Origin of the sequence: Streptomyces platensis, from assembly GCF_008704855.1 — a bacterium.
Lineage (GTDB): Bacteria > Actinomycetota > Actinomycetes > Streptomycetales > Streptomycetaceae > Streptomyces > Streptomyces platensis.
In genome coordinates this window covers 1,719,867-1,832,458 of record NZ_CP023691.1, presented here as the reverse complement: position 1 = coordinate 1,832,458, position 112,592 = coordinate 1,719,867, and the positions used below count along the sequence as shown (strand labels likewise).

At 71.8% G+C, this 112,592-nt stretch carries 106 protein-coding genes, 8 tRNA genes and 2 pseudogenes (2 of these 116 cut by a window edge); 77 read left to right on the top strand and 39 right to left on the bottom strand.

The genetic code is table 11. The features are described from left to right. Positions 1 to 465: the beginning of a hypothetical protein gene (locus tag CP981_RS07870; RefSeq protein WP_085927796.1), read on the bottom strand. It extends 495 nt beyond the left edge of the window; the window shows 465 of its 960 coding nt (coding positions 1-465); its start codon is at positions 463 to 465; its stop codon lies off the left edge, out of view. A gap of 186 nt (positions 466 to 651) precedes the next feature. Between CP981_RS07870 and CP981_RS07865 the strand changes: the two genes are divergently transcribed. Further along, on the top strand, positions 652 to 1,332 hold the full coding sequence (locus CP981_RS07865; RefSeq protein ID WP_085927778.1) for a MerR family transcriptional regulator: 681 nt from the start codon (positions 652 to 654) through the stop codon (positions 1,330 to 1,332). A gap of 91 nt (positions 1,333 to 1,423) precedes the next feature. Here the strand turns inward: CP981_RS07865 and CP981_RS07860 are convergent, their stop codons facing one another. Continuing rightward, positions 1,424 to 2,281, bottom strand: coding sequence for a siderophore-interacting protein (locus CP981_RS07860; protein WP_085927779.1), 858 nt, complete (start codon positions 2,279 to 2,281; stop codon positions 1,424 to 1,426). Positions 2,282 to 2,330: 49 nt separating this feature from the next. Beyond that, positions 2,331 to 3,245, bottom strand: coding sequence for a 5'-3' exonuclease (locus tag CP981_RS07855; RefSeq protein ID WP_085927780.1), 915 nt, complete (start codon positions 3,243 to 3,245; stop codon positions 2,331 to 2,333). A 227-nt stretch (positions 3,246 to 3,472) separates the two neighbouring features. Here CP981_RS07855 and CP981_RS07850 point away from each other — a divergent pair, with 227 nt between their 5' ends. From CP981_RS07850 to CP981_RS07835, 4 genes are all read left to right on the top strand, one after another. Further along, complete coding sequence (locus CP981_RS07850) at positions 3,473 to 4,663, top strand: quaternary amine ABC transporter ATP-binding protein (RefSeq protein WP_085927781.1); 1,191 nt, start codon at positions 3,473 to 3,475, stop codon at positions 4,661 to 4,663. Further along, on the top strand, positions 4,656 to 7,256 hold the full coding sequence (locus tag CP981_RS07845; protein WP_085927782.1) for an ABC transporter permease/substrate binding protein: 2,601 nt from the start codon (positions 4,656 to 4,658) through the stop codon (positions 7,254 to 7,256). Before CP981_RS07850 ends, CP981_RS07845 begins: the two co-directional genes overlap by 8 nt. Before the next feature lie 222 nt (positions 7,257 to 7,478). Next, on the top strand, positions 7,479 to 7,919 hold the full coding sequence (locus CP981_RS07840) for a hypothetical protein (protein WP_085927783.1): 441 nt from the start codon (positions 7,479 to 7,481) through the stop codon (positions 7,917 to 7,919). 64 nt (positions 7,920 to 7,983) lie between these two features. Further along, positions 7,984 to 8,760: a helical backbone metal receptor gene (locus tag CP981_RS07835; RefSeq protein ID WP_085927784.1), complete on the top strand. Its 777-nt coding sequence runs from the start codon at positions 7,984 to 7,986 to the stop codon at positions 8,758 to 8,760. A gap of 18 nt (positions 8,761 to 8,778) precedes the next feature. Here the strand turns inward: CP981_RS07835 and CP981_RS07830 are convergent, their stop codons facing one another. Further along, entirely contained in the window at positions 8,779 to 9,924 is a 1,146-nt protein-coding gene (locus tag CP981_RS07830; RefSeq protein ID WP_085927797.1) for a TDT family transporter, read from the bottom strand. 86 nt (positions 9,925 to 10,010) lie between these two features. Here CP981_RS07830 and CP981_RS07825 point away from each other — a divergent pair, with 86 nt between their 5' ends. Further along, entirely contained in the window at positions 10,011 to 10,943 is a 933-nt protein-coding gene (locus CP981_RS07825; RefSeq protein ID WP_208852911.1) for a LysR family transcriptional regulator, read from the top strand. A gap of 23 nt (positions 10,944 to 10,966) precedes the next feature. On the opposite strand, the gene CP981_RS07820 is transcribed toward CP981_RS07825, so the two are convergent. From CP981_RS07820 to CP981_RS07810, 3 genes are all read right to left on the bottom strand, one after another. Then, positions 10,967 to 11,665: a gamma-glutamyl-gamma-aminobutyrate hydrolase family protein gene (locus tag CP981_RS07820; protein ID WP_085927785.1), complete on the bottom strand. Its 699-nt coding sequence runs from the start codon at positions 11,663 to 11,665 to the stop codon at positions 10,967 to 10,969. Between the two features lie 105 nt (positions 11,666 to 11,770). Further along, the gene (eat, locus tag CP981_RS07815; RefSeq protein ID WP_085927786.1) at positions 11,771 to 13,240 is read right to left on the bottom strand and encodes an ethanolamine permease; all 1,470 of its coding nucleotides are present in this window, start codon (positions 13,238 to 13,240) and stop codon (positions 11,771 to 11,773) included. A 132-nt stretch (positions 13,241 to 13,372) separates the two neighbouring features. Beyond that, on the bottom strand, positions 13,373 to 14,104 hold the full coding sequence (locus CP981_RS07810) for a FadR/GntR family transcriptional regulator (protein ID WP_085927787.1): 732 nt from the start codon (positions 14,102 to 14,104) through the stop codon (positions 13,373 to 13,375). 73 nt (positions 14,105 to 14,177) lie between these two features. On the opposite strand from CP981_RS07810, the gene CP981_RS07805 reads away from it, so the two are divergent. From CP981_RS07805 to CP981_RS07790, 4 genes are all read left to right on the top strand, one after another. Then, positions 14,178 to 15,545, top strand: a complete 1,368-nt coding sequence (locus CP981_RS07805; protein ID WP_085927788.1) for a glutamine synthetase family protein — start codon at positions 14,178 to 14,180, stop codon at positions 15,543 to 15,545. 10 nt (positions 15,546 to 15,555) lie between these two features. After that, entirely contained in the window at positions 15,556 to 16,926 is a 1,371-nt protein-coding gene (locus CP981_RS07800) for an aldehyde dehydrogenase family protein (protein ID WP_085927789.1), read from the top strand. After that, positions 16,923 to 17,708 (top strand): 3-oxoacyl-ACP reductase, encoded by a 786-nt coding sequence (locus tag CP981_RS07795; RefSeq protein ID WP_085927790.1) that lies wholly within the window; start codon positions 16,923 to 16,925, stop codon positions 17,706 to 17,708. The genes CP981_RS07800 and CP981_RS07795 overlap by 4 nt, the downstream gene beginning before the upstream one ends. A 112-nt stretch (positions 17,709 to 17,820) precedes the next feature. Beyond that, positions 17,821 to 19,092 carry an HAD family hydrolase gene (locus tag CP981_RS07790; RefSeq protein ID WP_085927791.1) on the top strand — a complete coding sequence of 424 codons (1,272 nt, stop codon included), beginning with the start codon at positions 17,821 to 17,823 and terminating at the stop codon, positions 19,090 to 19,092. Between the two features lie 27 nt (positions 19,093 to 19,119). Here CP981_RS07790 and CP981_RS07785 read toward each other — a convergent pair whose 3' ends face one another. After that, a complete protein-coding gene (locus tag CP981_RS07785) occupies positions 19,120 to 20,340 on the bottom strand; it encodes an amino acid deaminase/aldolase (RefSeq protein WP_085927792.1) in 1,221 nt (406 codons plus the stop codon). A gap of 203 nt (positions 20,341 to 20,543) precedes the next feature. Here CP981_RS07785 and CP981_RS38510 point away from each other — a divergent pair, with 203 nt between their 5' ends. From CP981_RS38510 to CP981_RS07765, 4 genes are all read left to right on the top strand, one after another. Beyond that, positions 20,544 to 21,875 carry a hypothetical protein gene (locus CP981_RS38510; protein ID WP_244329590.1) on the top strand — a complete coding sequence of 444 codons (1,332 nt, stop codon included), beginning with the start codon at positions 20,544 to 20,546 and terminating at the stop codon, positions 21,873 to 21,875. Then, positions 21,872 to 23,041: a type VII secretion-associated serine protease mycosin gene (gene mycP / locus CP981_RS07775; protein ID WP_085925909.1), complete on the top strand. Its 1,170-nt coding sequence runs from the start codon at positions 21,872 to 21,874 to the stop codon at positions 23,039 to 23,041. The genes CP981_RS38510 and mycP overlap by 4 nt, the downstream gene beginning before the upstream one ends. A gap of 68 nt (positions 23,042 to 23,109) precedes the next feature. After that, a complete protein-coding gene (locus CP981_RS07770; protein ID WP_085925910.1) occupies positions 23,110 to 23,841 on the top strand; it encodes an SseB family protein in 732 nt (243 codons plus the stop codon). A 116-nt stretch (positions 23,842 to 23,957) separates the two neighbouring features. Beyond that, entirely contained in the window at positions 23,958 to 24,728 is a 771-nt protein-coding gene (locus CP981_RS07765) for an MIP family channel protein (RefSeq protein WP_085925911.1), read from the top strand. A gap of 95 nt (positions 24,729 to 24,823) precedes the next feature. On the opposite strand, the gene CP981_RS07760 is transcribed toward CP981_RS07765, so the two are convergent. Beyond that, a complete protein-coding gene (locus CP981_RS07760; protein WP_085925912.1) occupies positions 24,824 to 25,204 on the bottom strand; it encodes a DUF1844 domain-containing protein in 381 nt (126 codons plus the stop codon). 333 nt (positions 25,205 to 25,537) lie between these two features. Between CP981_RS07760 and infC the strand changes: the two genes are divergently transcribed. The 10 genes from infC (at position 25,538) to CP981_RS07710 (ending at position 36,815) form a co-directional block, all read left to right on the top strand. Continuing rightward, positions 25,538 to 26,233, top strand: a complete 696-nt coding sequence (gene infC, locus CP981_RS07755) for a translation initiation factor IF-3 (protein WP_085925913.1) — start codon at positions 25,538 to 25,540, stop codon at positions 26,231 to 26,233. Positions 26,234 to 26,356: 123 nt separating this feature from the next. After that, on the top strand, positions 26,357 to 26,551 hold the full coding sequence (rpmI, locus tag CP981_RS07750; RefSeq protein ID WP_085925914.1) for a 50S ribosomal protein L35: 195 nt from the start codon (positions 26,357 to 26,359) through the stop codon (positions 26,549 to 26,551). A gap of 102 nt (positions 26,552 to 26,653) precedes the next feature. Next, on the top strand, positions 26,654 to 27,037 hold the full coding sequence (gene rplT / locus CP981_RS07745; protein ID WP_085925915.1) for a 50S ribosomal protein L20: 384 nt from the start codon (positions 26,654 to 26,656) through the stop codon (positions 27,035 to 27,037). Positions 27,038 to 27,169: 132 nt separating this feature from the next. Next, entirely contained in the window at positions 27,170 to 28,024 is an 855-nt protein-coding gene (locus CP981_RS07740; RefSeq protein ID WP_085925916.1) for a TrmH family RNA methyltransferase, read from the top strand. Positions 28,025 to 28,107: 83 nt separating this feature from the next. After that, positions 28,108 to 29,268, top strand: a complete 1,161-nt coding sequence (locus tag CP981_RS07735; protein WP_085925917.1) for a sensor histidine kinase — start codon at positions 28,108 to 28,110, stop codon at positions 29,266 to 29,268. Between the two features lie 192 nt (positions 29,269 to 29,460). Further along, on the top strand, positions 29,461 to 30,585 hold the full coding sequence (gene pheS, locus CP981_RS07730; protein WP_085925918.1) for a phenylalanine--tRNA ligase subunit alpha: 1,125 nt from the start codon (positions 29,461 to 29,463) through the stop codon (positions 30,583 to 30,585). Then, positions 30,585 to 33,110 (top strand): phenylalanine--tRNA ligase subunit beta, encoded by a 2,526-nt coding sequence (gene pheT, locus CP981_RS07725; RefSeq protein ID WP_085925919.1) that lies wholly within the window; start codon positions 30,585 to 30,587, stop codon positions 33,108 to 33,110. The genes pheS and pheT overlap by 1 nt, the downstream gene beginning before the upstream one ends. Positions 33,111 to 33,492: 382 nt before the next feature. Next, positions 33,493 to 34,728, top strand: coding sequence for a PP2C family protein-serine/threonine phosphatase (locus CP981_RS07720; protein WP_085925920.1), 1,236 nt, complete (start codon positions 33,493 to 33,495; stop codon positions 34,726 to 34,728). A gap of 150 nt (positions 34,729 to 34,878) precedes the next feature. Then, positions 34,879 to 36,216 carry an NsdA family TPR-like regulatory protein gene (locus CP981_RS07715; protein WP_085925921.1) on the top strand — a complete coding sequence of 446 codons (1,338 nt, stop codon included), beginning with the start codon at positions 34,879 to 34,881 and terminating at the stop codon, positions 36,214 to 36,216. A gap of 68 nt (positions 36,217 to 36,284) precedes the next feature. Further along, positions 36,285 to 36,815, top strand: coding sequence for an NUDIX domain-containing protein (locus CP981_RS07710; protein ID WP_085925922.1), 531 nt, complete (start codon positions 36,285 to 36,287; stop codon positions 36,813 to 36,815). A gap of 30 nt (positions 36,816 to 36,845) precedes the next feature. On the opposite strand, the gene CP981_RS07705 is transcribed toward CP981_RS07710, so the two are convergent. The 5 genes and pseudogenes from CP981_RS07705 to CP981_RS07685 form a co-directional block, all read right to left on the bottom strand. Then, positions 36,846 to 37,103, bottom strand: coding sequence for a hypothetical protein (locus CP981_RS07705; RefSeq protein WP_085925923.1), 258 nt, complete (start codon positions 37,101 to 37,103; stop codon positions 36,846 to 36,848). 365 nt (positions 37,104 to 37,468) lie between these two features. Then, positions 37,469 to 38,551, bottom strand: a complete 1,083-nt coding sequence (locus CP981_RS07700) for a protein kinase family protein (protein ID WP_085925924.1) — start codon at positions 38,549 to 38,551, stop codon at positions 37,469 to 37,471. A gap of 81 nt (positions 38,552 to 38,632) precedes the next feature. Next, positions 38,633 to 39,328, bottom strand: a complete 696-nt coding sequence (locus tag CP981_RS07695) for a zinc metalloprotease (protein WP_085925925.1) — start codon at positions 39,326 to 39,328, stop codon at positions 38,633 to 38,635. Between the two features lie 219 nt (positions 39,329 to 39,547). Then, entirely contained in the window at positions 39,548 to 40,639 is a 1,092-nt protein-coding gene (locus CP981_RS07690) for an NAD(P)-dependent alcohol dehydrogenase (RefSeq protein ID WP_085925926.1), read from the bottom strand. A 345-nt stretch (positions 40,640 to 40,984) separates the two neighbouring features. Then, positions 40,985 to 41,116 (bottom strand): annotated as a pseudogene (locus tag CP981_RS07685) (3-hydroxyacyl-CoA dehydrogenase family protein); the annotation flags it as partial. A 156-nt stretch (positions 41,117 to 41,272) separates the two neighbouring features. On the opposite strand from CP981_RS07685, the gene CP981_RS07675 reads away from it, so the two are divergent. The 4 genes from CP981_RS07675 (at position 41,273) to CP981_RS07660 (ending at position 44,111) form a co-directional block, all read left to right on the top strand. Next, positions 41,273 to 42,511: an RHS repeat protein gene (locus CP981_RS07675; RefSeq protein WP_085925927.1), complete on the top strand. Its 1,239-nt coding sequence runs from the start codon at positions 41,273 to 41,275 to the stop codon at positions 42,509 to 42,511. A 163-nt stretch (positions 42,512 to 42,674) separates the two neighbouring features. Further along, positions 42,675 to 43,214, top strand: coding sequence for a hypothetical protein (locus tag CP981_RS07670; protein WP_143658933.1), 540 nt, complete (start codon positions 42,675 to 42,677; stop codon positions 43,212 to 43,214). A 91-nt stretch (positions 43,215 to 43,305) separates the two neighbouring features. After that, a complete protein-coding gene (locus CP981_RS07665; protein WP_085925929.1) occupies positions 43,306 to 43,599 on the top strand; it encodes a transposase in 294 nt (97 codons plus the stop codon). Beyond that, positions 43,596 to 44,111 carry a hypothetical protein gene (locus CP981_RS07660; RefSeq protein ID WP_143658936.1) on the top strand — a complete coding sequence of 172 codons (516 nt, stop codon included), beginning with the start codon at positions 43,596 to 43,598 and terminating at the stop codon, positions 44,109 to 44,111. The genes CP981_RS07665 and CP981_RS07660 overlap by 4 nt, the downstream gene beginning before the upstream one ends. A 99-nt stretch (positions 44,112 to 44,210) precedes the next feature. Here the strand turns inward: CP981_RS07660 and CP981_RS07655 are convergent, their stop codons facing one another. Beyond that, on the bottom strand, positions 44,211 to 45,068 hold the full coding sequence (locus tag CP981_RS07655; RefSeq protein WP_085925991.1) for a 3-hydroxybutyryl-CoA dehydrogenase: 858 nt from the start codon (positions 45,066 to 45,068) through the stop codon (positions 44,211 to 44,213). Positions 45,069 to 45,226: 158 nt separating this feature from the next. Between CP981_RS07655 and CP981_RS07650 the strand changes: the two genes are divergently transcribed. Next, positions 45,227 to 46,456 carry a glycoside hydrolase family 10-like protein gene (locus CP981_RS07650; protein WP_085925930.1) on the top strand — a complete coding sequence of 410 codons (1,230 nt, stop codon included), beginning with the start codon at positions 45,227 to 45,229 and terminating at the stop codon, positions 46,454 to 46,456. Positions 46,457 to 46,541: 85 nt separating this feature from the next. Here the strand turns inward: CP981_RS07650 and CP981_RS07645 are convergent, their stop codons facing one another. Both CP981_RS07645 and CP981_RS07640 read right to left on the bottom strand, forming a co-directional pair. After that, a complete protein-coding gene (locus CP981_RS07645) occupies positions 46,542 to 46,751 on the bottom strand; it encodes a DUF1918 domain-containing protein (RefSeq protein ID WP_085925931.1) in 210 nt (69 codons plus the stop codon). A gap of 209 nt (positions 46,752 to 46,960) precedes the next feature. Beyond that, the gene (locus CP981_RS07640; RefSeq protein WP_085925932.1) at positions 46,961 to 47,950 is read right to left on the bottom strand and encodes a DMT family transporter; all 990 of its coding nucleotides are present in this window, start codon (positions 47,948 to 47,950) and stop codon (positions 46,961 to 46,963) included. Between CP981_RS07640 and CP981_RS07635 the strand changes: the two genes are divergently transcribed. The 3 genes from CP981_RS07635 (at position 47,949) to CP981_RS07625 (ending at position 50,602) form a co-directional block, all read left to right on the top strand. After that, entirely contained in the window at positions 47,949 to 49,454 is a 1,506-nt protein-coding gene (locus CP981_RS07635) for an aminotransferase-like domain-containing protein (protein ID WP_085925933.1), read from the top strand. The two genes, CP981_RS07640 and CP981_RS07635, sit on opposite strands and share 2 nt — an antisense overlap. An 82-nt stretch (positions 49,455 to 49,536) precedes the next feature. Continuing rightward, a complete protein-coding gene (locus CP981_RS07630; protein WP_085925934.1) occupies positions 49,537 to 49,989 on the top strand; it encodes a GNAT family N-acetyltransferase in 453 nt (150 codons plus the stop codon). A gap of 43 nt (positions 49,990 to 50,032) precedes the next feature. Then, positions 50,033 to 50,602: a histidine phosphatase family protein gene (locus tag CP981_RS07625; RefSeq protein ID WP_085925935.1), complete on the top strand. Its 570-nt coding sequence runs from the start codon at positions 50,033 to 50,035 to the stop codon at positions 50,600 to 50,602. Between the two features lie 12 nt (positions 50,603 to 50,614). Here CP981_RS07625 and CP981_RS37605 read toward each other — a convergent pair whose 3' ends face one another. Further along, positions 50,615 to 50,827 carry a hypothetical protein gene (locus tag CP981_RS37605; protein WP_085925936.1) on the bottom strand — a complete coding sequence of 71 codons (213 nt, stop codon included), beginning with the start codon at positions 50,825 to 50,827 and terminating at the stop codon, positions 50,615 to 50,617. Here CP981_RS37605 and CP981_RS07620 point away from each other — a divergent pair. Both CP981_RS07620 and CP981_RS07615 read left to right on the top strand, forming a co-directional pair. Next, complete coding sequence (locus tag CP981_RS07620) at positions 50,822 to 51,526, top strand: hypothetical protein (RefSeq protein WP_085925937.1); 705 nt, start codon at positions 50,822 to 50,824, stop codon at positions 51,524 to 51,526. The two genes, CP981_RS37605 and CP981_RS07620, sit on opposite strands and share 6 nt — an antisense overlap. 5 nt (positions 51,527 to 51,531) lie before the next feature. Next, positions 51,532 to 51,894: a DUF4333 domain-containing protein gene (locus tag CP981_RS07615; protein WP_085925938.1), complete on the top strand. Its 363-nt coding sequence runs from the start codon at positions 51,532 to 51,534 to the stop codon at positions 51,892 to 51,894. 127 nt (positions 51,895 to 52,021) lie between these two features. Here the strand turns inward: CP981_RS07615 and CP981_RS07610 are convergent, their stop codons facing one another. Next, positions 52,022 to 52,771 carry a helix-turn-helix transcriptional regulator gene (locus CP981_RS07610; RefSeq protein ID WP_085925939.1) on the bottom strand — a complete coding sequence of 250 codons (750 nt, stop codon included), beginning with the start codon at positions 52,769 to 52,771 and terminating at the stop codon, positions 52,022 to 52,024. 87 nt (positions 52,772 to 52,858) lie between these two features. Next, positions 52,859 to 53,947, bottom strand: coding sequence for a class I SAM-dependent methyltransferase (locus CP981_RS07605; protein ID WP_085925940.1), 1,089 nt, complete (start codon positions 53,945 to 53,947; stop codon positions 52,859 to 52,861). Between the two features lie 123 nt (positions 53,948 to 54,070). Between CP981_RS07605 and CP981_RS07600 the strand changes: the two genes are divergently transcribed. After that, positions 54,071 to 54,262 (top strand): DUF1059 domain-containing protein, encoded by a 192-nt coding sequence (locus CP981_RS07600; RefSeq protein ID WP_085925941.1) that lies wholly within the window; start codon positions 54,071 to 54,073, stop codon positions 54,260 to 54,262. A gap of 143 nt (positions 54,263 to 54,405) precedes the next feature. Here the strand turns inward: CP981_RS07600 and CP981_RS07595 are convergent, their stop codons facing one another. After that, positions 54,406 to 54,981 (bottom strand): CGNR zinc finger domain-containing protein, encoded by a 576-nt coding sequence (locus CP981_RS07595; protein WP_085925942.1) that lies wholly within the window; start codon positions 54,979 to 54,981, stop codon positions 54,406 to 54,408. 103 nt (positions 54,982 to 55,084) lie between these two features. Here CP981_RS07595 and CP981_RS07590 point away from each other — a divergent pair, with 103 nt between their 5' ends. From CP981_RS07590 to CP981_RS07555, 8 genes are all read left to right on the top strand, one after another. Beyond that, positions 55,085 to 56,257: an epoxide hydrolase family protein gene (locus CP981_RS07590; protein WP_085925943.1), complete on the top strand. Its 1,173-nt coding sequence runs from the start codon at positions 55,085 to 55,087 to the stop codon at positions 56,255 to 56,257. A 421-nt stretch (positions 56,258 to 56,678) separates the two neighbouring features. Then, a complete protein-coding gene (gene argC, locus CP981_RS07585) occupies positions 56,679 to 57,707 on the top strand; it encodes an N-acetyl-gamma-glutamyl-phosphate reductase (RefSeq protein WP_085925945.1) in 1,029 nt (342 codons plus the stop codon). Between the two features lie 64 nt (positions 57,708 to 57,771). Further along, positions 57,772 to 58,968, top strand: a complete 1,197-nt coding sequence (gene argJ / locus CP981_RS07580) for a bifunctional glutamate N-acetyltransferase/amino-acid acetyltransferase ArgJ (RefSeq protein WP_085925946.1) — start codon at positions 57,772 to 57,774, stop codon at positions 58,966 to 58,968. A 73-nt stretch (positions 58,969 to 59,041) separates the two neighbouring features. Then, positions 59,042 to 59,980: an acetylglutamate kinase gene (argB, locus tag CP981_RS07575; RefSeq protein WP_085925947.1), complete on the top strand. Its 939-nt coding sequence runs from the start codon at positions 59,042 to 59,044 to the stop codon at positions 59,978 to 59,980. Further along, positions 59,977 to 61,212, top strand: a complete 1,236-nt coding sequence (locus CP981_RS07570; RefSeq protein ID WP_085925948.1) for an acetylornithine transaminase — start codon at positions 59,977 to 59,979, stop codon at positions 61,210 to 61,212. Before argB ends, CP981_RS07570 begins: the two co-directional genes overlap by 4 nt. An 8-nt stretch (positions 61,213 to 61,220) precedes the next feature. After that, positions 61,221 to 61,763 (top strand): arginine repressor, encoded by a 543-nt coding sequence (locus tag CP981_RS07565; RefSeq protein WP_042157018.1) that lies wholly within the window; start codon positions 61,221 to 61,223, stop codon positions 61,761 to 61,763. A gap of 290 nt (positions 61,764 to 62,053) precedes the next feature. Then, positions 62,054 to 63,139, top strand: a complete 1,086-nt coding sequence (locus CP981_RS07560) for a mechanosensitive ion channel family protein (RefSeq protein ID WP_085925949.1) — start codon at positions 62,054 to 62,056, stop codon at positions 63,137 to 63,139. Positions 63,140 to 63,258: 119 nt separating this feature from the next. After that, positions 63,259 to 63,741: an SAM-dependent methyltransferase gene (locus tag CP981_RS07555; protein WP_085925992.1), complete on the top strand. Its 483-nt coding sequence runs from the start codon at positions 63,259 to 63,261 to the stop codon at positions 63,739 to 63,741. Between the two features lie 104 nt (positions 63,742 to 63,845). On the opposite strand, the gene CP981_RS07550 is transcribed toward CP981_RS07555, so the two are convergent. Beyond that, positions 63,846 to 63,919: transfer RNA gene (locus tag CP981_RS07550), tRNA-Pro, on the bottom strand. Positions 63,920 to 64,070: 151 nt separating this feature from the next. Between CP981_RS07550 and CP981_RS07545 the strand changes: the two are divergent. The 6 genes and pseudogenes from CP981_RS07545 to CP981_RS07520 all read left to right on the top strand — a co-directional run bounded on the left by CP981_RS07545 (position 64,071) and on the right by CP981_RS07520 (position 71,768). Next, a pseudogene (locus CP981_RS07545) lies at positions 64,071 to 64,396 on the top strand (DUF488 domain-containing protein). 117 nt (positions 64,397 to 64,513) lie between these two features. Then, on the top strand, positions 64,514 to 65,707 hold the full coding sequence (locus tag CP981_RS07540) for an argininosuccinate synthase (RefSeq protein ID WP_085925950.1): 1,194 nt from the start codon (positions 64,514 to 64,516) through the stop codon (positions 65,705 to 65,707). Positions 65,708 to 65,826: 119 nt separating this feature from the next. Next, entirely contained in the window at positions 65,827 to 67,269 is a 1,443-nt protein-coding gene (gene argH, locus CP981_RS07535; RefSeq protein WP_085925951.1) for an argininosuccinate lyase, read from the top strand. Between the two features lie 118 nt (positions 67,270 to 67,387). Then, a complete protein-coding gene (locus CP981_RS07530) occupies positions 67,388 to 67,939 on the top strand; it encodes a TetR/AcrR family transcriptional regulator (RefSeq protein WP_085925952.1) in 552 nt (183 codons plus the stop codon). Further along, complete coding sequence (locus CP981_RS07525) at positions 67,936 to 69,573, top strand: MFS transporter (protein WP_085925953.1); 1,638 nt, start codon at positions 67,936 to 67,938, stop codon at positions 69,571 to 69,573. Before CP981_RS07530 ends, CP981_RS07525 begins: the two co-directional genes overlap by 4 nt. A 224-nt stretch (positions 69,574 to 69,797) precedes the next feature. Continuing rightward, complete coding sequence (locus tag CP981_RS07520; protein WP_085925954.1) at positions 69,798 to 71,768, top strand: bifunctional metallophosphatase/5'-nucleotidase; 1,971 nt, start codon at positions 69,798 to 69,800, stop codon at positions 71,766 to 71,768. 75 nt (positions 71,769 to 71,843) lie between these two features. On the opposite strand, the gene CP981_RS07515 is transcribed toward CP981_RS07520, so the two are convergent. After that, positions 71,844 to 72,512, bottom strand: coding sequence for a lysophospholipid acyltransferase family protein (locus CP981_RS07515; RefSeq protein ID WP_085925955.1), 669 nt, complete (start codon positions 72,510 to 72,512; stop codon positions 71,844 to 71,846). Positions 72,513 to 72,808: 296 nt separating this feature from the next. Between CP981_RS07515 and CP981_RS07510 the strand changes: the two genes are divergently transcribed. Both CP981_RS07510 and CP981_RS07505 read left to right on the top strand, forming a co-directional pair. Continuing rightward, a complete protein-coding gene (locus CP981_RS07510; protein ID WP_085925956.1) occupies positions 72,809 to 73,945 on the top strand; it encodes a glycerophosphodiester phosphodiesterase in 1,137 nt (378 codons plus the stop codon). Between the two features lie 321 nt (positions 73,946 to 74,266). Continuing rightward, entirely contained in the window at positions 74,267 to 74,782 is a 516-nt protein-coding gene (locus tag CP981_RS07505) for a GNAT family N-acetyltransferase (RefSeq protein ID WP_085925957.1), read from the top strand. A gap of 64 nt (positions 74,783 to 74,846) precedes the next feature. Here CP981_RS07505 and CP981_RS07500 read toward each other — a convergent pair whose 3' ends face one another. From CP981_RS07500 to CP981_RS07490, 3 genes are all read right to left on the bottom strand, one after another. Continuing rightward, positions 74,847 to 75,578 (bottom strand): IPT/TIG domain-containing protein, encoded by a 732-nt coding sequence (locus CP981_RS07500; RefSeq protein ID WP_085925958.1) that lies wholly within the window; start codon positions 75,576 to 75,578, stop codon positions 74,847 to 74,849. A gap of 132 nt (positions 75,579 to 75,710) precedes the next feature. Next, the gene (locus CP981_RS07495) at positions 75,711 to 76,160 is read right to left on the bottom strand and encodes a hypothetical protein (protein WP_085925959.1); all 450 of its coding nucleotides are present in this window, start codon (positions 76,158 to 76,160) and stop codon (positions 75,711 to 75,713) included. Beyond that, entirely contained in the window at positions 76,153 to 76,521 is a 369-nt protein-coding gene (locus CP981_RS07490) for a hypothetical protein (RefSeq protein ID WP_085925960.1), read from the bottom strand. The genes CP981_RS07495 and CP981_RS07490 overlap by 8 nt, the downstream gene beginning before the upstream one ends. Before the next feature lie 662 nt (positions 76,522 to 77,183). On the opposite strand from CP981_RS07490, the gene CP981_RS07485 reads away from it, so the two are divergent. The 8 genes from CP981_RS07485 (at position 77,184) to CP981_RS07450 (ending at position 89,020) form a co-directional block, all read left to right on the top strand. Further along, complete coding sequence (locus CP981_RS07485) at positions 77,184 to 78,278, top strand: methionine ABC transporter ATP-binding protein (protein WP_085925961.1); 1,095 nt, start codon at positions 77,184 to 77,186, stop codon at positions 78,276 to 78,278. Then, positions 78,275 to 78,997: a methionine ABC transporter permease gene (locus CP981_RS07480; protein WP_085925962.1), complete on the top strand. Its 723-nt coding sequence runs from the start codon at positions 78,275 to 78,277 to the stop codon at positions 78,995 to 78,997. Before CP981_RS07485 ends, CP981_RS07480 begins: the two co-directional genes overlap by 4 nt. 96 nt (positions 78,998 to 79,093) lie before the next feature. Beyond that, positions 79,094 to 79,951: a MetQ/NlpA family ABC transporter substrate-binding protein gene (locus CP981_RS07475; protein ID WP_085925963.1), complete on the top strand. Its 858-nt coding sequence runs from the start codon at positions 79,094 to 79,096 to the stop codon at positions 79,949 to 79,951. Between the two features lie 312 nt (positions 79,952 to 80,263). Then, positions 80,264 to 80,899, top strand: a complete 636-nt coding sequence (locus CP981_RS07470) for a GNAT family N-acetyltransferase (protein ID WP_085925964.1) — start codon at positions 80,264 to 80,266, stop codon at positions 80,897 to 80,899. Between the two features lie 154 nt (positions 80,900 to 81,053). After that, positions 81,054 to 82,274, top strand: a complete 1,221-nt coding sequence (gene cbiE / locus CP981_RS07465) for a precorrin-6y C5,15-methyltransferase (decarboxylating) subunit CbiE (RefSeq protein WP_085925965.1) — start codon at positions 81,054 to 81,056, stop codon at positions 82,272 to 82,274. A 235-nt stretch (positions 82,275 to 82,509) separates the two neighbouring features. Next, positions 82,510 to 86,757: a nicotinate-nucleotide--dimethylbenzimidazole phosphoribosyltransferase gene (gene cobT / locus CP981_RS07460; protein WP_085925966.1), complete on the top strand. Its 4,248-nt coding sequence runs from the start codon at positions 82,510 to 82,512 to the stop codon at positions 86,755 to 86,757. A 160-nt stretch (positions 86,758 to 86,917) separates the two neighbouring features. Next, complete coding sequence (cobA, locus tag CP981_RS07455) at positions 86,918 to 88,150, top strand: uroporphyrinogen-III C-methyltransferase (protein WP_085925967.1); 1,233 nt, start codon at positions 86,918 to 86,920, stop codon at positions 88,148 to 88,150. A gap of 54 nt (positions 88,151 to 88,204) precedes the next feature. Further along, entirely contained in the window at positions 88,205 to 89,020 is an 816-nt protein-coding gene (locus tag CP981_RS07450) for a TrmH family RNA methyltransferase (protein WP_085925968.1), read from the top strand. 183 nt (positions 89,021 to 89,203) lie between these two features. On the opposite strand, the gene CP981_RS07445 is transcribed toward CP981_RS07450, so the two are convergent. After that, on the bottom strand, positions 89,204 to 90,547 hold the full coding sequence (locus CP981_RS07445; protein WP_085925969.1) for a serine/threonine-protein kinase: 1,344 nt from the start codon (positions 90,545 to 90,547) through the stop codon (positions 89,204 to 89,206). A 613-nt stretch (positions 90,548 to 91,160) separates the two neighbouring features. Here CP981_RS07445 and CP981_RS07440 point away from each other — a divergent pair. The 3 genes from CP981_RS07440 to CP981_RS07430 all read left to right on the top strand — a co-directional run bounded on the left by CP981_RS07440 (position 91,161) and on the right by CP981_RS07430 (position 92,998). Beyond that, positions 91,161 to 91,370, top strand: a complete 210-nt coding sequence (locus CP981_RS07440; RefSeq protein WP_085925993.1) for a hypothetical protein — start codon at positions 91,161 to 91,163, stop codon at positions 91,368 to 91,370. Between the two features lie 244 nt (positions 91,371 to 91,614). After that, positions 91,615 to 92,637: a phosphotransferase gene (locus tag CP981_RS07435; protein ID WP_085925970.1), complete on the top strand. Its 1,023-nt coding sequence runs from the start codon at positions 91,615 to 91,617 to the stop codon at positions 92,635 to 92,637. A 73-nt stretch (positions 92,638 to 92,710) separates the two neighbouring features. After that, complete coding sequence (locus tag CP981_RS07430) at positions 92,711 to 92,998, top strand: TFIIB-type zinc ribbon-containing protein (RefSeq protein WP_078885880.1); 288 nt, start codon at positions 92,711 to 92,713, stop codon at positions 92,996 to 92,998. Positions 92,999 to 93,062: 64 nt separating this feature from the next. On the opposite strand, the gene CP981_RS07425 is transcribed toward CP981_RS07430, so the two are convergent. From CP981_RS07425 to CP981_RS07405, 5 genes are all read right to left on the bottom strand, one after another. Further along, positions 93,063 to 93,134 (bottom strand) — tRNA-Val (locus CP981_RS07425). A gap of 35 nt (positions 93,135 to 93,169) precedes the next feature. Further along, positions 93,170 to 93,241 (bottom strand) — tRNA-Val (locus tag CP981_RS07420). A gap of 30 nt (positions 93,242 to 93,271) precedes the next feature. Next, positions 93,272 to 93,343, bottom strand: a tRNA-Val gene (locus tag CP981_RS07415). Position 93,344: 1 nt separating this feature from the next. Then, a tRNA-Cys gene (locus tag CP981_RS07410) sits at positions 93,345 to 93,418 on the bottom strand. 35 nt (positions 93,419 to 93,453) lie between these two features. Beyond that, positions 93,454 to 93,526, bottom strand: a tRNA-Gly gene (locus tag CP981_RS07405). A 177-nt stretch (positions 93,527 to 93,703) separates the two neighbouring features. Here CP981_RS07405 and CP981_RS07400 point away from each other — a divergent pair. The 3 genes from CP981_RS07400 to CP981_RS07390 are packed head-to-tail and all read left to right on the top strand — an operon-like array spanning position 93,704 to position 96,458. After that, positions 93,704 to 94,771 carry a chorismate-binding protein gene (locus CP981_RS07400; protein ID WP_143658938.1) on the top strand — a complete coding sequence of 356 codons (1,068 nt, stop codon included), beginning with the start codon at positions 93,704 to 93,706 and terminating at the stop codon, positions 94,769 to 94,771. Further along, on the top strand, positions 94,768 to 95,592 hold the full coding sequence (locus CP981_RS07395; RefSeq protein ID WP_085925972.1) for an aminotransferase class IV: 825 nt from the start codon (positions 94,768 to 94,770) through the stop codon (positions 95,590 to 95,592). The genes CP981_RS07400 and CP981_RS07395 overlap by 4 nt, the downstream gene beginning before the upstream one ends. Before the next feature lie 35 nt (positions 95,593 to 95,627). Then, positions 95,628 to 96,458: a GNAT family N-acetyltransferase gene (locus CP981_RS07390; RefSeq protein WP_085925973.1), complete on the top strand. Its 831-nt coding sequence runs from the start codon at positions 95,628 to 95,630 to the stop codon at positions 96,456 to 96,458. 32 nt (positions 96,459 to 96,490) lie between these two features. Here CP981_RS07390 and CP981_RS07385 read toward each other — a convergent pair whose 3' ends face one another. Then, positions 96,491 to 97,021, bottom strand: coding sequence for a DsbA family protein (locus CP981_RS07385; protein ID WP_085925974.1), 531 nt, complete (start codon positions 97,019 to 97,021; stop codon positions 96,491 to 96,493). A gap of 195 nt (positions 97,022 to 97,216) precedes the next feature. Here CP981_RS07385 and CP981_RS07380 point away from each other — a divergent pair, with 195 nt between their 5' ends. Next, positions 97,217 to 97,675: a hypothetical protein gene (locus CP981_RS07380; RefSeq protein WP_085925975.1), complete on the top strand. Its 459-nt coding sequence runs from the start codon at positions 97,217 to 97,219 to the stop codon at positions 97,673 to 97,675. 68 nt (positions 97,676 to 97,743) lie between these two features. Beyond that, the gene (locus CP981_RS37600) at positions 97,744 to 97,899 is read left to right on the top strand and encodes a hypothetical protein (RefSeq protein WP_167536068.1); all 156 of its coding nucleotides are present in this window, start codon (positions 97,744 to 97,746) and stop codon (positions 97,897 to 97,899) included. A gap of 32 nt (positions 97,900 to 97,931) precedes the next feature. Here CP981_RS37600 and CP981_RS07375 read toward each other — a convergent pair whose 3' ends face one another. Together CP981_RS07375 and CP981_RS07370 are read right to left on the bottom strand one after the other, a co-directional pair. Then, positions 97,932 to 98,498 carry a CGNR zinc finger domain-containing protein gene (locus tag CP981_RS07375; RefSeq protein ID WP_085925976.1) on the bottom strand — a complete coding sequence of 189 codons (567 nt, stop codon included), beginning with the start codon at positions 98,496 to 98,498 and terminating at the stop codon, positions 97,932 to 97,934. 225 nt (positions 98,499 to 98,723) lie between these two features. Then, the gene (locus CP981_RS07370; protein ID WP_003959770.1) at positions 98,724 to 99,137 is read right to left on the bottom strand and encodes an SsgA family sporulation/cell division regulator; all 414 of its coding nucleotides are present in this window, start codon (positions 99,135 to 99,137) and stop codon (positions 98,724 to 98,726) included. Positions 99,138 to 99,325: 188 nt separating this feature from the next. On the opposite strand from CP981_RS07370, the gene CP981_RS07365 reads away from it, so the two are divergent. The 4 genes from CP981_RS07365 (at position 99,326) to CP981_RS07350 (ending at position 100,620) form a co-directional block, all read left to right on the top strand. After that, on the top strand, positions 99,326 to 99,757 hold the full coding sequence (locus tag CP981_RS07365) for a TIGR02611 family protein (RefSeq protein WP_085925977.1): 432 nt from the start codon (positions 99,326 to 99,328) through the stop codon (positions 99,755 to 99,757). A 54-nt stretch (positions 99,758 to 99,811) separates the two neighbouring features. Continuing rightward, a tRNA-Val gene (locus CP981_RS07360) sits at positions 99,812 to 99,883 on the top strand. A gap of 86 nt (positions 99,884 to 99,969) precedes the next feature. After that, a complete protein-coding gene (locus CP981_RS07355) occupies positions 99,970 to 100,431 on the top strand; it encodes an SRPBCC family protein (protein WP_085925978.1) in 462 nt (153 codons plus the stop codon). Between the two features lie 117 nt (positions 100,432 to 100,548). Beyond that, positions 100,549 to 100,620: transfer RNA gene (locus tag CP981_RS07350), tRNA-Val, on the top strand. A gap of 113 nt (positions 100,621 to 100,733) precedes the next feature. Here CP981_RS07350 and CP981_RS07345 read toward each other — a convergent pair. Next, entirely contained in the window at positions 100,734 to 101,459 is a 726-nt protein-coding gene (locus CP981_RS07345; RefSeq protein ID WP_085925994.1) for an exonuclease domain-containing protein, read from the bottom strand. A gap of 199 nt (positions 101,460 to 101,658) precedes the next feature. Here CP981_RS07345 and CP981_RS07340 point away from each other — a divergent pair, with 199 nt between their 5' ends. From CP981_RS07340 to thrS, 3 genes are all read left to right on the top strand, one after another. Then, complete coding sequence (locus tag CP981_RS07340; protein ID WP_085925979.1) at positions 101,659 to 102,225, top strand: DUF4365 domain-containing protein; 567 nt, start codon at positions 101,659 to 101,661, stop codon at positions 102,223 to 102,225. Continuing rightward, positions 102,225 to 103,403 carry a hypothetical protein gene (locus CP981_RS07335; RefSeq protein WP_085925980.1) on the top strand — a complete coding sequence of 393 codons (1,179 nt, stop codon included), beginning with the start codon at positions 102,225 to 102,227 and terminating at the stop codon, positions 103,401 to 103,403. The genes CP981_RS07340 and CP981_RS07335 overlap by 1 nt, the downstream gene beginning before the upstream one ends. Before the next feature lie 112 nt (positions 103,404 to 103,515). Further along, positions 103,516 to 105,498, top strand: a complete 1,983-nt coding sequence (thrS, locus tag CP981_RS07330; protein ID WP_085925981.1) for a threonine--tRNA ligase — start codon at positions 103,516 to 103,518, stop codon at positions 105,496 to 105,498. Between the two features lie 66 nt (positions 105,499 to 105,564). Here the strand turns inward: thrS and CP981_RS07325 are convergent, their stop codons facing one another. Continuing rightward, positions 105,565 to 106,212 carry a potassium channel family protein gene (locus CP981_RS07325; protein WP_085925982.1) on the bottom strand — a complete coding sequence of 216 codons (648 nt, stop codon included), beginning with the start codon at positions 106,210 to 106,212 and terminating at the stop codon, positions 105,565 to 105,567. A 61-nt stretch (positions 106,213 to 106,273) separates the two neighbouring features. Here CP981_RS07325 and CP981_RS07320 point away from each other — a divergent pair, with 61 nt between their 5' ends. The 3 genes from CP981_RS07320 (at position 106,274) to CP981_RS07310 (ending at position 108,939) form a co-directional block, all read left to right on the top strand. Beyond that, positions 106,274 to 106,831, top strand: coding sequence for an HIT family protein (locus CP981_RS07320; RefSeq protein WP_042156938.1), 558 nt, complete (start codon positions 106,274 to 106,276; stop codon positions 106,829 to 106,831). A 102-nt stretch (positions 106,832 to 106,933) separates the two neighbouring features. Then, the gene (locus CP981_RS07315) at positions 106,934 to 107,734 is read left to right on the top strand and encodes a polysaccharide deacetylase family protein (RefSeq protein WP_244329589.1); all 801 of its coding nucleotides are present in this window, start codon (positions 106,934 to 106,936) and stop codon (positions 107,732 to 107,734) included. Next, positions 107,734 to 108,939 (top strand): YncE family protein, encoded by a 1,206-nt coding sequence (locus CP981_RS07310; protein ID WP_085925984.1) that lies wholly within the window; start codon positions 107,734 to 107,736, stop codon positions 108,937 to 108,939. The genes CP981_RS07315 and CP981_RS07310 overlap by 1 nt, the downstream gene beginning before the upstream one ends. A gap of 21 nt (positions 108,940 to 108,960) precedes the next feature. Here the strand turns inward: CP981_RS07310 and CP981_RS07305 are convergent, their stop codons facing one another. Both CP981_RS07305 and CP981_RS07300 read right to left on the bottom strand, forming a co-directional pair. Then, entirely contained in the window at positions 108,961 to 110,640 is a 1,680-nt protein-coding gene (locus tag CP981_RS07305; RefSeq protein WP_085925985.1) for a hypothetical protein, read from the bottom strand. Between the two features lie 186 nt (positions 110,641 to 110,826). Continuing rightward, on the bottom strand, positions 110,827 to 112,592 hold the 3' portion of the coding sequence (locus CP981_RS07300; RefSeq protein ID WP_085925986.1) for an elongation factor G-like protein EF-G2. The gene runs 433 nt beyond the window's last position; 1,766 of the gene's 2,199 nt are visible here — the last part of the coding sequence; its start codon lies off the right edge, out of view; it ends in the stop codon at positions 110,827 to 110,829.

Sequence of the window (112,592 nt, the reverse complement as noted above, 5' to 3'; positions counted from 1 at the left end):
CTCCGGTGTGGGCATCGCCATCAGGCCGCCGAGCAGCAGCCCGGTCAGGGCGAGCAGCAGTCCGAGCCGGATCGCCCAGGTCGCGGCACGGTCACCCAGGCGGGCGCGGAACAGCAGGACCGCGATGACGAGGGTGGCCACCCACAGGACGGCGATGGTGACGCCCATGGTGAGGAACAGGCCCCGGTCCAGCGGGGTTTCGATGTTGAAGTGGCTGCGCCGGCCGCGGATGGTCTGCCCGGTGATGATCGCCATCTCGATGGTTCCGGTCACCACGACGGTGTGTGCGGCCCACCGCCCGGTCCGGCTCGGGGGCGTGTGGCGGGACAGCATCCAGGCCAGCGTCAGCCCGTATGCCGCGAAGGAGACCGCGAACTTGAGGGGCTTGAGCCAGATGGGCGCGCCGACCAGGACCCGGTCGTCGACGATCAGGCCGGCCGCCGCGACGACGGCGAGTGCGGCCATCGCCCAGGAGAAGGCGAGCAGTGAGCGATATCTGGACATGCGGGTCCCCCGTGAATGGATAGTGGCGCTTTCCGCTATCTGATAGCTGGACTATCTATGATGGAGGGCGGAATGGCAAGGCCGGGTGCGGGCGCCCGGCCATTCGGCACGCCGGGGAGATGGCCCCGGCGAGGAGAAGGGCGGCAGATGCGCATCGGGGAGTTGAGTCGCGAGACGGGAGTCGCGATCCCGACGATCAAGTACTACGTCCGCGAGGGGCTGTTGCCCGCGGGCCGGCTGACCAGCCCGAACCAGGCCAGTTACGACGCCGGCCATGTCCGCAGGCTGCGCCTGATCCGGGGGATGATCGACGTCGGGGGGCTTTCGGTCTCGGCCGTGCGGGACGTGCTGGCCGCCGTCGACTCACCGGAGGAGTCGGTGCACCACGTGCTCGGCGCGGCGCAGGAGGCGATCACCCCGCGGACGGCCGCCGCACCGGAGGGGATGGAAGAGGCGCGGCAGACGGTCGCGGAGCTGATCCGCCGCCGCGGCTGGCGGGTCGAGCCGCAGAACCCGTCAATCGAGAAACTGGCCGTCGCGCTGGCCACCTTCCGGGGCATCGGGCACGGCGATTTCGAGGAGGTCCTGGACGCCTACGCCGAGGCCTGTGAGCGGGTCGCCGCCGCCGATCTGGCGTGGGCGGGGCGCAATGCCGAGGTCGACGGGCTGGTGGAGAGCGTCGTGGTGGGGACCGTCCTGGGGGACGCGGTCCTCTCGGCGCTGCGCCGGCTCGCGCATGTGGAGGCGTCGGCCCGCAGGTTCGAGAGTCTTGCGGAGGGGGCGCGCGGCCGCCGGCGGCGGCCGCAGCCAACTCCCAAGGCCCTGTAGGGCGCAGGGCGCTCCCCTCCCGGCTCCCGTACGACAGCGGGCCCTTCCCCGCGGCACTCTCGCCGGGAAGGGCCCGTATGGCTCCGCCGCGTCAGGAAGCCGCCGCCGCGGTGGGCTCCTGTTCGGCCTCGACCTGCTGGTTCCAGTCGCGCTTGGCGGCCTGCCAGCCGTCCTCGTCGTGGCCGGTGCGCCAGTAGCCGGAGATGGACAGGTCCTCGCGGGGGATCTCGCGCTCGACGCGGAGCAGCCGCCGCAGTTCCTTCACGAAGCCGGCCTCGCCGTGCACGAACGCCTGGACCCGGCCGGACGGGAAGGTCAACGCCCGGACGGCGGCGACCAGTTCGCGGCCGACCGGGGCGCCGCCACGGTACAGCCAGGTGACCTCGGCGCCGGCCGGTATGTGCAGCTCCTGGCGCTCCTCCGGTCCCGCCACCTCGATGAAGGCGTGCACCGGCACCCCCGCGGGCATCCGGGCGAGCGAGGCCGCGATGGCCGGCAGCGCGCTCTCGTCGCCCGCCAGCAGATGCCAGTCGGCGCCGGCCTCCGGGGCATAGGCGCCGCCGGGGCCGAGCAGGAAGATCTCGTCACCGGGCTGTGCCGCGGCCGCCCAGGGACCGGCCAGGCCCTCGTCGCCGTGCACCACGAAGTCCACGGTCAGCTCGCGGGTCTCGGCGTCCCAGCTGCGGACGGTGTACGTACGGGTGCTGGGCCACTGGTCACGCGGGAAGTCGGCCCGGATCTGCGCGATGTCGAACGGCTCGGGGTAGACGACGCCGGGGCGCGGGAAGACCAGCTTGACGTAATGGTCGGAGTACTCGCCCGCGGCGAACTCCACCAGCCCTTCACCGCCCAGCACCACCCGGACCATGTGCGGCGTGAGCTGCTCGGTGCGCCGCACCCGGGCGCGGTGCACGGCGGGCTTCTTGCGGGACGGACGCTCTACTGCCACGGCAATCTCCCCTGACGCCAAGGTTATTAGGTATACCTAACCTAACAGTTCATCGGCGAAGTGTGAGGAGCAGCCGCTGGAGGGCGCCGCCGAGGCCCCACCGGTCGGCCAGTGCTTCCAGGCGCTCCGGGTCGGCCGGTTCGACGGGCAGGGCGTGGTCGACGGCGGGCACCGGTACGTCGGTGGCCACCTTCACGACCTTCGGGGCGACCGCCAGGTACGGGCGCGACTCCAGCAGCCGCTTGCGCTGTGCGGGGGTCACCTTCGAGGCGGGGTCGTCGGCGGCGGCCATGATTCCCGCCAGATCGCCGTAGGTGGCCAGCAGCTTGGCGGCGGTCTTCTCGCCGATGCCCGGAACGCCGGGCAGGCCGTCGCTGGGGTCGCCGCGCAGCAGCGCCAGATCGGCGTAGCCGGGGCCGTCCACCCCGTACTTCTCCCGCAGCAGGGCCTCGTCGGTGACCTGGAGGGTGCCGACGCCCTTGAGCGGATAGAGGATGCGGATACCGCGACGGTCGTCGACGAGCTGGAAGAGGTCGCGGTCGCCGGTGACGATGTCCACCGGGCCCGTGGCCTGCGCGGTCAGGGTGCCGATCACGTCGTCGGCCTCGTAGCCGGCCGCGCCGATGCGGGCGATGCCCAGGGCGTCCAGGACCTCCTCGATGACCGGGACCTGCGGCGAGAGGGTGTCGGGGATCTCCTCCTCGTCGGGCTCCGCGGACCCGGCCGGGGCCTCCTCGGCGACCCGGTGTGCCTTGTAGGAGGGGATCAGATCGACCCGCCACTGGGGGCGCCAGTCGAAGTCCATACAGGCGACCAGGTCATCGGGGTGGTGGTCCTGGACGAGCCGGGCGATGAAGTCCAGCAGACCGCGCACCGCGTTCACCGGGGTGCCGTCCGGGGCTTTGACTGATTCCGGTACCCCGAAATAGGCGCGGAAGTAGAGCGAGGCGGTGTCGAGGAGCATCAGGCGTCGAGTCACATCCCGCATCTTGCCGTATGCCCCATACGTCACACAGGCGTGAGCTGGATCACCGTTGTGTTTGAGTCAGATAAAGAGGGGCAGGCGCGCACCCGGAGTGAACCAGGTCGGGATTCAACTATTCGACCGGTAAACGCGGGCCGACCCCGTGCCGCTCCACGACCTGGCTACGGGGGTGGCAGGTCGTTCTTCACACAACAAGAGAGGCATATGTGTCCAGGCTGCAAGCCGAGCACCTGTACAAGGTGTTCGGCAGAAGACCCGAGGACGCGGTCCGCAAGCTCGAAGCCGGCGAGAGCCGGGACGAGCTGCGGGCCGAAGGCACCACCGCGGCGGTGATCGACGCGTCGATCGAGGTCGACGAGGGCCAGATCTTCGTCGTCATGGGTCTGTCCGGGTCCGGTAAGTCCACCCTGTTGCGGATGCTCAACGGGCTGCTGGAGCCGACCGCCGGGACCGTCCGGATCGACGGCCAGGACCTCACCTCGCTCAGCGACAAGGAACTGCGCAAGGTCCGCTCCGAGAAGATCTCCATGGTCTTCCAGCACTTCGCGCTCTTCCCGCACCGCAGTGTGCTGGAGAACGCCGCCTACGGCCTGGAGGTGCAGGGCGTCCCCCGCGCCGAGCGCACCCGGCGCGCCACCGAGGCACTGGAACTCACCGGGCTCAAGGGCTGGGAGAAGTCCTGGCCCGACGAGCTGTCCGGCGGGATGCAGCAGCGGGTGGGCCTGGCCAGGGCGCTGGCCACCGATGCCGATCTGCTGCTGATGGACGAGTCCTTCAGCGCACTCGACCCGCTGATCCGCCGCGATATGCAGGACCAGCTGCTCGAACTCCAGAAGACCCTGAAGAAGACCATCGTCTTCATCACCCACGACCTCAACGAGGCGATGCGCCTCGGTGACCGGATCGCCGTGATGCGGGACGGGCGGATCGTGCAGACCGGCAGCGCCGAGGACATCCTCGTCACGCCGGCCAACGACTACGTCGCCTCCTTCACCCAGGACGTGGACCGGACGCGGGTGCTGACCGCGGGCGCGATCATGGCCGAGGTCGGGACCGTGCTCGGTGCGACCACCCCCGAGGGCCACAAGCTCACCACCGCGGCGGAGTTCCGGGCCGCGGCGCCCGCCACCGTCGGGGTGGACACCCCGCTCTTCGAGCTGTTCACCCCCTGCTCGACCAGCACCGTTCCGGTCGCCGTGACCGATGAGCACGGGGACCTGGTCGGTGCGGTGGCGGCCGAGCGGCTGCTCGCCGTCCTCGGCGAACCCGCCCGGCAGGACACGGCCGGTGTTCCGGCCCAGGGCGGCGACGGCACGGCCGTGCCGCCCGGCAAGACGACCGCGGCGGACGCGCCGGCCGGCCACGAGCCCGAGGACAAGGTGATCGCCGGTGCCTAGGATCCCGATAGGCAGCTGGGCCGAGGGCGCCGTCAACTGGCTGCGCGACAACCTCGACTGGTTCTTCACCCTCATCACGAAGGTGCTGAACGGCCTCTACGACGCGATTCACACGGTGCTGTCCGGGCCCGAACCGCTGCTGCTGGCCGGCATCCTCGCGGTGCTCGCCTGGTGGCTGCGCGGTCTGCCGGCCGCCCTGCTCACCTTCGGCGGCTTCGCCCTGATCGACTCGGTCGAACAGTGGAACCCGACCATCGAGTCGCTGTCCCTGGTGCTGGTGGCCTGCCTGATCACCGTGGTGGTCGCGGTGCCGCTCGGTATCTGGGCGGCCCGCAGCCGGGTCGTCGGCGGTGTGCTGCGTCCGGTCCTGGACCTGATGCAGACGATGCCGGCGATGGTCTACCTCATCCCCGGCATCCTCTTCTTCGGCCTCGGTGTCGTCCCCGGCATCGTCGCCACCATCGTCTTCGCCATGCCGCCCGCGGTCCGGATGACCGAACTCGGCATCCGGCAGGTCGACGCGGAACTGGTCGAGGCGGCCGAGGCGTTCGGCACCCACCCGCGGCGCACGCTCTTCCGCGTCCAGCTGCCGCTGGCGCTGCCGACGATCATGGCCGGTATCAACCAGGTCATCATGCTGGCGCTGTCCATGGTCGTCATCGCCGGCATGGTCGGCGGCGGCGGTCTCGGCGGGTCCGTCTACAACGCGATCAGCTCGGTCGATGTGGCGCTGGGCGCCGAGGGCGGTATCGCGGTCGTCATTCTGGCCATGTACCTGGACCGGATGACCGGCGCTCTCAACCAGCGGGTCTCCCCGCTCGGCCGGCGGGCGCTGGCCAAGGCGCAGGCGGCGCTCGGCGGCCTGAAGTTCCTGCACTGGCGGCCCGCCACCTCCGTGGCCATGGTCGGCATCGTCGTGCTGGCGCTGCTCGCAGGCGGGATGGGCATGACGGGCAAGGGCGGCGGCCAGGGCGGCGGCGGCAACGGCCGTCCGATCAGCCTCGGCTACGTCAACTGGGACGAGGGCAAGGCCACCACGTACCTCTGGAAGGAAATCCTGGAGGAGCGCGGCTACAAGCCCAAGGTCGAGGCCCTGGAGGCCGGCCCGCTGTTCGCCGGCCAGGCCCGTGGTGACATCGACGTGCAGACCAACGCCTGGCTGCCGACCACCCACGCCTCGTACTGGAAGAAGTACCAGGACAAGCTGGAGGACCTCGGCACCTGGTACGACAAGACCTCCCTGGAGATCGCGGTCCCGTCCTACCTGAAGGGCGTCAAGACCCTCGACGACCTCAAGGGCAGGGGCGGCCAGTTCGGCGGCAAGATCACCGGCATCGAGCCGGGCGCCGGCGAGATGAAGATCCTCAAGGAGAAGGTCCTCAAGGACTACGGCCTGGGCGGCGAGTACAAGGTCCAGGAGTCCAGCACCGCGTCCATGCTCACCGAGCTGGACCGCTCGCTGCACGCCAAGAAGCCGATCGCGGTCACCCTGTGGTCCCCGCACTGGGCGTACGACAAGTACAAGCTCACCAAGCTCAAGGACCCCAAGGGCTCCTTCGGTTCCGGGGACGGTCTGCACCTGCTGGGCCGTAAGGGCTTCGCCAAGGACGAGCCCGAGGTCGCCTCGTGGATGAAGAAGTTCCACCTGGACGAGAAGCAGCTCACCAGCCTGGAGAGCGACATCAAGGACGCCGGCCAGGGCCATGAGCAGGACGGTGTGCGTACCTGGCTGAAGAAGCACCCCGGCCTGGTCGACAAGCTCGCGCCGTCCGCCGACGCCGCCTACGCCAAGGGCAAGGACGCCGGCAAGGCGCCGAACATCGGCTACCCCGCGTGGGACGAGGGCATCGCCACCACGTACCTGTGGAAGAACGTCCTGGAGAAGCGCGGCTACCGGCCGAACATCCGGAACCTCGATGTCGGGCCGATGTGGACGGGACTGTCCACCGGCCAGATCGATGTGGAGACGGACGGCTGGCTGCCGGTCGCGCAGAAGCAGTACTGGGACAAGTACAAGAAGGATCTGGTCGACGTCGGGCCCTGGTACGACAAGACCTCGCTGGAGATCGCGGTGCCTTCGTACGTCAAGGGTGTGAAGACCCTGGACGATCTGCGCGAGCACCAGGACGAGTTCCAGGGCAAGATCATCGGCATTGAGCCGGGCACCGGCGAGATGAAGCGCCTCAAGGACACCGTCGCTCCCGCGTACGGCCTTCAGGACTTCGAGGTCACCTCGGCCGGCACCAGCGCCATGCTGACGGAGCTGGACCGGGCGTACCACAAGAAGGAGCCGGTCGCGGTGGTGCTGTGGTCGCCGCACTGGGCCTACAGCAAGTACAAGCTCACCAAGCTCAAGGACCCCAAGGGCACCTGGGGCGCCAACAACCAGATCAAGACGCTCGGCAACAAGAGCTTCCCGGAGAAGTTCCCGGAGTTCCACGGCTGGCTGAAGAACTGGAAGATGAGCGCCGACGAGCTCGGCAGCCTGGAGCAGGACATCCAGGACGCCGGTAAGGGCAACGAGAACAAGGGCGTCGAGAAGTGGATCGCCGACCATCCGGGCATCGTCGACAAGATGGCGCCGGTGAAGTAGGCGGACCGGGCGCGTAGTCCGCGCCGCCCTGTCCTCCAGCGAGCCCCGTCCCCGGCAGTTGCCGGGCGGCGGGGCTCGTTGCTGTGCGGAGGCCGCGCGGCGCGGGAACGGTGGATCACCCGACCGGCGGCGTTTGCTGCGCGGCGGGGTGGGACAGGTGATTCGCTCTGCTGTGTGCCCGTTTTTCCTGAGGGGCCGCCGTGGTCGCGGCCGGCGAAGGAGATGACCGTGAAGCCCGCACCTTCCGCCGCCGTCGTCCTGCTCGGCCTCACCGTCCTGGGGCTCGCCGCGCCCGTCGCCGCCGCTCAGGTCGAGCCGGATCCGATGGTGGCCGGACAGCGGGTGCGTATCAGCGACGGCAGGGTGTGTGCTCAGGACGGTGCCGCGCGGGTGTCGTCGAGGCTGTTCGGCCCGGTGGTGCTGCGGCCGGGGGAGGGCGGGATGGCCGCCCAGGCCCGGGTCGCCGAGGGGGCCGCGCCGGGCCGCTACCCGGTGACCATCCACTGTGCGTCGGGCGGGGCGAGCTTCACCGAGACCGTCACGGTGCGCGACGCCCGGGTCGAGGGGCTGAACGCCGCCCAGGCCGCGGGCGGTCTGGCGCTGCTGGCGCTCGCCGCGGGTGCGGCGTTCTGGCTGCGGCGCACGGTCGGCGGACGCTCCTGAGGGCCGGGCCGCGGGGTGACAGCGGCCTGCTGCCCGCGTGGTGACGGGCGCGTACCGTGAGCGGATGACCGGTCACCGTTCCCCCCGGCGCGTGGTGTCCCTGGTGCCCTCCCTCACCGAGGCGGTGGCGGCGAGCGCGCCCGAGCTGCTGGTCGGGGTCACCGACTGGTGCAGCCACCCCGCCGGGCTCGACGTCCCCCGCATCGGCGGCACCAAGAATCCCGACATCGGCCGGATCGCGGCACTGGCGCCGGAGCTGGTGATCGCGAACGAGGAGGAGAACCGTCCGCAGGATCTGGATGCGCTGCGGGCCGCCGGGCTGACCGTCCTGGTCACCGAGGTACGGACACTGGACCAGGCGTGGCGCGAACTGGCGCGGGTGCTGGTGACCGGCTGCGGACTGCCCCGGCCCGAGTGGCTGGACGCCGCCGAGGCCGCCTGGCGCGACCTGCCGGCCCCGGCGGCGATGGGGGTCTCCGCTGCTCGAACGGAGTTGAGAGCTTGGGGAAGGACAGCGGTGGTGCCCATCTGGCGCCGGCCGTGGATGGTGCTGGGCCGGGACACCTTCGCCGGCGATGTCCTGGCCCGTCTGGGCGTGCGCAATCTGTACGCGGACCACGCCGAGCGCTACCCCCGTATTCCGCTCGACGAGATCGACACCGGGGCCGCCGATCTCGTGGTGCTGCCCGACGAGCCCTATCGCTTCAGCGCCGAGGACGGCCCGGAGGCGTTCCCCGGCCTGCCCGCCGCGCTGGTCAGCGGCCGCAGTCTGACCTGGTACGGGCCGTCGCTGGCGGCGGCCCCGGCCGAGCTGGCACAGGCGCTGGCCGGGGCCCGGTGAGGGCGCGGGGGACACCCCCTACGGCGTGACCGGCCGGGGCGGGGCCAGCAGGCGGCCGCGGGCCAGGCCGACGGCGGTGCGGGTGCCGGCCACCGCGACCGCCGCCACGAGGGCAGCGAACAGCGCCGCGGCGAGCCAGCCGAAGGCGTGCAGACCGGTGTGCCGGGCCAGGCCCGCCGCGCCCGTGACGCAGGTCCCCAGGGGGAAGGTGAAGCCCCACCAGGTCATCGAGAAGCCCATGCCGCGGCGGACGGCGCGGACCACCATCGCGGTGGCGAGCGGCAGCCAGAGCAGCGCGAAGCCCATCACCGGGACGCCGTAGAGCACCGCGAAGGCACCCATGGCGTGTGCGGTGGCCGGGGCCACGACGCCGGGTGCGGCGTCGGCGAGGTTGTTCACGGCGGTGGTCGACTGGCCGAGCGGGCCGAGGACGAGGAACAGCGTGGGGGTGAGCGCCAGGGGGAGCGGGCCGTGGTGGATCAGCCGGGACAGCACCAGCGGCAGCACGAGCAGGGTGGCCAGCAGGGACATGCCGAACAGGGCGTAGCAGCCGAGCAGCAGGGCCCGCTGCCACTGGCCGGCCGGCAGCTGCGCCACCAGCGCCGGGCCGACCGCCGCCGAGACCATCGGGGCGACCAGCGGCAGCAGCCAGACGGGGGAGGCGCTGCCGGGCTCGATCCGGTGCCGGGTGACCATCAGATACGGGATCGCCGCGGCGCCCACGAGTCCGGTCAGGGTGCCCACGGTCCACAGCACGGCGTCGGCGGCCACCGCGGCCGGTGTGCCGATGACGTCCCGGCCCACCGCGAGCGTGCCGCCGCCGACCGCGAGCAGGGCCATGGCGAGACAGCCGTAGAACGGGGCGACGGCCGGGTCCAGCAGCTGGCGGCGCGCCTGGTCGCCGTGGCGGACCCAGTGCACGGTTCTGGCGGCCAGCAGCGTCAGCAGCATCAGCACGGACAGCGCCCAGACCGCCTGGTAGGCGGTGCGCGCACCGGGCCCGGTGAACGGCAGCACCGCACCGGCGTTGGCGACGATCGCGGTGCCCATGACGGTGGCGTACCAGTTCGGCCCGAGATGACGGACCGACGCCGGGGCCGGGGTGCGGGGGGTGTCAGGGGCTGAGGTGTCGGTGCGGGAAGGTGCTTGCGCGAGGGTTGCCATGAGAGCAGCGTCGCCGCCCCGGACGGCCGCCACCAGGGACTCCGTGTCTATGAGGGCATAAGCTGGGGTTATGTGCAGGGGGATTTATGGGTGCTGAGGACGAGTCGGTCGCCGTATCGCTGGCGCACCGGGTCCCGGATCTCGGCGCGTTGGAGCTGCTGCTCGCCGTCGCCCGGCTCGGCAGTCTGGGGCGGGCCGCCCGCGCGCGGGGTATCAGCCAGCCCGCCGCCAGCAGCCGTATCCGGTCGATGGAGCGGCAGTTGGGGGTGGCGCTGGTGGAGCGCTCGCCGCGCGGCTCCCGGCTGACCGATGCCGGAGCGCTGGTGACGGACTGGGCGCGGCGGGTGGTGGAGGCGGCCGAGGCGTTCGACGCGGGCGCGCAGGCGCTGCGCGGGCGGCGCGATTCCCGGTTGCGGGTCGCCGCCAGCATGACGATCGCCGAGTATCTGCTGCCGGGCTGGCTGATCGCGCTGCGCGCCCAGCGGCCCGGCACTGCCGTCTCCCTGCTCGCGGGCAACTCCAGTGCGGTCGCCGAGCGGTTGCTGGGAGGCGCGGCGGACCTCGGTTTCGTCGAGGGGCTGGAGGTGCCGGCGGGGCTGGACGGGACGGTCATCGGACAGGACCGGCTGATCGTGGTCGCCGCCCCTTCCCACCCCTGGACCCGGCGCCGTACGGAGCTGACCGCCGCCGAACTGGCCGCCACCCCGCTGATCCTGCGTGAGCGGGGATCCGGGACCCGCCAGGTGCTGGACGCGGCGCTCGCCCGGCACGGCGGCCTGGCCGAACCGCTCCTGGAACTCGCCTCCACCACGGCCGTGAAGGCGGCGGTGGTGAGCGAGGCGGCGCCGTCCGTGCTCAGCGAACTCGCCGTCGGTGAGGAGCTGACCGCGCGCCGGCTGGTGGAGATTCCGGTGCGCGGCCTGCGTCTCGGCCGGGAGTTGCGCGCCGTGTGGCCCACCGGTCAGCGGCCGGCGGGACCGGCCCGCGACCTGCTCGGGCTGACGCGCGGCGCGCCCTGAGGCCGGGGCCGGTTCGAGCGGTCTCACTCCGCCGGGGACGCCCCGCGTGCCGCCGCGACCAGCGCGTCCATCACCCGGGTGTCCTCCCCGGCCTCCGGGTGCCACTGCACCGCCAGCGCGAAGCCGTAGGCGCCCGGGAGTTCCAGCGCCTCGATGGTGCCGTCCTCCGCGTACGCCGAGGCCAGCAGCCCGCGGCCGATCCGGTCCACGGCCTGGTGGTGGTACGTCGGCACGGCGACCGGCTCGGGGAGCGTACGGCCCAGCAGCGTCCCGGGGACCGGCTTGATCTCGTGCTGCTCGAAGACCCCGGGTGCTCCGGCGTGCCCGTCGAGGTGCTGGATCAGGGAGCCGCCCAGCGCCACGTTCAGCAGCTGGAGTCCGCGGCAGATGCCCAGCAGCGGGACGCCGCCCGCCAACGCGGCCTCGATCAGGGCCAGTTCCCAGGCGTCCCGGTCCAGGGCGGGCGGGCCGGTCCTGGGGTGCGGCTCGGCGCCGTAGCGCGCCGGCTGGACATCCGCGCCGCCGGCGATCACCAGACCGTCCAGGCGGGCGACGGCCGCGGCGGCGGTGGCCGGATCGCCCGGCGGCAGCAGCGCGGCCAGCCCGCCCGAGCGCTGCACCAGCTTCGGGTACCCGGCGGGCACCAGCGCGGCGGGCAGCGACCACACCCCCCACCGGGCCTCTTCCTGGTACGTGCTGATGCCGATGAGGGGCTGGGACATGGGGTGGGGTCCTCCGTGCGTACGTGGGGTGGGTGCGGTGCGGGGACGGCCGGAGCCGGCCGGGAGGTCCCGGCCGGCCGTGTGGGCGTGTCCCGAGGGTGCCGGTCAGGTGCGTTCGAGCTCCGCCTCCGCCGCGGCCAGCGCCGCGAACTCCTCCTCGGGTGCCGCGGCCACCAGCCGGTGCCGGGAGTAGAAGGCGAAGTAGGCGAGCGCCACGACGTAGACACCGAGGGCGATGAAGGCGGCTTCCTTGTCCACCAGGAACGTCGCCACCAGCGCGGAGCAGGCCAGGACGAACGCGATGGACGAGGTCAGCATGCCGCCGGGGGTGCGGTAGGGGCGGGGCAGTCCGGGCTCACGGCGGCGCAGCACGATGTGCGAGAGCGCCATCAGCGCATAGGAGATGGTGGCGCCGAAGACCGCGACATTGAGCATCCGGGCGCCGTCGCCGGTGGCCGCGGCGAGCGCGAAGCCCAGTGCGCCGGGCACCAGCAGGCCCAGGTAGGGGGCCTTGCGGCGGCTGGTCAGGGAGAGGAAGCGGGGCAGATAGCCGGCCCGGGAGAGCGCGAAGAGCTGGCGGGAACCGGCGAAGATCAGGGAGAAGAAGGAGGCCACCAGGCCCGCGAGCCCCGCGTAGTTGACGATCCGGCTGACGGTGGTGGGCTCGCCGTGCGGCTGGAGCGCCTGGACCAGCGGATCGCCCACCGACTGGATCGCCGCCGAGCCGCGTGCGCCGGTCGCGGCGACAAAGGTGATCAGTGCGAGCACCAGCAGGATGCCCATGGCGGCGGCCATCGCCTTGGGCAGGGAGCGGGCCGGGTCCTTGGTCTCCTCGGCCGCCAGCGGGACGCCCTCGACGCCCAGGAAGAACCACATACCGAACGGGAAGGCCGCCCAGATCCCCAGGATGCCGAACGGCAGCCAGGAGTTGGCCCCGAAGGCGCCGGCCTTGACGGGGATGTCGTTGAGCGAGTCGACATGGAAGTCGGTCAGTGCGGCGATCGCGAAGACGACGACCGCGGCGACCGCGATGGCGGTGACGATCAGGCTGAAGCGCAGTGCCTCGCCCACGCCCCACAGATGGATCCCGATGAAGATCGCAAAGCAGGCGAGATAGACCGGCCAGCTGGAGTGCAGCCCGAACAGGCCGAGTGATTCGACGTAGTCACCGATGAAGATGGAGATCGCGGCGGGCGCCAGCACATATTCGATCAGGATCGCGGTGCCGGTCAGAAAGCCGCCCCAGGTGCCCAGGGCGCGCCGGGCGAAGCCGTAGCCGCCGCCCGCGGTCGGCAGGATCGAGGCCAGCTCCGCCAGCGCGAAGACCAGACAGGTGTACATCAGGCCCATCAGGACGGCGGCGATCGCCAGGCCGCCGAAGCCGCCCTGCGCCAGACCGTTGTTCCATCCCGAGAAGTCGCCGGAGACGACATAGGCGACGCCCAGGCCGGTCAGCAGCAGCGGTCCCGCGCTGCCGCGGCGCAGTGTCCGCCGCTCCAGATAGGTCTCGTCGGGGGATGCGCCGCCCGCGGACCCAGCGGGCGGTGCGGTCTGCGTTTCCGTGTTGTCGGCCATGAGCCGCTCCTGCCTCGCCGAGGGGATAACGAGCAAAGGTTTAGCCGCATACCTTTGCTGGCGGGTCGGCGCAGCGCAAGACCTGTACGTAAAAGAATGGTGAACGCGCGCGCACCGTCCCCGTGCGGGTGCTCAGGGTGGCGGGGCGGTCAGGAAGCCCCGCAGCAGCGCCGCGGTGCCGCAGCAGTGCTCCCGCATCACCTCGCGCGCCCCGTCCGCATCGCCCTCCAGCACCGCCTCGACCAGTGCGGTGTGCTGGGTCTGGGAGTGCTCCAGATTCCGGACGAGCAGCGGAATGCAGTCCAGGAGATCGTTCACCCGGGCCCGGACCGCCGCGTACTGCGCCGCCAGCGACGGTGAGCCGGACAGCTCCGCGAGCGTCAGATGCAGCAGGGTGTCCCGCCTGCGGTAATCGGCGAGCGGGGCGTCCTGGGTGGCCGCGAGCGCCGTGCGCAGCCGGTCGCTCTGTGCGTCGGACAGTCCGTGGGCGGCGCACAGTCCGGCCGCGCCCACCTCCAGCACCTCCCGGAAGCGCAGGGTGTCCTCGACGTCGACCTTCTCGATCCGGCGCCGCAGCTCGGCCTCGCCGTGGTTCTCCGTGCGCACCCGGACGAACGTGCCGCCGTAGCGCCCGCGCCGGCTCTCCACCAGGCCCTCGTCCTGGAGTACCTTCAGTACCTCGCGCAGGGTGACCCGGCTGATCTGGAGCCGTTCGGCCAACTCCCGTTCCGCGGGCAGCCGTTCGCCCTGGGGCACCAGGCCGAGCCGGACGATCTGGAGTATCTGCTCCAGGGCTTCCTCGAAACCGTTGCCCGCGCGCACCGGCCGCAGCACCGGTGCCAGCCGATCAGCCGCACTCTCCATCGATACCCCTTCCCAATCAATGGTTCGTGTGCCTACCTTATGACCTCCGGATGCAGTGACAGGAGGCAATACCGTGGCAGACCGCACGCCCCCACTCTCCGTCGAGGAGCTCAGAGTCCTCGTCGACGCCGGGGAGATCGACACTGTCGTCCTCGCCTTCACCGATATGCAAGGCAGGCTCCAGGGCAAGCGGTTCGCCGCCCGATATTTCCTGGACACCGTCCTCGACCACGGTACGGAGGGCTGCAACTACCTCCTCGCCGTCGATGTCGACCTCAACACCGTCGAGGGCTACGCCATGTCCTCCTGGGAGCGTGGCTACGGCGACTTCGCCATGCACGGCGACCCCGGCACCCTGCGCCGCACCCCCTGGAACGCCGGCACCGCCCTGATCACCGCCGACCTCGCCTGGCACGACGGCTCGCCGGTCGTCGCCTCGCCCCGGCAGATCCTGCGCCGCCAGCTCGACCGGCTCGCCGAGCGCGGCTGGAGCGCGTACGCCGGCACCGAGCTGGAGTTCATGCTCTTCAAGGACTCCTACGAGGACGCCTGGTCCCGCGGCTACCGCGAGATGAACCCCGCGAACCAGTGGAACGGCGACTACTCCGTCCTCGGCACCGGCCGCGTCGAACCCGTGCTGCGCCGCATCCGCAACGAGATGGGCGCGGCCGGCATGACCGTCGAGTCCGCCAAGGGCGAGTGCAACCTCGGCCAGCACGAGATCGTGTTCGTCTACGACGAGGCGCTCACCACCTGCGACCAGCACGCGATCTACAAGACCGGCGCCAAGGAGATCGCCGCCCAGGAGGGCATGTCGCTCACCTTCATGGCGAAGTACGACGAGCGCGAGGGCAACTCCTGTCATATCCACCTCTCGCTCCAGGACGAGGACGGGCGGCCGGTGCTGGCCGACGACGACGGCCCGTACGGCATGTCGAAGACCATGCAGCACTTCCTGGCGGGCCAGGTCGCCGCGATGCGTGACTTCACGCTCCTCTACGCGCCCAACATCAACTCCTACAAGCGCTTCCGCCCCGGCTCCTTCGCGCCCACCGCCGTCGCCTGGGGCCCCGACAACCGCACCTGCGCCCTGCGGGTGGTCGGCCACGGCCGCGCCCACCGCCTGGAGAACCGGCTGCCCGGCGGCGATGTGAACCCCTACCTGGCGGTCGCCGGCATGGTCGCGGCGGGTCTGTACGGCATAGAGCACGAGCTGGAGCTCCCCGAGGCGACCACCGGCAACGCCTACACCGGCGACGCCGCCCATGTCCCCACGACGCTGCGCGAGGCCGCCGAGCTGTGGGAGCGGAGCCCGATCGCCCGGGCGGCGTTCGGCGACGAGGTCGTCGACCACTACCGCCACATGGCCCGCGTCGAGCAGGACGCCTACGACGCCGCCGTCACGGACTGGGAGCGCTTCCGCTCCTTCGAGCGCATGTAAGGAACCGCACGTGTTGCACGAGCTGAAGATTCTCAACCCGGCGACCGAGGAGGTGGTGGCCACCGTCCCCACCACCTCTCCCGAAGAGGTCGACGCGGCGGTCCGCCGGGCCGCGGCCGCCCAGGAATCCTGGGCCGCGGTGGCACCCGGCGACCGGGCCCGCATCCTGCGCCGCTTCGCCGAGGTCGTCGACGCGCACATCGAGCCGCTTGCCGCCCTCGAACTCAAGGAGGCGGGCCACCCGCTGGGCAACGCCCGGTGGGAAGCGGGCAACGTCCGCGATCTGCTGCACTACGCCGCAGGGGGAGTGGAGCGGCTGACCGGCACCCAGATCCCGGTCGCCGGCGGACTCAACATCACCGTCCAGGAGCCGCTCGGCGTCGTCGCCGTCATCGCCCCCTGGAACTTCCCGATGCCGATCGCCGCCTGGGGCACCGCCCCCGCGCTCGCGGCCGGCAACGCGGTCCTCCTCAAGCCCGCCGAGACCACCCCGCTCACCGCGATCGAGCTCGCCGAACTCGCCCTGGAGGCAGGCCTGCCCGAGGGCCTCTTCCAGGTCCTGCCCGGCGAGGGGCCGGTCACCGGCACCGCGCTGGTCGACCACCCCGGCGTCGCCAAGGTCGTCTTCACCGGCTCCACCGCCACCGGCCGGCAGATCGCCGCCCGCTGCGCCACCCAGACCAAGCGGCTCACCCTCGAACTCGGCGGCAAGAGCCCCAACATCGTCTTCGCAGACGCCGACATCGAGGCCGCCGCGGCCGCCGCCCCTGGCTCCTTCCTCGACAACACCGGCCAGGACTGCTGCGCCCGCAGCCGCATCCTCGTCCAGCGCTCCGTCTACGACCGCTTCATGGAGCTGCTGGAGCCCGCGGTCAAGGCGTTCACCGTCGGCGACCCGGCCGACCCCGCCACCCAGATGGGCCCGCTGATCTCCGCCGCCCAGCGCGAGCGGGTGCGGTCCTTCGTCCCCGAGGACGCCCCGGCCGCCATCCGCGGCGAGGCACCCGCCGGCAAGGGCTTCTGGTACCCGGCCACCGTCCTGGAGGGCCGCCCCGAGGACCGTACGGCCGTCGAGGAGATCTTCGGCCCGGTCGCGGTCGTCCTCCCCTTCGACGACGAGGCCCACGCCGTCCGGCTCGCCAACGCCGGTGACTACGGGCTGGCCGGCTCGCTCTGGACCCGTGACGTCGGCCGCGCCCTGCGGGTCTCGCGCGGCGTCGCGGCCGGCAACCTCTCCGTCAACTCCCACAGCGCCGTGCGCTATTGGACCCCCTTCGGCGGGTTCAAGCAGTCCGGTCTCGGCCGTGAGCTGGGCCCCGATGCACTGACCGCCTTCACCGAGACCAAGAACATCTTCATCAGCACCGAGGAGACCAAGTGACCGAGCAGACCGCAGTGTGCCGCCGCCTCGTCGGCCGTACCGCCGTGATCACCGGTGCCGGCAGCGGCATCGGCCTGGCCACCGCCCGCCGACTGGCCTCCGAAGGTGCCAACGTCGTCTGTGCCGACATCGACGAGACGGCGGGCAAGGCCGCGGCCGCCGAGGTCGGCGGCCTCTACGTCCAGGTCGATGTGACCGACTCCGACCAGGTCGAGGCGCTGTACAAGACCGCCTTCGACACCTACGGCTCGGTCGACATCGCCTTCAACAACGCCGGGATCTCCCCGCCCGACGACGACTCGATCCTCACCACCGGCCTGGACGCCTGGAAGCGCGTCCAGGAGGTCAACCTCACCTCGGTCTACCTCTGCTGCAAGCACGCACTGCCCTACATGCAGCGCCAGGGCCGCGGCTCCATCATCAACACCGCGTCCTTCGTGGCCGTCATGGGCGCCGCCACCTCCCAGATCAGCTACACCGCCTCCAAGGGCGGCGTGCTGTCCATGTCCCGCGAACTGGGCGTGCAGTTCGCCCGCGAGGGCATCCGGGTCAACGCCCTGTGCCCGGGGCCGGTCAACACCCCGCTGCTCAAGGAGCTGTTCGCCAAGGACCCCGAGCGCGCCGCGCGCCGTCTGGTGCACGTCCCGGTCGGCCGGTTCGCCGAGCCGGAGGAGATCGCCTCCGCGGTCGCCTTCCTCGCCAGCGACGACTCCTCGTTCGTCAACGCCGCCGAGTTCCTGGTCGACGGCGGTATCGCGGGCGCGTACGTGACTCCGGTCTAACCGCGCGCTGTTCACCTGCGCGTAAGCGCCATGGCGGCCGGACGTCGTACGACGCCCGGCCGCCATGCGCTACCGTCCGCCTTCGGTTCTTCGTTCGACAGGAGTGCGTTCCATGCTCACCAAGCGTCGTTGGACGGCAGCGGGTGCTGCCCTCGCAGTGTTGGGTGGCGGCGTCGCCGTCGCGCAAACGGCCACGGCGGGCCCGGCCCCCCGTCACTGCCCCACCCTCCACGTGACCAAGGGCTGGTACGGCGACAACCGTGCCAAGCTCCAGAAGATGATCGATGAGCAGGGCAGCTGCTCCGGCTCCGGAGGCGCGAAGCCGGTCGCGACCTTCGACTGGGACAACACCGTCGTCAAGAACGACATCTCCGACGCCACGCTGGCCTGGATGCTGCGCAACGACAAGGTGCTGCGCCCGGCGAGCTGGAAGGCCACCAACAAGTGGATGACGGATGACGCCGCCCGTGCGCTGACCAAGGCCTGCGGCACCTCCGTACCGGCCGGCCGGCCGCTGCCGACGTCGACGGACACCGGCTGCACCGACGAGATCCTCGACATCTACCAGGACGCCAAGACCTCCACCGGCAAGAAGGCGTTCGAGGGTGAGTGGAACGCCCGCCGCACCGTCCCGGAGTACGTCTGGATCACCCAGCTCTTCGCCGGTCACAGCCCCGCGCGGCTGACCGCGTACGCCCGCGCCGCCCGCGCCGAGAACCTCGCCGCGCCGATCGGCACGGAGCAGAAGGTCGGCACCCACACGATGGCGGGCTACGTCCGCTACTACGACCAGCAGCGCGACCTCATCGGCACCCTCAAGAAGGCCGGCTTCGACGTCTACATCGTCTCCGCGTCGGCCGAGCCGCTGGTCCGCGCCTGGGCGCCCGGTGTGGGCATCGACCGCGACCACACCATCGGTATCCGCAACCTCGTCCGCGACGGCAAGCTCACCACCGGCGTCCAGGGCTGCGGCGACGTCAAGGACACCAACGGCGAGGTCCTGACGTACATGGACGGCAAGCGCTGCTGGATCAACCAGGAGATCTTCCACGTCAAGGGCGCCAAGGCCTGGCAGCAGCAGGACCGGGCGCACCGCCCCGCCTTCGCCGCGGGCGACGCCGAGACGGACGTGACCTTCGTCGATGACGCCACCGCCGGACACCTCGCCATCAACCGCAACAAGACCGAGCTGATGTGCCGGGCGTACGACAACGCCGACCACCGCTGGCTGGTCAACCCGATGTTCATCGAGCCGAAGAAGCGCCAGGCCGACCCGTACCCGTGCGCGACCACGGGCTACACCCGGCCGGACGGCTCCCTCGGACCGGTCCGCCGTGCGGACGGCAGCATCGTGCCCGACCAGCAGGACCGCGTCCACGGCTGACGGCAGCAACGGGACGGGGGCGCGCCTTCACAGGAAGGCGTGCCCCTCTCCCCGGTACGTCGGGACCGTGTCCACCACCCGGTCCCCGTCGATCAGATGCAGCTCGGCGAACCGCTCACACAGCTCACCGGCCTTCGCATGCCGGAACCACACCTTGTCGCCGATCCGCAGCCGGTCCGCGGCCGGCCCCAGCAGCGGGGTCTGCACCTCGCCGGGGCCTTCCTGCGGGTCGTAGCGCAGCCCGGCGGGCAGATGCGGCACCGGCAGCCGGTCCGGGCCCGCCACGCCCGACGCCGGATAGCCGCCGCCCAGCACCGTCACCACCCCGGGGCCCGGCCGGCGCACCACCGGCTGGGCGAACAGCGCCGCCGGACGCCCGCTGAACGAACGGAAGTTGTCGAACAGCCGCGGCACATACAGCCCCGACCCGGCCGCGATCTCGGTGACCGCCGCCTCCGCCGCGGTGTGCTGCACACTGCCGGTCCCGCCGCCGTTGACGAACTCCAGCCGGGGCGCCACCTCCCGCACCGCCCGGACGGCCGCCCAGCGCCGCTGCGCCAGCTCCTTGCGCGCCGCCGCCTGCATCACCCGGATCGTCCGCGAGAACACCGGCTTGCCGGCGACCTCGTCACCGACCCCCGCCACATGCCCCTCGTACGCCATCAGCCCCACCAGCCGGAACCCGGGACGGCGCACCACCGACCGGGCCAGCGCGGCCAGTTGCGCGGGCGTCCGCAGGGGAGAGCGGCGGGCGCCGACGCGCACCTTCCCGCCCAGCAGCTGGAAGGACGTGTCCAGTTCCAGGCACACCCGCACCTCCTCGCCCGGCCCGCCGGACGGCCGGGCGGCGTCGATCAGATCCAGCTGCACCGGGTCGTCGACCATCACCGTCACCGCGGCCGCGAGCCCGGGATCGGCGGTCAGCTCGGCGAAGCCCACCCGGTCCGCCGACGGATAGGCCAGCAGGACGTCCCGGAAGCCCGAGCGCGCCAGCCACAGCGACTCGGCGAGCGTGAAGCTCATGATCCCCGCGAAGCCGTCCCGCGCCAGTACCCGTTCCAGCAGCGCCCGGCAGCGCACGGACTTGCTCGCCACCCGGATCGGCTTGCCCTTCGAGCGGCGCACCAGATCGGCGGCGTTGGCGTCGAAGGCCCGCAGGTCGACGACGGCCAGCGGCGCGTCGAGGGCGGCGGTGGCCCGGTCGTAGGCGGCTTTGTCGGCATCCGCGCCGGATGTGTACGGGGACATGGCCGCAGCCTGCCAGACCCCGCTACCACTGGGTAGGGGAGAGATTGCGACAGAGCGGACAGGGGTTGGAGCACCGACGGCGCCAGCCCTTACAGTGGCTCGACACCGCAACCAGCAGGTCAGCGGCGTGTTGTCCGGATACGAACCACCGTGCCCCGATTGCGGATCGGGCCCGGAGGTCAGCGGTGCAAGGGGGAGCGCGGGTGAGCACCGACGCCGAATTCGCCGATGCCCGGCACATTCCACCGATACCCCCGCAGCCGCCCCGGCAGCCCGCCCCGGCCGGGATGCCGGAGCCCGAGGGGGACCCGCGGACGACCGTGCTGCGCCGGGTGCCGGCCGAGCCGTCGGCACCGGCACCCGGGGCGCACCCTGTCCCGCCCCGCCCCACCGTCCCGCCGCCCGCCGGTGCGCAGCCGCCACCCCGCCCGGACCGTGCCCCCGGCACCCCGGCCCCCGCCGCAACGTCCGCCCCCACCCCGCCGCCGCCCGCCGGCCGCCCCCACGCCTTCCGCGACACCGCCGCCTTCCACCTGGCCAACAGTCAGAGGCTGTGGAGCGACACCCGGGAACCCGCCGCAGACCGAGGACCGGGCGCCCCGCCGGCCCCCCGCCACCCGGCCGCCGGCCCCTCGGCGGCCCCCGGCAGCGAGCCGCCCCGGCCCGCGGCCGAGCGCCCGCCGCACCTGCCCTGGCCGCCAACCGCTGCCCCGAACACGGGAGTTGTGCCCACCCCCGGCGCTCCGCGACGGCCCGGGTCCGTCCGCCGCCCCGGCCCCCGGCTGCTCGGCGCCGCAGCCTGCCTCGTCCTCGGTATCGGCCTCATCGGCGGCGCCGCGGCCGGGAGTTGGCTCACCGACGAGGCCGACGCCGCCCCGCCCACCGCCGAGGCCGTCTTCGCCAAGGGCCGCGACGTCTGGCACAACACCCCCGTCGACCGGCTCTTCCCGCGCACCGTCAACGGCCTGGGCGTCGGACCCGGCGGCGCCGACCGGACCTGGACCCGGATCGCCGTCGCCCCGGACGGCGGCTGCGGCCACGCCTACGACCCGAAGCTCGCCGCCGCGCTCGCCCGGACCGGCTGCACCCGGCTGCTGCGCGCCACCTACGCCGATGCCACCCGCAGCAGCGTCATCACGGTCGGAGCGCAGATCACCAAGGCCGACCAGCCCGGGATGATGGCCCTCAACACCCGCTTCAGCACCAGGAGTCTGGGCACCCGCACCGACCTGCTGCCGCTCCCGTACGCCGCGAAGGGCACCCCGGCCGAGGGCTTCGGGCCCGCCCAGCGGGCCAGTTGGACCGTCCGGATCCTCACCGACATCCCGGTCGTGGTCTACGCCGTCTCCGGCTTCGCCGACGGCCGCACCGTCACCGACCCGCAGCCCGCCGAGGCCGCGGTCCGGCCCGGCGTCACCACCGCCCCGGCCGAATCCGGCCTGGGCCACGACGCGAAGGGCCTGGCGGACCGCATCGGAACGGACTTCCGCAAGGCGGCCGGCAGCCCCACGCAGACGACGGAGGCCTCGTCATGACGCACACCGTGCTGCGCGGCACCGCCCTCGCGCTGGCCTCCGTGGCGCTCGCCGTACTGCCCGCCGTCCCCGCCCGGGCCGATGCCCTGCGCGCCCAGGAGTGGGCCCTCCAGGCCGTCCACGCCCAGCAGGCCTGGCGCACCACCAAGGGCGAGGGCGTCACCGTCGCGGTCCTGGACACCGGTGTGGACGCCAACCACTCCGACCTGGAAGGACAGGTGGAGCCCGAACGGGACCTGGTGGGCTTCGGGGCCGGCCCCGGGGACGCCGCCTGGGCCCGGCACGGCACCGGAATGGCCAGCATCATCGCTGGTCACGGTCATGGTGCGGGCCGCGAGGACGGTGTGCTGGGCCTCGCCCCGGCCGCCCGGATCCTGCCGGTCCGGGTGATCCTGGAGGACGACGACCCGCAGCGCGGGCGGGCCCGCACGGAGAAGGCGGGCGCGCTCGCCGACGGCATCCGCTGGGCCGCCGACCACGGCGCCGACGTGATCAATATGTCGCTGGGCGACGACAGTGAATCCGCACACCCCGAGCCCCGCGAGGACGCCGCCATCCAGTACGCCCTCGGCAAGGGCATCCCCGTCGTCGCCTCCGCGGGCAACGGCGGCGAGAAGGGCAACCGCGTCTCCTACCCGGCCGCCTATCCGGGCGTCATCACGGCCACCGCCGTCACCCACCTGGGGAGCCGCGCCCGGTTCTCCACCCGCCACTGGTACGCCACGGTCAGCGCCCCCGGCTACGACATCATCATGGCCGACCCCGAGGACGACTATCTCTCCGGCTGGGGCACCAGCCCCGCCGCCGCCTTCGTCTCCGGCGCCATCGCCCTGATCCGCTCCGCGCACCCCGACCTGAGCCCCGCCCAGATCCGCCGGCTGCTCACCTCCACCGCGCAGGACAGCCCCGAGGGCGGCCGCGACGACGACTACGGCGCGGGCCTGATCGACCCCGCCGCCGCACTCCAGGCGGCGGCGGATCTCCGGCCCACCGCGCAGAAGCCGTCCCCCGCCGCCTACGCCGACCGCTACTTCGGCCCCGGCCCCACCGCGGACGACGCCGCGGACACCGGCACCTCCTGGCTCCCCTGGACCGCCGGCGCCGTGGGCGTGGCCCTCCTCGCGGCCGCCGCCGTCCTCTGGCGCAGCCGCTCCCGCGACCACTGACCCGTACGCCGCCCACCGCCGCCCCCGCACCCGCTGACGCCGGCACCCCACCCGATACGCTCGGGCGCGTGCAGAAGAACATTCCCGACCCCGGTTTCGGCGACGACGACGGCTCAGCGGACCCGGCCCTGACCGCGGCCCTGGCGGCCTACGACCGGGACCGGAGCGCCGAGCCCGAGCTGCTGTCGGCGCTGGCCGGCGCACGCGTCCTGGTGCCCGTGGTGGCCGTCCTCGGCGAGGTCGAGACCGGACCCGACGGCCTGCGCCGGGAGAAGACCAGCGATATGGCCGTCCCCACCCTCCAGGCCCCGGACGGCCGCCGCGCCCTCCCCGCCTTCACCTCCATGGAGACCCTCCAGCGCTGGCGCCCCGACGCCCGCCCGGTCGCGGTCCCACTGCCGCAGGCGCTGCTCGCCGCCTCCCACGAGCAGGCCGACACCGTGGTCGTCGACCTGGCAGGACCGGTCACCTACCAGCTCACCGGCCCCGCCCTGCGCGCCCTCGCCGAGGGCCGCACCAGCGCCGACCCGCTCGCGGACCCGGCCGTCACCGACGCCCTGCGCACCCTCCTCGACGCCGAGCCCGGTGTGCTCGTCGCCCACCTGGCGCCGTCCGCCGAGACCGACGCCACCCTCGCCCTCGGCCTGGCGCCCGACGCCCCGGCCGCGGAGGTCGCCCAGCGGCTGGCGCAGGCCCTGGCCACCGACGAGGCACTGCGCGCCCGGCTCGTCCGGGGCCTGGACCTGGCCCTTCTGCCGCCCGGCGGCGCGACGGCCGGGGAGCCGTTCTACCGGCGCTGACACCCCACGGCCGGGGCCCGGTGCCGACGGCCGGGCCCCCGGCCGTCAACGGGCGGGTTCGTCTCCAGGGCCGCACAATGCGAGGAGAGCTCAAGATCCACGCGAGGAGAGCCCCCATGGAGAAAACGGAGATCTCGTCGGTACTGACCCGCACGGTCGTATCCGAGTTCCTCGGCACCCTGCTCCTGGTGTTCTTCGCCGTCGGCTCGGCAGTGCTGGCGGGCGAGTACATCGGCACCTTCGGCATCGCCCTGGCCTTCGGCTTCACCATGGTCGCGCTGGCCTACGCCCTCGGCCCGATCTCGGGCTGCCATTTCAACCCCGCGGTGACCCTGGGCATGCTGCTGGCCCGCCGGATCACCCTGCGGACGGCCACCGAGTACTGGATCGCCCAGGTGGTCGGCGCCATCGCCGGCGCGGCCCTGCTCTTCCTGGTCGCCAAGCAGATCCCGGGCCTCCAGACCCATGCGTCCTTCGGCACGAACGGCTGGGGCGACCGCTCGGCGGTGCACCTCAACCTCGGCGGCGCCTTCGTCGCCGAGATACTGATGACCTTCCTGCTGGTCTACGTCTGGCTGTCGGTGACCCACAAGGTGGCCGTGATCGGCTTCAACGGCATGGCCATCGGTCTGGCCCTGGCCGCCGTCCACCTCATCGGGGTCCCGCTCGACGGCACCGGCGTGAACCCGGCGCGCTCCATCGGCCCGGCGCTGTTCGCGGGCGGCGCGGCCATCACCCAGCTGTGGCTGTTCATCGTCGCGCCCCTGATCGGCGCCGCCATCGCGGCGGTGGTCCACCAGATCACCCATCCGCCGCACGAGCCGGTCCTCGTCGCCGACGAGCCGATGCCCTACGAGCCCGCCGAGGGCCCCGACGACGGGCTCTGAGGCACAGAGACCACACCGCACACACGACGGGCCCCGGCCGCATCCCGGCCGGGGCCCGTCGTGTGCGCAGTGTGTGCGGCGCTGCGCCGCCCGGCTCAGCCGTAAACGGGGCCGGTGTACTTCTCCCCGGGGCCCTGGCCCGGCTCGTCCGGCACGACCGACGCCTCGCGGAACGCCAGCTGGAGCGACTTCAGACCGTCGCGCAGCGGCGCCGCGTGGTACGAGCCGATCTCGGTGGCGCTGGCGGTGACCAGCCCGGCCAGTGCCTGGATGAGCTTGCGCGCCTCGTCGAGGTCCTTGTGCGCCGCGCCCTCCTCGGCGAGCCCGAGGTTGACCGCCGCCGAACTCATCAGATGCACCGCGACCGTGGTGATCACCTCGACCGCCGGCACCTCCGCGATGTCACGGGTCATGGCGTCGAAGTCGGGATTCGCCGCGTGCGCTGCGTCGGGCTGCTGCGGGGTCTGGTCACTCATGTCTTCGGGCTTCTTCCTGCTGAGGGGACGCCTCCAGCCTATGGGCAGCGCCCCCGGACCCCGCGTCCGGGAGCGCCCTCCCGGTCCAGGGGCAGGTCCGCGCCGGCACAGAAGTGGGTGCCACCCCTTGACTCGTGTATTCTGGTGTTCCGACCGGCCGGACACGCATGTGACCGGCCCACAAGTGGAGGCTCCGATCTCCCACCCGGCCGACCTCACGGTTGGCGGGTCAACGGTCCGGCTGCGCCCCGCGGAGACTTCGCGGCGGTGCTCCAGATCCACGTGGAGCCCCGCCTGTGTCCCGTCCGGGGCGTTTTTCATGTACCGGCGCGGTTGGTCACACCGAAAAGACGTTACGCGGCAGTCCGCCAGGCCGTCGCGTGGTGCTACCGAGGAGGATCCATCAGCGCCGAGCCCCGCATCAACGACCGGATTCGCGTCCCCGAGGTGCGACTCGTCGGTCCCAGTGGCGAGCAGGTCGGCATTGTGCCGCTTGCTAAGGCCCTGGAGCTTGCGCAGGAGTACGACCTCGACCTGGTCGAGGTGGCGGCGAACGCCCGTCCGCCGGTCTGCAAGCTCATGGACTACGGCAAGTTCAAGTACGAGTCGGCCATGAAGGCCCGTGAGGCGCGCAAGAACCAGGCGCACACGGTCATCAAGGAGATGAAGCTCCGGCCGAAGATCGACCCGCACGACTATGACACCAAGAAGGGTCACGTCGTCCGGTTCCTCAAGCAGGGTGACAAGGTCAAGATCACGATCATGTTCCGTGGTCGCGAGCAGTCCCGCCCCGAGCTGGGCTTCCGGCTGTTGCAGCGACTCGCGTCCGACGTGGAGGACCTCGGCTTCATCGAGTCGAATCCGAAGCAGGACGGCCGAAACATGATCATGGTCCTCGGTCCGCACAAGAAGAAGACCGAGGCGATGGCCGAGGCCCGTGAGGCGCAGGCCGCCCGCAAGGCAGAGCGCCAGGGTGGAGCTTCCGAGGAGCCCGCCGAGGCGCCCGCCGAGGAGCCCACCGGGGCGTGACCCCGAGGCGTCGGCCCCGGTTCGCGCCGGGGTGCCCCGCCCCGGACATCAATCGATATACATGACGCTCCCGCTCGCCGGTTCGTGCCTGCGGGAGCGCCAATGACGAGGAGAGAACGGCGCATGCCGAAGAACAAGACGCACAGCGGTGCCAGCAAGCGCTTCAAGGTCACCGGTTCCGGCAAGGTGCTGCGTGAGCGCGCCGGCAAGCGCCACCTGCTCGAGCACAAGTCGTCCCGCGTGACGCGTCGCCTTTCCGGCAACGCCGAGATGGCCCCGGGCGACGCCGCGAAGATCAAGAAGCTTCTCGGCAAGTGAGCCGACGCGCCCCATTGACCGGGGGCGCGCGACTCGGACCGGGACCCAATCGATTCGGGCCGTTGTGACGACAACCACGGCCCCGCTACAAGGAGTTAACTAGTGGCACGCGTCAAGCGGGCAGTCAACGCCCACAAGAAGCGCCGGGCGATCCTCGAGCAGGCCAGCGGCTACCGTGGCCAGCGCTCCCGCCTGTACCGCAAGGCGAAGGAGCAGGTCACCCACTCCCTCGTCTACAACTACAACGACCGCAAGAAGCGCAAGGGCGACTTCCGTCAGCTGTGGATCCAGCGCATCAACGCCGCTGCCCGCGCCAACGGCATGACCTACAACCGCTTCATCCAGGGTCTGAAGGCCGCCAACATCGAGGTGGACCGCAAGATCCTGGCCGACCTCGCGGTCAACGACGCCAGCGCGTTCGCCGCGCTCGTCGAGGCCTCGCAGAAGGCGCTTCCGAGCGACGTCAACGCCCCGAAGGCTGCCTGACCTTCAGCCTGACGACGTGATGACGGACCCGCAGGCCCCGGCCTGCGGGTCCGCCGCTTTTCCGGACCGGCCCGGTCCCCGCGCACGGACCGGGGCCCCCACGCACCGAACAACAGAAGCGAGCCGCCGCCCATGGGCACCCCCGAGCTGATCTCCCCGCGTTCCCCGCGTGTCACCGCCGCCCGGCGGCTGGCCCGCCGCGCCTTCCGCGGCAAGGAGCGCCGGTTCATCGCCGAGGGCCCGCAGGCCGTACGGGAGGCCATCGCGCACCGCACCGGCGGTACGCCCACGCTCATCGAGCTGTTCGCCACCGTCGAGGCCGCCGAGCGGCACACCGAGATCATCGAGGCGGCCCACGCGGCCGGGGTGCGGGTCCACCACGCCGACGACAAGACCGTCGCCGACATCTCCCAGACCGTCACCCCGCAGGGGCTGCTCGGCGTCTGCGAGTTCCTCGACTCGCCCTTCGAGGAGATCCTCGCCGCCCGCCCGCAGCTGGTCGCGGTGCTCGCCAACGTCCGTGACCCCGGCAACGCCGGCACGGTGCTGCGCTGCGCGGACGCCGCGGGCGCCGACGCGGTCGTGCTGACCGACGCCTCCGTGGACCTGTACAACCCCAAGTCCGTACGGGCCTCGGTCGGTTCGCTCTTCCACCTGCCGGTTGCCGTGGGTGTCCCGGTCGAGCGGGTGGTGAGCGGACTGCGGTCGGCCGGGGTACGGATCCTCGCCGCCGACGGCGCGGGCGACCGCGACCTCGACGCCGAACTGGACACCGGCTCCATGGGCGGGCCCACCGCCTGGGTCTTCGGCAACGAGGCCTGGGGACTGCCGGAGGAGACCCGGGCGCTGGCGGACGCCGTCGTACGCGTCCCGATCCACGGCAAGGCCGAGAGCCTCAACCTCGCGACGGCCGCCGCGGTCTGCCTCTACGCCTCCGCCCGCGCCCAGCGCAGCCCCGGCGGCTGCCGCGCGGTGTCACCCGCCTGAGGGGTGTCCCCCCGATCTTCGGGGCACTTCCGGTGCGAGCTAGTAGTCTTGCGTGCTCGGGGGCCCGGAAGGGGGTAACGGGGATGAGTGTGAGGACTTCCGGCATCACAGTCACCGCTGACGGCCGCCGGTCCGAGGGGCTCGTGGGCGGTCAGCCGCCCGCTCCGGCCGGAGAGCCGGCGACCCTGGGGACCGGTCTCGGACTGGACCCCGACGATCTGCCCGACGGCCTGGTCGTCGCGGACGAGACCGGCCGGGTGATCTGCTTCAACGCCGCCGCGGCCAGGATCACCGACATCGCCCCCGAGGACGCCGTCGGCCGCCCCCTCGAACAGGCCCTGCCGCTCCAGGACATCGAGGGCCGCCGCTGGTGGCGGCTCACCGACCCCTACGGCGGGCTCGCCATCCGCCGCGGCCAGCCCGAGCGCAATCTGCTGCTCGGGGGCCGTGAGGTGCTGGTCTCCGCCCGCTATGTCCGCAGCCGCCCGACCGGGCCCGTCCAGCGGCTGGTGATCGCCTTGCGCGGGACCGAGGCCCGGCGGCGTACGGAGCTCAGCCACGCCGAGCTGATCGCCACCGTCGCCCATGAACTGCGCTCGCCGCTGACCTCCGTCAAGGGCTTCACCGCCACCCTCCTCCAGAAGTGGGAACGCTTCACCGACGACCAGAAGCGGCTGATGCTGGAGACGGTGGACGCCGACGCCAACCGCGTCACCCGGCTGATCGCCGAGCTGCTGGACATCTCCCGGATCGACTCCGGGCGGCTGGAGGTGCGCCGCCAGCGCGTCGACATGAGCGCCGCGGTCCGCCGGCACGTCCAGGCGCAGACCACCGCCGGCCAGCGCCCGGACCGCTTCCTCATCCGGATGCTGGAACCGCTGCCCGATCTGTGGGCGGACCCGGACAAAGTGGACCAGGTGCTGGGCAACCTGCTGGAAAATGCGGTGCGCCACGGCGAGGGAACGGTCACCATCGAGGTCGGACCGGTATCGGACGAGACCAGCACGGAGGGGACGAGCGTCACCGTGAGCGACGAGGGCCCCGGCATCCCGGAGGAATCGATGAGCCGCGTGTTCACCCGCTTCTGGCGGGGCAGCAAGCGCGGCGGCACCGGCCTGGGCCTCTACATCGTCAAGGGCATCGTCGAGGCGCACGGCGGGACGATCACGGTCGGCCGTGCCCCGGCCGGCGGCGCGCAGTTCCGATTCAGCCTGCCCGTCGCGACCCCGGCCTTTCTGGCCTGAAGCGGAAGCGGCGGGCGCCCCGCGCGGGGGCGCGGACCGGCCGCGTGGCCCGTCCCCCTTAGACTTGACCTTTGGCACCTTTGGCGCACAGGCATCGCGGGCACAGCGCGGGCTCGGCATCCGACCTTTGTGATCGAGGAGCCGAGGCGAAGCGAGCCAAGCCAAGCCAGTCCACCGGAAGCACGGGAAGAGATGTCCGCACCCAATAAGTCGTACGACCCTGTCGAGGTCGAAGCCCTGAAACCGGAAGAGATCGCCGCCCGGCTGGACGAGGCGCTGGCCGCCATCGCCGCCGCGGGCGACCTCGATGCGCTCGCCCAGGCGAAGATCGCGCACACCGGTGCCACCTCGCCGCTCGCTCTCGCCAACCGCGAGATCGGCGCCCTGCCCCCGCAGGCCAAGGCGGAGGCCGGCAAGCGCGTCGGCCAGGCCCGCGGCCGGGTGAACCAGGCGCTCAAGGCCCGCCAGGAGGAGCTGGAGGCGGAGCGCGACGCCCGCGTGCTGGTCGAGGAGGCAGTGGATGTCACGCTGCCCTACGACCGCACCCCGGCCGGCGCCCGGCACCCGCTGACCACCTTCATGGAGCGGGTCGCGGACGTCTTCGTGGCCATGGGCTACGAGGTCGCCGAGGGCCCCGAGGTCGAGGCGGAGTGGTTCAACTTCGACGCCCTGAACTTCGTGCCCGACCACCCGGCGCGCCAGATGCAGGACACCTTCTTCGTCCAGGGCAACGGGACCGAGGGCGATGAGAGCGGCGTCGTGCTGCGCACCCACACCTCGCCGGTGCAGGCCCGTACGCTCGTCGACCGCGAGCCGCCCGTGTACGTCGTCTGCCCGGGGCGGGTCTACCGCACCGACGAGCTGGACGCCACGCACTCCCCGGTCTTCCACCAGATCGAGCTGCTCGCCGTCGACGAGGGTCTGACCATGGCGGACCTCAAGGGCACGCTCGACCACATGGTCCGGGCGCTCTTCGGTCCGGACATGAAGACCCGGCTGCGGCCGAACTACTTCCCGTTCACCGAGCCGTCCGCCGAGATGGACATGGTCTGCTACGTCTGCCGTGGCGAGTCCGTGGGGAACCCCGACCGGCCCTGCCGTACGTGCTCCAGCGAGGGCTGGATCGAGCTCGGCGGCTGCGGCATGGTCAACCCCAAGGTGCTCATCGCCTGCGGCGTCGACCCCGAGAAGTACAGCGGCTTCGCCTTCGGGTTCGGCATCGACCGGATGCTGATGTTCCGGCACAACGTGGAAGACATGCGTGACATGTTCGAAGGCGACGTCCGGTTCACCCGGCCGTTCGGGATGGAGATCTGATGCGGGTCCCGCTTTCTTGGCTGCGGGAGTACGTCGACCTGCCGGCCACGGCAACCGGTCGTGACGTACAGGAAAAGCTCATCGCGGTCGGCCTGGAGGTCGAGACCGTCGAGCGCCTCGGCGACGGGCTCAAGGGCCCGCTCGTCGTCGGCCAGGTGCTGACCATCGAGGAGCTGGAGGGCTTCAAGAAGCCGATCCGCTTCTGCACGGTGGACGTCGGCCAGGCCAACGGCACCGGCGAGCCGCAGGAAATCGTCTGCGGCGCGCGGAACTTCTCCGTCGGCGACAAGGTCGTGGTCGTCCTCCCCGGCGCCGTGCTGCCCGGCGACTTCAAGATCGCCGCGCGCAAGACGTACGGCAAGACCTCGCACGGCATGATCTGCTCCGGCGACGAGCTGGGCATGGGCGACGACGGTACGCACGGCATCATCGTGCTGCCGCCGGAGTACGAGGTCGGCACCGACGCCATCGAGCTGCTGGAGCTCGTCGACGAGGTGCTGGACATCGCCGTCACCCCGGACCGCGGCTACTGCCTGTCGATGCGCGGCGTCGCCCGCGAGACCGCCACCGCGTACGGCCTGCCGCTGCGCGACCCGGCGCTGCTGGACGTGCCGCCGCCGAACACCGGCGGTTACCCCGTCCAGGTCTCCGACCCGATGGGCTGCGACCGCTTCACCGCCCGTACGGTCAGCGGCCTGGAGCCCGAGGCGCGTACGCCGCTGTGGATGCAGCGCCGCCTCCAGAAGGCCGGGATGCGTCCGGTCTCGCTGGCCGTCGACATCACCAACTACGTGATGCTGGAGCTCGGCCAGCCGCTGCACGCCTACGACCGCACCAGCGTGGACGGCCCGATCGGCGTCCGCCGGGCGGCCCCCGGCGAGAAGCTGACCACCCTGGACGGCACCAAGCGGGTGCTGGACGCCGCGGACCTGGTCATCACCGACAACCGCGGCCCGATCGGCCTCGCGGGCGTCATGGGCGGCGCCCACACCGAGATCGCGGCCCCGGCCGCGGACGCCGGGACCGGCGAGGTGCGCGGCACCACCGATGTCGTGATCGAGGCCGCGCACTTCGACGCGCTGTCCATCGCCCGTACGGCCCGCCGGCACAAGCTGTCCTCGGAGGCCGCCAAGCGCTTCGAGCGCGGGGTGGACCCGGAGGCCGCGTCCGCCGCGGCGCAGCGCACCGTCGATCTGCTGGTGCTGCTCGCGGGCGGTACCGCCGGCGAGGGCGTCACCGAGGTCGTCACGCCTCGCGGGCCGCGCACCATCAGCCTCTCCGCCCGCCACCCGGACAAGGTCGCCGGTGTCGACTACGGCCGGGAGACCGTCGTCCGCCGCCTCCAGCAGGTCGGCTGCGACGTCTACGGGCAGGACGAGCTGGTCGTGACCGTGCCGTCCTGGCGGCCGGACCTCAGCGAGCCCAACGACCTGGCCGAAGAGGTCATCCGGCTGGAGGGCTACGAGAACCTGCCCTCCACCCTCCCGAAGCCGCCCGCCGGCCGGGGGCTGACCGAGCGTCAGCGGCTGTACCGCCGGGTCGGCCGGGCACTGGCCGGCGCGGGCTATGTCGAGGCGCTGAACTACCCGTTCACCGGCTCGCACGTGCTCGACCAGCTCGGCATCGAGGCGGACGACCCGCGCCGTGCGGCGGTCACCCTCGTCAACCCGCTCTCGGACGAGGAGCCCGACCTCCGTACGACGCTGATCCCGGGCCTGCTGAACGCGCTGCGCCGCAACTACGGCCGGGGCACCCACGATCTGGCGCTCTTCGAGACCGGACCGGTCTTCCGGGCGACCGGCGACGAGAAGCCGGCCAGTCGGCTGGTCGTCGACCGCCGGCCGACCGACGACGAGATCGCCTCGCTGGACGCCTCCCTCCCGCAGCAGCCGCGGCGCGCCGCCGTGGTGCTCGCCGGGGGCCGTGAGCAGGACGGCTGGTGGGGCTCGGCACGCCCCGCGATCTGGGCGGACGCCATCGAGGCGGGCCGTACGGTCGCACGGGAGGCGGGTGTGGAGCTGATCGTCCGCCAGGACCAGCACGCCCCGTTCCACCCGGGCCGCTGTGCGGCGCTGCTCGCCGTCGCCGACGGCGAGGAGATCCTCGTCGGCAACGCCGGTGAGCTGCACCCCCGCGTCATCAAGACGCTGGCCCTGCCGGAGCGCACCTGCGCGATGGAGATCGACCTGGACCGCCTGGAGCAGGCCGGCACCGGCCCGCTGCGCGCCCCGAAGATCTCGGCCTTCCCGGTCGCGACCCAGGACGTCGCCCTCGTGGTCGACGCCGGTGTCCCGACGGCGGAGGTCGAGGGCGCGCTGCGCGACGGTGCGGGTGAACTGCTGGAGTCGCTGCGGCTGTTCGACGTCTTCACCGGCGAGCAGATCGGCGCGGGCAAGAAGTCGCTGGCGTACGCGCTGCGCTTCCGCGCCGCCGACCGGACGCTGACCGCCGAGGAGGCCTCGGCGGCCCGTGACGCGGCGGTCGCGGCGGCCGTGGAGCGGACGGGAGCGGTGCTGCGCGGCTGAGCGCGGCCCGCGGCGCCGCGACGGCGTGCGCATCGGGGTGAGGGCGTGGACGGCAGGTACCGTCCGCGCCCTCACCCTTTTTCGGTGTGCGGCAGACGGGTTCCGCGGGGGCGGTGGGGCGTGACGGCCGCCGTGCGACGGCCGGTGCTGTGCGGGAGACGACCGGATCCGTACACCATCACTCCATCGGGTGATGATGTACGTATCGTCGTCGGATGGACACGGAACGTCGCGAGAATCGACCGGGTCGGCCGGGCCCGTGCGACCGCGGCAGCGGGCCGGACCGACCCGCTCAGAACCTGGGGGACCACCGGCGAGCGTGCGTGCCGGACCCCGCGAGCCCGCCATGATCCGAACGACCCGCCCTAGGGGGACCCTCGGCATGATCCGACACCGGGCAAGGCGTGGCGCACGCGCCGGGGCGGCAAGCGCCCGGCGCGCCTTCGTCTTCGTCCTGCCCGGCCTCTGGGTCCTCGGCGTGGTGGCGTGGGAGCTGAGCCACCCGACCAGCGGCCGGCTGCTGCAACTCCTCGCCGCCGCACCGGCCATCGCCTGCGCGGGCACCGGCCGCCGCCAGTGCGTGCTGCTCGGGGGGCTGTGCGCGCTGCTCGCGCTGCTGCCGTTCGGCGAGGTGGAGCCCGGGGCCGGGTGGGGCAGCCGGCTGATGACCTGTGGTGCGGTGCTCGCGGTGATCGGTGCCAGCTATCTGACCGCAGGGCGGCGGCTGCGGCTCGTACGGGAGCTGGAGCGGACCCGGGAGGTCGCCGCCACCGCCCAGCGGGTGCTGCTGCGGCCGTTACCGCGGCGGATCGACGGGGTGCTGCTGGCGGCCGACCATCTCTCCGCGAGCGAGGGGGCCGTGGTCGGCGGGGATCTGTACGAGGTCGTGGGGACCCGGCACGGGGTCCGGGCGGTGATCGGGGACGTACGCGGGCACGGGCTGGACGCCATGGGCACGGTCGCGGCGATGCTCGGCAGCTTCCGTGAAGTGGCGCACGACGAGCCCGAACTGGGGGATGTGCTGCGCCGGTTGGAGCGCTCGCACCAGCGGCATCTGTGGGAGCGGGCGCGCCCCGGACGGCGGGTGGCCGACGGGGAGCCGAGCGGTCCGCTCGCCGAGGAGTTCGTGACGCTGCTGCTCGTGGAGGTGGCCCCGGACGGGTCCGTCACGGCCCTCAACTGCGGGCATCCGTGGCCCTATCGCATCGCCCGCAAGGCGGTCGCGCCGGTCGCCCCGGCCGATCCGATGCCGCCGCTGGGCCTGTTCCCGCTGCCGGCCGAGCTGCCGGCGGTGTGCTGTGGGCAGCTGCGGCCCGGGGAGGGGCTGTTTCTGCACACCGACGGGGCGGCCGATGCGCGGGACGCGGCGGGGGAGTTCTTCCCGCTGACCCAGGAGCTGCGCGGCAGTGTCGAGGCGGCCGCGGCCCCGGGCGGGCCCTCGCCGGCGGGAGTGGTCGGGAACGTCCGCGAGGCGTTGCTGCGGCATGCGGGCGGACGGCTGACGGACGATGTGGCGCTGCTGATGCTGAGCAACGACCGGGTGCGGGTGCCGTCGCAGTCGGCGCGGGCCCGGCGGGCCGCCGGGCCGGGGCGGGTGGAGGCGGGACGGGCCGAGTAGCGGCGGGGGCCGGTCCGTGCCGGGTGGCCGGCACGCCCCTTCACACCCCGTGTGAAGGGGCGTTCACTACGCTCACAAGACGGAGTGGTCCTGTCGACAAGGCCATGAGCCCGCGGTCCGCGGACGGGCCCGGCTCACCGGGAGGCCGGTATGGAGCCCAACACCCTGCTGGACGCGATGCTCGATGAGTCCGGTATCTCGCATGCGGGACTCGCCGCGCGGATCAACCGGCTCGGCCGGTGCCGCGGGCTGGCGCTGCGGTACGAACACACCGCGGTGGCCCGGTGGTTGAAGGGGCAGCGGCCTCGGGGCCAGGTGCCCGATCTGATCTGCGAGATCCTGGGCGAACGGCTGCACCGGCCGGTCGGGCTCGCCGACATCGGCTTCAGCGGTCCGGGGTCGCGGCCCGCCGATGACACCCCGCTCTCCGGCTTCGTCGAGCGCGCCACCGCGCTGTGGCGGTCCGATGAGCAGCAGCGGCCGCACATCCTCGACGCACCGGCGCTCACCGGCACCTCGGCGGTCATCCCCGTATGGGAGTGGGAGAACCCGCCCGAGGACTCCGATGTCTCGCGCGACGGGCTGACCCGGGTCGGCATGGCCGACATCGAGATGCTGCGCACCGCGCGGACGCACTACGAGACGATGTACCGGAAGGCGGGTGGTGTCGCTACCAGAGCACGCATCGTGGGATTCCTCAACGCCGAGGCGGCGCCGCTGCTGCGGGGCAGCTACAGCGATGCGACGGGGCGCCAGCTCCACCGGGCGACCGGCGGACTGGTCGCGGTCGCCGGCATCTGCGCGTACGACTCGGACTCTCTCGGGCTGGCCCAGCGCTACTTCCATCAGGCGCTCCGGCTGGCCAAGGCCAGCGGGGACCGCGGCCTCGGCGCGTATGTCATCGCGCTGCTGGTCAATCAGTCCCTCTTCGTACGGGAATACCGCCAGGCGGTCGCCTTCGCGGAGGCGGCGCTGCGGGCCGCGGGCCCGCAGATCACCCCGGCGCTCTCCGCGGACCTCTACGCGATGCAGGCCAAGTCCTACGCCCGGCTCGGCGACGGCGCCGGCGCGCTGTCCTGCATCCGGCGCGCGGAGGCGGCCGCGGAGCGCATCCGGCCCGGTCTCGAACCGGCGGAGACGGGCTATGTCCAGCCCGGCCTGGTGAACGTACAGGTGGCGGAGGCGCTGCTCAGCCTGGGGGACTTACGGTCCGCCCGGGAACAGGCGGACGCCGCCGTCGACACCCCCGCGCACGACCGCGGCCGGGTCCACCGGCTGGCCATGCTCACCCATATCGAGCTGCGTCAAGGCGATGCGGACCGGGCCGTGGCCAATGCCGCGGAGATGACGGAGCAGGCCCGCGGCATGGAGTCGCAACGGCTGCGGGACCGGCTGCGGGCGGTGCGCGAACATCTGGCGGAGACCGGGAGCTCCGCGACGGACGAGGCTGCCGATCTCATCGACGAGGTGCTGCGCGTTCCGCTGTAGGGCGTAAGACACGCCCCTGACCGGGCTCGTGTCACCTTGCCGGCCCTACAGCGGAAGGTGGCAGTTACGTGCGTTGGAACAATCTCAGCGAAAAGCCCGTCTATGCGAATCCCTGGTTCCGGGTCAATCTGGCCGATGTGGAGCTGCCCGACGGCCGGCACCTGGACCACTATCTGATCCGGATGCGGCCCGTCGCCGTGGCCACCGTGGTCAATGAGGCCAACGAGGTGCTGCTGCTGTGGCGGCACCGGTTCATCACCGACACCTGGGGCTGGGAGCTGGCCGCGGGCGTCGTCGAGGACGGTGAGGACCCCGCGGCGGCGGCCGCCCGCGAGATGGAGGAGGAGACCGGGTGGCGCCCCGGGCCCCTCCACCATCTGCTCTCGGTGGAGCCGTCCAACGGCCTCACCGACGCGCGGCATCACATCTACTGGTCCGAGGAGGGCGAGTACACCGGCCCGCCGCAGGACGGTTTCGAGTCCGAGCGGCGGGAGTGGGTGTCGCTGAAGCTGGTGCCCGACATGGTGGCGCGGGGGGAGGTGCCCGCCGCCAACATGGCCGCCGCGCTGCTGATGCTGCATCACCTCCGGTTGGGCTGACCGGTACCGGCCGGTGACCGTGGCCGGCGGTCATCGGCCCAGGGCCTGCCACACCGCCACCACCAGCGCCGCGAGCCCCGTGAGCGCGGCGAGGGACGGCAGGGGCCAGCGGGTGCTCTCCAGCCGTGTGACGCGGGCCTGAAGGTCCTCCGCGTCCCGCTCGTACTGTGCGGAGCGCTGGGCGAGCAGCGCGAGGTGGCCGTCGACCCGGGCGGTGCGGACGTCGAGCTGACGCCTCAGCTCGGCTAAGTCGGCGGTTACCAGGTCGGTTTCGGGGTGGGCGGTCACGGTCCGCTCCTCATTCCTTCGGTCGGCTGCTTCGGTGTCCGTACGGCCTTCAGTCAACTGTGCTGCGGCGGAGGGCGGGAGCGTGTGCGGCGGGGAGATACGGGTCTGGGCTTCACACCCCGTGTGAAGTGACCCGGGGTGACGGCACGGGGGCCCTTCACACGGGGTGTGAACCGCGCACTCCGACAGGCCCGGTTCACACGCTCCCGTACGCGCCCGCGCCGCGCTTCACTCGAAGATGCCACGGGGGCCGACGCCGGCGGACGGGCGCCCGCCGGCCCGGGGTCCGCCCGCCGGTTTCTCCCCCGAGCGGCGGGCGGACGGCCCGTGGGCCGCCTCCGGACCGCCGGGGCGAGCGCGTGGTCTCAGCCCGCTCCGGTGGCACCGGCAGCCAGGGCACGTTCGATCTCTGCCGCCGGGAAGGGCGTCCGCTTGCTCTCGGTGAGCAGCCGGCGGTGGAAGCGGTCCAGGACGACGGCGGGGCGGGCGTGCCGGTCGAGGAGGGCGGCGATCCCGGGCGGGAGGCCGCCGGGCCGCCGCCCGTCGGTCCAGTCGCGCAGAAAGGCCGCGCGTTCCGTGGCGCCGGGCAGGTCGTCGACCAGGTGCTGACGGAGCAGATGGGTCATGGTGTGGCAGCGGTCGTACGCGAGATGGTTCGCGAGGAACTCGGACTCGTCGGCCGCGAGGTCGAAGCGGGAGCTCAGGGCGAGTCCGAAGTCGGCGAAGTAGAGCCGGCGGCCGTCGGTCAGGATGTTGGCGAAGTGCGCGTCGAAGTGGACGAGTCCGTGCGCGCTCATGAAGGCGGTCCCGCGCGCCAGAGCCTTCTCCGCCCAGGTGTAGGGCGAGTCCTGTCCGCGGTCCGTCACGGCGGCGTCGCCGTGCTCGGCCAGCCAGCCGGTGAGGGTGTGCGGCACATGCTCCAGGAAGAGCACCAGGCCGGCCGAGGACCGGCCGATGGCCTCCAGCCGGCCGCGCACCGCCGGTGATCCCTCCCAGTGGGCGACGGCCCCGTCCACACCCCCGAACTCGTCGGTGAACCCTTCGGGAGGGGAGTCGGGCAGCACCCGCCAGTGATACATCAGCGGGAAGCCCGCGTACGCACCCCCGAGAACCCAGTGCGTGGTCAGGGTGTGGGCCGCCAGCTCCCGCCAGGCACCGAACCCGGCCGAGCCCGCCCCGTACTGGTAGAACGTCGGCAGCCCGAAGACATTCGCCGTCGACCGCACATGCTCCGGCCGCAACTCGACCTCTGTCAGGGGCACCCGCTTGACGAAGACGCGCCTCCCCGCGATCTCCAGCTCCGCCGACCTGCCGCCGATACCGGACCCGAGCGGGGCGGCGGAGGCCACCCTCTCCTTGAGCCTGCGGTCGCTCAGCAAGGAGAGCTCCGTGGCCACGGCCCCGTAACCGGCCAGGCGCGCGGCATCCGGCGGATCCCCGTCAGGCATCAACCGCTCCTCGGTGCCCTCACCAGGGCCTCGGTGATGGTACGTAAGGGACGGACCCTACGGGCCGCGCGACCGGTCGTGCTACTTGATGCCCTGGGCACGGGCGTTGGCCAGCAGGGCCTTCAGGCCGTTGAGGTCGAAGCCGGTGAGGCGGCCCATGCCGGTGGCGGTCCGGTAGCCGCCGTTGGGTGAGCACATGATCGGGGTCTCCCCGGAAGGGTTGGCCGCGCATTCGTAGTCGGCGGTCTTCCCGTCCTTGTTGAGGTCCAGGTTGGGGTGGTCCAGGCCGAGGGCGTGCAGCGGCTCGTGCACCAGCGTGTTCCGCAGCTTGTACGCGGGCATCGGCCAGGTGCCGTCCCAGTACTCGGAGTCGATGGCGACGATGCCGCCGGTGCCGACGCCCTTGGGCGGGTTCGGGCAGGGCATGCCCTGGCTGAAGCCGGGGCGGCCGAGCGGCCGGTAGAGCTCGGTGAACTGGATGTGCCCCACGGGCCCGCACGTGGCCGGGTTGACGGGTTCGACGCCGCCGATGGCGAGCTTCAGCCCCGCGGCCTTTGCCTGGGCCACCGCGGCCGTCAGGTAGGGCGTGTAGCGGGTCTTCATGGCGGACGTGGCGAACGTGATCGTGTACTGGCGGCCGGGGCTGAGGCCGGTGACGCCGAGCTGGGTCGTGAGCTTCCACCCCGTGCCCTTCGTGGCAAGCGTTGCCGCTCGGGTGGGTACGGCGGCGAGCGCGCACACCGCGAACGCCGCGGCCACGGGCAGGGCCTTGTACATGGGTCCTCCGTATGTAGTTGTGGGGGGAGTGTGATGGTCCTTTCACAAGTGAGACGCATGAGACCGGTAAATGGATACATCGTCAACTAGATCGTTTACAGGGGGATTTGGGGGACGGTGGGAGGTGCGAGCGGTGGATGGCGGGCGCACAGCACAACGCCTCGCACCGGAAGGCGCGAGGCGGGGTGGGCGGAGGGGCGGTCCGGAGCGGCCGTACGGCTAGGCGAGGGTGAGGACCGGTTTGACGACACGGCCCGCCAGTGAGGCCTCGGCGGCGGCCTCGATATCGGTGAAGGGGAAGGCGGTGATGAGCTTTTCGAGGGGGAGTTTTCCCTGCCGGTGGAGGCTGATCAGATGGGGGATGGTCACGGCGGGGAGGGCGTCCCCCTCGGTGACGCCCCGCAGGGTGAGGCCCTTGGTCAGCACGGGCATGGTGTCGAACTGCGCCGAGCCGAGGCCGACCAGGGCGAGCGTTCCCCGCCGGCGCAGGGCGCCAACGGCCTGGGACACGACGGCGGGCCGGCCGGTCGTGTCGATGGCGTACTGCGCTCCGCCGTGGGTGAGGTCGCGGACGGCCGCTGCCACCTCCTCCTCCGCGGTGGGATCGATGACGGCTGCGGCGCCGAGCTCCTTCGCCAGTGCGCGGCGCGCGGCGAGGGGCTCGATGACGATGACGGTGTGATCGTCGGCGACGGCGGCCATGAGGGCGCTCAGCCCGACGCTGCCGGCTCCGAAAACGGCCAGGGTGGTGCCCGGCGACGGCCGGAGGACGTTCTGGACCGTGCCGACCCCGGTCTGGATGCTGCATCCCAAGGGGGCGACCAGCGTCGGCGGGAGATCCGCGGGGACCTTGACGGTGTTGCTCGCGGTGGTCAGGCAGTGTGTCGCGAAGGCGGACTGGCCGAAGAAGCTGCCGTAGGCCGGGGTGCCGTCGGTGTGCGACAGCGTCGTGCTGCCGTCGGGCCGGGAGCCGAGGGCGTTGAGGGCGCCGGACTGCTCGCAGTAGGCCGGGCCCCCGGTCGTGCACGGGTCGCAGGCTCCGCAGCTGCGGTAGGTGAGGCAGACGGCGTCCCCCGGGGCGACGGTGGTCACCGCGTCTCCCACGGCCTCGACGACCCCGGCGCCCTCATGGCCGAGGACCATGGGCAGCCGTTCCCGGGGCCAGACCTGCCGCATGGCCAGGTCGGTGTGGCAGATGCCGGTGGCGGTGATACGGACCAGGATCTCGTCCGGCCGTGGCGCGTCGAGGTGAAGCGAGTGGAGGGTGAAGGGGCCGCCGGGGGCTTCCACCAGGGCTGCTTGTATCCGCACGTACGTCTTCCTTGAGCTCGTGGCTGCCGTGCGCGCCGGCCGGGACGGGGCGTCCCGTGTGGGCGCCGACGGCAGGGCAGGTGGTGGGGGCGTCAGGCGCGTTCGAGGCACGGGCCTGCTCGGCGTCCATGTGGCACTCTCCCCTTGTTCCGGGTCGGGGCCAGTCTGCCAGCGATCAAGGACGCCTGCCGGGCCATGTCCTCGTACGGAGCGGGCCGGTCACTGCTGCGCGGACCATGTCCCGGCCGCACCACCCACAACCACCCGAGCGCAGCACCGTCGTCGGTGCTGCGCTCGGGTGAATTCGGCTGTGAACGGCGGTACTTGGCGGTGTCGCCGGGCCCGCTAGTACGAGTAGAAGCCCGAACCGGACTTCCGCCCCAGGCGTCCCGCATCGACCATCCGCGCGAGCAGCGGGGGAGCGGCGTACAGGGGCTCCTTGTACTCGTGGTACATGCCGTCAGTGTGCGCGGCTACCGCCCTGACCTGTGGTTTCATGGCCCGTCCGAGGTCTTCCGGGCGCCCAGGGATTTCTCAGGGACATTCGGTTGTGGATCTTGATCGAACCACTCGTCCATGGCGGCGAGGCCCCGCTTGCCCGCCCCGGGCATGAAGTGAGCGTAGTGCTTCAGCGTGGTCTGCGGCGAGCATGCCAGCGCCGCTCACGGTCTTCCTTCCGTAGAGAGTCCATGCGGAGAGCGAATTCGGCTGCTGCCGGTCCGGGCCCCGTACTGGCGCAGCTATACCTACGACGCGGTCGGCAACCGGAAAAAGGAGACACAGCACCAAGTCCCCGGAACCACCGCAGGACAAGACACCACCCGCAACTCCGACTTCCCTGACGCCAAGAAGGACCGGCCGCACGCCGTTGCCACCGTCAGCACTCAGGGCGGCCCTGCCAACGGTGAAGTCGACAAGTTCACCTACGACGAAGCCGGCAACCTCCGCACCCGCCAAGAAGCGGGCCGCAGTCAGACCTTCACCTGGGACGCCGAAGGACGCCTCGCAGCAGTTACCGAGGACGGCAAGGACACCACCTACCTCTATGACTCCGAAGCCGACCGGCTCCTCACCCACAACAGCGACGGCAGCACCACCCTTTACCTGCCGAACGGCAACGAGCTCAAGACGTACGACGACGGATCCACGGTTGGCACCCGCTACTACCACCACGGCGAAGACACGGTCGCAGTCTGCACCAGCACCGGCGGCCTCTCCTACCTCTTCACCGACCACCAGGGCACGGCACTGACCGCTGTCGCCGCCACCGACCAGGCCGTCACCCGCCGCAATCAGCTCCCCTTCGGAGCACCCCGCACTGCTCAACCCACATCCTGGCCCGGCATGCACGGAGTCGTCGACGGCACCCAGGAAGGCACAGGACTCACCCACATAGGCGCCCGCGAGTACGATCCGACCCTAGGCACCTTCGTCTCCGTCGACCCGCTTCTCGACCCCGACGACCCGCAGCAGTCCAACGCCTACGCCTACGCCAACAACACTCCCGTCACCGCCTCCGACCCCGACGGCCAGCAGTTCCAGGACCGCGAAACCGGCCTCGGCTACGGCAACAGCACCGCCCACCGGAACTGGTACCGCGACCAGGGATACACCGACCGCTACGGCCACGCCACCAGGAAGTACAAGCGCTTCATCAGCTCCTACAACAAGACCTGGCGAAGCTACTACAGCTCCAGCTGGTACAGGGACTACGTGAGCACGGGGAAGGACGCCGGGTATGGGAAGACGAAACCGAAGCCGGCGCCGCCCAAACCAAGATCCCTGGAGTTAGAGGCGTGGGTGGTGGACGGAAAACCTGGATTCTCGCGGACCAATAAAATGGAGACAGGCTTATGCGAACGTGAGTATTAACGGCGCATTCAATGTGGGTTTCTGTGGAGCGGATGCCTCTAGTGCGGGCAATCTGTTGAACGTAATGTCTTCAAGCGCGCCAAAATTCTGCTGACGGATCGACTGTCGGGATGGCCCACTTGCTGGGTCATCCCGATTTGGATGGGACTCAGGGGGCAAGCTGATGAAGCGTAAAGAGCGACCCCGGAAGCTGCGTAGGAGCAGTTATCGAGTATCACAATGGTTCTTCACCGCGCTCTTACTGGTGTTGGCTGCTCTGATGGTCGCCAAAATGGGCACTGATGACCCGAACGGCGCTCCGCTTGGCCTAACGGCGACCTTCGGGGCGATCTTCATCGAGCAGCGAATCCTCCGCTCCCGTATCGTCCTGTCCCTCGGGGACGTGCAGGTGGTGAACGCCATCTTTGAATACCATGTCGAACCCGGGGCGATAAAGGAAGCTTTCGTCGACATCCGGGGGAATATGAAGATCGAGACGAGAGGTGGCGGTGAGATTTTCGTGGCAGCCTACAGCGGCTCCCTCATTGACTCCTTTGTGGGTAGCGCAGACAAGGCGGCAAAGGTGGTCCGTAACCATGTCGCCGGAAAGGTGGCCGTGTCTAGCTTTGCAATTCGCAGGACATGGGCAGTCTCTTGGCTCTCGGAAATCTGGCTGGTAGCCGCTGTGGCCTGCGCCGTATGGACAGCGATCAATAACTCGTGAGCGGCACCTGGTCGCCCGCTGTAACGGGACTGCTGCACGGACAGGTGACACCTGACCTGGCTTGCTGAGAGGCGGCCTGGAGGATGTTGCAGTGCCCAAGCCGTATCCGAAGGAGTTCCGCGAGGACGTCGTACGGGTCGCGCGCAACTGCGAGCCCGGCGTCACGCTGGAACAGATCGCCGCCGACTTCGGCGTCCACCCGATCACGCTGTCGAAGTGGCTGCGCCGTGCCGACACCGACGAGGGAGCCAGGCCGGCAGCGGCGTCGGGTGAGTCGGCCGAGCTGCGCGAGGCCCGCAAGCGCATCCGGCTGCTGGAGCAGGAGAACGAGGTCCTCAGGAGGGCTGCGGCGTATCTGTCGCAGGCGCACCTGCCGTCAAAATGATGTACCCGCTCGTCCGCGAGCTGGCCGCCGCCGATGCCCCTCACCGGGTGCCGGTGGCGGTGACGTGCCGGGTGCTCGGGCTGGCCCGCCAGCCCTACTACCGGTCCTACCTTGTTCGTGGGTTGGACGGGCCGGTCACCGACGCCGAGATGGCCGAGGCATACCGGGCCAACGCCCTGTTCGACGCTCACCGCGACGATCCCGAATTCAGCCACCGCTTCCTGCTCGACGAGGCCCGGGCCGCCGGTGAGGCGACGGCCGAGCGGACCGCCTGGCGGATCTGCCGGGACAACGGCTGGTGGAGCGCCTTCGGCAAGCGAAGAGGCCGCGGGAAGAACGCCAAGGCCGGGCCACCGGTCCACGATGACCTGGTACGGCGGGGCTTCACCGCCGACGGGCCGAACCGGCTGCGGCGCACCTACCACCGACGCCGGCGTCAGAGACGCCTGGCCCGATTGACCCCCGTCGAGCACGAGACCATCATGACCCCGCCCGCAGCCCTGGCTGCATAAACCCCGCTGTCACCCAACCCTGCAGCAGTCCCCCGTTGCCGGCGCTGCGTCCGGTGAACTCAGCCTTGGACAAGTTCAGTTGGCGCGTCAGCGTACTTCCTAGTACGCGTAGAACCCCGACCCCGACTTCCGCCCCAGCCGTCCCGCGTCCACCATCCGCGCGAGCAGCGGGGGAGCGGCGTAGAGGGGCTCCTTGTACTCGTGGTACATCGATTCGGCGACCGAGGCCACGGTGTCCAGGCCGATCAGGTCGGTCAGCTTGAGCGGGCCCATCGGGTGGGCGCAGCCCAGCTCCATGCCGTTGTCGATGTCCTCGCGGCTGGCGATGCCCGACTCGAACATCCGGATCGCGGAGAGCAGATACGGGATGAGCAGCGCGTTGACGACGAAGCCCGAGCGGTCCTGGGCGCGGATCGCATGCTTGCCCAGCACGTCCTGCACCAGCGCCTCGGAGCGCTTGATGGTCTCCTCGGCGGTGGTCAGGGCGGGGATCAGCTCGACGAGCTTCTGCACCGGTGCCGGGTTGAAGAAGTGGATGCCGATGACCTGGTCGGGGCGGGAGGTGGCGACCGCCAGCTTCACCAGCGGGATCGACGAGGTGTTGGATGCCAGGATGGCGTCCGGCCGGGTGATCACCTGGTCGAGGACCTGGAAGATCTCGGTCTTGACCTGCTCGTTCTCCACCACGGCCTCGATGACGAGATCGCGGTCGGCGAATTCCCCGAGGTCGGTGGTGAAGCTGAGCCGGCCGAGCGTCGCATCGCGCTCCGCGGCGGTGATCTTGCCGCGCTCGGCGGCCTTGCCGAGAGAGTTGGTCAAACGGGTGCGACCCAGCTCCAGAGCTTCGCCGGTGGTCTCGGCGACCATGACGTCCAGTCCGGCGCGGGCGCACACCTCGGCGATGCCTGCGCCCATCTGGCCGCAGCCGACCACTCCGACGCGTTCGATGTCGGTCACATCGTGCCTTTCGCTGATCTTCAGGACCGGCGGTGCGCCGTAAGGGTCCGGCACCCGCCTCGGCCCCGACGTTACTCCGCGCGGTGCTGGGCCACGGGTGCCGGGGCGGGCATTCTGGGCCCCCATACGGGATGAACCGGACAACTTGGGGACTTTTGATGAGACGGATGACCCGCAGAACGTTTGCCGCGGCCACGTTGGGGGCGGCTTCCGCGCTGCTCGCCACGGGTGCGGCGCCGTCCGCGAGCCGGGCGCCGCGGCGCGAGCTGCGCGGCATGTGGCTGGCGACCGTCGCCAACCTCGACTGGCCCTCCAGCGCGAAGCTCGGGCCCGCCGAGCAACAGCGCGAACTGCGCGCCCACTTCGACACGGCCGTCGCCCGCCGGCTCAATACGGTGTTCTTCCAGGTGCGGCCCACGGCGGACGCCCTGTGGCCGTCGCCGTACGAGCCCTGGGCGCAGTATCTGACCGGGCAGCAGGGCCGCGACCCCGGCTGGGACCCGCTCGACTTCGCGGTGCGCGAGGCCCACCGGCGGGATCTGGAGCTGCACGCCTGGTTCAACCCGTACCGGGTCGCCAACCACACCGACCCCGGCCGCCTCGTCGCCGGCCACCCCGCCCGCCGGCACCCCGACTGGGTCCTCCCGTACGGCGGCAAGCTGTACTACAACCCGGGCCTGCCGGAGGTCCGCGGCTTCGTCCAGGACGCGATGCTCGACGCGGTGCGGCGCTACCCCGTGGACGGGGTGCACTTCGACGACTACTTCTATCCGTATCCGGTCGCCGGGCAGCGCTTCGACGACGATGCGGAGTTCGAGGAGTACGGCAGCGGCTTCGCCGGCCGGGCCGCCTGGCGGCGGGACAACATCGACCGGCTGGTGTACGAGATGGCCGGCAAGCTCCGGGACGGGAACGAGCGGGCCGGGCGCACGGTGCGGTTCGGCGTCAGCCCGTTCGCGGTCTGGCGCAATCAGGGCACCGATCCGCAGGGTTCCCGTACCAAGGCCGGGGTGCAGACCTACGACGATCTGTATGCCGACACCCGCCGCTGGGTGCGGGAGGGCTGGCTGGACTACATCGTGCCGCAGGTCTACTGGCCCCTCGGCTCCGCGCCCGCCGACTACGCCGAACTCGTGCCCTGGTGGGCGCGGACCGTCGACGGCACCGATGTGGACCTCTACATCGGCGAGGCCCTCTACAAGGCCGGTGACACCCAGCCCGCCGCCTGGAAGGACCCGGCCGAACTCTCCCGCCACCTCACCTTTGCCGCCCGCTATCCGCAGGTGGGCGGCCATGTCTACTTCTCGGCGAAGGAGGTGGCCAGGGACCGGGCCGGTGCCATGGCGCGGGTCGTGCGCGACCACTACGGCAGCGCTGCGCGGGCCTGAGGCCCGGCGGACAGGGGCAAGGGGCGGTCCGCACGGGCGGTGGCACCGTCCGCGCGGCCGCGTGGGTTCCGCGTACGGGGTGCGGTTACCGGCCGGCGTCCACGTCGGTGGTCTTGCCGTGCCGGACGACGGAGTCGGGGCCGGGCGACATGATCGCCTCATGCCCGTCCTCGGCGCGGACACGGTAGGGCGGGTCGCCGTTCGTGCCCAGCACTTCGATGATCTCGACAACCCGGTCGTGATGCCCGACGGTCCTGCCGTGCACCACCAGCCGGTCGCCCCTGCTTGCGTGCATGAGGGTCCTCCCCGCTTCGGGGCGGCCGTGCGCCCGGTTCGGCCGACGGCGAGCCGGCCAACGGTTGAACGGCCAACGGTTTCAACGGTTTACGGGCCTGGAGCAGCCCGGACGGCGGTAACCGCCTTCGCGGCAAGTTTACGTCCGCAGGGGACGGCTGCACCCGGTAAGTCCCGAGCCGTCCCTTTCCGGCCGGCGCCCGGCGCCGGTCAGCCGCGGGTCCGCTGGGTGACCGCGATGCAGGCCAGGACCGCAAGCGCCGCCGCCGGAGCGGCCGGCGGCAGGCGCTCGCCCAGCAGCAGCACGGACCAGACCAGCGTCAGCAGCGGCTGGGCGAGCTGGAGCTGGCTCGCCTTGTGGATACCGATCGCGGCCATCCCGCGGTACCAGACGACCAGCCCGAGGAACTGCGAGCCGAACGCCAGCCACAGCAGCCCACTGACCGAGTGCACGGTGAGCTGCAACGGCTCGGTGGACAGCGCCAGCGCGGCGCCCGCCACCGTCACCGGCAGCACCAGGACCAGCGCCCAGCCGATCACCTGCCAGCCCGGCATGTGGCGGGCGAGCCGGCCGCCCTCGGTGTACCCGGCCGCGCACACCAGCAGCGCCGCGAACAGCAGCAGATCGCTGCGGCCCGGCGCCCCGCCGCTCTGCTGCACCGCGAAGCCGATGACGACGGCGGCGCCGACCAGCGAGGCGATCCAGAACGTACGGGAGGGCCGCACCCCGGTCCGTACGGCCGAGCAGGCGGCCGTGGTCAGCGGCAGCAGGCCGACCACGACGGCCGCGTGCGAGGTGGTGGAGGTCTCCAGGGCCAGGGTGGTCAGCAGCGGAAAGCCGAGGACGACACCGCCCGCGACCACCGCGATACCCGCCCAGTGGCGGCGCTCCGGCAGGCGCACCCGGAAGACGGCGAGCGCGCCACCGGCCACTACGGCGGCCAGCACGCTGCGCAGCATCACCACCGTCCAGGGGCCCATGCCCTCCAGCGCCCAGGCGGTCCCGGGGAAGGTGAGCGAGAACGCGGCCACGCCCAGGACGGCGAGCAGGGCGCCACGGCTGGCGAGGGCGCCGCGGGCGGGGGTGGCGGCGGGCGCCGGGGTCTCCGGTCCGGCGGTGGTCCGGGTGCCCTGCCCGGCGGGGTCCGGGGTGCTGACCGCTATCGTGGCGGTGGCAGTAGCGCTATCGTTGGCTCTCATGCAAGAGCGTAGCAGTGGTGCCGAACTGGCCGCGATCCTGCGTGCCGAGCTGAATCGCTACTCTCCCGGAGAGAAGCTGCCCTCCAGCCGTGCGCTGGTGGAGCGGCACCGGGTGAGCCCGGTGACCGTCTCCCGCGCGCTCGCCGAGCTGGCCGCGGAGGGACTGGTCACCACCCGGCCGGGCGCCGGGGCCTTCCGGGCCGAGCCGCGCGGCGAGGCGCCCCGGCCGGTCGACACCTCCTGGCAGGAGATCGCGCTGAGCGCGGAGCCGGCCGGCGACCAGGTGCCGCGCAGCGTCGACGCCGCGGGCGTGGTGGCCACCCTCGCCGTCCCCGGCCCCGGCGTCATCGAGCTCAACGGCGGCTATCTGCACTCCGATATCCAGCCCGAACGCGCCCTGGGCGCCGCGCTGGCCCGGGCCGGACGCCGGCCGGGCGCCTGGGGGCGGCCGCCGGTCGAAGGGGTGCCGGAGCTGCGGGCCTGGTTCGCGCGGGAGATCGCCGGGTCCGGCGGCCCGCTCGCCGCCAGCGACGTCCTGATCACCGCGGGCGGCCAGAGCGCGCTGACCGCCGCGCTGCGGGCCCTCGCCGCGCCCGGCGCCCCGGTGCTGGTCGAGTCCCCGACCTACCCGGGCATGCTGGCCGTGGCCCGCGCCTCGGGGCTGCGCCCGGTACCCGTACCGCTCGACGCGGACGGGGTCCGGACGGATCTGCTCGCCGACGCCTTCCGCGTCAGCGGCGCACGGCTCTTCGTCTGCCAGCCGCTGTTCCAGAACCCGACCGGTGCGGTGCTGGCGGCGGCGCGGCGGCGCGAGGTGCTGCGGGTGGCGCGGGCGGCGGGCGCCTTCGTGATCGAGGACGATTTCGCGCGGCTGCTGGTCCACGGTGACACGCCCCCGCCCCCGCCGACCCTGATCGCGGACGACCGGGACGGCACGGTCGTCCATGTCCGCTCGCTGACCAAGGCCACCTCGGCCAATCTGCGGGTGGGCGCCCTGGCGGCCCGCGGACCGGTGCTCGACCGGCTGCGCGCCATCCAGGTCGTCGACAGCTTCTTCGTGCCCCGGCCGCTTCAGGAAGCCGCCCTGGAACTCGTCGGCTCGCCCTCCTGGCCCCGCCATCTGCGGCTGATCGCGGGGGAGTTGACCGCCCGCCGGAACGCCCTCACCGCCGCGCTGCATCAGGAGCTGCCCGCGCTCGCCGGGCCGGAAGCCGGGCCCGGTCCGGCGTACGGCCACGGCCCGGTGCCCGGCGGCCTGTACGTCCCGCCGGGCGGCTACCACCTCTGGCTGCGGCTGCCGGACGGTACCGACGAGGCGGCGCTGACCGGCGCGGCGCTGCGGGCGGGCGTCGCGGTCGCGGCCGGCCGCCCGTACTTCGCCGCCGAGCCGCCCGCCGCGCATCTGCGGCTGAGCTTCGCGTCGGCGTCCGGCACCGGCGAGATCACCGAGGGCGTGCGCCGGCTCCGGACGGCGTGCGAGGAGCTGGGAGTGCCGGTGCGCTGACCGGGAGGAGGGGCGGCGGGCCCGGCCCCGCCCCTCGTATACCGGTTCGACGCCGGGCCCGCCCTTCTGCCAACCTCCCGGCATGAATGATCACGCCCTCGACGGCTACGAGATCTCCACCGACCCGGCCCGCCTGGACGCCGACCTGGTCCACTACTGGCTCGCCACCGACGCCTACTGGGCCGTGGACCGCCCCCGGGAGCTGCATGACCGTGCCGTCGCGGGCTCGCTCAACTTCGGTCTGTACGCCTCCGGTTCCGGCCGCCAGACCGGGTACGCCCGGGTGGTCACCGACCACGCCACCTTCGCCTGGCTCTGCGACGTCTACATCTGCCGTGACGACCGCGGCAGGGGCCTGGGCACCGCGCTGATCGAGGCCATCGCCGACCATCTGACGCCCTGCGGGCTGAGCCGGCTGACGCTTTCCACCCAGGACGCCCACGGGGTGTACGAGAAGGTCGGCTTCCGCACCCTGGTCTCCCCGGAGCAGTGGATGACCCTCGGGCTGATCGACCCGGGTCCTGTCGATATCTGATCAACCGGGACCACACGGGCGCTGCTGCTCTTACCATCGGCGGATGAGTGTTCGACTCAAGCTGCTCGCCGCGGCCCGTAACTCCACCCTGCTGGAGACCCGGTTCGACGACGACCGCCCGCTGGACGCCGCCGGATGGCACGAGGCGGAGCGGGCGGCCCCCGTCCTGTGCCGGCTCGCTGCCGCCGAGCTCCGCTACTGCTCGCCGTCCGCCCGCTGCCGGCAGACCGGTGAGGCACTCGGGCTCCGGCCGCTCGCCCAGCCGGCACTGCGCGACTGCGACATGGGGCGCTGGCGCGGCCGCACACTGGGCGAGGTGACCGCCGCCGAACCCCGTGCCGTGGAGGCCTGGCTGGCCGATCCGCGCTCCGCACCGCACGGCGGGGAGTCGCTGCTGGAGTTCATCACCCGGATCGGCGGCTGGCTGGACACCCGGCCGGCCGAGGACGCCGCCGGGCTGCTCGCGGTCGCCGAACCCGCCGTCGTCCGCGCTGCCCTGGTCTATGTGCTCAAGGCGCCGCCGCACGCGTACTGGCGGATCGACGTCCAGCCGCTCTCGGTGACCACCCTTACCGGCCGGTCCGGCAAGTGGGACCTCCTGCTGGAGGCGTGAGCCGACGCCCGGTCACCCGCCGTCGTCCGCCCGGGGCGTGCCTTGGCCGCCCGGCCGCACCACCCGGAAAGCCCAGCCGCCGGGTTCCGCCGTCCGGGGCGTACGCACCCGTCTGACCTGCGGAAAGACCAGGAAGGCGGGCGCCTTCGGGGGCAGTTGGCCCCGGGCGGCGGACACCATCGAGGTGCGCACCGCCGGGGCGGGCGCTTCGCTCGGTCTATGCACATACGCCACATTCCTCTGTATGCCCTGGCGGCCGGCGCGCTGGTGGTGTCCGTCCTGCTCTTCGGTGACGGCGACGGCGCGGACGCCGCCACCGAGGCCGTCTCCGGCGCGGTGACCGACACCGTCACCGAGGCCGGCCCCGCCGTGGACACCTCGCAGGCGGTGGTCGTCGAGCCCGACCCGGTGGCACCGGGCGGCACCTTCTCCGTGAACGACGGCGGCACCTGCTCCGGCGACAGCGCGCAGGCCACCTTCGACGGCGCGGACATCCCCACGATGCAGCTGAGCTCCCGGAACGACCGGCTGGGCGGCAGCGCGATCATGCCGGAGGGCACCGCCCCCGGCTCGTACCAGGTCACCATCACCTGCGGCGGTGCGTCCGGAGCCCGGCAGAGCGCCACGGAAGCGGACCGGGCCGGCACCGGGGAATACGGCGAGGCAGACGGCACGGAGCACGGCGACACCGACGGATCGCAGCGCGGAAAGGGCTCCGGCGACGGCCGCCGCACCCTCACCGGCACCATGGTCGTCTCCGGTGACGCCACGGAGGTCGTCCCGCAGGGCGGCGCGGACACCGGCCTCGGTGGCACGGCCGGCTCCGGCCGGGCGGCCACGGCGCTCGGCGGAGTGGTGCTGCTGGCCGCGGCCGGCGGGGGCGCCCTGGTCCGCCGCCGGCGCGCCCGCGGCGACCGGAGCTGACGGCGGTGAGCGCACATCCGCCCCGGCGCGTCCTGCTCCTCGGTCTCCTCACGGCCCTCGCCGTGGCGGGCGTGCTCGCGCTGACCGCCGCCCGGTTCCGCGCCCGCGACGCCACCAGCGAGGTCGACGGCGGCACCCACACCGTGCCGCGCACCGAGATAGCCCGGACGATCAGCGGCCAGCTCACCCTGCCGTTCCGCAACGGGCCCGACGCGGTGCGCTGCTCCGGCGACCTGCGGCCCGTGCGGTACGACGCGGTGCGCTGTACGGCACACTTCCCCATCGGCCCGGACCGCCATCTGACCGTGGAGGTCACCGGCGTCCGCCACAACCTGGTCACCTACCGGCGCCACATCCTGCCCCGCTGACCGGCGGGGGAGCGAGCCCCGTCCGCTACGGCTGGAGATCCAGGGCGGCCAGCCCCGACCCGTCCATCAGGAACGGCACCTCATCGGCGGGAGCGGCGCGGGCCGGGCGGGACGTCGCGGACACGCCCTACGGCCCGAGCGGCACCGCCGTCCGCCCGCGCGTCAGCCAGGCATTGGCCGCCTCGACCCGGCTGCTCACCCGCAGTTTCGCGTAGGCGTGTTCCAGGTGTTTGTCGACGGTGCGCGGGCTGATCTCCAGCCGGCGGGCGATCTGCTGGTTCGTCAGGCCCCGGGCGAGCAGGGCGAGTACGGCCGACTCGCGGCGGGTGACGAGGGAGGGCGGCGGCGTCGGCGGGGCGAGCCGGTGGAGCACATGGCTGAGCCGGGTGCGCAGCAGGGCGGCGGCCGCCACATCGTCGTCGGAGAAGTCGCTGCCGTTGCGGCTGATCGCCACACAGACCTTCCGCGGCCGGCCGGCGGCGTACCCCGCGGGGAACGACATCGCGAGCTGCTGCTCGGCGCCGAACGGCCGGTAGACCTCGGCGTACGCGGCGAGGGCGTGGAACTCGGCGCGGGTCTGAAGCGTCGAGCGCCGCATCGGGGTGCCGGAGCCGAGGGTGGTGTGGGTGACGAGGCAGTCCGCCGCCGCCTCCCGGGCGAACGCCACCCGCACGTCCGGGGTCAGCAGACCGGGGGGCAGGGTGAGCGGCTGGTCGGCGGTGCCGGCGCGGGGGGACCAGATGATGCTGTCGCCGGGAACGGCGCCGAGCAGCAGCGGCAGCAGTGCCGGAACAAGGGTTTCCTCGTCGACGGCATCGATCAGGAGGTCCACGACGGCGAGAATGCGTCGCAGGCCGGCCTCCGCGGCCGCGCTCATATGTCCAGCGTGCCGAGGGGGCGGGGGCCCGTCAAATGAGGGCCACCCGGCCGGCCGGGGGAAGACCGGCCGGGCGCGTCAGGCGCGTTAACGCCCGACGGCATAGACGCGGTTGAGGGGGCTCTCGGCGGCGAGTCGCCAGTGGTGGAGTCCGGCCTCGTCGGCGATCTCCCGCATGGTCTCCTCACCCGCGTGGTTTCCCAGTGCCCGCGGACCGTGCTGGGCCAGCGCGGACGGCAGACAGACGGCGACCGAGGCGGCGGTCAGTGCCCGGCCGACGGGGTGGGCGTTCTCCTGGGCGTTCGCCGAGGCGTTCGGCTCGACGACCATGCAGGTCCCGCCGTCGGCCAGCGCTTCCTCGGCGTGGTGCAGCGCACCGCCCGGGTCGCCGGTGTCGTGCAGACAGTCGAAGAAGGTGATCAGGTCGAAGTCCTCGCCCGGGTAGTCCTGGGCGGTGGCGACCTCGAAGCTGACCCGGTCGGCCAGCCCCTCCTCGTCCGCGATGCCACGGGCGGCCTCGATGGACGGGCGGTGGAAGTCGAAGCCGTGGAACTGCGACCGGGGGAAGGCCCGCGCCATCAGCGTCGTGGAGTAGCCGTAGCCGCATCCGACGTCCGCGACGCGCGCCCCGCGCTCCAGCTTCTCCCGCACCCCCTCCAGCGCGGCCAGCCACTCCGGGACCAGGGCGGCCGCGTAGCCGGGGCGGAAGAACTTCGCGGTACCGGCGAACAGCGCCGTGCTGTGCTCCTCCCAGCCGACGCCCTCACCGGTACGAAAGGCCTCCATCAGGGCGTCCTCGGTGGCGTAGAGCGCCTGCATCGCGGTGAAGAAGCCCGCCGCGTACGTGGGCAGTTCCGGGTCCGCCAGGACCGCGGCGTGCTCGGCGGGCAGCAGGTAGGTGTCGGTGTCCGGCGCGTAGCTGACGTACTCGCCGGCGACCTGCGCGGCCAGCCACTCGCGGACATAGCGCTCGACCAGCCCGGTACGGGCGGCGAGCTGCGCGGAGGTGAGCGGCCCGGCACCGGCCATGGCTGTGTACAGGCCGAGCCGGTCACCGAGCGAGGTGCACAGACCGGCGACCGCGGCCCCGCTGTCGGTGATCACTCGCTCCAGGAACGCCTGCACCCGCTCCTGATCCAGAGCCCCGCCCGAGCCGACACCGGAGGACGTCGCCATGGCTCTCACCTCCTCGTCCTTTTCACTGCAACAGCCCCGCCACCCCGGGCGCCATACGGGATTCGCCGTATACGGCCGGTGGCCGCGACCGGCCGACACTGGAGGAAGAGCAGGAGGTGCACCATGCGAAAGAAGGTCGACTGCCGGGACTACCCGAGCGAGATGAACTGCACCCTCGTCATCACCGGCGAGGAAGAGGAAGTCGTCCGCGCCGCCGCCGAGCACGCCGTCTCCGTCCACGGCCACACCGACAGCCCGGAACTACGCGAACAGATCAGGTCCTCCCTGAAGAACGAGATCCCCCAGCACGCCTGAGCTACGGGCACGGGCACGGATACGCCGCCCCTGGTGGGGGCGGCGGTCGTGTGGGGCGGGGTGGGGGCCGGGTGGCCTCGATGAGCGTTGCGCGGGACGCGTTCACCGCGATGTGAGCGGTCTGCCGGCTCATCGCCGATCAGTCACTCCGCTGATCTGGGGTTTTTACGCTGGTTGGCGTTGAAGCGCGCTTTCTTCTGACGATTCCCGCATGTGTTCATGTCGCACCATTTCCGGGTGCGGCTTTGGCTGGTGTCGAAGAAGGCGGCTTGGCAGGTCGGCGATGCGCACAGGGCCAATTTTCCGTCTCGTTCGCCTGCGATGATGCTGATCGCGTCGGCGGCGATCACGCCGAGGGCATCTTCCACGCAGGAAGCCGAGCTGAGCCGCCATCGCCGCTTGCCCTCGGGCGTCAGGATCGCTGCGGCCCGCCCCTGAGCGCTGCATTCATTGATGACGTGGACAGCAGATGCAGGGAGAGCGTCCTGGACCGCGGCTGCTGTCGCGGCGGCGTGAATCGACTCCCTCAGTTCCCGGGCGAGGTCGAGCTGGGCAGCGGTGCAGGAGTCCACGGCGAGGCCGCTCACCGCCAGCCAGTCGACGAGTCGCTGCGGCGTGGGAATGCGCTCCACGGCGTCGCCATGACGCTCCGACAGAGTCCCCGTGAAGCTGGTCGCCAGCACGGCACCGAGGCGGAAGTCAGGGAATCCAGCACGCATGGAACCACCTTAGCTGGTTGCGGCATGGCTTGGAGAACTGCTAGAACCGCCTTAGCCGGTTCGTGATGGGTCGTGGCCGGTTCCGCGATGGCTAGGAGGCCTGATGCCCCGTCCAACCAGCGACGTGCAAGCATTTGAAGCCCACGCAACCGACGCTGACCTCGGCGATCTGCGCGCGCGACTGGCCGCGGCGCGGCTGCCGGAGGCCGAGACGGTCTATCGCGCCGGGCCCGGCGCTCGTCGATGGGAACAGGGCGTTCCGCTCGCCGACCTCATCGATGTCGTGAACTACTGGCGCACCGGGTACAACTGGCGTTCATTCGAAGAGCGCCTTGACCGGATCGGCCAGTTCCGCACGACGATTGATGATCTGGGAATCCACTTCCTGCACCGCCGATCCGCACGGGCAGATGCCACTCCTCTGATCTTGACGCACGGCTGGCCAGGCAGCATTGCCGAGTTCATCGATGTAGTGGACGAGCTGGCGGATCCGAAAGATGCGGACGCGCCGGCGTTCCACGTCGTGGTCCCGTCGCTACCAGGCTTTGGTTACAGCGACAAGCCGGCCACCACCGGGTGGGGAACCGAAAAGATCGCGGCCGCATGGGTGGAACTGATGGGACGGCTCGGCTACAGCAAGTTCGTGGCCCACGGCGGCGACTGGGGAGGGAATATCACCACGGTTCTCGGTGGCAGGTTCCCGGCGCACGTGCTCGGCATCCACACATTGTTCGCGGAGGCGCCGCCCGGGTTGACAACGGACGGGCTGACAGCGGTCGAGCGCAAGTGGACCGAGGAAACCCGCGATTTCTGGCGCCACCGCGCGGCGTACGCGAAGCAGCAGGCGACCCGACCGCAGACCATCGGCTACTCGCTCGTCGACTCACCGGTCGGGCTTCTTGCCTGGATCCTTGACAAGTTCGCTGAGTGGTCAGATACGGAAGACAGCCCGTTCGAGACGATTACCAGAGACAGGATTCTCGACGACGTCACCCTGTATTGGCTGACGCGGACCGGCGCTTCGGCGGCCCGCATTTACTACGAAAGCCACAACTCGCTGGACCCGGAACTCCGGGTCGACGTCCCGTCAGCAATCAGTATGTATCCCCGCGACATCGAGAAGTGTCCGCGCCCCTGGGCGCAGGAGCGGTACCGGCAGATCGTCCGATGGAGGTCGCCCGAAAGCGGGGGACATTTCCCGTCGCTGGAGGTTCCCGAGTATTTCGTCAAGGACCTGCAAGAAGGTCTCGCGGCAGTGCTGGCCGCTCATCGGTGAATGCGGCTCGGCGAAACGGCACTCGGGGAGCGAGTCTCCGCGTGCCCTTCGTCATCCACGAGGACGAGTCGGCCGAGCCGGCCGTGGGCATCTTCGATCGTCCACGTGATCCCGTTGAGTGCGACCCGCCTGCCCTGCGCGATCCGGAAGAACCCCCTTGCCGCCATCACGCCCCCAGATCAGCGAGCTGTCGCGCAAGGGACTACCAGGCCCACACCCGCAACGGCACCACCCGGCCGGCAGGGAGGGTCGCCCTTTGGAACTGATCGCAACGCAGCGTTACGAGTCCAAGATTCGCCAACCGGCGTGCTCGTTCGCCCACGAAAAATCCCGGTCACTGCTCCGCCTCGCGGGGTCGCCTCACCGCCATTGCATAAACCTGCCAGATTCCGTATAGTCATGCCATCGAGGAGGAGGGTCCATGACGGTACGAGCGGCAGTGGCCGGGGCGAGTGGGTATGCCGGGGGTGAAGTGCTGCGTCTGCTTCTGGGGCACCCGGGGGTGGAGATCGGGGCGCTGACCGGGCACTCCAATGCCGGGCAGCGGCTGGGGGCGCTCCAGCCGCATCTGGCTCCGCTGGCCGACCGGGAGCTCCAGGCGACCACCGCCGAGGTCCTGGCCGGGCACGAGGTCGTGTTTCTCGCGTTGCCGCACGGACAGTCCGCCGCGGTCGCCGAGGAGCTCGGGCCCGATGTCCTCGTCGTGGACTGCGGCGCCGACTTCCGGCTGAGTGACGCCACGGACTGGGAGGCGTTCTACGGCTCGGATCACGCGGGCACCTGGCCGTACGGGCTGCCGGAGCTTCCCGGGGGGCGCACCGCGCTCCAGGGGACCCGGCGCATCGCGGTCCCGGGCTGCTACCCCACGGCCGTCTCGCTCGCCCTGTTCCCCGCGTACGCGGACCGGCTCGCCGAGCCCGAGGCCGTGATCGTGGCGGCCACCGGCACCTCCGGCGCGGGCAAGGCCCTCAAGCCGCATCTGCTGGGCTCCGAGGTCATGGGCTCGATGAGCCCGTACGGCGTCGGCGGCAGCCACCGGCACACCCCCGAGATGATCCAGAACCTGAGCGCGGTGGCCGGTGAGCGCATCAGCGTCTCCTTCACCCCGACCCTGGCGCCCATGTCCCGCGGCATCCTCGCCACCTGCTCGGCGAAGGCGAAGCCCGGTGTGGACGCCGCCGCCGTACGGGCCGCGTACGAGAAGGCGCTGGCCGACGAGCCGTTCGTCCAGCTGCTGCCCGAGGGGCAGTGGCCGTCGACCGCCGCCGTGTACGGCTCCAACACCGCGCAGATCCAGGTGACCCTCGACGCGGCGGCCGGCCGGATCATCGCGATCAGCGCCCTCGACAACCTCACCAAGGGGACCGCGGGCGGCGCGGTGCAGAGCATGAACATCGCCCTGGGCCTCCCCGAGGGGACGGGGCTCCCGAAGGTCGGGGTCGCGCCGTGACCCGCAACGGCACGGGGCAGCACGGCGGGACCGGCGGGACCGGAGAAGCGACGGAGGACATGCAGTGAGCGTGACGGCAGCACAGGGATTCACGGCGGCGGGCATCGCGGCCGGGATCAAAGCCCCTCTTGCCAATGGCAGCGGCGGGAATCCGGACCTCGCCCTCGTGGTGAACACCGGGCCCCGGACCGCCGCCGCCGGTGTCTTCACCTCCAACCGCGTCAAGGCGGCGCCGGTGCTCTGGTCGGAACAGGTACTGAAGAGCGGAGAGCTCACCGCCGTCGTCCTCAACTCCGGCGGCGCCAACGCCTGTACGGGCCCCAAGGGCTTCCAGGACACCCACGCCACCGCGGAGAAGGTCGCCGCGTCGCTGAACACCGCGGGGTACGACGAGACCGGCGGGCACAACGCCGGCATGATCGCGGTCTGCTCGACGGGCCTGATCGGCGTCCCGCTCCCGATGGACAAGCTGCTGCCCGGCGTCGACAAGGCCGTCGCCCAACTCAGCCCGCACGGCGGTGAGAAGGCCGCCATCGCCATCAAGACCACCGACAGCGTGCACAAGACCGCTGTCGTCACCAAGGACGGCTGGACCGTCGGCGGTATGGCCAAGGGCGCCGGCATGCTCGCCCCGGGCCTGGCCACCATGCTCGTCGTGCTGACCACCGACGCGGATGTGCCGTCGGCCGACCTCGACACGGCGCTGCGCGCGGCCACCCGTACCACCTTCGACCGGGTCGACTCCGACGGCTGTATGTCGACCAACGACACGGTGCTGCTGCTCGCCTCCGGCGCCTCCGGCGTCGTCCCGGCCGCCGACGACTTCGCCGAGGCGGTGCGCGCGGTCTGCGACGACCTCGCCCGGCAGCTGATCGGGGACGCCGAGGGCGCCAGCAAGGACATCAGGATCGAGGTCGTCGGCGCGGCCAGCGAGGACGACGCGGTCGAGGTCGGCCGCTCCATCGCCCGTAACAACCTCCTCAAGTGCGCCCTCCACGGCGAGGACCCCAACTGGGGGCGGGTGCTCTCCGCCATCGGCACCACGTCCGCCGTCTTCGAGCCCGACCAGCTGAACGTCGCCATCAACGGCGTCTGGGTCTGCAAGAACGGCTCCGTGGGCGAGGACCGCGAGCTGGTCGACATGCGCTACCGGGAGGTCCGCATCACGGCCGACCTCGCCGCTGGCACCGAGTCCGCGGTCATCTGGGCCAACGACCTCACGGCCGACTACGTCCACGAGAACAGCGCGTACTCGTCATGAGTGAGCGGAGCGAAGGAATCATGGACAGGTGCGCGCTGTGCTCACAGCGGGACGAGCGAAGCGAGGCCGGAGCATGAGCGCACGCAAGCACACCGCGCTGCCCAAGGCTCGCACGCTCATTGAGGCGCTGCCCTGGCTGACCCGTCACCACGGCAAGACCGTCGTCATCAAGTTCGGCGGCAACGCCATGGTCGACGAGGAGCTCAAGCGCGCCTTCGCCCAGGACGTGGTCTTCCTGCGGCACGCCGGACTGCGCCCTGTCGTCGTGCACGGCGGCGGCCCGCAGATCAGCGCCCAGCTGGACCTGCTCGGCCTGGAGTCGGAGTTCAAGGGCGGCCTGCGGGTCACCACCCCCGAGGCGATGAACGTCGTACGGATGGTGCTGGCCGGCCAGGTGCAGCGCGAGCTGGTCGGGCTGCTCAACGAGCACGGCCCGCTCGCCGTCGGCATGACCGGCGAGGACGCCCATCTGATGACCGCGACCAAGCACTTCGCCCAGGTCGACGGCGAGCGGGTGGACATCGGCCGGGTCGGCGAGATCACCGCCATCGACCCCGGCGCGGTCCAGGCGCTGCTGGACGACGGCCGCATCCCGGTGATCTCCTCCATCGCCCGCAGCAGCGACGAGGAGGACGCCGCCTCCGGGGCCTCGGGGGCCTCCGGTGTCTTCAACGTCAACGCCGACACCGCCGCGGCCGCGCTGGCCGCCGCGCTCGACGCCGAGACGCTGATGGTGCTCACCGACGTCGAGGGCCTCTACGAGGACTGGCCGAACAGCGACGAGGTGATCTCCCGCCTCACCGCCACCGAACTGGAGAAGCTGCTGCCCGACCTGGCCAGCGGCATGGTCCCCAAGATGCGCGGCTGTCTGCACGCCGTCCGCAACGGGGTGCACACCGCCCGGGTCATCGACGGGCGGGTCCAGCACTCGATCCTGCTGGAGATCTTCACCGACGAGGGAATCGGCACGATGGTCGTGCCGGACGCGAACACGATCGAGGGGGCGACATGAGCGACGTGGCACACACCCACGGCCCGGCGACCAACGCAGGGCTCACCGGGCGCTGGCAGGGCGCCATGATGGACAACTTCGGCACCCCCCGTATCCCGCTGGTCCGCGGTGAGGGCGCCACCGTGTGGGACGCCGACGGCAAGGAGTACCTCGACTTCCTCGGCGGTATCGCGGTCAACGCCCTCGGGCACGCCCACCCCGCGGTGGTCCGCGCGGTCTCCGACCAGGTCGCCACCCTCGGCCATGTCTCGAACTTCTTCGTCGCCGAGCCCACCGTGGCCCTCGCCGAGCGCCTGCTGGCGCTGGCCGGACGGCCCGGCCGGGTCTACTTCTCCAACTCCGGTGCCGAGGCCAACGAGGCCGCCTTCAAGATCGGCCGGCTGACCGGGCGCACCCATATGGTCTCCACCGCCGGCGGCTTCCACGGCCGCACCATGGGCGCCCTGGCGCTCACCGGCCAGCCCGCCAAGCAGGCGCCGTTCGCCCCGCTGCCCGGCGACGTCGACTATGTCCCGTACGGGGACGTGGAGGCGCTGCGCGCCGCCGTCACCACCGACACCGCCTTCGTCATCCTGGAGCCCGTCCAGGGCGAGAACGGCGTCATCGTCCCGCCGCCCGGCTACCTCCGGGCCGCCCGCGAGATCACCGCCGCCACCGGCACCCTGCTCGTCCTCGACGAGATCCAGACCGGCATCGGCCGGACCGGACACTGGCTGGAGTCCCAGGCGCAGGGCGTCGAGGCGGACATCGTCACCCTCGCCAAGGGCCTCGGCGGCGGACTGCCGATCGGCGCGACGCTGGCCTTCGGCCGGGCCGCCGGCCTGCTCACGCCCGGTTCGCACGGTTCGACGTTCAGCGGCAACCCGGTCGTCTGCGCCGGCGCGCTCGCCGTCCTGGACACCATCGAGGCCGACGGCATCCTGGAGAACGTCAAGCGCGTCGGCGAGCGGCTGCGTACCGGGACCGAGGCGCTGGGCCACCCATTGGTCAGCCAGGTCCGCGGTGTGGGGCTGCTCCTGGGTATCGTCTTGACGGAGTCGCTTGCGCCGCAGGTGCAGCAGGCGGCTCAGGACGCGGGCCTCCTGGTGAACGCGGTCGCGCCGGACGTCGTCCGGCTCGCCCCGCCGCTGATCGTCTCCGACGAGGAGGCGGAGGAGTTCCTCCGGAAGCTGCCCGCCGTCCTCAACACGGCCCGCCAAGGGGCCGACGGGGAACGACGAGCCGGAGACTGACGACAACGATGACCGAGCCGCAGGACAACGAGGCGCAGAACGGCGGCCAGGCCGTACCGCAGACCCGCACCGCCCGCCACCGCCGGATCGTGGACATCCTCAACCGGCTGCCGGTCCGCTCCCAGAGCCAGCTCGCCAAGCTGCTCGCCGACGACGGCCTGTCCGTCACCCAGGCGACGCTCTCCCGCGATCTGGACGAACTGGGCGCGGTGAAGATCCGCAACACCGGCGGCGAGCTGATCTACGCGGTGCCCAGCGAGGGCGGCGACCGCAAGCCACGGGCGCCGCTGGGGGAGTCCGCCAAGGAGGAGCGGATGCGCCGTCTCTCCGGCGAACTCCTCATCTCCGCCGAGGCCTCCGCCAACCTCGTGGTCCTGCGCACTCCGCCGGGCGCCGCCCAGTTCCTGGCCTCGGCCATCGACCAGGCCGAACTCCACGACATCCTCGGCACCATCGCCGGCGACGACACCCTGATGCTGATCAGCCGCGACCCCGCGGGCGGGCAGGCACTCGCCGACCATCTGCTGCGGCTGGCCCAGAAGGCGCACTGAGCGTCAGAAGCACGCGGCCGGTGAGCTCACCGGCCGCGTCCTCCGCCGCCGGCGCGCCCCCTCTCCCCGCCGTACGGCGCTCGCTCCGCCCCACGCACCTCTTGACCGGAACACTGTCCGGAACCCCCCGACACCCGCCGAACGGTATGCGGCAGGATGGCAGTTCGCGTCGGGGGGTCCATGCATGTCCTGGCGCTTTCGCAGCCTCAGAGACAAGCGGGTGACCAGGTGACGAGACATCACATCGGGCTCATAGCGGAGCCGTTCCCCAGGGCAGTGGGAGCCGGCCGGTGAACCGGGCCTTCACACTGCACGATCTGATCGTCGCAGGGGCCGCGCTGGCCGCCGGTATCGCGGCGGGTCTGCTGCTGCGGGTGGCCCTGCGCTGGCTGGGCAAACACGCGCTCAGGACGCGGTGGAGCGGGGACGACATCCTCGTCGACGCACTGCGGGCCGTGGTGCCCTGGGCGGCGATCACGGGCGGCCTGGCGGCGGCGGCCGCGGCGCTGCCGCTCACGCCGACGGTCGGACACACCGTCAACCGGACGCTGACCGTGCTGCTCATCCTGGTCGTCACGCTCACCGCGGCCCGGGTGATCACCGGTGTGGTGAAGTCCTTGGCGCAGTCCAGGTCCGGGGTGGCCGGATCGGCCACAATTTTCGCCAACATCACCCGCATCATCGTGCTGGCGATGGGCTTCCTGGTGGTCCTCCAGACCCTGGGCATCTCCATCGCCCCGCTGCTCACCGCGCTCGGCGTGGGCGGCCTCGCGGTCGCCCTGGCGCTCCAGGACACCCTCGCCAACCTCTTCGCGGGCGTGCACATTCTCGCCTCGAAGACCGTGCAGCCCGGTGACTACATCCGGCTCAGCAGCGGCGAGGAAGGCTATGTCGTCGACGTCAACTGGCGTAACACTGTGGTGCGGCAGCTCTCCAACAACCTGGTGATCATCTCCAACGCCCAGCTGGCCGGCACCAACATGACCAACTTCACCCGCCCGGAACAGAAGTTGACGATCCTGGTGCAGGTGGGCGTCGCCTACGACAGCGACCTCGACCATGTCGAGCGGGTCACCACCGAGGTCGTCGAGAGCGTGATGAAGGGCGTCAACGGCGGTGACCCGGACCATGAACCGGCCGTCCGCTTCCACACCTTCGGCGACTCCCGCATCGGCTTCACGGTCATCCTGGGCGTCGGCGAGTTCAGCGACCAGTACCGGATCAAGCACGAATTCATCAAGCGCCTGCACCAGCGCTACCGGGACGAGGGCATCCGGATTCCCTCCCCGGCCCGCACCGTGGCACTGCAGAAGCCGGAAGAGATCGTGATCCCGCACCAGCGCGACCTGTCGGACGTGGTGCCGCCGGTGCCGTAGCAGTGCGGCACCACGGCGCCGCGCGGCGCGCGTGCGGCGGCGAAGCCCCGGCCGGTGAACCCACCGGCCGGGGCGTTTCCATCGGCCCCACCCCAACCCACCCCGAGGAGCTCAGCACCGTGGCAGAAGAATTCACCGTCGTGCCCGTCGCCCACGTGATCGGCGGACGTGTGGAACCGACGGATGACTACTGGGGCGGCACCCGCTCCGTCATCCGCATCGACCCCGAGCGGTACACCGAGGAGTCGGTGGTCGGTCTGGAGGCGTTCTCCCATATCGAGGTCGTGTTCCTCTTCCACCTGACCGCCCCCGGCGACCTGCCTCCCGAGCTGCGACGGCCCCGGGGCAACCCGGACTGGCCCGCGGGCGGTACGTTCGCCCATCGGAACATGCGGCGGGTGAACCGGCTGGGTGTCTCGCGCTGCCGCCTGGTCGCGGTGGACGGCCTGGACCTGCATGTGGAGGCACTGGACGCGGTGGACGGCACGCCGGTGCTCGACATCAAGCCCTGGTTCGGCGTGATGGGCCCACAGGGTGAGGTCCATGAGCCGGCCTGGCCGTCGCAGATGCTGGCCGACTACTACACCGCCCCGGGCGAGTAGGCAGGCGGCGGGTCCGGGCCGAGGAGTCCCGGAAACGATCAAGGGCCTTGCTTCGGCGATCCGAAGCAAGGCCCTGACCTGGGCTGAAAGCCCTCACTGCACCGTCGGGACGACAGGATTTGAACCTGCGACCCCTTGACCCCCAGTCAAGTGCGCTACCAAGCTGCGCCACGTCCCGGTGCTCGTGCCGGCCGGAGAACTCCCGGCCGGGGCGTGCAGAAGAAAAATACCCTGTCCCGGCCCCTGAATCCAAAGCGGGTCCCCCGAGGGTGCTTCCGGGGCCTCCGGCTGGGGCCCCGCTTCCGTGGTTCGATGAGGTTATGGGTGAAATGTCTGCCAGGGATGCCTTCCGGGTGGGCCGGGTGTACGAGCCGCCGGAGCCGGCGGACGGGGCCCGGGTGCTGGTCGATCGGCTGTGGCCGCGCGGGCTGTCCAAGGACGATGCGCAGCTCACCGAGTGGTGCAAGGACGCGGCGCCCTCGTCCGAGCTGCGGCGCTGATGCTCGGGGAGCTGGCGCAGGGGGCCGCGCAGCGGGCGCTGGAGCGGCTGCGGGAGTACGCCGAAGAGGGGCCGCTGACGCTGCTGACGGCCACCAAGGATCTGTCGGCGAGCCATGTGAACGTGCTGACCGAGGTGCTCAAAGAGGGCGGCTGAGGCTCCGCGCCACGCCGACGACCCGCCGCTGACCTGCATATTCATCGACGCGTTGACGAAACATACGGTGGAGTGCATACTTATACCCATCAGCGAATGCACCGTAAGGAGAAACCCGTGACCGAGCGCGTCGTACTCGCCTACTCGGGCGGCCTGGACACCTCTGTCTGTATCGGCTGGATCGCCGAGGAGACGGGCGCCGAGGTCATCGCCGTTGCCGTGGATGTCGGCCAGGGCGGCGAGGACCTGGACGTCATCCGCAAGCGAGCGCTCGACTGCGGTGCGGTCGAGGCCGAGGTCGCGGCCGCCAAGGACGAGTTCGCCGACGAGTACTGCCTCCCGGCGATCAAGGCCAACGCCCTGTACATGGACCGCTACCCGCTGGTCTCGGCGCTCTCCCGGCCGACCATCGTCAAGCACCTGGTCGCCGCCGCGAAGAAGCACGGCGCCACCACCGTCGCCCACGGCTGCACCGGCAAGGGCAACGACCAGGTCCGCTTCGAGGCGGGTATCTCCTCCCTCGCCCCCGACCTGAAGTGCATCGCCCCGGTCCGTGACTACGCGATGACCCGGGACAAGGCGATCGCGTTCTGCGAGGAGAAGAACCTCCCGATCGCGACCACCAAGAAGTCGCCGTACTCGATCGACCAGAACGTCTTCGGGCGGGCCGTGGAGACCGGCTTCCTGGAGGACATCTGGAACGCGCCGATCGAGGACGTGTACGAGTACACCGAGAACCCGGCCACCCCCCGGGAGGCCGACGAGGTCATCATCTCCTTCAAGGAGGGTGTCCCGGTCGCCATCGACGGCAAGCCCGTCACCGTCCTCCAGGCGATCCAGCAGCTCAACGAGCGGGCCGGCGCCCAGGGCATCGGCCGGATCGACATGGTCGAGGACCGGCTGGTCGGCATCAAGTCCCGTGAGGTGTACGAGGCGCCCGGCGCCATCGCGCTGATCACCGCGCACCAGGAGCTGGAGAACGTCACCGTCGAGCGCGAACTGGCCCGCTACAAGCGGCAGGTCGAGCAGCGCTGGGGCGAGCTGGTCTACGACGGCCTGTGGTTCTCGCCGCTCAAGCGGGCGCTGGAGGGCTTCATCAACGAGGCCAGCCAGCAGGTCACCGGCGACATCCGGATGACGCTGCACGGCGGCCGCGCGGTCGTCACCGGCCGGAAGTCCGACCAGTCGCTCTACGACTTCAACCTCGCCACGTACGACACCGGCGACACCTTCGACCAGTCGCTCTCCAAGGGCTTCATCGAGCTCTTCGGTATGTCGAGCAAGATCGCGGCCAAGCGCGACCTCGCCTGACCCGACTCGTTGGATTCATCAGCCCCCGCCTCCCTGCCCTCGCGGTGGGGTGGGGGTACCCCCTGGTCCTTAAGACCTTGGGGGAGGTGGCACATCTACCGCAGCCTTGAGGAGCAGCAGTGAGCAGCAACAGCGGTGACGTCCGGCTCTGGGGCGGCCGGTTCGCCGACGGTCCGGCAGAGGCGCTGGCCCAGCTGTCGGCGTCGGTCCACTTCGACTGGCGGCTGGCCCCGTACGACATCGCGGGCTCCCGTGCGCACGCCCGCGTGCTGCACAAGGCGGGCCTGCTCACCGAGGACGAGCTCAGCCGCATGCACGCCGGGCTCGACCAGCTCGCCGCGGATGTCGCCGACGGCTCCTTCACCGGCACCATCGCCGACGAGGACGTGCACACCGCCCTGGAGCGCGGGCTGCTGGAGCGGCTCGGCCCGGACCTCGGCGGCAAGCTGCGGGCCGGCCGGTCGCGCAACGACCAGGTCGCCACGCTCTTCCGGATGTACCTGCGGGACCACGCCCGGATCATCGGCGGGCTGATCGCCGACCTCCAGGAGGCGCTGGTCGGCCTCGCCGAGACCCACCCGGACGTGGCCATGCCGGGCCGCACCCACCTCCAGCACGCCCAGCCGGTGCTCTTCGCCCATCACGTCCTGGCGCATGTGCAGTCGCTGTCCCGGGACGCGGAGCGGCTGCGGCAGTGGGACGACCGCACCGCCGTCTCCCCGTACGGCTCGGGCGCGCTGGCCGGCTCCTCGCTCGGCCTCGACCCGGAGGCGGTCGCCGCCGACCTCGGCTTCGAGCACGGCTCGGCCGGCAACTCCATCGACGGCACGGCCTCCCGTGACTTCGTCGCCGAATTCGCCTTCATCACGGCGATGATCGGGGTGAACCTCTCCCGGATCGCCGAGGAGGTCATCCTCTGGAACACGAAGGAGTTCTCCTTCGTCACGCTCCACGACGCCTTCTCGACCGGCTCGTCGATCATGCCGCAGAAGAAGAACCCGGACATCGCCGAGCTGGCGCGGGGCAAGTCGGGGCGCCTCATCGGCAACCTGACCGGGCTGCTGGCCACGCTCAAGGCGCTGCCGCTGGCGTACAACCGTGACCTCCAGGAGGACAAGGAGCCGGTCTTCGACTCCTGCGACCAACTGGAGGTGCTGCTCCCGGCGTTCACCGGGATGATGGCCACCCTGACCGTCCACCGTGAGCGCATGGAGGAGCTGGCCCCGGCCGGCTTCTCGCTGGCCACCGACATCGCGGAGTGGCTGGTCAAGCAGGGTGTGCCGTTCCGGGTGGCGCACGAGGTCGCGGGGGAGTGCGTCAAGGAGTGCGAGGCGCACGGCATCGAGCTGGACCAGCTCACCGATGAGCAGTTCGCGAAGATCTCGCCGCATCTGACCCCCGAGGTCCGCGGCGTCCTCAACGTCCCCGGCGCGCTCGCCTCGCGCAGCGGCCGCGGCGGCACCGCCCCCTCGGCGGTGGCGGTCCAGCTCGCCGAGGTGCGGGCCGACCTGGTCACACAGCAGGAGTGGGCGACGGCGAAGAAGGCCACCGGCCTGGCCTAGCCGGCACAAAGGTACGACGGCGGCCCGCCCCCGGGAGGAGATCCGGGGGCGGGCCGCCGTCGTGTGCGTGGGAGGAGCTGGTGAGACATTCGTGTCTCATTCGGCTAGTGTGTGTCTCATGGCCTTGGATCGTGAACGGGTACTCAAGGAGGCCGCCGCCTTGCTCACGCGGCGGGCTTCGACACCGATGGACGAGATCGCCCGCGCCGCGGGCATCAGCCGCGCCACCCTGCACCGGCACTTCGCCGGGCGGGACGCGCTGATCAGAGCGCTGGAGGACTACGGCATCGCACAGTGTGGGCAGGCGATGGACGCGGCCCGGCTGGACGAGGGGGACGCCGCCGACGCACTGCGCCGGCTGATCGCCGAAGCCGAACCGGTCGCCGCCGTACTGGCCTTCCTCTTCACCGAGAACCAGCTCTTCGAGGACGGCGAGATCAACGCCGGCTGGGCCGAGCTCGACGCCCGCCTCGGCGCGCTCTTCCGACGCGGCCAGGAAGAGGGCGACTTCCGGATCGATCTGAGCGCCGCCTGGCTCACCGAGGCCTTCTACGGACTGATCGGCGCCGGCGCCTGGGCCGTGCACGAAGGGCGGGTCGCCCGTAACGACCTTCACCACTCGATCGCCGAGCTGCTGCTCGGCGGCATCCGACGGAGCATGGAGAAATGACCGAGACCATAGCGTCAGGACCGGCCGGCTCGGCCCATGTGGACGACCAGCCCCGGCCGGGCCGCTGGCTCGCGCTCGCCGTCCTCGTCCTCGCCGTCCTCCTGGTCGGCGTCGACGCCACGGTCCTCGGCCTCGCCACCCCCTTCCTCAGCGAAGACCTCCAGCCCTCCGGCACGCAGCTGCTGTGGATCGGTGACATCTACTCCTTCGTCATCGCCGGGCTGCTGGTCTCCATGGGCAGCCTCGGCGACCGCATCGGCCGCAAGAAGCTGCTGCTGCTGGGCTCCGTCGGCTTCGGCGCGATGTCGGTGCTCGCCGCGTACGCCAGCACGCCCGAGATGATGATCCTGGCCCGGGCGCTCCAGGGCGTCGCCGGCGCGACGCTGATGCCGTCCACGCTGGCACTGATCCGCAACCTCTTCCACGACCCCAAGGAACGCAGTCTGGCCGTCGGCATCTGGGGCGCCATGGCCTCGGCCGGTATGGCCGTCGGCCCGGTCCTCGGCGGCTTTCTGCTGGGGCACTTGTGGTGGGGTTCGGTCTTCCTGATCAACCTGCCGGTGATGGCGCTGCTGGTGGCCGTAGGCGCCAAGGTCATCCCGGAGTCACGCAATCCGGACCCCGGCCCCTGGGACATCCCCAGCGTCCTGCTGGCCCTGGTGGGCATCGTCTGCGTCGTCTACGCCATCAAGGAAGCGGCGGTGCACGGCTACCGCTGGGACATCGCCCTGTCGGCCGCCGTCGGTGTGCTCACCCTGTTCGTGTTCGTCCGCCGGCAGCTCACCCTCCCCTCGCCGCTGCTGAACATGAAGCTCTTTCACCACCGGGGCTTCTCCGGAGCGGTGCTGGCCGATCTGCTGACCATCCTCGGGCTGTCCGGGCTGGTCTTCTTCCTCTCCCAGTTCCTCCAGATGGTGCAGCTGCGCTCGCCGCTGAACGCCGGGCTCGTCGAACTCCCGGCGGCGATCGGCGCGGTGGGCGCCGGTCTGGCCGCCGGCTGGGTCGCCCGGCGGCTGACCGTGCGGCTCGTGGTCGCCGGCGGCCTCGCCGTGGTCGGACTCTCGCTGGTCGGCTGCACCACGCTGCACGCCGACACCGGCACCGCCGCGATGTGCGTGATCCTCTTCGTCGTCGGCGTCGGCGCCGGATTCTCGTTCACCGTCACCGCCGATGTGATCCTCTCCAGCGTGCCCAAGGAGGAGGCGGGCGCCGCCTCCGCGGTCTCCGAGACGGCCTACGAACTGGGCGCCGCGCTCGGCATCGCCCTGCTCGGCTCCATCGTGACCAGCATCTACCGGGGCTTCGCCGCGCCGCCGGGGATCCCGGGGGCCGCCACCACCGCCGCCCGTGAATCGCTCGGCGGCGCCGTCGAGACGGCCGGCCAACTCCCCGCCGACCAGAGCGCGGCGCTGGTCAGCGCCGCACAGGACTCCTTCGTCGCGGGGGTCGACGTCGCGGCCGGGGTGGGCGCCGTGGTCCTGCTGTCCGCCGCCGTCGCCGCGTGGTTCCTGCTCCGCGGCCAGGAGCTGGCGTCCGGCCCGGCCCCGGCCGGGCCCGCGGCGCTCTCCACGGCCGCGGCGAAGCCGGGGGGCGACTCCGGCGCGGCGGCCGGCGACCCGGCGGAACGCCCGTAACGCGGTACGGCCGCTCCGCCGGACGGCGGGCACCCACCGCGCCCCAGGGCGTGTCCTGTGGATCACGGTCCCCGCACCCGCCATGATCCACGGGACACGCCCTGGGGGCGACTGTCCCCCGCCCGTTCACGCCCGGTACGCATCCTGGTGACCGGCCGTCCGGAGCGGCTTGCTTGACTCTCCCGTCGTCCCCTCACGGACGGCCCGCTCAGGAGAGTGACGCAGTGCGCGACATCGGACGACGCTCCTTCTTCACCGCCGCGGGGGCCCTGGCCACCGCGAGCGCCATCGGCAGCAACGCCTACGCCACCGGCCACGCCCGCGACGCGGCCACCGCCGACGAATACGTCGACGTCCAGCTCCTCAACATCACCGACCTGCACGGCTATCTCCAGGGCGCCCCGGGTGCCCACTCGATCATCACCGGAGCCGGCGGAAAGACCTACACCGTGGGCGGCGTCGCCTATATGGCCGCCCACCTGGAGCGGTTGCGCGCCGGCCGCCGCAACTCCCTCTTCTTCGCCCCCGGCGACCTCTTCTCCGGCTGGGAGTTCGACGCCGCCACCTTCGCCGACGAGCCCACCATCGAGGCCCTCAACGCCATGGGCCTGGACTTCGCCTCGGCCGGCAACCACGAGTTCGACAAGTCCGCGAAGTTCCTCACCTCCCACATGGAGGACGGCGACAGCTTCCCCGTCGTCGGCCGCGACGACGACTTCGAGGACTCCACCGGCCGCCGCTTCCAGGGCGCGAAGTTCCCCTACTACAGCGCCAACATGGTGTGGAACGGGAACGGCGAGCTCGTGCTGCCGCCGTACAACATCGAGTACGTGGACGCCGGCGGCGGCCGCCGGCTGCCGGTCGGCTTCATCCATCTGACCGCCATCGGCACCGAGTCCTTCCCCGGCTCCTACCAGCCGGGACTGCGCACCCTCGACGAGCTGGAGACCGCCAACCGCTGCGCGGCGGAGCTCAGGTCCCGCGGTGTCCGGGCGATCGTGCTCAGCATGCACGACGGCGCGGTGGCCGGCAGCGACTTCTCCAGCGGCAGCAACCCCTCGGGGCCCGCCTACGAACTGGCGCTGCGCGTCTCCCCGGACATCGACGCCATCGTCACCGGCCACTGGCACTGCGCCTTCACGATGATGCTGCCCGACCCCGACGGCGTGCCCCGGCCGTTCGTCGAGGCCGGCTGCTACGGCCAGCTCGTCAACGAGATCAATCTGCGCCTCGACCCCGACACCGGCGCGGTGATCCGGGAGCTCACCACCGCCACCAACCACCCCAACACCCGCGATGTCACACCGGACCCGGACCTGAAGTCGATCGCCGGCTACTGGGCGGACTACGGCAGCCGGCGCGCCCGCAGCCGCCTCGGCACCCAGACCGCCTCCTTCACCCGGCGGCGCAACGCGGTGGGGGAGTCCACCATGGGCAACCTCGTCGCCGACTGGGCGCTGTGGGCGGGCCGGCAGCCGCACGGCCCGATGGACGATCCCGCCGACCACCCCAACACCCCCGCGGACCTCGCCGTCATCGCGGTCGCGCCACGCGTCGGCCAGGCCGTGATCGCCGGCGATCTGATCCGCGACGAGGAGACGGGCGGCACCGTCACCTTCGCGCAGGCCTGGAACTCCGTCGGCTTCGGCGACCCGATCATGACCGTCACCGTCACCGGCCGGCAGCTGCACGACGCCCTGGAGGAACAGTGGGCCCCGACCGCCGGCGGCGGCCTCGGCTTCTCCCCGCTGGCCGTCTCCGCCAACGTCCGCTACACCTTCGACGCCGCGGGAGCGGTCGGCCGGCGGATCGACCCGGCCGAGGTGTTCATCGACGGCACCGCCCTCGACCTCACCCGCCGCTACCGGCTCGCCGCCCCCTCCTACACCCTCATCAACCAGGACGGCTTCAGCGCCTTCACCGGCTTCACCGCACCGGTCCGGCACACCCGTGACTTCGAGAGCTTCGTCTCCTTCATCCGCGCCAAGAAGCAGCTGAAGCCCGCCCCGTTGAACCGGGTGGCGGTCAAGAACGCGGGGGTGCCCGGCGCCCGCACCGGCACCGTCACCCAGCGCCAGCAGCTGCTCCAGCCCGACGGCAGCATGGTGCCGCGGCCCGAGGCGGCCCTGCGTACGGCGCTGACCGGCGGCGCCGAGGGCCAGCGCGCCCCCGGCGGCTTCCGGGTGCCCTGCTGACCCGCCCGCACCGCAGCGGATACGGCAACGGGCCCCATCCGGAGAACGGATGGGGCCCGGCGCACGGCGGACGGGTCAGGCGGCCCTGGCCTTGGTGGCGTAGATGTCGACGTACTCCTGGCCGGACAGCTCCATCACATCGCTCATCACCTCGTCGGTGACGGCCCGCAGGACATAGCGGTCACGGTCCATACCGTCGTAGCGGGAGAAGTCCAGCGGCTCACCGAAGCGCACCGTCACCGGCGCGATGTGCGGGCGGCCCTTGCCGCCGGGCTGCACCTTGTCCGTGCCGATCATCGCGAACGGGACGACCGGCGCACCGGTCATCAGGGTGAGCCGGGCGATGCCGGTACGCCCGCGGTAGAGACGGCCGTCGGGGGAGCGGGTGCCCTCCGGGTAGATGCCGAAGACGCTGCCCTCCTCCAGGATCCGGCGGCCGGTCATCAGCGCCGCGACCCCGCCGTGCCCACCGTCGCGGTCCACCGGGATCATGCCGGCGCTGGTGAAGAACCAGGCCATCAGCCGGCCCTTGACGCCCTTGCCGGTGACGTACTCGTCCTTGCCGATGAAGTACACCGGGCGCTTGACCACCAGGCTCAGGAACAGCGAGTCGATGAAGGTGACGTGATTACCGGCCAGGATCACCGGCCCGGTCGCCGGAATGCGCTCCATGCCCTCGACCTTCGGGCGGTAGAGGACACGCATGACGAATCCGAGAATCGCCTTCAGCACAATGCGGGACAACGGGCCCTCCGGGTCGTGGCTGGTCAAGGTCAAGCGCACGCAGAACTCTGCGCAGCCAAGGACCATACTCGCGGGTTACTCCCGCGCGCACATCGGGTTCACGAGGTCGATACGCACAGTTGACGTGTGTTACCACCATCTTCCCCCCGATGTTGTCGTCCGTCTCCCCGGCATGACCCGTCCGTGCCTACGATCGGCCGGGTTCCGTGGGCCGGTGTGCAACACGCCTCACCGCACGCCGGAAAACACCCGGAAGCACCCGGAATACCAGAGAATGCCTCAGACAAGGAGCGCGCATGCACAAGGGCCAGCAGCCGGGACGGCGGACGGTACTGGGGGCCGCGGCCCTCGGCGCGGGAGCGGCGGTGTTCGGCGCAGCCGGCCAGGCGAGCGCGGCCGGCCGGGCCGGGGTGCCCCAGGAGCTGCCGGTACCGCTGATCGTCGGTCACCGCGGCGCCAGCGGCTACCGCCCCGAGCACACCTTCGGCTCCTACCAACTCGCCCTGGACATGGGCGCGGACGTCATCGAGCAGGACCTCGTCCCCACCAAGGACGGGCATCTGGTCTGCCGCCACGAGAACGACATCACCGCCACCACCGATGTCTCCGCGCACCCCGAGTTCGCGGACCGCAAGACCACCAAGACCGTCGACGGGGTGAAGCTGACCGGCTGGTTCACCGAGGACTTCACGCTCGCCGAACTCAAGACGCTGCGCGCCAAGGAGCGCATACCGGGCACCCGGCAGCACAACACCCTCTACGACGGGGTGTGGGAGGTGCCGACCTTCGAGGAGGTGCTGCGCTGGGCCGAGCGCGAGGGCCGCAAGCGGGGCCGCCGCGTCTGGCTGCACATCGAGACCAAGCACCCCACGTACTTCCGCAAGCTGGGCCTTGGCCTGGAGGAGCGGCTGGCCAAGGCGCTGCGCGCGCACGGCCGGCACCGTAAGAACTCCCCGAACTTCCTTCAGTCCTTCGAGCCCAGCAGCATCCAGCGCCTGGACAAGCTCGTCGACTGCCCCAAGGTCGTGCTGCTCTCCACGCTCGACTCCCGGCCCTGGGACTTCACCGAGGCGGGCGACCCGCGCAAGGTCGCCGATCTGGTCAAGCCCGAGGGCCTGAAGTGGCTCGCCGGCTTCGCCCAGGGCATCGGACCGGACCTGACCGTGATCATCCCGCGGGACAAGGACGGCAAGCTCGGCGAGCCCACGTCCGTTGTCAAGGACGCACACGCCGCCGGACTGGTCCTGCACCCGTATACGGTCCGCAACGAGAACAGCTTCCTGCCGGCCGACTACCGCCGCGGCACCGACCCGAACGCCTACGGCGACGCCCTCGGGGTGTTCAAGGCGTACCTCGGGACCGGTATCGACGGCCTGTTCTCCGACAACCCCGACACCGCGCTGCTGGCCGCCGCGGAGTTCCGCAAGCGCTGACGTCGGCCGCGGACCGCCGTCGCGGCGGCGCCCGGCCGCCCGGACCGGCACCATCTCCCCGGCATTCTCATCTGAGTTGGGAATGTCACAGGGGAGCTGGGTGCCGGTCCGTTCCGCTTGCCCCAATTGCCTGCGCAGAATGCTCGCGGCGAAGATTGCCGCCGCCCTCCGCCGGGGATTCCGGAAGAGGCGGTGTCAGCACCGCCATGGCGGCGCCGGGTACCCCACGGCGCCGTCGGTCAGGGCACATCGTTTCCGGGCGCACCCCTCTCACCCTCACCGCGCCCGGACCAGCGAACCGAATAGGGGAGGCATACGCGCATGGGCACGAGTGTGACCATCTCTGCGGCGACCGACCAGGACGCCGAGCAGATCCTCAAGCTCCAGTACCTCTGCTACCAGCAGGAAGCCGCGCTGTACGACGACTACGGCATCGAGCCGCTCACCCAGACGCTTCAGGCACTGCGGGCCGAACTCGGCGAGGGCTGCGTCGTGGTGGCCCGGCTCGGCGAGGAGGTGGTCGGCGCCGTGCGCGGCACGGTCGACGAGGACGGCACCGGGCGGATAGCCAAACTCATCGTGCACCCGCGGATGCAGCGGCACGGCCTGGGCGGCCGGCTGCTCGACGCCGTCGAGGGCCGGCTGACGGCCGAGCGCTCGGCCACCCGCTACCGCCTGTTCACCGGCCACCGCAGCGAGGGCAATCTGCGGCTCTACCGCAGCCACGGCTATGTGCCCGTGGGCACCGAGCAGCGCACACCCCGGCTGAACGTGGTCACGCTGGAGAAGGAAGTACCCCAGCCGGCCGGCGCGGGGGAGCTCGTCGCACAGGCATAGGGCCGGAGCGGACCCGCACCGGGCGGAGCGGGTCCGCCTCCATCCGTCCTCGTCAGGGCAGATATCAGAGCTGATAGAGGAAGCCCCCGGGGGCCGCCTCACTGCCGCCCGTGGTGGTGAGCGTGATGGTGACCGTGCCCGGGGACTGGCTGGGCGCGACGGCCGCGACCCGGGTGTCGGACAGGACGGCGAAGGTGGCCGGGACGCTGCCGAAGGTCACCTCGGTGGTCGTCGCCAGCGCGGTGCCCGTGATGTCGACCAGCGTGCCGCCCGCGGCCAGACCCGACACCGGGCTGAAGCCGGTGACGGTCGGCGCGGCCACGAAAGCGAAGGTCCCGGACGCCGTGGCGGTGCCGCCCTGCGCGGTGACGACCAGGGCCACGTCGCCCGCCGCGTGGGCCGGGCTGACGGCGGTGAGCTCACTGTCGGACAGCACCGTCGGCGTCACGGCCGTGTCCCCGAACAGCACGGACGTGGCGGTGGTGAGGTTGCGTCCGGTGACGGTGACCGTGCTGCCGCCCGCCAGGGGCCCGGACGCCGGCGAGACATCGAGGATCACCGGCGGGAGGACGTAATGGAAGGGCACCGGATTGCTGGTGCCCCCCGGCGTGGTCACCGTGGTGTCGACCACACCGGCTCCCGAGGGGGCCACCACCGACACCGAGGTGGGCGAAGTGGCCGTGATGGTGGCCGGTTTGCTTCCGAAGCGCACCACCGTGGCCCCGGCGAGACCGGTTCCGGTGAGCGTCGCCGCGAAACCGCCGCCGGTGGAACCCTGGTTCGGACTGATCGGCATCTTCCCGCTCCGTTTCCGCGCCGGCGAACCCCCTGGACGCCTGTCGGACTCCAGTCAGACAGGGCGTCCGCCCCGGGACGAGGTGCGGGCCCGCTCTTCACCCGGATGGCGCAGCTCGTTCGCCGGGCGGCCTCAGGCCGTCGTTCGCTCCGTACGCGACCGGCGCAGCCACAGCAGCCCGGTGACGGGCAGGAAGACCGGGATGAAGAGATAGCCCATGCCGTAGTCCGACCAGACCGTGGCGTCGGGGAACGCGGACGGGTCGAGCAGCGTCCAGGTGCCGATGCCGAACACCCCGAGCAGCTCCAGCGCACAGCAGGCGAACGCGGCACGGCGGGCGCCCTCGCCGCCGCGCACCAGCGAGAAGGTGATGAACCCGTAGACGAGCGCGGAGCCCGCCGAGAGGCCGTACGCCAGCGGGGCCCGGTCGAACTGGGCGAGGAGCTGGTACAGCGAGCGGGAGGCGGCCGCGACGGTGAAGATGCCGTAGAGCGCGACCAGCAGCCGGCCGGGGCCGGTGCCCAGGGAGCGCCGGGCCGGGCCGGCCTCGGTGGGCTGTGGGGTCCTCGTGGTCTCAGGCACTGCCGCCTCCCCAGATGTCGAACAGCCGCACTTCCAGGACGGCCAGCACCACGCCGCCCGCCGCGACGGTGGCCGAACCCCAGCGGGTCCGCTCCGAGAGCGACATGAAGCCGGTCGCCGGGACACAGGCGGCCGCCCCGAGCAGATACGAAACGAACAGCGCGGTGCCCTTGTCCGGCGACACTCCGCGGGACAACTGCACGACGGCGATGACCAGTTGGACGATGCCGAGCAGCGACACCAGGCCCATGCCGATGAAGTGCCAGTCCTTGGTGGGCTGGTCACGGAACGCCGCGAAGCCGCACCAGGCGGCGAGGGCGAGAGCGGTCACCGCGACCGCGATCGTCAGCGCGTCGATCACCGGGGCCTCCGGACGGCGTGGCCGCGCGCCGTGGGGTTGTGGGGCATGGGGCGATGCTAAACGGCGGCGGGCGGGCTTCCGCGCCCGGCCCCACCGCGGTCCGCACGCCCGCGGGAGGGCGCCCCGGGGCGAAAGGTCCCGCCACCCGGCCGGGACGCCGGCCGTGGCGTTGACCACAGCGCACCGGGCCCCCGCGCCGCAGGCCGCTCCCCAGCTCCCGCCACGCCTCGCCGCATCAGTGCAGGCCACGGACCGGTCGGACGAGATCGTTCCCGCCGTGCGACAGGCTGTCCACGGGTCGGTCGGTGGTGTCCGCAATCCGGACTGGCTTGATCGGGCCGCACTGCTGTCTGGTTTACTGCCCGCATGACCACGACGAGCTACCGCACCCCTGCGACCGAGGCGTACCAGACGCCCGGTGCTCGTTGCATGTGTCGAATGTGTGACCGCTGAGGGCCCCCGCCTGAGCCTCGCGCCCCGAAGCGAGACCCTGCCATGAGCCGTACGTCGGACTCCCGACGCCCCCGGCCGCCCCGCGTCACCGGAACCCGGAGCCGGGCCCCGCGCCCGCCGCCGCTCCCTGTTCCCCCCTGCCGCACTCGCAAGAATGCCCCGTGCCCGGCGGGCGAGCCGCCGAGCACTCGACAGTGACGGAATTCCCTGTGATCACCACAACGGGCCTGACCAAGGTCTACCGTTCCGGAGACCGCGAAGTCACCGCCCTGGACGGCGTCGATCTGCACGTCCGCGAAGGAGAGGTGTACGGCGTCATCGGCCAGAGCGGCGCCGGCAAGTCCACCCTCATCCGCTGCCTCAACCTCCTGGAGCGCCCCACCTCCGGCACGGTCACCGTCGCCGGCCAGGAACTGACCGCCATCGCCGGCCGCGGCAAGCGCGCCAGCGCCGGACTGCGTGCCGCCCGCAGCCACATCGGGATGGTCTTCCAGCACTTCAACCTGCTGTCCTCACGCACCGTGCAGGACAACGTCGAACTGCCGCTGGAGATCCTCAAGGTCGACCGCAAGGAGCGCTCCCGCAAGGCGCTGGAGCTGCTGGACCTGGTCGGCCTCGCCGACAAGGCCAAGGCCTACCCCGCCCAGCTCTCGGGCGGGCAGAAGCAGCGCGTCGGCATCGCCCGCGCGCTGGCCGGCGACCCCAAGGTGCTGCTCTCCGACGAGGCCACCAGCGCCCTGGACCCGGAGACCACCCGCTCCATCCTCCAGCTGCTGCGTGACCTCAACCGCAAGCTGGGCCTGACCATCGTGCTCATCACGCACGAGATGGACGTGGTCAAGACGATCTGCGACTCGGCCGCGCTGATGAAGAACGGCCGCGTCATCGAGCAGGGCACCGTCGCCGAACTGCTCGCCACCCCCGGCTCCGAGCTGGCCCGCGAGCTGTTCCCGGTCGGCGGTGAGCCCTCCGCCGACGACCGCACCGTCGTCGACATCACCTTCCACGGCGATGCCGCCACCCGCCCGGTGATCTCCGAGCTGTCGCGCACCTACAACGTCGACATCTCGATCCTCGGCGCCGCCATGGACACCGTCGGCGGCAAGCAGATCGGCCGGATGCGCATCGAGCTGCCCGGCCGCTTCGAGGAGAACGTCGTACCGATCGGCTTCCTCCGGGAGCAGGGCCTTCAGGTGGACGTGGCGGACGTCGACCACAGCGCCGCAGCGACCGCCGCCGGCCCCGCCGACCGGCCGGCCACCCCGGAGCCCGCCGCCGCGCTCCAGAAGGAAGGTGCCAAGTGACCTGGAACGAGATGCAGCCGCTGCTGTACGACCGCACGCTCGACACCCTCTTCATGGTGTGGTGGTCCGCGTTCTACGCGGTGCTCCTCGGCATCCCGGTCGGCGTGCTGCTGCATCTGACCCAGCGCGGCGCAGTCCTCCAGAACATCGTCGTGAACAAGGTGCTCGGCGCGATCACCAACATCGGGCGGTCCTTCCCGTTCCTGATCCTGATCGTGGTGCTGATCCCCTTCACCCGGCTCCTCGTCGGCGTTTCCATCGGCCCGACCGGCGCGGTGGTCCCGCTCGCCATCGCCGCCATCCCGTTCTTCGCGCGGCTGGTCGAGGCCGCCCTGCGCGAGGTCGACCACGGGCTGGTCGAGGCCGCCCACGCCATGGGCGGTGGCACCTGGACCATCGTCTTCAAGGTGCTGCTCCCGCAGGCGCTGCCCGCGCTGGTGGCGGGCGTCACCACCCTGGTCATCCAGCTGATCGGCTACTCCGCGATCGCCGGTGCGGTCGGCGGCGGCGGTCTGGGTGACCTCGCCTACACCTACGGCTATCAGCAGTACGAGACCTCGCTGATGATCGCCACCGTGGTGGAACTGATCCTCCTGGTCACTCTCGTCCAGGTGCTCGGCGACCGCATCGTCCGCCGGCTCGCCCAGCGCGGCACCCGTGCCTCCTCCCTGCGCCGTACCCGCATCGGGGAGCCGGCTGCCGTCACCGAAGCCGCCTGATCCCGGAGCCACCCGCTCCACCCAAGAGCCCGGACCCTTTGCCGGGCGGACCTCACGCGGAACCCTCGCGTGTGACACAAGAAAGAGGCACTCTTCGTGCGCAACACCCTCAAGATCACCGCAGCCGTCGCCGCCGCCTCCGCCGTCGCCCTCGGCGCGAGCGCCTGCTCGGCCCCCTCCGACACCACCGCCAGCAGCGACAAGGGCGACAAGAACGCCCCCCTCGTCGTCGCCGCGAGCCCCGCCCCGCACGCCGCCATCCTCGACTTCGTCAAGAACAAGCTGGCGGACAAGGAGGGCCTCAAGCTGGTCGTCAAGCCGTTCAACGACTACAAGATCCCGAACAAGGTCACCGACGACGGCCAGGTCGACGCCAACTTCTTCCAGCACAAGCCGTTCCTCGACACCTTCAACAAGGAGAACGGCACGCACATCGTGCCCGTCCAGAACGTGCTCATCGAGCCGCTCGGCGTCTACTCCAAGAAGATCGACAAGCTCTCGGAGCTCAAGGCCGGCAGCACCGTCTCGGTCCCGAACGACCCCTCCAACGAGGGCCGGGCGCTCAAGCTGCTCGCCGACAACGGCGTGATCACCCTCAAGCCCGGTGTCGGCTCCGACGCCAAGCTGACCGACGTCAAGGACGACAAGGGCGTCAAGATCACCGAGCTGGAGGCCGCACAGACCGCGCCGCGTATCGACGACGTCGACGCCGCGATCATCAACGGCAACTTCGCCATCGGCGCGCACCTCAAGCCCTCCAAGGACGCGCTGGCCCTGGAGAAGACGAAGGACAACCCCTACGCCAACTTCCTCGCCGTCAAGAAGGGCAACGAGAACGACCCGCGGGTCAAGAAGCTGGCCAAGCTCCTGAACTCCCCCGAGGTCAAGAAGTTCATCGAGGACAAGTACAAGGACGGCTCGGTCATCCCGGCCTTCGGCCCGGCCAAGAGCTGACGGTTGCCGACGGCCAGGAGCTGACGGCCGCCTGGCCGGCCCGTATTTTCCCCGCAGCCCACCCCCCTTCGGGGGGTGGGCGGGTGTAGACACGCAGTCGCCCGCGCGCAGGTCACCGGAAGGCGTCCGTCCGCACGGGCGGCCCGCAGGCCCCGGACGCGCCCGGCGCGCGCCCGGGGCCCACGCACGTGCACACCCGTACGCCCATGCTGCATGCTGGTGCACTCAAGACGGTCAAGACGGCCCGTGACCTCGCGGTCTCACAGCCCGCGACGGTCCGGACACCACAGTCAACGGCGTGGGAGCAGCGGTATGACATCCACCTTTCCGGACACCTCGATCAGCACGGACCGGTTGGTGCTGCGCCCCTTCGAGGAGGCCGATGTGCCGTCCCTCGCCGCGATGATGAACGACGAGCTGGTCGCCGCCTGGACCGCGATACCCCAGCCGTACACCGAGGACGCCGCGCGCCGCTGGACCACCGAGAGCGCCCGCGCGGAGCGGACGGCGGGCCACGGGATCGATTTCGCGGTCACCGAGTTCCTCACCCAGCGCCTGGTCGGCGTGGTCCAACTGCGCAACACCGACTGGCGGATCCGTTCCAGCGAGATCAGCTACGTCGTCGCCTCCTGGGCCCGTGGTGAGGGGTATGCCTCCGAGGCCTCGCTCGCCGTCGCCCACTGGCTCTTCCACGACCGGAAGTTCGAACGCATCGAGCTGCGCACCGCCGCCGGCAACACCGCCTCCCAGCAGGTCGCCCAGAAGATCGGCTGCATCAGCGAGGGCGTGCTGCGCAACGCCTTCATAGCCCGCAGCCGCACCGAGGACGGCGGCTGGACGGACATCCGGACCGATCTGATCGTGTGGAGCCTGCTGCCCGAGGACCTCGAAGGCGTCCCCGGCCGCCTGGCGGATGCGAACGGATTCAGCTACCCCGAGTGGAACTGACCACGCCCGCACTCAGGTCCGTACCGCACGGGGTAGTCTCGGCCTGCCGCGCCTCTGCGCGACCAGCGCGGAACAGCGCACCACCACCGGCCGGCGGCCGCCCTGTCTGCCGCCCCGCCCGCGTAACCACAGCAGCCCCAGGAGACTGACGAGCATGGCCGACCGGGTCACGGTGATCGGATGGGACGGCTCTCCACTGACCGCCGCAGCCCGCGCCGCGCTCGGCGCCGCCACGCTGGTGGCCGGCGCCGCCCACCACCTCGCCCTTCCCGAAGTGCCGCCGAACGCCGAACGGATCCGGCTCGGCAGTGTGACCCTGGCCGCCCGCCGTATCGCCCAGCACCGCGGCACCGCCGTGGTGCTCGCCGACGGCGACCCCGGTTTCTTCGGTGTCGTCCGCACCCTGCGGGCCCCCGAGCACGGCCTGGAAGTGGAAGTGGTCCCGGCCGTCTCCTCCGTCGCGGCCGCCTTCGCGCAGGCCGGCATGCCCTGGGACGACGCCCAGGTCGTGGTCGCCCACAGCCGCGATCTGCGCCGCGCGGTGAATGTCTGCCGCGCTCACACCAAGGTCGCGGTGCTCACCTCGCCCGGCGCCGGCCCCGCCGAACTCGCTCTGCTGCTCGGCGGCGTCCACCGCACCTTCGTCATCTGCGAGGAACTGGGCACCGAACGCGAGCAGGTGACCGTCCTCACCTCCGACAAGGCCGCCGACCATGTCTGGCGTGACCCCAATGTCGTCATTGTCATCGGCGGTTCGCCCGCCGGTGCCGCGGCGCAGGGCACCGGCTGGATCGCCGGTCACGAGGTAGGCCACCCGACGGGCCCGCGCGGCTGGGGACTTCCGGCGAGCGCTTACGGCGGCGCCCTGGGCGAGGGTGAGTCCGTCCAGCTGCGCACCGCGCAACTCGCCCGTCTCGGGCCGCAGGTGGGCGACCTGGTCTGGGACATCGGCGCGGGCAGCGGCGCCGCCGCGGTGGAGACCGCGCGCTTCGGCGCCGCCGTCATCGCGGTCGACGCCGACCCGGACGCCTGCGCACGCACTACCGCCCTCGCCCGCCGGCACGGTGTCCAACTCCAGGTCGTGCGCGGCCGGGCACCGCAGATCCTGGAGGACCTGCCCGAGCCCGACGTGATCCGGGTCGGCGGCGGGGGAGCGGACGTGCTCACCGCCTGCGCGGCCCGCCGTCCCGAACGGATCGTCACCCACGCGGCCACCCGCGACGAGGCCGAATCGCTCGGCCGGGCGCTGGCCGACGGCGGCTACGAAGTCGAGTGCGCACTGCTCCAGTCCGTGGACCTGGACACATCCGTCTGGGTCGAACGCGAGCGGTCCGTGGTGTTTCTTCTCAGCGGGTATCGCGTTCCTCACCCGTGACCAGCACGGCAACCCGCGCGAGGTAGGCTGGCGGATCGTTGCGCCGCCGTTCCGCATTCGGCTTCGTACGCCAATATCCGGAAAATGCTGTGGTTTTGGCCGAATATGAAGCTCTGGAGAGCGGACGTGCCGCGAGGCGTGCTCGCTCGTTCTAGCTATCGGGCGTCGGCGCGCCCCGGTCGAGCGCGTCGCACGAGCGGTTGGAAGGAGCACTACCAATGGGCGAGGGGTACGCATGACCGACACCGGCCAGGTCCCGGGCGAGGGACAGCCGGAGAACGCAGGCGGACATCCCGGGCAGCCGCAACCGGCGGCCGCTCCCTCCCCTGCCGACGCCGGACCGACGGAGCAGCCAGGCATGGTGCCGACTCCGGGCGAATACCCCTACCTCGGCCAGGCCGATGGCGCGGTCGCGGACGACGATCTGCTGATGCCGGGCGCCCAGGGCGCCTGGAGCGAGCAGCCCGCGCACCAGCCGCTCCCGCAGCCGCAGGACACCCTCCACGGTGCGGCCCCCCAGGGCGCCCCCTTCGACGCGGCCGCCCAGGGGACCACCGGCTACGAGCCGATGCCCGCCCCGACCGGCGACCACGAGAGCGGCGGCCGGGACTCCGGTTCCGTCGACCTCGGCGCCGTCCGCATCCCCCAGCCCGCGGCCCCGCAGCCGGACCGGGCCCGCGCGGCAGCCCCCGCCACGCCCCCGCGCCGCCCGCTGCACATGGGCCCGCCGGTTCCCGACCCGACCGGCGGCGTGGTCCGTTCGCTCGCCGACCGCGGACCGGCCGAGGTGCCCGCACCCCCCGCCGCACGGCACGCCGGGCCCCCCACGGGCGGCCCCGAATACTTCGACGCCCCGGCCCCGGCCACGCCCGACGTGCCCGGCCCGGCGGCCGACGCCCGGACCGCCGCCGACCTGCCGTACGCCGAGCAGCCCCCCGGGGAGGTGGCGGCGGCCGAGCAGCCCTTCGCCGCGCCCTCGTACGGTGAGCAGTCCTACGGCGGGCAGTTGAACGCCGAGCAGACCTACGGCGCAGCGGGCCAGGGCCCGTTGCCCGGCCCGCAGCTCGGCGAGATCCCGTCCCAGGTGCCGCAGTGGAACGACGCTGCCGCCCAGGCCCCCGCGGCCCCGCTTGCAGAAACGGTCGCCCCCGAGGCGCCCGTCGCCCCCGCCGAGGCCGTACAGCCCGCCCCGCAGGACGCGGCGCTGCCCGTCGAACAGGCGATGCCGCTGCCGGTCGAGAACGGCGGGCAGACCGGGGATGGCGCGCAGGTTGAGGACGGCGCTCCCGTCGCCGCTCCCACCGCCGAGGCCGGGCAGGAGGCGCAGGCCGAGGTGCCGATGGCGCCGCAGGACGGTGCTGCGGACGCGGTGCCGGATGCGGTTGCGCCCGGTCAGGAGGGAATGGCTGTGGCGGAGGGCGCTGTAGTGGAGGGCGCCGCGCCGGACGCTGTCACGGCGGATGTTCCCGCTGCGGACGGCGCCGTTGCGGACGTCCCTGTGCAGGATGTCGCCGCTGTGGACGCCGCTGTACAGGGGGCCGCCGCTGCGGATGCGCCTGTTCACGAGGCCGCCGCGCCGGATGCCTCCGTGCCGGACGCGCCCGCGCCCGACGCCCCCGTGCAGGACGCCCCCGGCCAGGCCCCCGCCCCGGATGCCCAGCAGCCCGAGGATGTCGCCGCCGAGGCTCCCCAGCAGCCCGCCGACCAGGACGTGCCCGCCGAGCCCGAGGCACATGCACCGGCACAGGCCGCCGAGGCTTCGGCCCCGGCGCAGCCGACCGACGCCCCGGCCCCGTCCGAAGCGCCGGGCCAGGCCACGGCACCCGTAGCGGACCAGCCGGCGGCCGACGCCCCGGCCGAGGCCCCGCAGGCACCGCAGACCGAGCAGAACGCCGAGCAGACCCCCGAACAGCCCGAGGCCGCCGCCGAGCCCGTCGCCACCGAGACCGCCGCCGAGGCCCAGCCGGACGCCGCCGCCGTCGAGCCCCAGCCGGACCCCGCGGCCGCCACCCCCGCCGAAGCCGCCCCGGTCACCCCGGACCAGGCCACCCCGGCCGACACCGCCGCCGACGCCCCGGTCGCCGAGCCCGTCGCCCCGACGTCCGACACCGCCCCCCAGGGCCCCGTCGACCAGCCCGCGACGGACGACGGTATGCCCCAGGAGCAGGCCGTCATAGAGCCGTCCGAGGCACCGCAGCCGGCCGCCGAACAGCCGCAGCCCGGCGCCCCCATGGACGCCGCGGGGCAGCAGACCACCCAGGAGCCCGCCCCGGAGGCCGCGATGCAGGACGCGGGCGCCCCCGCCGAGCAGCAGCCCGCAGTGGCCGCCCCGGCCGCCGCCGACAACCCCGCCGAGCCGACCGCCCCCGCGGCCGAGGCGACCCCCGGCGAGCCCGCCGAGGACGCCGCGCCCGCAGCCGCCGCCGAGCTCGCAGAGGCCACGCCCGACGCCCCCGCCGAGCCGCTCGCCGAAGCCCGGCCCGTCAGCGTCCACATCCCGGCCCAGGCGTCCGGCGAGCACACCCCCGTCGACGCCCTGGCCCCGCAGACCGCGGCCCCCGCCGACGAGCCCGCCCCCGACGCCGAGCCCACCGCCGACGCCGACGGGACGCCCCAGCAGCAGGACGCCGCCGCACTCGTCCAGCTCGGCGAGGACGAGGACGAGGGCGAAGGCGAAGGCGGCGACCAGCCGCAGGCTGCCGACCAGCAGAGCCCGGCCGCTACGTCCGACGTCGCCGACGGCCTGCTGTCACCGGCCGCCGGGTACGACGACTCCGAGCGCGCCGCCGTCCACCGCGTGATCCGCGAACGCCGCGACATCCGCAACGGCTTCCGCAGCGACCCGATCCCCAACGATGTGCTGCTGCGCGTCCTGGAGGCCGCCCACACCGCCCCCAGCGTCGGCCACTCCCAGCCCTGGGACTTCGTGGTCATCCGCTCGGCCGAGACCCGCGAGAAGATGCACCAGCTCGCGATGGCGCAGCGCGAGGCGTACGCCAAGTCGCTGCCCAAGGCGCGCGCCAAGCAGTTCCGCGAGCTGAAGATCGAGGCGATCCTCGAAACGCCGGTGAACATCGTCGTCACCGCCGACTCCACCCGCGGCGGCCGGCACACCCTCGGCCGCCACACCCAGCCGCAGATGGCCCCGTACTCCTCCGCGCTCGCGGTCGAGAACCTCTGGCTCGCCGCCCGTGCCGAGGGCCTGGGTGTGGGCTGGGTCAGCTTCTTCGACGAGCGGGAGATGGTCCGCGAACTGGACCTGCCCGAGCACCTCGAAGTCGTCGCCTACCTGTGCATCGGCTACGTCGACGAATTCCCGGAGGATCCCGAGCTGCTCCAGGCCGGCTGGTCCAAGCGCCGTCCGCTGTCCTGGGTCGTCCACGAGGAGACCTACGGCCGCCGCGCGCTGCCCGGCGAGAGCCCGCACAACCTCCTCCAGGAGACCCTTCAGGGCATCCGCCCGCTGGACGCCAAGGCGCTGGGCGAGGCCTGGGAGCGGCAGAAGCGGATGACCAAGCCCGCCGGGGCGCTGGGCATGCTGGAGATCATCTCCGCGCAGCTGTCCGGACTGTCCCGCAAGTGCCCGCCGCCCATCCCGGAGCCGGCCGCCGTCGCGATCTTCGCCGGTGACCACGGTGTGCACGCCCAGGGCGTGACCCCCTGGCCCCAGGAGGTCACCGGCCAGATGGTCGCCAACTTCCTGGGCGGCGGCGCGGTCTGCAACGCCTTCGCCAACCAGGTCGGCGCCGAGGTCTGTGTCGTGGACGTCGGTGTGGCGGGCGATCTCCCCGCCACCCCCGGCCTGCTGCCGCGCAAGGTCCGCGCCGGCACCGCCGACTTCACGGCGGGCCCGGCGATGACCCAGGAGGACGTGCTCAAGGCCATCGAGGTCGGCATCGACACCGCCCGTGACCTCGTCGCGGCCGGCAACAAGGCGCTGCTCACGGGCGAGATGGGCATCGCCAACACCACCACCTCCGCCGCACTGATCGCCGTCTACACCGGCGTCGACCCGGTCGAGGTCACCGGCCGCGGCACCGGCATCAACGACGAGACGCACGCCCGCAAGGTCGATGTGGTCCGCCGCGCCCTGGAGCTCCACCAGCCCGACCCGGCCGACCCCATCGGCGTCCTCGCCGCGATCGGCGGCCTGGAGCACGCCGCCCTCGTCGGCCTGATCCTCGGCGGCGCCTCGCTGCGTACGCCGATGATCCTCGACGGGGTCAGCGCCGGCGCCGCCGCCCTGGTGGCCCGCGCCATCGCCCCCGAGGCGCTGGCCGCCTGCATCGCCGGCCACCGCAGCGCCGAACCCGGCCATGTCGCGGCCCTGAACAAGCTGGGCCTGCGCCCGCTCGTCGACCTCGATCTGCGCCTCGGCGAGGGCACCGGCGCCCTGCTCGCCCTCCCCGTGGTGCAGAGCGCCGCCCGCGCCATGCACGAGGTAGCCACCTTCGACTCCGCCGGAGTGACGGAGAAGACCTGATCAGGCCCTGACCTCCGCATGACCCCCGGCCCGCAGCCCCATAGGCTGTGGGCCGGGGCCGTACCGCCACCCCGGGCCGTCCCCTTACCAGCCGCTCCAGAGCCGCAGCGGCTGCGCCGGTCGCCGAACCCGCATCATCCGCACAAGGAGCCGTACCGCCATGGCTGAGCACGTCGCCGAACACGCTGCCTACCCCGTCGGACTGCGGCTGTCCGGCCGCCGGGTGGTTGTCCTGGGCGCCGGACAGGTCGCCCAGCGCCGGCTCCCGTCCCTCGTCGCCGCCGGCGCCGATGTCCTGCTGATCTCCCCGTCCGCCACCCCGTCCGTCGAGGCGATGGCCGACGCCGGCGAGGTCCGCTGGGAGCGCCGCCGCTACCAGGACGGCGACCTCGACGGCGCCTGGTACGCGCTGATCTCCACCGACGACCCGGAGGCCAACGCCGCCGCGTCCCAGGAGGCCGAGGACCGCCGGGTGTGGTGCGTACGCTCCGACGACGCCGAGGCGGCCACCGCCTGGACCCCGGCCACCGGCCGCAGCGAGGGCGTCACCGTCGCCGTGCTCACCGGCCGCGACCCGCGCCGCTCCGCCGCCGTACGTGACGCGATCGTCGAGGGCCTCCGGGACGGCAGCCTCGCCGCCCCGCACCACCGCCGCCCGCACACCCCGGGCGTCTCCCTGGTCGGCGGCGGCCCCGGCGACCCGGACCTGATCACCGTCCGCGGCCGCCGGCTGCTCGCCGAGGCCGACGTGGTGATCGCCGACCGCCTCGGCCCCCGCGACCTGCTCGCCGAACTGCCGCCGCATGTCGAGGTCATCGACGCCGCGAAGATCCCCTACGGCCGCTTCATGGCCCAGGAGGCCATCAACAACGCGCTGATCGAGCACGCCAAGGCCGGTAAGGCCGTGGTCCGGCTCAAGGGCGGCGACCCGTTCGTCTTCGGCCGCGGCATGGAGGAGGCCCAGGCGCTCGCCGAGGCCGGTATCCCCTGCACGGTCGTCCCCGGCATCTCCAGCACCATCTCGGTACCCGGCGCCGCCGGTATCCCCGTCACCCACCGCGGCGTCGCCCACGAGTTCACCGTCGTCAGCGGCCATGTCGCCCCCGACGACGAGCGCTCGCTGGTCGACTGGCCCTCGCTGGCCAAGCTGCGCGGCACCCTCGTCGTCCTGATGGGCGTGGAGAACAGCGGCGCCATCGCCGCCAAGCTCATCGCACACGGCCGCCCCGCCGACACCCCCGCTGCCGTCATCCAGGAGGGGACCACCGCGGCCCAGCGCCGCGTCGACGCCACCCTCGCGACCCTCGGCGAGACGGTACGGGCCGAGGGCGTCCGCCCCCCGGCGGTCATCGTCATCGGCGAGGTCGTCGCCGTCGCCCCTACCCTCAGGTAACCGATCCCCCGACGCGGCATTGGCACCCCGACACCGACAAGGCACTATCTCCCCGTGGCAGAAATCATCACCGTCGACGACCCGGACGACCCGAGGCTGGCCGACTACACCGGCCTGACCGACGTCGAGCTGCGGCGCCGGCGCGAGCCCGCGGAAGGGCTCTTCATCGCCGAGGGCGAGAAGGTCATCCGGCGCGCCCGGCACGCCGGTTACGCGATGCGCTCCATGCTGCTCTCGGCCAAGTGGGTCGACGTGATGCGCGATGTCATCGACGAGGTCCCGGCCCCGGTCTACGCCGTCAGCCCGGCCCTCGCCGAGCGGGTGACGGGCTATCACGTGCACCGCGGCGCGCTGGCCTCCATGCAGCGCAAGCCACTGCCCGCGGCCACCGATCTCCTCGCCGGAACCCGCCGCATCGTGGTCATGGAAGCGGTCAACGACCACACCAACATCGGAGCGATCTTCCGCAGCGCGGCGGCCCTGGGCATGGACGCGGTGCTGCTCTCCCCGGACTGCGCCGATCCGCTCTACCGCCGCTCGGTGAAGGTCTCCATGGGCGCGGTGTTCTCCGTGCCGTACGCCCGACTGGAGAGCTGGCCCCGGGACCTGGCCGCCGTACGGGAGGCGGGCTTCAAGCTGCTCGCCCTCACCCCGGCCGAGAAGGCCACCGCCATCGACGAGGCCGCCCCGCACAGCCTGGAGCGCGCCGCGCTGATGCTGGGCGCCGAGGGCGACGGCCTGAGCACCGGCGCCCTGCGGGCCGCCGACGAATGGGTCCGCATCCCGATGGCGCACGGCGTGGACTCCCTCAACGTCGGCGCGGCCGCCGCGGTCGCCTTCTACGCGGTGGCCACCGGCCGCCCGGCTTAGCGCCTGGGGCGCAGGGCCGCGGCCCCTGCCCCTCGAACCACCGGACGGGCCTTGCCCCGGCGGGCGGCGCCCCCTCGGCGGCCCGCCGCAACAGCCTCCTCGTCGGCCTCCGCAACAGCATCCGGGGGCGGGAATACCCTCCCGCCCCCACCCGTTGAGGCCCGCAAGGGGCGCCCGCACCCCCTAGGGGACCCGTTCCCCCACCCCGTAAGGCCCCGACATTCCCACCCCGGCGGCCGCCGAAGCGGACCGGTCCGCCCCGAGTCCGCGAGCCGGCCCCTGGCACCCCTGGGCGGCCGCGATGCCGAGCGCCACCAGCAGCGTCACCACCACGAACACGATGACGCGCTGGCGCAGCAGCCGGCGGTCGGGGCCCGGCCGGCGCCCGCCGGAGGTCGTACGCACCGGGGTACGTGAACCGTTTCGCCCCGTGGGCCGCGCGGCCGGGACCCGTCGCCCGTTGCGCCCGCCGGTCCGCGGATTCTTCCCCGCGGCCGAGGCAGGACCGGCCGGCCGGGCCGCCGCGTCCCGCGGGACCGGCGGACGGGAGGGGTGCGGACGCGGCGAGGAGCTGCCCGCCGTCCGGCGCTCGGTGCGCTGGCGCGCGTACTCCTCGGCCCGCTGCCCGGTCGGCCGCTCCGAGGTCCGACGCTCCCAACCGGCGCCGGCACCGGGCCCGTTCTCCAGCGGCCCGCCCGACAGCCCGTGCGCCTCACGGGCCGCGATCTCCTTGAGCCGCAGCGACAGCGACAGCGTGCTGGGACGGTCCGCCGGGTCCTTGGCCAGGCACGAGGCGAGCAGCGGCGCCAGTGCGTCCGGCACCCCGCCGAGGTGCGCCTCCTCGTGGACCACGCGGTAGAGCATGACCTCCGAACTGCCCTGCCCGAAGGGGGAGTCCGCGGTGCAGGCGTACGCGAGGGTGGCGCCCAGCGCGAAGATGTCCGTCGCCGGGGTCACCGCGGCCCCGCGCACCTGCTCCGGCGCCAGGAAGCCCGGTGAGCCGACGGCCGTACCGACATGGGTCAGGGTGCTGGCGCCGGTCGCCCAGGCGATACCGAAGTCGATGATCCGCGGGCCCTTGGGCGACAGCAGAATGTTGGACGGCTTCAGATCGCGGTGCACCACGCCCGCGTCATGGACGGCCAGCAGCCCCTCGGACAGCGCGGCGCCGATGGAGGCGACCTCCGCCGGGGACAGCGGTCCCTCCTCGTTGACCTTGTCGTGCAGCGAGGGCCCCGGGACGTACTGGGTGGCGAACCAGGGGCGCTCCGCGTCGAGATCGGCCGCGACCAGCCGGGCCGTACAGCCGCCGCGGATCCGCCGGGCGGCGGAGACCTCTCGGGCGAACCGCGAGCGGAATTCCTGATCCTCCGCCAGGTCCGGCCGGATCACCTTGAGCGCCACCCGCTGCCCGCGCTTGTCCGAGCCGAGGTAGACCACACCCATCCCGCCCGCGCCGAGCCGGCGGTGCAGCCGGAACGTCCCGACGACACGCGGGTCCTCGCGTCGGAGCCGCATCATCGCCATGTCCGTCCCCTACCTGCGGTGGGGAGCCCCCTCCGCTGCCAACCGTCTGACGTGGCACAGCTTACGGATTGACGGCTCGCTGTGCTGAGAGGCCGCGCATGCGTCGGCCGGTGGATTGACCGGGGCCACCTGCGGTCCCCGGGGTGCGTGAGCGCTTCTTCCCGGCGGGCGGCCCGGTATCCCACGCGCGATCCCAATGATCCGCTGCGGAAGGGGGATTGGCGGGATGTAGCGGGATCGGGCCGGGTTGGTGACGGATGCGGGGGATACGGCCGGAGTGCGGGATGGGGCGGCGGGCCGGGTGCGGTGGGAGGGCGGGACCACCGTGCGCGGGGGAGTGGCCGGAGTGAGCGAGGTCACCCTCAGGAGTGCCCGGGACGGTCCGTCCGACGGTCCCCCCCTCGGGGATGTCCCCAGGTGCTGGACGTGTTTCTCCACCCAGAGGAGTACACGGGACGCGGTGAGGTCATCCTCCTGGAGGCCGCCCATTCGATACGACGGCATGACGCCTGCGGCCGCCCGCTTGCCTAGGGTGGTTTTCAAGCGGCGGGTGGTGCACTCGTCCCCCGAGGTCAGACGCCCGCCGCCCCAGAAACACGACGGGAGCGGGACGATGGCGCAGACCTCCGGGTGGAGGGTCCTTCGGGCGCAGGGGCGCAGAGTCCCCGCGGCGCTCGCGGGCCGGCAGCCCGCCGGTACCCGCCATCCCCTCGTCGCGGTGGCCATGGTGCTGCCGCTGGCGATCGTTCTCGCCGTGGTCTTCGGCGGCTGGGAAGCCGTGCTGACACAGGCGTCGTCCGTGGCCGGAATGCTGGGGCGCTGAACGTAGCGCCCCGGTCCCGGGAGAGCGGCCCGGGACGGGGGACATCCGGCCGAAACCCCGTGGGGACGGGGGGTGCGGCGGACGGCACGACGGCCGGGCATCTGGGGAGATGCCCGGCCTTCGAGCGTTCCGGACCGCTGCCGTCCCGTTCCGCCCGCACCGCGCGTACGATCCCGGACCGGGCCGTCCATGGCCCGCACCACCACGCACGGCGCATCCGGCCCGCGCCGGATTCGGGGGACCGATGACCACCTCACTGCGCGACCGTCTGGCCGCCCTGTCCGCGACGGCGACCCGGGAAGGCGCCCCGGCCCCCTCCTGCGAGGTCCTCGCCGACCGCCCCGACGGCACGGTCGTCCGCAGCGGCCGTACGGTCGCCAAGGCGCACGCTCCCGACGGTGACCCCCGCGCGCTCGCCGCCCGGCTGCGTATCGCCGCCCATCCCCTCCTGCACGGCATCCTGCTGCCCCCGCTCCCGGTCACCGCCCCCGACGGCTATCTCACCCGCACCGAAGAGGGCCGCGCGCTCACCCGCTGGCCCTACGGCAGCCCGGTCCCGCCCGACGACCCCGACGCCGCCCCCTGGGAGGACACCGCCCGCCTGCTGGCCGGGCTGCACCGCGTCGACCTGCGCCAACTTCCCGGCCCCGTGCCGCCGATGCGCGGCCCCGCCAAGGCCGCCCGCGCCCTGGCGCGGCTGCGGACCGCACCGGTTCCGTCCAACGGCCCGGCGTCCGGGCGTCACGCACCGGTGACCGCCGCCGGGGCGCTGCCCGCGGCTGCCGCCGCCGTCGAGCGGGCCTGGGCCACGCTGCCCCCGTGGGCCCGGGGCGAGGCCCCGCCGCCGCGGACCGGCACCCTCTGCCACGGCGATCTGCACCTGGGCCAGCTCGTCCGCCACCCCGCCGGCGACGGCCCCTGGCTCCTCATCGACATCGACGACCTCGGCCGGGGCGACGGCGCCTGGGACCTGGCCCGCCCCGCCGCCTGGTTCGCCACCGGCCTGCTGGCCCCGGACCTCTGGACGCGCTTCCTGGCCGCCTACCGCGCGGCCGGCGGCCCGGTCGTGGGGCCGGACGGTGATCCCTGGCCCGACCTGGACCTCCCGGCCCGCACGCTCACCGTGCAGACCGCCGCGCTCGCCATAGCCAAGGCCGCCACCGCCGACCGCTCCCTGGACGACGCCGAGACCGCGTTCGTCGACGCCTGCGCCCGGATGACGTCCCCGGCGCAGCAGTTGGCGCCCGCCGGCCCGGGCGTAGGCTGAACGCCCCGCCGCCGGGAGGCCGTTCCGGCGGTGCCGCCGTGAGCGGCGGTGGACGACAGGGAGTTGAGCGACGATGCAGTGCCCCAAGTGCCATGCACCGATGCAGACATACCAGCGCAATGGCGTGCAGATCGAGCAGTGTGCCGGCTGCCGGGGGATATTCCTGGACTACGGGGAGCTGGAGGCGCTGACCCGTCTCGAGTCACAGTGGGCGCAGCAGGCCCCGCCGCCACCCGCTCCGCAGGCTTACCCGCAGGCCCCCGCCTGGGGCGCCCCGCAGCACGGCCACCACGGTCATCACGGTCACCATGGACACCACGGCCATCACCGCGGCTTCGGCCACATGCTCTTCTCGTCCTGACCGCACGCTTCCTGAACAACGACCGAGGGCCGGAGCGAAATGCTCCGGCCCTCGGGATCAGGTGTGGACGATACTGGGATTGAACCAGTGACCTCTTCCGTGTCAGGGAAGCGCTCTCCCGCTGAGCTAATCGTCCGCGGGACCACGGATCCCGAAAGATCCGCAGCTGCGTGCGCGATACTGGGATTGAACCAGTGACCTCTTCCGTGTCAGGGAAGCGCTCTCCCGCTGAGCTAATCGCGCGGGACGGACACCCCGTTTCCGGGGATCCAGTGGACGATACTGGGATTGAACCAGTGACCTCTTCCGTGTCAGGGAAGCGCTCTCCCGCTGAGCTAATCGTCCTTGGAGGTGGAGACGGGATTTGAACCCGTGTAGACGGCTTTGCAGGCCGTTGCCTCGCCTCTCGGCCACTCCACCAGGAGTGAGGGGGTTCGGGAAGATCCCCCACATCGAGCGGACGACGAGACTCGAACTCGCGACATCCACCTTGGCAAGGTGGTGCTCTACCAACTGAGCTACGTCCGCAGGTGTCTCTCCCAGACTACGTCCGGGAGCTACTCGGCCTCCGGGGCGCTTGCGTGTCCCGGCGACGTGTTGAACTCTAGCGGATTCCGGGGCCAGTACAAAAACGCGTTTGTGCAGCGTGCTGCGGTGCTCGCTCGGCGCAGGCGGCCCGCGGGCCGCCGCCATAGACTCGCTGACGTGCACGACTTCGCTCCGATGGCACGCTTCGGCGGCCTGATAGCCACTGACCTGCGGGATGTGACCAGTGATCCCGCAGCCCTGGACTCCACGGGCTGGTGGGCGGTCGCCGCCGACTTCGAGGGCACGGTGGTCTGTGCCCGCTTCGGCGACGTCCGGCCGGCCACCGCGGCGGACCGGCCCGCCGCCGACGCCTGGCGGGGCCCCGCGCCCGAGGACTGGATCAGCTCGCTGGACCGTGACGCCTATACCGGCGGTGTGCGGCGCGTCCGTGAACACATCGCGGCCGGCGACGTCTATCAAGTGAATCTCTGCCGGGTGCTGACGGCGCCGCTGCCCGATCCCGGCCGGGCCGATGTCGACGCGCTGTCCGCGGTGCTGGCCCGCGGTAATCCGGCGCCGTACGCGGGCACGATCCGGCTGCCCGCTCATGGCGTCGAGATCGCCAGTGCCTCCCCGGAGCTGTATCTGCGGCGCGACGACCGCGTCGTGAGCTCCGGTCCCATCAAGGGAACCGGGCGGACCGCTGCGGACCTCTCGGCGAAGGACCGGGCGGAGAACGTGATGATCGTGGACCTGGTCCGCAATGATCTCGGCCGGGTCTGCGCCACCGGAACCGTCACCGTCCCGGCACTGTGCGCCGTCGAGGAACACCCCGGCCTGGTCCACCTCGTCTCCACGGTGCGCGGTGAGCTGGACGGGGCGAACGAGAAGACCGCCTGGGCGGATCTGCTGGACGCCACCTTCCCGCCCGGGTCGGTGACCGGCGCCCCCAAGTCCAGCGCGCTGCGGATCATCGACGAGCTGGAGACCGCCCCCCGCGGCCCGTACTGCGGAGGCATCGGCTGGGTCGACGCGGACCGCGGCACCGGCGAGCTCGCGGTCGGCATACGGACGTTCTGGATCGACCGCACGCCGCCCGGCGGCCCGGTGCTGCGTTTCGGCGCCGGCGCGGGGATCATCTGGGACTCCGATCCGGAGCGGGAGTGGGCCGAGACCGAGTTGAAGGCGCGCAGGCTGCTGGCGGTAGCGTCGGGCCTGCATGAGGTGAGCGGAGGAAAGCGATGAAGATCTGGCTCGACGGGGCACTACAGGACGCGGAGAGCGCCCGGGTCTCGGTTTTCGACCACGGGCTGACGGTCGGCGACGGAGTCTTCGAGACCATCAAGGCCGAGCACGGCCGCGCCTTCGCCCTCACCCGTCATCTGGAGCGCCTGACCACTTCTGCCCGCGGGCTCGGGCTGCCCGACCCCGATCTCGACGAGGTGCGGCGCGGCTGCGAGGCCGTCATGGCGGCCAACCCGATGGCCCTCGGCCGGCTGCGGCTCACCTACACCGGGGGCGTCTCCCCGCTCGGCTCGGACCGCGGCGACGCCGGTCCCACCCTGGTCATCGCGCTGTCCGAGACCCGGCGCCGCCCCGACACCACCGCCGCCGTCACCGTCCCGTGGACCCGCAACGAACGCGGCGCGCTCGCCGGCCTGAAGACCACGTCGTACGGCGAGAACGTCGTCGCCCTGGCCCGCGCGCGGGAACACGGCGCGTCCGAGGCGCTGTTCGCCAACACCGTCGGCGCGCTCTGCGAAGGAACCGGCGCCAATGTCTTCGTCGTCCTGGACGGCGAACTGCACACCCCGCCCCTGCACTCCGGCTGCCTGGCGGGCATCACCCGCGCCCTGACCGTCGGCTGGGCCGGCGCCAAGGAGACCGATCTGCCGCTGGACGTCCTGGAGCGGGCCGAGGAGATCTTCCTGACCTCCACGCTGCGCGACGTGCAGGCCGTGACCCGGATCGACGACCGTCAACTGGCCGACAGCCCGGGCCCGGTGACCGCGGAAGCCATGCGGATCTTCGACGAGCAGGCGGCCGCCGACTTCGATCCGCGGTGATGACGCGCCCGCTCATGGGCGAGTAGAAAGTCCTCGTGACCACAACGCTGCGCCCCGCGGGACCGGAAGAACGGCACGACGACGGGCACCGGGCCCGTGCGTACGACATCTGCGTCAACAGCCGCCGGGTCGGCGGGATACGGCTGACCACGGACGCCCGGTTCGGCCCGGCGGCCGGCCGGATCGCGGAGCTGGCCATCGACGAGCCGGACCGGCACCGGGGCCGCGCCACGGTCGCCGCGCTCGCCGCGGAAGAGGTGCTGCGCGGCTGGCGCTGCCGGCAGATCGAGCTGACCGTCCCGGCCGATGCCGAGGCCGCCGGGCGGCTCGCGGCGGCGCTGGGCTACACCGAGCGCAGCCGCATGATGAGCAAGCCGCTCACCGCCGCGCCCCCGCTCCCCGAGGGCAGCGGCGACCGCGCGCTGAGTGAGGCGGAATACCCGGCCTGGCGGGACGCCGCGCTCGCCGAGCACATCCGTACGCAGGTCGGCCAGGGCATGGCCCGCGAGCGCGCCGAGGAGACCGCGGCCGCCGGGCATCGCGCCCTGCTCCCGGAGGGGGCGGAGACTCCCCACCAGGCGCTGCGCGTGCTGGCCCACGGAGGCGCGGACGTCGGCAGCATCTGGGTCGCCCTGCGGATGCCGGACCAGCCCGGCGGCTATGTCGTCGATGTACGGGTCGCCCCCGGCCACCGCGGACAGGGCCACGGCCGCACCCTGATGGGCATCGCCGAGCGGGAGAGCCTCACGGCGGGCCGCACCAGCCTCGGCCTGAACGTCTACGCGGGCAACACCCCGGCGCTCGGTCTCTACACCTCGCTGGGCTACCGGCCCACCGGCTATCTGTTGTGGAAGCCGATTCTGTGAGCGGGCCCGCGAAGGGCCCCTGACGCCCGGACTCAGTCCTGTCCGGCCAGCAGCCGGTCGGCGATCTCCTCGATACGGGCGCGCAGCCCCTCCTGGCTCTTGCCGCCGTCCAGCCGCTCGCCGCCGATCACATACGTCGGGGTCCCGGTCACCCCGATGGCCTTGCCCTCGGCCTGGTCCGCGTCGACGATCAGCAGATGCCGCCCGTCGATCAGCGCGGTGTCCAGCTCCTCGGTGTCCAGCCCCAGCTCGCCGGCGACCTTCAGCAGCAGCTTGTCCCCGCGCTTGCCGAGCTCCTCGGTCCGCGCCAGCACCGCCTCGATGTACGGCCAGCCCCGGCCCTGCTCGATGGCCTCCTCGGCGGCCTGCGCGGCGACATAGGCGTGCGGGTGCTTCGGCAGGGGGAAGTGACGCAGCCGGATGTCCAGCCGGTCGCCGTAGCGCTCCCGCAGCGCCCGCAGGTCCTCCAGGGCGGCATGGCAGTCCGGGCACTGGAGTTCGCACCACACGTCCAGCACGGGGCGGACGGGACGGGCGGGGGACGGAGTGGTGGCGTCGTTCATGAGAGCCAGTCTTCCAGTCTTCCCACGGCCGGTCCCGCGAGGTACCCCGGACCGGCGGCCGAACCGGGACCTGGGAAGGAGCCCGACCCGGAGATGTCCCTGAGGCCGTGCGGAACATGGCCCCCGCGGGCCGGGACAAGGCAGGATGGAAGGGAGCAGACTGCCTGCTCATCCATCCATCGGCAGGAGGACCGGATGCTGACCTCGACCGTCTGTGCCGCGGTGTCGGCGGCGGGCCTGGGCATCGCCGCGATCACGGCATACCGCAAGCGGTTCCTGGCCGCGACCCGCATCGCCGCCTATTCCCTGATCCCCATCGGCCTGGTGATGACGGGCGTCATCGACTGGCTCGCCGGGATCGTCTTCAAGCCCACGGTCTGGGCCGGCTTCGGCGTGCTCGCCCTCTCGGTCGTGCTGTTCATGACCACCAGGGCGGTGGAGCGCCGCCGGGGCGGGGTCGGCAGCCGTAAGGAGCGCCGGGCCGCGGCGGCCGACCGGCCCGACGCGGTGGCCCCGGCCGCCTCCGCCCCCTCCCTCGGCGCGGGCCGCGCGGCGCCGCAGGCCGCCAAGGGGAAGGCCGCACCGGCCAAGGGAGGCGCCCCCAAGGATGACTTCTCGGACATCGAAGCGATCCTGAAAAAGCACGGGATCTGATGAACTACCGCTGCTGAGGCGTCCATCGGGCGCACTCGGACGATCATCTGCGCCATGATGCGCGCGAGATGAACGATGAGTGCGCCCTCGCCCAAGACGACGCCCCGTCCCCCCGACCACGCGGTTGTCTGTTCGCGCTGTCCCAGCCGCCGCTGATGCTCTTCCTCGCCGTGATCGGCCTTCTGCTCCTTCTCGGCGCGATGCACGACCTCTTCCTCCTGTGAGGCCGACGTGCGGGCTGCCGCCGCGCCGCCGCTCAGCCCGCGGCCTCCCGCCGCCGTGCCCGGTAGGCCGCGACATGCAGCCGGTTTCCGCAGGTACGGCTGTCGCAGTAGCGCCGGGAGCGGTTCCGGGAGAGATCGACGAAGGCATGCCGGCAGTCCGGTGCCTCGCAGTGCCGCAGCCGCTCGCGCTCCCCGGCGACGACGAGGAAGGCCAGCGCCATCCCGCCGTCCGCGGCCAGATGATCGGCGACCGACGCGCCCGGCGCGAAGTAGTGGACATGCCAGTCGTACCCGTCGTGGTCGGTCAGCTGCGGAGTGGTGCCCGCCGAGGCGACCAGCGCGTTCAGCTGTTCGGCCGCGGTGCGGTCGTCGGCGGCCGCGAAGACCCGGGCGAAGCGCGCGCGGACGGACCGTACGGTCGCCAGGTCGCCCGCACCCAGCGCGCCCACGCCGCTGATGGCGTTGCGCCGGACGAAGTCCTCCAGGGCCGTGAGATCGGTCAGGCTGTCCGGCGCGCCGGTGCCCTCGCCCTCCGGGGCGGTGTTCAGCAGATCGACGACCGCGTCCAGCGCGCACCGGGTGTCATGGGTGATGATCACGGTTCCGCTCCCTGGCAGGGTGAGGACGGACGGGTACCGCCCCCGTGGGTTGCCGAATGGTCGCCGACTCTAGCGCTTCGAACAAGCTTCAGCGCCGACTCCGCGGTGGGCCCGCGGCGACGACGCCGAAGTGTGCCGTATGAACTTGTCGGTCCTGCGCCGTCTCCCCGAGTCGGACGCGCGCAAGTGTGAGCGGGTGGGTGCTTTCGGTAACCGGTCTGCGTCTCAGCTCTCCGCGAGGATGTGGGAGAGCTCGGTGTCGAGATCGAAATGCCGGTGCTCCGTACCGGGTGGCACGGCGGCATCGGTCCTTTTGAGGAACGACTCGAGAGCCCGCGCGGGCGCCTCGAGCAGGGCTTCGCCTTCCGGGGAGCTCAGGGCGATGCAGACAACACCCTGTCCGTGGCTCCGGGACGGCCATACGCGGACGTCTCCGGTGCCCGTGGGCCGGTGCAGGCCCTCGGCGAGGAGGTCGCGGGCGAAAACCCACTCGACGGTCTCCTCGGCTCCGGTATGGAAGGTGGCATGCACGGCATAGGGATCGGCCGTGTCATACCGCAGGCCCGCGGGTACAGGCAGTGAGGACTCGCTCGACACAACGAGGCGCAGGTGCAGCTCGCAGCTGACCGTGGTGTTCATAAGCGCCAGGGCCTTTCGCTCAGTGTGCGCTCGGGGATTCGCACGTCGGCGAAATCGACATGCCACCTACGGTGCCGTTGTAAACCCCTCTGACGGTTTTGTGTGCCTTCAGGTACCTCTTCCGGCGGATTGCGAGATCGTCCCCGGCGGTAATTCCGGCAGGCGGTCGCGTCCGGTAAGTTGGAGGCATGAATACGCAGAGTAACGGGGGGCTGGGGACGGTGGAGGGGGACGCCGCTCCGGCCGAGAAGCCGCTCGGTTCGCGGGCGCCGCACTTCATCAAGCGTTCCCGGCCGCTGCATGTCAGCTGGCAGGTCGGAGTCTTCGTCGTCGGTCTCGCGGTCGTGGTGGCCGGCGTGATCATGCTGCCGCTGCCGGGGCCCGGCTGGCTGGTGATCTTCGGCGGTATGGCGATCTGGGCGACGGAGTTCGTCTGGGCGCAGCTGGTGCTGCGCTGGACCAAGCGCAAGGTCACCGAAGCGGCCCAGCGGGCGCTCGACCCCAAGGTGCGGCGGCGCAACATCATCCTGACCACCATCGGCCTGGTGATCATCGCGGCGGCGCTCGCGGTCTACCTCTGGAAGTTCGGCGTCGTGCTGCCGTGGAAGGTTTCCGAGTGACCGAGGCGTGGTCAGAAGTGCCTGCCGACGTGCGGTAATGTTGGCGGTGCGCCCGGGCGATTAGCTCAGTGGGAGAGCGCTTCGTTCACACCGAAGAGGTCACTGGTTCGAACCCAGTATCGCCCACCCCGGACGACGGCCCGGAGACTTCAAGTCTCCGGGCCGTCGCAGTTGTTGGGCGCGCGCCCCGCCCGGGGGCGCACACTGGGATCATGCCCGACTGGTCCCGCCGACTGCACCGCTACCGCTTCCGCAGCGTATGGCTGCTCAACGCCTCGCCGACCGTCGTCTACGCCGTCCTCGAACGCGCCGAGGCGTATCCGCAGTGGTGGCCGCAGGTCCGCGAGGTGACCCCGCTCGACGACCGCAGCGGCACCGCCCGGTTCCGTTCCCTGCTGCCGTACGACCTGACGGTGGTGGCGAGCGAGCGCGTACGGGACCCGGGCGCGGGGGTGCTGGAGATGACGATGCGGGGGGACCTGGCGGGCTGGGCGCGCTGGACGGTGGTGCCCGGGGCCGGCGGTACCCGTGCCGTCTTCGAGCAGGACGTCGAGGTCTGCAAGCCGCTGCTGCGGCGGTTCGCGCTGCTGGGGCGGCCGCTGTTCCTCGTCAATCACGCGCTGATGATGCGGTCCGGGCGGCGCGGGCTGGCGGCCTGGCTGGCCCGCGGATGAGGTGTGCCGGCCACCCGGCCGCCGCGGGCCGGGACCGCCGGGGAACAGGAATTTGATGGAAGCCCCGGGCGGCCTGTATTGTTCTGCTCGTTCGCGAGGGAAACCTCGCCGACACCCGGGCGATTAGCTCAGTGGGAGAGCGCTTCGTTCACACCGAAGAGGTCACTGGTTCGAACCCAGTATCGCCCACCGGGATCAAGAACCGGGCCGCCAAAAAGCGGCCCGGTTCTTTTTGTTGGAAGAGTGCCCCGCGGGAATTCCGCCCGGTGTCTTTGCCGCCCCGCGGAATTCCTGAGGGGGGATCAGGCCGCCGCCGGGAGTTCGGGACGCAGCGGCCAGTGCGGATCGACGACTTCCGGATTGCCGCTGCGCGCGAACCACGCCTGAAGTCCGCGGGCCTGCGCCGCGTACCAGACGGCCTGGCGGTTGTGCAGCTCCGCCGGATGCAGCCCCTCCAGGCGCTCGGCGAAGCGATGCCCCAGGGCCCGGACGACCCGCAGCGCGGCGAGCGCGTCGGCAGCCGCCTCATGGGCGTCGGTCAGCTCGACCTCGTAGTGCCCACACAGATCGGTGAGCGTACGGCGGCCCTTGCGGTAGCGGTCCAGGTGCTTGTCGAGGACGTGGGGGTCAAGGACGCGCAGCGGGTGGCCCCCCAGATAGGCGTTCAGTGAGCTGGCGCGGTGCCGCTTCAACTCGCGTTCCAGGAGGGTGAGATCGAACGGGGCGTTCATCACGACCAGCGGCCGGCCGGCCACCGACTGGGCGGCCAGGGCGCGGGCCACCTCCTCCAGGACCGGCGCGGGCCAGCGGCCGTGCAGCGCGAGATGGTCGGCCGTCAGGCCGTGCACCGCCGTCGCGGCGTCCGGTATGTCGACGCCCGGGTTGATCAGCCAGCGGGTGATCCGGGGCGCGGAGCGCGGTGTCTCCTGGACCACCAGGGCCGCGGAGACGATGCGATCGCGCTCGACGTCGATCCCGGTGGTCTCGGTGTCGAAGGCGGCAAGTGGACCGTCATACCAGCACGGCATCATCCCAACTCCTCGCGCTCGTACGGGGGATGACACGTACGCCATCCGAGCTGGTGATACCCGAGCCGCCGGGGGCTCGAACCGTCTTTGTTTGCGGACCACTTGACGCGGAGACAACCAGAGGGACGGGCCGACGCGATCTGCCTTCTCCCCGTCATCCACCCGCATCGATCGGCACAGCCCGGAAGGCCACTCCGCGATGACGCTCGCGCAGCCCGAACCGGGCGGGCTGCTGCCTCAGCGGACCACACCGCAGCGCGGCGGACTCGCCACCACCGCCTGCATGGAGACCCTTCAGGTGGGCTATCTCCATGCGGTCGCCGCCGCCTCCGGGTGTTCGCTGGCGCAGCCCTTCCCGGACAACGGAATCGACTGGCACGTCAGTCATGGCGCGCCCGGCCACACCGTCGACGACGAGGTCACCATCAAGGTGCAGCTCAAGTGCACCTACCAGACCGCCCCGCGCCCGCCGGGGCCGACGTTCGCCTTCACGCTCGACAACGACCACCTGGTGAAGCTGGCCCGTACGCCCGTCACGGTGCACAAGATCCTGGTCGTGATGCTGGTTCCGCGGACCCAGGAGGACTGGCTGCGGGCCGGCCACGACCGTCTCGAACTGCGGCACTGCTGCTACTGGATCAACCTGGCCGGCCATCCGGTGACCGGCCGGCGCAGGACCACTGTGCGGATCCCCACCGCGCGGATCTTCGACGACCGAGCGCTCTGCGAGATCATGACGCGCGTCGGCGCGGGAGGGAGACCCTGATGTACCGGCCGACCGACGAATATGACGCGCGGCTGCTGGATCCCGCGCAGCTCGACCCGGCGGTGCTCGGCGCGCTGCTGGCCCGGCACGGCTGGCGGCGCCGGGGCGGGGCCGCCGGCCATTACGCCCGGTGGACACCGCCCGGCGGCGCGGCCGGCACCAGCCTGCTGGTCCCGCACGACCGCCGCTTCCCCGACAGCGGGGAACTGCTCGCGGAGGCGCTGGCGGCGCTGGCGCAGAGCGCCGCGCCCTCCGCCCGGGAGGTGCTGATGGGGCTGGCGGTGCCCAGCGACGAGGTGCGCTGGGAGCGCGAGGTCCCCGACGGCGGCTCGGGGGCCGCGCACTGGGTGGCGCAGGAGCAGCTGCGCGGGGCGGCCCGTTCGATGCTGCTCGCCGGGGCGCTGGGGACGTACGGCCGGGCCGGCTACTACGGCGCCCGGCACAAACGGCAGGCCGAGGGGTTCCTGAGCCAGGTGCTGGTCGGTCCGGCGGCGGCCGGGCGCCGGGTGACCGCGTTCGTGCCGGTGTCCGGCGGCCGCCGGGCGGTCGCCGGGCTCCAGCGGGCGCTGCACGCGGTCCGCGACGCCACCGACTACCAGCGGGCCACCGGCGGTATGGAGGCCTTCGACGCGGCGGTCGAGCTGGGGGTCTGCCATGAGCTGGCGCAGGCGCTGATCGCGCTGGTGCGGGACGCGGAGGGGGCGCGGATCGCGGTCGAGTGGTCGCCGGCGGCCGGTGCCCCGGCCGGCTGCCCGGCCCGACCCGAGCCGGTGGAGTTCTCGCCCGGCGATCTGCCCGCGCTCCAGCAGGCCGCCCAGCGCTATGTCCGCGATGAGCCGTCGCTGCCGGTCCGGGTGACCGGTGCGGTGGTACGGCTGCGCAGGGAGCGGCCGGGCGGCCCCGGCACGGTGCGGCTGCGGGTGATCTCCGGGGCCGATGTGCTCCAGGTACGGGTCGCGCTGGGGGAGGAGGACTACCGGATCGCCGGGCATGCGCACCTGGTGGGGCTGCCGGTGCGGGTGAGCGGGCGGCTGGAGAGCCGCGGCGGCTTCCGGCGGATCACCGGCGGCCGCGATGTCACGCCCGTACAGGTCGACGAGGCGGAGCGGGACCGGCTGCTGAAGTCGCTCCAGGAGAATCTCGACTTCTTCGAGGAGGCGTGCGGTGCGGAGGAATGACACCGTGCGAGCCGGGGGTGGTGAAACCGTTTCGCGGTCGGGTCCGCTGGCTCGGTACGATTCGGCTGCGCAGCAATCGCTGCCGTGAAGAGACAGTAGTCAGGAGAGACCGGTGTCAGACGTCCGTGTGACCGTCCAGCGCGATTCCGAGCGGGAAGAACGCGTGGTGACCACGGGCACTACGGCCGCCGACCTCTTCCAGGGCGAGCGCAGCATCGTGGCCGCCCGGGTGGCCGGAGAGCTGAAGGATCTGGCGTACGAGGTCGCCGACGGTGACGCGGTCGAGCCCGTCGAGATCACCTCCGAGGACGGTCTGAACATCCTGCGGCACTCCACCGCGCATGTGATGGCGCAGGCCGTGCAGGAGCTGTTCCCGGAGGCGAAGCTCGGCATCGGCCCGCCCATCAAGGACGGCTTCTACTACGACTTCGACGTCGAGACCCCGTTCCACCCGGACGATCTCAAGCGCATCGAGAAGAAGATGCAGGAGATCCAGAAGCGCGGCCAGAAGTTCGCGCGCCGTGCGGTCAGCGATGACGCCGCCCGCGAGGAGCTGGCCGACGAGCCGTACAAGCTCGAGCTGATCGGACTCAAGGGCTCCGCCGCGGACGCCGCCGAGGGCGCCTCCGCCGAGGTCGGCGCCGGCGAGCTGACCATCTACGACAACCTCGACGCCAAGACCGGCGAGCTGTGCTGGAAGGACCTGTGCCGCGGTCCGCACCTGCCGAGCACCCGCGCCATCCCGGCGTTCAAGCTCATGCGCTCGGCCGCCGCGTACTGGCGCGGCAGCGAGAAGAACAAGCAGCTCCAGCGGATCTACGGAACCGCCTGGCCGACCAAGGACGAGCTCAAGGCGCATCTGGAGTTCCTCGTCGAGGCCGAGAAGCGCGATCACCGGAAGCTGGGGGCGGAGCTGGATCTGTTCTCCTTCCCGGAGGAGCTCGGCCCGGGCCTCGCCGTCTTCCACCCCAAGGGCGGTGTCGTCCGCAAGGTGATGGAGGACTACTCCCGCCAGCGGCACGAGGTCTCCGGCTACGAGTTCGTGAACACCCCGCACCTCTCGAAGGAGCGCCTCTTCGAGATCTCCGGGCATCTGCCGCACTACGGCGAGTCGATGTTCCCGGCCATCGAGTTCGACGAGCAGAACTACCGCCTCAAGGCGATGAACTGCCCGATGCACAACCTGATCTTCAAGTCGCGCGGCCGCTCCTACCGTGAACTGCCGCTGCGCCTCTTCGAGTTCGGGACGGTGTACCGCTACGAGAAGTCGGGCGTCGTGCACGGCCTGACCCGCTCGCGCGGCTTCACTCAGGACGATTCGCACATCTACTGCACCAAGGAGCAGATGCCGGAGGAGCTCGACACCCTCCTCACCTTCGTGCTGGATCTGCTGCGCGACTACGGCCTGAACGAATTCGAGCTGGAGCTGTCCACCCGCGACCCGGAGTCGGACAAGTTCATCGGCTCGGACGAGGACTGGGAGGAGGCCACCGAGGCGCTGCGCCAGGCCGCCGAGAAGCAGGGCCTGCCGCTGGTCCCGGACCCGGGCGGCGCTGCGTACTACGGCCCGAAGATCTCGGTGCAGGCGAAGGACGCGATCGGGCGGTCCTGGCAGATGTCGACGTTGCAGGTCGACTTCAACCAGCCCAAGCGGTTCGGTCTGGAGTACACCGCGGCGGACGGCTCCAAGCAGCAGCCGGTGATGCTGCACCGCGCGCTGTTCGGCTCGATCGAGCGTTTCTTCGGCGTGCTCCTGGAGCACTACGCCGGCGCCTTCCCGGCCTGGCTGGCGCCCGTCCAGGCGACCTGCATCCCGATCGGCGACGCGCACGTCCCCTACCTCCAGGAGTTCGCCGCCCAGGCGAAGGCCAAGGGGCTGCGGGTCGAGGTGGACTCCTCGTCGGACCGGATGCAGAAGAAGATCAGGAACGCCCAGAAGAGCAAGGTGCCGTTCATGATCATCGCCGGTGACGAGGATGTCGCCAACGACGCGGTTTCCTTCCGCTACCGCGACGGGTCGCAGAAGAACGGCATTGCGCGCGAGGAGGCGATCGCCGAGCTCCTCGACGTCGTGGAGCGCCGCGTCCAGGTGTAGCGCCGCGTCCAGGTGTGATGGCTTGAGCACCCGGCCCCGGAGAGCGAGCGGCTCTCCGGGGCCGCGTCATCTCTCGCCCTCCTGCCGGAAGCGGCGCATCAGGTAGGCGGAGAAGGAGCCCACCACCGCGCCCACCAGGGCCACCCCGACGAACATCAGCCCCACCGCGATCACCCTGCCGCGCGGGGTGACGGGGGTGGCGTCGCCGTACCCCGTCGTCGTCAGCGTGGAAGCGGCCCACCACACCGCGTCACCGAAGGTGCGGATGTTCGCATCCGGGGCGGACCGCTCGTCGTGGTAGACCGCCAGGCTGGCCGCGTACCCCAGCAGCAGCGCGGCGAGCCCGGAGTACGTCATCACCCGCGCCTCCAGGGCGAGCCCGGGCGCGGCCCGGCGCAGCTGCATCCGCTCGTGCAGGTCGATCATGAGCAGCGGTCGCAGCAGCGGCAGCACGGTCACGATCAGGTCCAGCCAGCGGGTGCGCACGAAGTGCCAGTGGTCCCTGCTGTAGACCAGCCGTGCCAGGTACTCCGCCACGAAGGCGGCCCAGCTCACGATCGTGACGGTCTCCCAGAGGGCGCCCCAGCCGGGAGAGAGACCGGGGATCAGGACCCGGACCGTGTAGGAGGTGAGAAAGAGGATCGAGGCGATGAAGAGATACGGCTGTGCGCGCCTCTCCCACTCCTGTAGCCGCGTGTCCCTGTCCACCGGCACAGCATCGCGGAGCGGGTCAGGGTATCCGCCCCAACGACACGGTGCCAACGGGCGAAGCCATATGCTGGCCCGTATGACAAGCGAGCCGGAGCAGCAGATCGGAGTCGGGACGCAGGACGCCTTCCAGCGCCTGTGGACGCCCCACCGGATGGCCTACATCCAGGGGGAGAACAAGCCGACCGGCCCGGGGGCCGATGACGGCTGTCCGTTCTGCACCATCCCCGAGAAGTCGGACGAGGACGGCCTCGTCATCGCGCGCGGTGAGCATGTCTACGCGGTGCTGAACCTGTACCCGTACAACGGCGGGCACCTCATGATCGTCCCGTTCCGGCACGTCGCCGACTACCCGGAGCTGGACGGCCCGGAGACCGCGGAGCTGGCGGAGTTCACCAAGCGGGCGATGACCGCGCTGCGCACCGCCTCCGGGGCGCACGGCTTCAACATCGGGATGAACCAGGGCACCGTCGCCGGGGCCGGAATCGCGGCCCATCTCCACCAGCACGTCGTCCCGCGCTGGGGCGGCGACACCAACTTCATGCCGGTGGTCGGCCACACCAAGGTGCTGCCCCAACTCCTCGCCGACACCCGGGCGATGCTCGCGCGCGCCTGGCCCGCGTAGCGCCCGTCCGGGCCGCTCCGGAGCGGGTGTCCGGGGCGACACGCACCAGGGCTAATCGGATAGATCGCCCTAATTCGGATTAGTTGCCCCTCTAATGGGGTGGTGACTTCCCTAGATCGCCGCTCCGTGCTGCGTGCGGCCGCCTCGGCGGCGGCCGCCGGAGCGCTGGTGGCGGGCTGCGACCCGACGCGGGACCAGGACCCCGATGCCGTCCGGCCCCCCGGCGGGCCGGGCCCTTCCGGGGCGGGCCATGCCTCACCCGCCCCGGTGCGCGCCGCCCGGCCGCCGACCCGGGTGCCCGGCCAGCCCGTACAGATCGAACACGGGCCGCGGAACGGCCGGGCGGTCGCGCTGACCTTCCACGGCAGAGGCGACCCCAGGATGGCGAACGCCCTGCTGGGCGAGGCCGAGCGGGCCGGCGCCAGGGTCACCGTGCTCGCCATCGGCGACTGGCTCGACGAGCAGCCCGCGATGGCCCGCCGGATCCTCGACGGCGGCCATGAGCTGGGCAATCACACACTGCACCACCGCGACATCTGCGCCCTGCCGGCCGCCGACGCCTACGCCGAGATCACCGGCTGCGCCGACCGGCTGCGCAAGCTCACCGGGACCATCGGCAGCTGGTTCCGCCCCTCGCAGACCCGGCGGGCCACGCCGCTGGTGACCGACCTGGCCCGCAAGGCCGGCTATCCGCACGTTCTCTCCTACGACGTGGACTCCCTCGACGCGAACGACCCCGGTGCCGCCGCCGTCCAGCGCACGGTCCTGGAGACGGTCGAGCCGGGCTCGGTCGTGAGCCTCCACCTCGGGCACGCCGGCACGGTGGCCGCGCTGCCCCCGATCCTCGACGGCCTCCGCCGGCGCGGTCTGCGCGCGGTGACGACAACGGAGCTAGTGACCTGATGGCTGACCGGAACCGTACCCACGACCGTCGGAGCCCCCGCGCGCGCCACCGGGCCGCGCTGCTCGCCGTGGCCTGCGCGCTGGTGGCCGCGGGCTGTGGCAGCGGCGACGAGAACGACCGGGCCTCGCACAGTCCGCGGCCGGTCGAGCGCGCACCGCTCAAGGCCGCCAAGCCCGGTCTGCCCGGCATGCCGCCGCTGCTGGACGAGCACGACCTCTACGCTGCCGACCGGCCGGGCAGGCTGGCGCCCCAGGTCAAGGACTTCCCCGCGCGGATCTACGTCCCCAACACCGGCTCCGACACGGTCAGCGTCATCGACCCGAAGACCTACAAGGTCATCGAGACCATTCCGGTCGGCGTCCAGCCGCAGCATGTCGTGCCGTCCTGGGACCTGAAGACGCTCTGGGTCAACAACAACCGGGGACACGACCTCACCCCGATCGACCCCGCCACCGGCAAGGCCGGGGACAGGGTCAAGGTCCACGACCCGTACAACCTCTATTTCACGCCCAACGGGAAGTACGCGGTCGTGATGGCCTCGATGGACCGGCAGTTGGTCTTCCGCGACCCGCACACCATGGAGGTCCGCAAGACGCTCCCGGTCAACTGCGGCGGCGTCAACCACGCCGACTTCTCGCCGGACGGGAGGTACTTCATCGTCTCCTGTGAGTTCTCCGGCGAGCTGCTCAAGGTCGACACCGCGAAGATGAAGGTCATCGGCCAGGAGAAGCTGCCGTTCGAGGGCGCGATGCCGCAGGACGTGAAGATCTCCCCGGACGGCAAGACCTGGTACGTCGCCGACATGATGGCCGACGGCATCTGGGTCCTCAACGGTGACCGCTTCGACCGGCCCCGGCTCATGGCGACCGGCAAGGGCGCCCACGGCCTCTACGTCAGCCGCGACTCGAAGCACATGTACGTCTCCAACCGCGGCGAGGGCTCCATCTCCCTGCTCGACTTCCGGACCGGCAAGCTCGTCGACAAATGGCACATCCGCGGCGGCGGCAGCCCCGACATGGGCGGTCTGTCCACCGACGGCAAGGTGCTGTGGCTGTCCGGCCGCTACAACTCCGAGGTCTATGCGCTGGATACCCGTACGGGCAAGACTCTCGCCAAGATCCCGGTCGGCCAGGGCCCGCACGGGCTGGCGGTCTACCCGCAGCCGGGACGGTACTCCCTGGGACACACCGGCATCTTCCGCTAGCCGGTGCGCCCCGGGGGCCGTCTAGGCGTTGTACTCGTCCGCCTTCTGCGGCTCCACACCCTGGATCATGCCGCTGAGCACCAGGGAGCGGTTGGTGAAGCGCTCGGTGTCCACGCCGTTCTCCTTGAGGACGCTCATCGCGGCGGAGTGGACCGTGCGCAGCACCGGGGTCGCGGCGCGCAGCGCGTCATCGGCCATGAAGCGGTGCCGCCAGGGCTTGTCGGCCCAGACGTGCCGCAGGCCGAACGGCTCGGGCAGGGTCAGCTTGCCGCCGAGGAAGTCCAGGACCGGCGGGAACCAGGTCAGCGGGGCGCGGGCGGCGAGCCGGACCACTTCCTGCGGCTCGATGAGCGGGAGCTGCTGGGTCCTGGTCTCCCAGAACTTGACGACCTTGGCGACGTCCTTGGTCTTGGGCTCCGGCTTCGTCGTGAAGAGACCGTTGACCGGGCCGAGGGCATGACCGGTCACCTCGATGCGCAGCGTCTCGTGGAGCACCGTGACAGTGATCATGAGGGTGATCACCAACTGGCCGTCCCACAGGACGAACTGGACCCCGAGGTAGTGGCGGTTGCCGCTGCCGAACTGCTGCTCGTTGCAGATCCGCTCTATCTCGTGCCCGCGGATCTGGTATGCCTCCACATGGCTGCCCTCGGGGCGGGAGACCGCGGCGGCCTTCTCGCCGACCGGCGAGACGATCCAGTGGCGTACGGACGGCGTGGGGAAGCCGCCGGTGTGCAGCGGGCTGCGCTCCAGCAGCCGCAGCTTGTCGTGGATCGCCCGGATCACGTCCCAGCTGCGGAACGGGTGGATCTCGCTGCCTTCCTGCGCCGGGATGAGCTCCTCGGCGAGCTGCCAGCTGCCCCAGCGGGTGCCCATGCCGAGTATCCCTTTGGGACCGGCGTAGAAGACGACATTGCTGCTCTGCTCGGCGGAGATTTTGGCGAGATTCTGGCGGAGGGTCTCGGCGGCGATCTGGTTCGGGTCCTGGGGGACCGCCTCGGGGATCTTCGCGGCCACACCGCCGCCTTCCAGCAGCCCCTTCCAGGACTCCCGCATGGCCACCGCGGTCTTCTCGCAGATCTGCTTGGCCAGCCACCAGCCGATCACCGGGGCGACGACCATGCCGCGGGCGTACAGCGGCCAGAAGCCGTTGAACGGCAGCTTGATCATGAAGAACACGCCGAGGACGCCCAGCACCGTCAGCAGCAACCCGCCGATCAGGGACAGGCCCTTGCCCGCACCGTCCTTGGAGAGCATCTTCCGCAGCTGGAAGACGCCCAGCCACAGCAGCACACCGGGCAGGAACAGCACCCCGAACAGCACCATCAGCACCGTCAGCTTGGCGTCCCGCTGCTTGCGGATGCGGGTGGCGGACAGACAGTGCTCGACGATGGTCTGCGGCTCGGTCCCGAAGGACTGGATGAGCGCGGCCCGCCCGCCGCCCAGCATCCGCACCTGCACCGCGCGCGCGAACGCCTCGCCGAGATTGGGCGCGAACAGCGACATCTTGGGCTTCTTGATGGCGGACTTGCCGGATTCCGAGTCGGCCTTGGAGATATCGGCGAGCGGACTGTCCCGATAGGCGGCCGAGGCCAGCGCCTGGGTCGCCGCCGTCTGCCCGGCGCTCCCCGAAAGCGGGACCTGCGCCCCGGGACTGAAGTCAAAGCCGTCTGCCACTACCGCCCCCCACACCGCACGCATCCAATGATGCGGCTCTTCCCGACTTCCGCTGACGGCACACCTGCTGAGAGCCTGTCTTCGAGCCCGTGACCTCGCCACCCGCCGTCGAACTCCCGGTTCCACGGCAGGCACTCAGCGTACAGCCGCCGTCCCGCCCACAGGAGTTGAGCAGGACAGCGGCCGCCCGAACGGTTGATCGGCCGTCAACTATGCGCCGTTCTCCGCCTCTTCCCGCCACTTGTCGGCGAGCTGCGGCGGCATCGGCTCATGCCGCAGGTGGACGCGGGAGAACCGCCCGGTGCCGTGCGAGAGGGAGCGCAGATCGATCGCGTACCGGTCGATCTCGATCTCGGGCACCTCGGCGCGCACCACGGTGCGTCCCGCCCCTGACTGTTCGGTGCCCACGACCCGGCCGCGGCGTCCTGACAGATCGCTCATCACCTGGCCGACGAAATCGTCCGGAACCATCACGCTCACCTCGGACACCGGTTCGAGCAGATCGATCCGGACCTCACCGGCGGCCTCCCGCAGCGCCAGCGCGCCCGCCGTCTGGAACGCGGCGTCCGAGGAGTCGACGGAGTGCGCCTTGCCGTCGAACAGCGTGACGCGGATGTCGACGAGCGGATGTCCGGCGGCGACCCCGCGTGCGGCCTGGGTGCGTACGCCCTTCTCCACGGACGGGATGAACTGCCGGGGCACCGCGCCGCCCACGACCTTGTCCACGAACTCGATACCGGAGCCGCCGGGCAGCGGTTCCACCTCGATCTCGCAGATCGCGAACTGGCCGTGTCCGCCGGACTGCTTCACATGGCGCCCCCGGCCCGCGGCGGGGGCGCCGAAGGTCTCCCGCAGCGACACCTTGTGCGCGACCGTGTCCACCTGGACGCCGTAGCGGGTCCGCAGCCGCTCCAGGGCGACATCGACATGCGCCTCGCCCAGGCACCACAGCACCACCTGATGGGTGTCCTGGTTGTGCTCCAGACGCATCGTCGGGTCCTCGGCGACCAGCCGGGCCAGGCCCTGGGAGAGCTTGTCCTCGTCGGCCTTGCTGTGGGCCTGGATGGCGACCGGCAGCAGCGGGTCCGGCATCGTCCAGGGCTCCATCAGCAGCGGCTCGTCCTTGCCGGAGAGGGTGTCGCCGGTCTCGGCCCGGGACAGCTTCGCCACACAGGCCAGATCGCCGGCGATCGCCTTGGACAGCGGGCGCTGCTGCTTGCCGAACGGGGTGGACAGTGCGCCGACCCGCTCGTCGACGTCATGGTCCTCGTGCCCGCGGTCCTGTAGGCCGTGGCCCGAGACATGCACCGTCTCGTCCGGGCGCAGGGTCCCCGAGAAGAGGCGGACGAGCGAGATCCGGCCGACGTACGGGTCGGAGGAGGTCTTGACCACCTCGGCCGCGAGCGGACCCTCGGGATCACAGCTCAGCGCCGGGCGGGGGGTGCCGTCCGGGGTGGTCACGGCCGGCGCCTCGCGCTCCACGGGCGTCGGGAAGCCACCGGTGATCAGCTCCAGCAGCTCCACGGTGCCCAGCCCCTGCTTGGCGCCCTCGGCTGCCGGGGCCGCGGCCAGTACGGGATGGAAGGTGCCCCGGGCGACCGCCGTCTCCAGGTCCCCGATGAGGGTCTTGACGTCGATCTCCTCGCCGCCGAGGTAGCGGTCCATCAGGGACTCGTCCTCGCTCTCGGCGATGATGCCCTCGATGAGGCGGTTACGGGCCGACTCGATCAGCGGCAGCTCGTCCGCCGTCGGTGCGCGTTCGGTGCGCTCGCCGGAGGAGTAGTCGAAGACCCGCTGCGAGAGCAGGCCGATCAGGCCGTGCACGGGGGCGTGGCCGTCGGCGCCCGGTGTCCCGTACAGGGGGAGGTAGAGGGGGAGGACGGCGTCCGGGTCCTCGCCGCCGAGAGTCGAGCGGCAGCGCTCGGTCATCTCGTCGAAGTCGGCGCGGGACGCCTCCAGGTGCGTGATGACCAGCG

Bases quoted from the DNA above. Each gene is read 5' to 3' on its own strand.
- CP981_RS07865 (WP_085927778.1), top strand. From the start codon at position 652: ATGCGCATCGGGGAGTTGAGTCGCGAGACGGGAGTCGCGATCCCGACG.
- CP981_RS07855 (WP_085927780.1), bottom strand. From the start codon at position 3,245: ATGCTCCTCGACACCGCCTCGCTCTACTTCCGCGCCTATTTCGGGGTA.
- CP981_RS07840 (WP_085927783.1), top strand. From the start codon at position 7,479: ATGACCGTGAAGCCCGCACCTTCCGCCGCCGTCGTCCTGCTCGGCCTC.
- CP981_RS07835 (WP_085927784.1), top strand. From the start codon at position 7,984: ATGACCGGTCACCGTTCCCCCCGGCGCGTGGTGTCCCTGGTGCCCTCC.
- CP981_RS07830 (WP_085927797.1), bottom strand. From the start codon at position 9,924: ATGGCAACCCTCGCGCAAGCACCTTCCCGCACCGACACCTCAGCCCCT.
- CP981_RS07825 (WP_208852911.1), top strand. From the start codon at position 10,011: ATGGGTGCTGAGGACGAGTCGGTCGCCGTATCGCTGGCGCACCGGGTC.
- CP981_RS07820 (WP_085927785.1), bottom strand. From the start codon at position 11,665: ATGTCCCAGCCCCTCATCGGCATCAGCACGTACCAGGAAGAGGCCCGG.
- eat (WP_085927786.1), bottom strand. From the start codon at position 13,240: ATGGCCGACAACACGGAAACGCAGACCGCACCGCCCGCTGGGTCCGCG.
- CP981_RS07810 (WP_085927787.1), bottom strand. From the start codon at position 14,104: ATGGAGAGTGCGGCTGATCGGCTGGCACCGGTGCTGCGGCCGGTGCGC.
- CP981_RS07790 (WP_085927791.1), top strand. From the start codon at position 17,821: ATGCTCACCAAGCGTCGTTGGACGGCAGCGGGTGCTGCCCTCGCAGTG.
- CP981_RS07785 (WP_085927792.1), bottom strand. From the start codon at position 20,340: ATGTCCCCGTACACATCCGGCGCGGATGCCGACAAAGCCGCCTACGAC.
- mycP (WP_085925909.1), top strand. From the start codon at position 21,872: ATGACGCACACCGTGCTGCGCGGCACCGCCCTCGCGCTGGCCTCCGTG.
- CP981_RS07765 (WP_085925911.1), top strand. From the start codon at position 23,958: ATGGAGAAAACGGAGATCTCGTCGGTACTGACCCGCACGGTCGTATCC.
- CP981_RS07760 (WP_085925912.1), bottom strand. From the start codon at position 25,204: ATGAGTGACCAGACCCCGCAGCAGCCCGACGCAGCGCACGCGGCGAAT.
- rpmI (WP_085925914.1), top strand. From the start codon at position 26,357: ATGCCGAAGAACAAGACGCACAGCGGTGCCAGCAAGCGCTTCAAGGTC.
- CP981_RS07740 (WP_085925916.1), top strand. From the start codon at position 27,170: ATGGGCACCCCCGAGCTGATCTCCCCGCGTTCCCCGCGTGTCACCGCC.
- CP981_RS07735 (WP_085925917.1), top strand. From the start codon at position 28,108: ATGAGTGTGAGGACTTCCGGCATCACAGTCACCGCTGACGGCCGCCGG.
- pheS (WP_085925918.1), top strand. From the start codon at position 29,461: ATGTCCGCACCCAATAAGTCGTACGACCCTGTCGAGGTCGAAGCCCTG.
- pheT (WP_085925919.1), top strand. From the start codon at position 30,585: ATGCGGGTCCCGCTTTCTTGGCTGCGGGAGTACGTCGACCTGCCGGCC.
- CP981_RS07720 (WP_085925920.1), top strand. From the start codon at position 33,493: ATGATCCGACACCGGGCAAGGCGTGGCGCACGCGCCGGGGCGGCAAGC.
- CP981_RS07715 (WP_085925921.1), top strand. From the start codon at position 34,879: ATGGAGCCCAACACCCTGCTGGACGCGATGCTCGATGAGTCCGGTATC.
- CP981_RS07700 (WP_085925924.1), bottom strand. From the start codon at position 38,551: ATGCCTGACGGGGATCCGCCGGATGCCGCGCGCCTGGCCGGTTACGGG.
- CP981_RS07695 (WP_085925925.1), bottom strand. From the start codon at position 39,328: ATGTACAAGGCCCTGCCCGTGGCCGCGGCGTTCGCGGTGTGCGCGCTC.
- CP981_RS07670 (WP_143658933.1), top strand. From the start codon at position 42,675: ATGAAGCGTAAAGAGCGACCCCGGAAGCTGCGTAGGAGCAGTTATCGA.
- CP981_RS07660 (WP_143658936.1), top strand. From the start codon at position 43,596: ATGATGTACCCGCTCGTCCGCGAGCTGGCCGCCGCCGATGCCCCTCAC.
- CP981_RS07650 (WP_085925930.1), top strand. From the start codon at position 45,227: ATGAGACGGATGACCCGCAGAACGTTTGCCGCGGCCACGTTGGGGGCG.
- CP981_RS07645 (WP_085925931.1), bottom strand. From the start codon at position 46,751: ATGCACGCAAGCAGGGGCGACCGGCTGGTGGTGCACGGCAGGACCGTC.
- CP981_RS07635 (WP_085925933.1), top strand. From the start codon at position 47,949: ATGCAAGAGCGTAGCAGTGGTGCCGAACTGGCCGCGATCCTGCGTGCC.
- CP981_RS07640 (WP_085925932.1), bottom strand. From the start codon at position 47,950: ATGAGAGCCAACGATAGCGCTACTGCCACCGCCACGATAGCGGTCAGC.
- CP981_RS07630 (WP_085925934.1), top strand. From the start codon at position 49,537: ATGAATGATCACGCCCTCGACGGCTACGAGATCTCCACCGACCCGGCC.
- CP981_RS07625 (WP_085925935.1), top strand. From the start codon at position 50,033: ATGAGTGTTCGACTCAAGCTGCTCGCCGCGGCCCGTAACTCCACCCTG.
- CP981_RS07620 (WP_085925937.1), top strand. From the start codon at position 50,822: ATGCACATACGCCACATTCCTCTGTATGCCCTGGCGGCCGGCGCGCTG.
- CP981_RS07610 (WP_085925939.1), bottom strand. From the start codon at position 52,771: ATGAGCGCGGCCGCGGAGGCCGGCCTGCGACGCATTCTCGCCGTCGTG.
- CP981_RS07605 (WP_085925940.1), bottom strand. From the start codon at position 53,947: ATGGCGACGTCCTCCGGTGTCGGCTCGGGCGGGGCTCTGGATCAGGAG.
- CP981_RS07600 (WP_085925941.1), top strand. From the start codon at position 54,071: ATGCGAAAGAAGGTCGACTGCCGGGACTACCCGAGCGAGATGAACTGC.
- CP981_RS07595 (WP_085925942.1), bottom strand. From the start codon at position 54,981: ATGCGTGCTGGATTCCCTGACTTCCGCCTCGGTGCCGTGCTGGCGACC.
- CP981_RS07590 (WP_085925943.1), top strand. From the start codon at position 55,085: ATGCCCCGTCCAACCAGCGACGTGCAAGCATTTGAAGCCCACGCAACC.
- argC (WP_085925945.1), top strand. From the start codon at position 56,679: ATGACGGTACGAGCGGCAGTGGCCGGGGCGAGTGGGTATGCCGGGGGT.
- argB (WP_085925947.1), top strand. From the start codon at position 59,042: ATGAGCGCACGCAAGCACACCGCGCTGCCCAAGGCTCGCACGCTCATT.
- CP981_RS07570 (WP_085925948.1), top strand. From the start codon at position 59,977: ATGAGCGACGTGGCACACACCCACGGCCCGGCGACCAACGCAGGGCTC.
- CP981_RS07565 (WP_042157018.1), top strand. From the start codon at position 61,221: ATGACCGAGCCGCAGGACAACGAGGCGCAGAACGGCGGCCAGGCCGTA.
- CP981_RS07530 (WP_085925952.1), top strand. From the start codon at position 67,388: ATGGCCTTGGATCGTGAACGGGTACTCAAGGAGGCCGCCGCCTTGCTC.
- CP981_RS07525 (WP_085925953.1), top strand. From the start codon at position 67,936: ATGACCGAGACCATAGCGTCAGGACCGGCCGGCTCGGCCCATGTGGAC.
- CP981_RS07510 (WP_085925956.1), top strand. From the start codon at position 72,809: ATGCACAAGGGCCAGCAGCCGGGACGGCGGACGGTACTGGGGGCCGCG.
- CP981_RS07505 (WP_085925957.1), top strand. From the start codon at position 74,267: ATGGGCACGAGTGTGACCATCTCTGCGGCGACCGACCAGGACGCCGAG.
- CP981_RS07500 (WP_085925958.1), bottom strand. From the start codon at position 75,578: ATGCCGATCAGTCCGAACCAGGGTTCCACCGGCGGCGGTTTCGCGGCG.
- CP981_RS07470 (WP_085925964.1), top strand. From the start codon at position 80,264: ATGACATCCACCTTTCCGGACACCTCGATCAGCACGGACCGGTTGGTG.
- cbiE (WP_085925965.1), top strand. From the start codon at position 81,054: ATGGCCGACCGGGTCACGGTGATCGGATGGGACGGCTCTCCACTGACC.
- cobT (WP_085925966.1), top strand. From the start codon at position 82,510: ATGACCGACACCGGCCAGGTCCCGGGCGAGGGACAGCCGGAGAACGCA.
- cobA (WP_085925967.1), top strand. From the start codon at position 86,918: ATGGCTGAGCACGTCGCCGAACACGCTGCCTACCCCGTCGGACTGCGG.
- CP981_RS07445 (WP_085925969.1), bottom strand. From the start codon at position 90,547: ATGGCGATGATGCGGCTCCGACGCGAGGACCCGCGTGTCGTCGGGACG.
- CP981_RS07440 (WP_085925993.1), top strand. From the start codon at position 91,161: ATGGCGCAGACCTCCGGGTGGAGGGTCCTTCGGGCGCAGGGGCGCAGA.
- CP981_RS07435 (WP_085925970.1), top strand. From the start codon at position 91,615: ATGACCACCTCACTGCGCGACCGTCTGGCCGCCCTGTCCGCGACGGCG.
- CP981_RS07430 (WP_078885880.1), top strand. From the start codon at position 92,711: ATGCAGTGCCCCAAGTGCCATGCACCGATGCAGACATACCAGCGCAAT.
- CP981_RS07395 (WP_085925972.1), top strand. From the start codon at position 94,768: ATGAAGATCTGGCTCGACGGGGCACTACAGGACGCGGAGAGCGCCCGG.
- CP981_RS07385 (WP_085925974.1), bottom strand. From the start codon at position 97,021: ATGAACGACGCCACCACTCCGTCCCCCGCCCGTCCCGTCCGCCCCGTG.
- CP981_RS07380 (WP_085925975.1), top strand. From the start codon at position 97,217: ATGCTGACCTCGACCGTCTGTGCCGCGGTGTCGGCGGCGGGCCTGGGC.
- CP981_RS37600 (WP_167536068.1), top strand. From the start codon at position 97,744: ATGAACGATGAGTGCGCCCTCGCCCAAGACGACGCCCCGTCCCCCCGA.
- CP981_RS07370 (WP_003959770.1), bottom strand. From the start codon at position 99,137: ATGAACACCACGGTCAGCTGCGAGCTGCACCTGCGCCTCGTTGTGTCG.
- CP981_RS07365 (WP_085925977.1), top strand. From the start codon at position 99,326: ATGAATACGCAGAGTAACGGGGGGCTGGGGACGGTGGAGGGGGACGCC.
- CP981_RS07355 (WP_085925978.1), top strand. From the start codon at position 99,970: ATGCCCGACTGGTCCCGCCGACTGCACCGCTACCGCTTCCGCAGCGTA.
- CP981_RS07345 (WP_085925994.1), bottom strand. From the start codon at position 101,459: ATGCCGTGCTGGTATGACGGTCCACTTGCCGCCTTCGACACCGAGACC.
- CP981_RS07340 (WP_085925979.1), top strand. From the start codon at position 101,659: ATGACGCTCGCGCAGCCCGAACCGGGCGGGCTGCTGCCTCAGCGGACC.
- CP981_RS07335 (WP_085925980.1), top strand. From the start codon at position 102,225: ATGTACCGGCCGACCGACGAATATGACGCGCGGCTGCTGGATCCCGCG.
- CP981_RS07320 (WP_042156938.1), top strand. From the start codon at position 106,274: ATGCTGGCCCGTATGACAAGCGAGCCGGAGCAGCAGATCGGAGTCGGG.
- CP981_RS07310 (WP_085925984.1), top strand. From the start codon at position 107,734: ATGGCTGACCGGAACCGTACCCACGACCGTCGGAGCCCCCGCGCGCGC.
- CP981_RS07305 (WP_085925985.1), bottom strand. From the start codon at position 110,640: ATGCGTGCGGTGTGGGGGGCGGTAGTGGCAGACGGCTTTGACTTCAGT.